The following is a 113589-nucleotide window of genomic DNA, read 5'->3' on the forward strand; positions in this document are numbered from 1 at the left end:
CTGTGCCTGATTGTCGTCGGCATACTGGGGCTGAAATTCAGCAGCCATTGAGAGAAGGAAAAGGCGGCCAACGGAAGTGGCCGCCAGAAGAGGTTTACAAGGTCACTACGCCGATCACGGTCACTACGCTGAGGATGGCAGCCAAACCGTAGAAGACCCATTTGCCGGCCGGCACATGGATTTTCAAATCGTGCATCGCATGGTGGATACGGTGCAGACCGCACCACAGCGGCAGGATAATCATCAGCAGCAGGAACAGGCGGCCAATCAGGCTCTGGCAGAAGGCCAGTACGCGGTCATAGCCCAGTGCATCACCTGGGAATAACCCCAGCGGCAGCAGAATACCGACCAACAGCACTATGGCGGGGGCAATGATGGCTCCCCACATGCCACCGGCGCCGAATAATCCCCAGAAAACCGGTTCGTCTGAGCGTTTAGGTGCAAGATTCATCATGTTTCCTCCGGATTACATCAAGGCCACGGCCAGAATGACCACGCTGGCAACTACGGTCACTGCCCACAGCGTTTTCACTATTGGGCCCGGGCCCATTTTCTCACTGTTGACCACAATGTTGGCGGCTTTCGGCGCCAAATCGAACCAGGTCTTGGTATGCAGCAGCGCGGCCAGCAGAGCGACGACGTTAATCAGCAGTACCAGTGGGTTTTGCAGAAAACCGACGAAACCTGCCCAGCTATCTACCCCGCCTTTTAGCGCAAAGACACCGTAGATCAGCAGGATACTGAACCATACTGCTGGCACCGAGGTGCTTTCGCGCAGCATATAGAAACGGTAGAAGCCGAGCTTTTGCCACCAGGTCGGCGTCATGGTGCGCACATAGGGCTTACGTTGTGTTGTCATTGCTGTTTATCTCCCTTATTGCGGCTTCAGCATGGCGATCATGAAGTCTTTGGCACTTTCCACTTTGCCCTGCTGGATGGCAGCGGCCGGGTCGACGTGTTTCGGACAAACTTCAGAGCAGTAGCCGACAAAGGTACAGCTCCAGACGCCGTTTTCACCGTTGAGCTGCGCCATACGCTGTTTCTGGCCGTGATCGCGGTTATCCAGGTTATAGCGGTGTGCCAGAGTGATCGCCGCCGGGCCGATAAACTCTGGGTTCAGGCCGAACTGGGGACAAGCGGCATAACACAGGCCGCAGTTGATGCAGCCCGAGAACTGGTGATACTTGGCCATCTGCGCTGGAGTCTGCACGTTAGGGCCATCTTCCGGTTTGCGGTTATTGCCGATGATGTAAGGCTTAATCGCCTCCAGACTTTCGATAAAGTGGGTCATATCGACCACCAGATCGCGCTCAATCGGGAAATTGCCCAGCGCTTCTACCTTCATACCGCCGGTGTACTCGCGCAGGAAAGTTTTACAGGCCAGCTTTGGCACCCGGTTGACCATCATGCCGCACGAGCCGCAGATCGCCATACGGCATGACCAGCGGTAGGAAAGGTCGGGTGCCAGGTTATCCTTGATGTAGCCCAGGGCGTCGAGCAACGAGGTTTGCTCATCATAAGGCACCGCGAAGGTCTCGAAATGCGGCTCAGAGTCGCGTTCCGGGTTATAGCGCATGACCTCGATTTTCAGGGTGTTCATCTCAGCCATTTGCCTGCTCCTTATCCTTTTTATCCTGCGCTTCGGCTTCAGCACCGTACACACGTTTGGCCGGTGGCAGTTTGGTGATCTTCACGTCGCTGTATTCCAGGCGTGGTGCGCCGTTCGGGTTATGGAACGCCAGGGTATGCTTGAGGAAATTCACGTCGTCACGTTCGGTACAGCCTTCGTCCAGACGCTGGTGGGCACCGCGGGATTCTTTACGGTTGAGAGCGGAATGCGCCATGCATTCGGCCACGTCCAGCCCGTACCCCAGCTCGATGGTGTACAGCAGATCGGTATTGAATACGCTGGAGCTGTCGGTAATTTTGACGCGCTTGAAGCGTTCTTTCAGCTCGGCCAGTTTATCGACGGTTTTCTGCATCAATTCAGGGGTACGGTAGATACCGCAGCCTTCTTCCATCGACATGCCCATCTCGTCGCGGATTTTGGCCCAGTTCTCGTTGCCTTCCTGCTTCATCAGGTTGCTCAAGCGGGTTTCGACGTCGCGCCCTTGTGCATCCAGGGCGCTGCCGTTAGCCGGGTTGCTTTCCAGCGCGCGGCGAGCGGCTTGCTCACCGGCCACCCGGCCGAAGACCACCAGTTCCGCCAGCGAATTGGAACCCAGGCGGTTAGCCCCGTGCAGGCCAACGGAGGAACATTCACCGACGGCAAACAGCCCTTTAATACGGGTTTCACAGTTTTGATCGGTTTCAATGCCGCCCATGGTGTAGTGCGCAGTCGGACGCACCGGGATCGGCTCTTTCACCGGATCGACGCCGACATAGGCCTTGGCCAGTTCGCAGATGAACGGCAGACGTTCCAGCAGTTTCTTTTCACCCAGGTGGCGCAGATCGAGATAAACCACGTCACCGCGTGGGGTAGGAACGGTGCGGCCGGCACGCCATTCATGCCAGAAAGCCTGCGAAACCTTGTCACGCGGGCCCAGTTCCATGTATTTGTTCTTCGGCTCGCCCAGCGGGGTTTCCGGCCCCATGCCGTAGTCCTGCAGGTAGCGGTAGCCGTCTTTGTTGACCAGAATACCGCCTTCGCCACGGCAGCCTTCGGTCATCAGGATACCGGAGCCCGGCAGGCCGGTAGGGTGATATTGGACGAACTCCATATCACGCAGTGGTACGCCATGGTGGAATGCCATGCCCATGCCATCACCGGTGACGATACCGCCGTTGGTGTTGTAGCGGTACACGCGCCCGGCACCGCCGGTAGCCATGACCACCGCATTGGCGCGGATCTGCACGCGGGTGCCTTCCATCATGTTCATCGCCACCAGGCCGCGGGCCTGGCCGTCATCCACCAGAATATCCAGCACAAAGTGCTCGTCGAAGCGCTGGATTTGCGGGTATTTGAGCGAGGTCTGGAACAGGGTGTGCAGCATGTGGAAGCCGGTCTTGTCGGCGGCGAACCAGGTGCGTTCAATCTTCATGCCGCCGAAGCGACGTACGTTGACTGAACCGTCCTCTTTACGGCTCCATGGGCAACCCCACTGTTCAAGCTGGGTCATTTCGCGTGGACAGTTGTGGACGAAATGGTCGACCACGTCCTGTTCACACAGCCAATCGCCACCGGCAACGGTGTCGTTGAAGTGGTAGTCGAAGCTATCGTGATCCTGAGTGACGGCGGCGGAGCCTCCTTCAGCGGCTACCGTATGGCTGCGCATCGGGTAAACTTTTGAGATTAGCGCGATTTTCAGTTGGGGGTTGGCTTCCGCTGCGGCTATTGCTGCACGTAAACCAGCACCCCCGGCCCCAATAATGGCAAGATCGGCGTTAAAGGTTTGCACTGCATTCCTCCAATATTCTTGTTAAGAACGGCAAATTAAATATCTATGCTTAATATTTATAAAAAAACTTCGGGTGCTAACTAACTGAGTTTATTGTCGTTGCATTAATACTAAGGATAGATATCTCCCACCAATAATGTGGAATTAACTATACCTAAAGTTAAGTAGAAGAAATTTGATGTGATCGATTGTTTTGCCTTTTAAGCGCTGGCCGGGAGGATAATTTACCGCAGGCAGGATTTAACGTTTATTCACCTTTTATTAACCTTATGACTAACTATTTATCAGGTAATGTCGCGGTTAAAAGTCCTGGGCCTGTTAAGAATTTGTTTGCATGCCGGGATACGAGTAGACTGCATCCCCTGTTTGATTTCGGAGTAATTACCATGAGCGAAACGGCAAGCTGGCAGCCAAGTGCACCCATCGCCAATTTGTTGAAGCGCGCAGCGATCCTGACTGAGATCCGGCGTTTCTTCGCCGATCGTGGCGTATTGGAAGTTGAGACGCCAACCATGAGCCAGGCGACGGTCACCGATATCCACCTGTTCCCGTTCCAGACGCGTTTCGTCGGGCCCGGCGCAGCGGATGGCCTGACGCTGTACATGATGACCAGCCCGGAATACCACATGAAGCGGTTGCTGGCGGCGGGTAGTGGCCCGATCTATCAAATGGGGCGCAGCTTCCGTAATGAAGAAGCCGGCCGTCACCACAACCCGGAATTCACCATGCTGGAGTGGTACCGCCCGCACTACGACATGTACCGGCTGATGAATGAGGTGGACGATCTGCTGCAGCAGGTGCTGGATTGCGACAGCGCGGAAACCCTGTCCTATCAGCAGGCTTTCCTGCGCCATCTGGATATCGATCCACTTTCAGCAGAGAAAGCACAACTGCGTGAAGCGGCGGCCAAGCTGGATCTGAGCAACATTGCCGATACGGAAGAAGATCGCGATACGCTGTTGCAGTTGCTGTTCACCGTCGGCGTGGAGCCGCACATTGGCCGTGACAAACCGGCGTTCGTTTATCACTTCCCGGCCAGCCAGGCATCGTTGGCGGAGATCAGTACCGAGGATCACCGGGTGGCGGAGCGTTTCGAGGTCTACTTCAAAGGCATTGAGCTGGCGAATGGCTTCCGTGAACTGACTGACAGTCGCGAACAAGGGCAGCGTTTTGCTCAGGACAACCGCAAGCGCGCGGAACGTGGTTTGCCACAGCATCCGATTGATAACAACCTGCTGGATGCTTTGCAGCACGGTATGCCTGAATGCTCTGGCGTGGCGTTAGGGGTTGACCGCTTGGTGATGCTGGCGCTGGGTGCCGAGAGCCTGAGTGAAGTGCTGGCCTTCCCGGTAGACCGCGCATAACTATTGACGCGGCACTATCACCATAAGAAAAGGGTTCGGCCATGGCCGAACCCTTTTTGCATTCTGCGCTTACAGTCCGCCCGAGTCGCGTTTGGTGTTCGGTGCCGGTGTGGACGGCGGAGTACGGCCGTTGCTGGTCAGGCGCGATAATGTCTCACTACGCACCTGGAACGGTGGGTATGGCAGTGTAATACCGTGCTCGCGGTACCCGGCCAGAATCAACTGATGGATTTCATGACGCAGCGGCATACGGTGGCCCATTTCGGCGGCATAGATACGCATCTCAAAGATTTGGATACCTTGCTGCAGATCGACCAAATACACTTCTGGCACCGGGTTATCCAGCACCAGTGAACAGCGCTCGGCAGCGTTGGTCAGGATCTTGGTCACTTCTTCACTGTTGGCATCCGCCGGTGCAGGTACGGTCAGCACCACACGGGTCACGTTGTCGGACAGTGACCAGTTAATGAATTGCTCGGTGATGAACGCCTTGTTAGGCACAATGATCTCTTTGCGGTCCCAGTCCGAAATGGTGGTGGCGCGGGTGTTGATCTTGGTGACGCTGCCGGTCAGATTGCGGATGGTCACGGTATCGCCGATGCGGATCGGTTTTTCGAACAAAATGATCAGGCCGGAGATAAAGTTGGAAAAGATCTCCTGCATACCGAAGCCCAACCCCACGCTGAGTGCGGTCACGACCCACTGCAGTTTCGACCATTCAATGCCAATCCACGAGAAGCTGAGCAGCGCACCGAACAGCAACAGCAGATATTTGGTGATGGTGGTGATGGCATAGCCGGTACCCGGCGTCAGATCCAGGTGTTGCAACACCGCCAGTTCCAGCAGCGCCGGTAAGTTCCGTACCAACTGCATGGTGACGATCAACACCAGAATGGCGATCAATACCGCGCCCAGAGTGATCGGATGCGCGGTATCGACCCCGTTGACCGTCGAGCTGACATTCCACAGGGTAATGTTTTCCAGGAAGCTAAAGGCGGAATGGATCTCTGACCACAGCACGATCACCGAGACCAGGGCGATCATGGTCAGGATCGAACGCACCAACCGTAACGACTGGGCGCTGATGGTATCAAGATCGATCTCGGAATCATCGAGATCCGTCGAGCCTTCGGTACTGTTGGGGGCATGTGAGCTTTCTTCTTCACCGCGTGCACGCTGGGCCAGGATATCGGCGCGGCGCTGCTTGGCACGGTCAAAGGCGATACGACGGCGCTGGATCAGCATCCAGCGACGGATAATATGGTAAATCACCAGCAGGAAGAACCAGATGGCGACCGAGGTTTCCAGGCGTGCCAGCAGCGCCTGCGAAGTGGTCAGGTAGCCAACGGCCGAGGCCAGTGCCGCCAACACCGGAGCCGACAGCAGCAGCCCCCACAGCGCGGTGTTGACCATGTTATCGCCGGAACCTTTCTTATCCAGATACAGCGGGATGCCGGCGCGTTTCAGACTGTTGGTCACCAGGGCCAATGCCAGACACAGCAAGATAAAGCACAGCCGGCCGAGGGTGTTGGCAAATTCGCGCTCTTTCAGGCTGTCGAAGGTAATCAGCGCCATGATCAGCGGCACGATCAGCCAGATCGACATTTTGTAGTAACGCATGGCGCGTGAAACCTGCTTCGCCGGCCAGCGGAAATGCACGATAAACAGCCCCTGTGGATGGGCAAAGGCGGCGCAGATCATACAAACCCACAAGATCGGCAACGTGGCGGTGACGCCCTTGCCGATGGCTTCGGCTACCGGATAGTTCCAGGCACTCTGCAGGCCAAAACCGAGTGCCGCCCACAGCACCGGCAGCGGCAGCGCCACCAGAATCGACCAGAACACAGTGCGTACCGTCAGAAAGAACTCGTCCTGAGTGACTTTGCCGACCCGGCTGCTGGCCCGTGTCAGGAAGGCGTGGTAATGCTTGCGGGAGCTGATGCTGAAAATCACCAGCAGCAGGGCACCGAAAATCGGGATCAGCGTTTCCTTGCTGGTCACCATCATCATAAAGGCGCCGCCGAGTTGTGACAGCGTATCGAGTGACAGCAACAGAGTGAGATCGTGCGCCACGTTAATCGGGTAGGACAGGTTGATCGGATTAATGTCCGGCACCCAGAACAGATAACGGTGGGTGGCGTCCCGAATTTCGTTCAGGGCCTCAATCAGCTGGGTGTTGGCCACTTTCAGCTTGGTCAGCTCAAGGATTTGGGTATCGCAGCCGGAAAGCAGTGAGTTGAGCAGTTCGCGCTGGGTACGCAACTGGGCGTCGACGATACGCCGTTCCGCGCTGGTCAGTTCACTACCATCATCGCGTTTAAACTCCCGCTGTGGCAGCTTCTCCAGTTGGCTTTCAAACTGCAACCGCTGTACGCGCAGCTGGGCCATATCGCCGTCCAACTGCTGCGGCTTGGGCATTTCCGGCAGTGTCGCCACCTGGGCACGCAGGGTTTCTCCCAGTGCCGACGAGGAACCGAGCCACTGGGCCTGTTCGATGATGGTGCTCAGTGCCTGGCGCACCTGCAGCGTTTGCGCGGCGGCCTGACGTTGTTGGGATGAAATCAGATCCATGCGCTGGGCCTGATTGTTCAATGCGGCGGAAAGCTCACGGTTGATCTGTAGCTGCTGGCTGATGCTTTTTGGCAGGTCGCCGTTCTGTTCGGCCAACTGCTCGGTTTTTTCCAGTGCCAGTTCGGCTTCACGTTGCCGCTGGGCATTGAGGTTATTGCGCAGCGCCTGCAGCTGGATGTCGACTTTCTCGTGGCGCTTTTTGTAGACCTCAGCGCGCATCCGCGCCAGTTCCTGGCGATTGTTGGCCGACAGCTGCGCCAGCTCGAGTTCATCGACTTTAGCTTTGCGTGCAGCGGCTTCAGTTTGTAATAACGCCAGCGCGGCCTGAGCATGTGGTGTGGTCGGGTTGGCCGGCTGTGCCTGCAGGCGGCGCTGTACTTCGGTCAGCGCTCGACGGGCATCGGTCTGCTGCTGTGGCAATTGGCCGAGGGAGTCGCTGATTTCTCGCGTACGTTCTTGTTCCTGTTGCAGCAGGCGAGCCTGTTCCAGTAGCAGGCTGCTGGCCTGCAGGATCTGCTGCTCCAGATCGCTGGCCGGCAGGTTATCGCCATTCGGCAGGATCTTACTGTCTTCAATCACCAGTTGACGGCGCAGTTCCTGCGTCATCTTTGGGAAATCGTCGATCACACGTTGATATTGTTCAACGCGCGTCAGCGATTCTTTGCGCTCCGATAACCAGTTGAGAGCGCTTTGCAGCGCCTCAGTGGTTTCCGCCTGATTAGGCGCGTTCTTGTTGCCTTCCGCCTGCTTCAACTCTTGTTTGAGCTGTGTTTCGGTAGGCACCGTGGCGGCCAGCACCGGTTGAGACAGTAAACAACCGAGCAATAGCGTGATAATCAGGCGCACAGTATCAATTCCCTTAGATCTGCGTTGTTTCAGCGGCGGCAGATGCAGCCGGGATTTCTGCGAAGGCTTCGCCCATACGGGTCACGGTGCCGTTGTTCAACTGCGGGGCAAACTGCACGCTGCCTGGGGTAAACAGGTTGATGACCGTCGAACCGAGCTTGAAGCGGCCCATTTCTGCCCCTTTCTCCAGTGCGATAGCGCCTTCAGTGCCTTCTGCCGGATAGGTCCAGCGTTTGATGACGCCTTCGCGCGGTGGCGTAACGGTGCCGGCCCAGACGGTTTCGATGCTGCCGACGATGGTGGCGCCCACCAGGATCTGCACCATAGGTCCAACGGCGGTATCGAATACACAAATCACGCGTTCATTACGTGCAAACAGGTTAGGCACGTTGGCTGCGGTCAGCGGGTTGACGGAGAACAGGTCGCCCGGAACATAAATCATTTCGCGCAGTACGCCGGCACAAGGCATATGCACGCGGTGATAATCACGCGGTGCCAGGTAAGTGGTGGCGAACAGGCCGTTGCGGAACGGCTCGGCCAGTATGTAGTTGCCGGCCAACAGCGCTTCCAGGCTGTAGTAATGGCCTTTAGCCTGGAAAATCTGGTCGTCGTTGATCGGGCCGAGTTGGCTTATTGCGCCATCGGCGGGCAGTGCCAGCCAGTTGGTACCCTCGACGATCGGACGTGCGCCGTCACGCAGGGGACGTACAAAGAAATCGTTGAAGGTCGCATAAGAGGTCAGGTCAGGATTTTTTGCTTCCTGCATATCCACGCGGTAATAGCGGGCGAAGGCCTTCACCACCAACTGGGTCAGCCAGCCGGCTTGTTTATCTGCGCCCCAGCCGGCCAGGCGCGTCAGCGCCAGCTTGGGTAACCAATACTGCAATTTAATTTTGATGCTATCCAGCACATTAACCTCGTGAATCGGGGTAAAGGGCGCGCATTGTAACCGTGGCTCCGCCACAGTCAATGCCACCCGGTATTATCAGCCTGCGGCGTCGGTGAAGTTCTTGCGAACCTTCACTGAGGCCATGCTTTCCAGAATGCGATGGTAGTTTTCAAAACGCTCTTTGGCGATATCGCCTTTCTCCATCGCCCCGCGGATGGCGCAGCCTGGGTCGGTGTCGTGACGGCAGTCGCGGAATTTGCAACCGCCCAAATAGTCACGGAATTCGACATAGGCTTGAGTCACTTGTTCCGGCTCCAGATGCCACAGACCAAACTCACGCACACCCGGTGAATCGATCACATCGCCGCCGTGTTGGAAATGGTACAGCCGTGCAGCGGTGGTGGTATGTTGCCCGAGGCCCGAGACATCGGAAACCTGATTTACCAGAATTTGCTTATCGCTTGGTGGCAGCAGGGCGTTCAGCAGGCTGGATTTACCCACCCCGGACTGCCCGGCAAAGATACTGATACGATCGGCCAGCGCTTGTTCAAACGCCTCCATGCCTTCACGCGTCTGGCTGGAGACTTCCAGCACCCGGTAACCGATATGGCGGTAGATATCCATCATCCCGTCGACGGTCTTGCGTGCTTCGGCATCCAGCAGATCGATTTTGTTCAGTACGATCAGCGGTTCGACTTCCAGCGTTTCACAGGCCACCAGGTAGCGGTCGATCATATTCAGCGACAGCTCTGGCAGGATCGCGGAAACGATGACGATCTGATCGATATTGGCGGCGATGGGCTTCACGCCGTCGTAAATGTCGGGGCGGTTCAGTACGGAAGTACGCTCATGCACGGCCTCTACGATACCTTTCACCCCGGCATGGGTGCCGACGCCAGGGCGCCATACCACGCGATCGCCAGTCACCAGCGAACGTAAGGTACGGCGGATATTACAGCGGTGCTGAGTGCCATCCGCTGCTTCTACGTCGGCGTGCATGCCGAAACGGCTGATGACGATGCCGTCCTGCGGCTCACCCAGTTGGGAATCATCCAGTTCCGGTTTGTTGTCAGTGCGCTTCAGGCGACGTTGATGGTTCGCCTGCACGCGGCGTTCTTGACCTTTGGACAGTTTGTTCTTGCTCACTGCGCCTCACTTGAATCCGCTTTATCGCTCATGGCGACCAAAAAGACTATGATACACGCTATTTTATATTAAATAACCGTTGTTAGCCGCCACGTGCAGCCTGCTTCCGTCGGCAAACAGCCAGCGTCGCTCGCCGCCTTGCCTATAGTTTGTTTATCTTTTGGCTTTTACGCAGGAAATATCATGACAGGAAACGAAAATAACCTGATTTGGATCGATCTGGAGATGACCGGGTTGGATCCAGAACGCGATCGCATTATCGAGATCGCTACCCTGGTCACCGACGCCAATCTGAATATCCTCGCGGAAGGGCCGGTGATCGCCGTGCATCAATCCGATGAACAGCTTGGTCTGATGGATGACTGGAACGTGCGCACTCATACCGGCAGCGGGCTGGTGGAAAGGGTTAAGGCCAGTCAGTTCGACGACCATGCCGCCGAGTTGGCCACTATCGCCTTCCTGCAACAGTGGGTACCGGCGGGCAAATCACCGATCTGCGGCAACAGTGTGGGCCAGGACCGCCGCTTCCTGTTCCGTTATATGCCGGAACTGGAAGCCTACTTCCATTACCGCTATCTGGATGTCAGCACTTTGAAAGAGTTGGCGCGCCGTTGGAAACCGCAAATCCTCAGTGGTTTCAAAAAGCAGGGCACCCACCAGGCGATGGACGATATCCGCGAGTCGGTGGGCGAACTGGCCTATTACCGTGAACATTTCATCCAGTTATAACGGTTGCACGGCCCCTGAACAGGGGCCTGATTAGTACAAGTGGCCAATTCCGCCGCTTAATTAACCAGTTTGGCGCTTTAATCGGCAAACAAACAAAAAACGCGTTTTTTTGCTTTCAGGGGCTTGCGGCAGAAAGGATTTCTCGTATAATGCGCACCCCGTACCGATGAAGAATTTCGTTTAGTTCCGACATCGTTACGCCGGGCGGGAATAGCTCAGTTGGTAGAGCACGACCTTGCCAAGGTCGGGGTCGCGAGTTCGAGTCTCGTTTCCCGCTCCAAATTCAACAATGCTGCTTAGGTGGCGTGATGAATAAAAAAAGTATCAGGTAGTACCCATGCGACGCGGGAATAGCTCAGTTGGTAGAGCACGACCTTGCCAAGGTCGGGGTCGCGAGTTCGAGTCTCGTTTCCCGCTCCAAAAAATTCAAAGGCCATGTAGTTGTTTGATGGCCGGATGCCCAAAGCATCTCAATGCGGGAATAGCTCAGTTGGTAGAGCACGACCTTGCCAAGGTCGGGGTCGCGAGTTCGAGTCTCGTTTCCCGCTCCAATTTTATCTTCGGTTTAACTTAGTCCAACGCCTTTACCGGCGCGGCTTCTTGTCTCGTTGTACATACCCTGTCGAAATGTTGTGAACAGACTTATCCACAGGCAGCGTACATAATACCCTCAGCTCAAAAAATCAACGCCACACAAATGAAATATTTATCCATTTGATTTATAAAGATATTTATTTATCGGAAAACGTTATGCCGATCACTTGCTCTTTTTGTTGCAGTTGAAAGACAAAGCATTTTTATTTTTATGCACAAATCCACAGAGTGACTATTGGACCTGAACGAAAGGTTTTAGGCATCCCTCGGTAATCCTTTTTCCACAGCCCGTATCAATCGTTTTTTCTGCATTGTCTGCACTTCTATGCCCTGTGCCTCACGCCGCGCCAATTGCTGCTTCAGTGCCCAGTGGATATGTTCATCCAGCATAGCGTCCTGTTCCAGCCGGGAGCGCAACGCCATCACTATCGCATCCTGATAGGGGGCATTACCCAGCGCCACGGCAATATTACGCAACCAACGCAAATGGCCGATGCGCCGGATGGCAGAACCTTCGGTGATGCGCAGAAATTTCTCTTCCGTCCAATCGAACAGTTCAATCAGTTGCGGCGCATGCAGTGCGGCACGCGGGCTGAAATCATCTTCGTCAGTGAGCTGTGAGAAGCGGTTCCATGGGCAAATAAGCTGGCAATCATCACAGCCGTAGATACGGTTGCCCAACAATGGCCGAAACTCTTCAGGAATGGCACCTTCCAGCTCGATGGTGAGATAGGAAATGCAGCGCCTGGCGTCCACGGTATAGGGTGCGACGATGGCTCCGGTCGGGCAAGTGGTGATACAGGCGACGCAGCGGCCGCATTGTTCCTGCTGCGGTTCATCTACCGGTAAGGGCAGATCGATCAGCAGTTCGCCAAGAAAGAACCAGGAACCGGCTTCGCGATTGAGAATGAGTGAGTGTTTACCAACCCAGCCAATCCCGGCCTTGGAGGCCAATGCGCGTTCCATCACCGGCGCAGAGTCGACAAAAGGGCGGAAATTCAGTTCGCCGCAGTAGGCCTGGATTTGGTCGCCGAGCTTTTTCAGCCGTTGGCGCAGCAGTTTGTGATAATCACGCCCCAACGCATAGCGGCTGACATAGCCCAATTCGGGGTTCTGCAGCGTACTGGCAAAGGCCGCTTTGGCCGGCAGGTAGTTCATGCGCACGCTGATCACCCGCAGCGTGCCGGGCAGTAGCTCATGAGGCCGGGCGCGCAGCATACCGTGGCGTGCCATCCACTCCATTTCGCCGTGGTATTGTTTGTCCAGCCAGGCCTGCAGTTTAGGCTCTTCCGCGCTGAGATCGGTGTCGCAGATGCCTACCTGCTGGAATCCTAGCGATTGGCCCCATTGCTTGATATGTTGGGCGAGTTGATTGAGATCGAGGGGGTGAGTCATGACGGGCCACAGTGAAAAACAATACTCCGACAGTTTATCACACTCTGTCTGGTCTGCAGACTGGATCCGGCGGGCTGAAGCCAGCGCCGCTGCCTCGCAAGGCATTTCACTCTACCAACTGATGCAACGTGCCGGTGAGGCAGCTTACACCCTGACATGCGACCAATACCCGGCGGCTCACCACTGGCTGGTGCTGTGCGGCCATGGCAACAATGGCGGCGACGGTTATGTGGTCGCCCGGCTGGCAGCGGCGGCCGGTGTTAAGGTCAGTCTGATCGCCTGCGAAGGCACACGCCCACTGCCGCCAGAGGCAGCAGAAGCGCGACAGGCCTGGTTGGCCGCCGGGGGTGAAATTCATCCGGCTGACAGTGGTTGGCCGGAAGATATTGATTTGATTATTGACGGCCTGCTCGGGACTGGACTGAGCAGCGCACCACGGGCACCCTACAATGCGCTGATTGAAGCGGCTAATCGCCATTCGGCGCCGGTTATCGCACTCGATATCCCCTCAGGCTTGCTGGCTGAAAGCGGTGCTGTGCCTGGCGTGGTTGTCCGCGCTACGCACACCATGACGTTTATTGCCCTCAAACCGGGCTTGTTGACCGGTCAGGCCCGTGATTGGGTCGGGCAGCTTCACCAGAGTACGCTAGGATTATCGGGGTGGCTGGCGAAGCAACCGACACAGATTCAGCGGCTTACTGCCGAGTCCCTGCCTCTGTGGCTGAAACCGCGTCGTCCCTGCTCGCATAAAGGTGAACAAGGGCGCTTGTTGGTGGTTGGCGGCGATCATGGTTTTGGCGGGGCGATACGCATGGCGGCAGAGGCGGCACTACGCAGCGGTGCGGGATTGGTGCGAGTGCTTACTCACATTGAGCATGTGGGGCCGTTATTGACCGCCAGACCCGAACTGATGGTACAGCCTTTGAGTGACGAGGCATTGCAGCAGGCGCTCGACTGGGCAGATGTCCTGCTGGTGGGGCCGGGACTGGGCCAGGGCGAATGGGGTAGGAATGCGCTGAAAGTATTGCAAGCCAGTGATAAACCGGCGTTATGGGACGCGGATGCGTTGAACTTGCTGGCATTAAATCCCGAGAAGCGTCAGAATCGTGTGATTACCCCGCATCCTGGGGAGGCTGCACGCCTGCTGGGGTGCCGTACCGCCGAGATTGAGAGTGATCGCTTACTTGCAGCGCGTAATCTGGTGGCGCAATACGGTGGCGTAGCCGTGCTGAAAGGTGCAGGTACGCTGATCGCCGATCAGTACGGCCAGATGGCGATCGCCGACGTCGGCAATGCCGGCATGGCCTCCGGCGGAATGGGCGATGTTCTGTCGGGTATCATCGGCGGTTTGCTGGGGCAAAAGCTCTCACTGTATGATGCAGCCAGTGCCGGATGTGTGGCGCATGGCGCAGCCGCCGATCGCGTGGCGGCAAGACAAGGAATCAGGGGGATGCTGGCAAGCGACTTACTGCCGGAAATTCCTTATTACGTTAATCCTGAGTTGGCATAAATAGAAACTATCGAATGAAAGAACTCGTTTTACCTCTGCCGGATGAGGCAGCAACTGTCGCACTGGGTGCCGTCTTGGCTAAGGCGTGCGATCGTGCCAGCGTAATTTACCTTTACGGTGACCTGGGCGCCGGTAAAACCACCTTCAGCCGTGGTTTCCTGCAGGCATTGGGTCATCAGGGCAACGTTAAAAGCCCCACTTACACGCTGGTTGAGCCTTATGCGCTGCAGCCGCTGGCGGTATACCATTTTGATCTGTACCGCCTGGCCGATCCGGAAGAACTCGAATTTATGGGCATTCGCGATTATTTTGCGCAGGATGCTATTTGCCTGGTGGAATGGCCACAGCAGGGTACGGGCGTATTGCCGGAGCCGGATCTGGAGCTGCATCTCAGCTATCAGGATCAGGGGCGAGAAGCAAAAATTCAGGCGGTTTCCGCCTACGGCAGCCAGCTTTTAGACCGTATTCACGGGCCACAGGAATGACGCCGCAATGACGTATGCGTTGAGAAAACTATTCATAATCGCCTTGATCGCCGTATTGGGGCCTTTGGGTGCGGCCAGTGCGCTGGCCGCATCGTCGCTGTCTGATATTAAAGTCACTAACGCCCAACGCGAAGCCACCGTCTCGGTGAGTTTCAATGGGCCGCCGGATTATGCCTTTTTCCCACTGCACGGCCCGGACCGCGTGGTCCTGGATGTTAACCAGAAAGGTAAGGTCGGCGGTCTGCCGCTGAATTTTAGCGGTCAAAACCTGGTGAAAAGCATTCGCTCCAGTACGCCGAAAGATGCCCAGAGCGTGCGGCTGGTGTTTGATCTGACTCAGCGTTCGAAGACCCGGGTGGCTACACGCCAAAGCGGCAGTATCTATACCGTGGTGTTTACCATTGCCGCCGAGGGCAGCGCCAATACCAACATAGTGCGTAAAGCTCCGGTATCGGTGCCTGCGCCGGTGGCCGTGAGCCAGCCAGCGCGTAAAGCGCCGGTCGTGGTGAGTGAGCCTGATGAGCCTGCACCGGTGCGTAGAGCACCAAGCGGTTCGAATCCTTTCAGCAACAAGACAACCGTCGTTGCGGGGACCGCATCGGAAATTACGCCGCGCAGCAGCCGCGTTTCTGCTGGTTCCGGCGATCGGGTGGTGGTAGCCATTGACGCCGGTCATGGCGGACAGGATCCGGGCGCTATCGGCCCGAACGGCCTGAAAGAGAAGAATGTCACCATTGCCATTGCTCGTCGCCTGCAGGCGTTGCTGGATGCCGATCCTCAGTTCAAACCGGTTTTAACGCGTAATGGCGATTACTTCATCTCGGTGATGGGGCGTTCTGACGTGGCGCGCAAGCAGGGCGCCAACGTGCTGATCTCCATTCACGCCGATGCCGCGCCAAACCGCAGTGCCAATGGGGCCTCGGTTTGGGTTCTGTCCAACCGCCGTGCCAACAGTGAAATGGCGGGCTGGCTGGAGCAGCATGAGAAACAGTCGGAATTACTGGGTGGTGCGGGTGATTTGCTGGCCAACAGTCAGGCGGATCCTTACCTGAGCCAGGCGGTGCTGGATCTGCAGTTCGGTCACTCGCAACGTGTAGGTTACGATGTGGCGGTGAAAGTCTTGCAGCAGTTACAGAGCGTCGGTTCATTGCATAAGCGTCGTCCGGAACACGCCAGCCTTGGTGTGCTGCGTTCGCCGGATATTCCATCATTGCTGGTGGAAACAGGATTTATCAGTAATAGCACGGAGGAGCGGCTGCTCGGCAGTAGCGCGTATCAGGAAAAAATTGCCAGGGCGATCCACAACGGCCTGCGTAGTTATTTCCTGGCGCATCCGCTACAAGCCGACCCAAAGGTGGAAAACCGACCGCTGGACGTCGCAGCGGCGGTTAACTCCTCAACACCAGACGTCAGCCAGCCTGCACCGATCGTCAGTTCGGCCGGCAGCAGCCGTATTAGCGGTAAAACGCAGATTCACGTAGTGAAGCGGGCGGAAACGCTCTCCGGCATTGCCGACAGCTATGGCACGACCATGGCGGCGTTGCGTGACCTGAACAAGCTGAAGAAGGATGGCGTATGGGTCGGCCAGCGCCTCAAGGTGCCTGCGGGTAAATCCGCCGCCGCAGTCAGCACGGTCGCCAAGGCGAAACCCAGCGTGAAAAAGCCGTCGAAGCATAAAGTGGCCCGCGGTGATACTTTGACATCTATTGCTAGCCGTTATGGTGTCAGCGTCAGCGACCTGAAACGCGTGAATAAACTGAAGTCGGACGTCGCGCCGCTGGATCGGACGCTGACCATTCCGCAGGCCTAGCGCCCACATTACAGGAGTCAGCATGCCCATCCAGGTGTTACCGCCCCAGCTTGCCAACCAGATTGCCGCCGGTGAAGTGGTTGAGCGGCCCGCGTCTGTGGTCAAGGAACTGGTGGAAAACAGTCTGGATGCCGGGGCGACGCGCATTGATATTGATATCGAGCGCGGTGGCGCCAAGCTGATCCGCATCCGTGACAACGGCAGTGGTATTGGCAAGGACGACCTGGCTCTGGCGCTGGCCCGTCATGCCACCAGTAAAATCAGCACGCTCGACGACCTGGAAGCCATTGTCAGCCTCGGCTTTCGCGGCGAGGCGTTGGCCAGCATCAGCTCGGTTTCTCGCTTAACCCTCACCTCACGCACCGCAGAACAAAACGAAGCCTGGCAGGCTTATGCCGAAGGCCGCGAGCAGGCGGTGACGGTCAAGCCGGCGGCACATCCGATAGGCAGTACGCTGGAAGTGCTGGATCTGTTCTACAACACCCCGGCGCGGCGCAAATTTATGCGCACCGAGAAAACCGAATTCGGCCATATCGATGAAGTGGTGCGACGCATTGCACTGGCGCGTTTCGATGTGGCAATCAACCTTAGTCACAATGGCAAGCTGATGCGCCAATATCGCGCAGCGAAGGACGAGAGCCAGTATGAGCGCCGCTTGGGCAGTATTTGCGGCCCGGCTTTTTTACAGCATGCGCTGAACATCTCCTGGCAGCACGGTGACCTGACCATTCGCGGTTGGGTGGCCGATCCTGCCGGTGCCCGGCAACTGGGCGAAATGCAGTATTGCTACGTCAACAGCCGCATGATGCGCGATCGTTTGATCAATCACGCTATCCGCCAGGCCTATCAGGATCAACTGAAAGACGACCAGCAACCTGCCTATGTGCTGTATCTCGAGGTCGACCCGCATCAGGTGGATGTGAATGTTCACCCGGCCAAGCACGAGGTGCGTTTCCATCAGGCTCGGCTGGTGCACGACTTTATCTATCAGGCGGTCACCACCGTGTTGCAGCAGGTCGGCAATGCGCCGCTATCGTTGACCGATGAAACCGAGCAGCAACCGGCGCCGGTCTGGCAGCCGGAAAACCGCGTCGCCGCTGGCGGCAATCATTTTTCTCAGCCTGCACCGCGTCGGGAAACACCATCAACCGAGCATGCCGTCGCGCGTGAGCGTGCACCGCAACCGGCCTATCATTCGGGCAGTGGTTATCAGAAGCGAGAAGGCGAACTGTACGGCAAGCTGTTACAGGCCACGCCAGTGGCTGAGCCACGGCAAGAAGCGCCGAAGCAACCGCTGTTTCCGCCGGTAAAAACCGAGCAGGAAACGCCATTGGCCGGCAGTCAGCACAGTTTTGGCCGTGTGCTGATGATCCACCCGCCATGTTACGCACTGATTGAAAACCGGCAGCAGTTGATGTTGCTTAACCTGCCGGTGGCCGAACGCTGGTTACGCCAGGCGCAGCTTATTCCTTCGCAAGAAGGCCTGCGGCCACAGCCGCTGCTGATCCCTATCAAGCTGACGTTGAACAAACAAGAGGCGGCTGCCTGCGTACATCATCAGTCGCTATTGGTAACCATGGGGCTGGATCTGCAAGTAGATCACGGGCGTGTGACGCTGCGCGCAGTACCTTTACCATTACGCCAACAAAATTTACAAAAACTGATACCCGAGCTGTTAGGCTACTTGGCCGAGCATCAGGAGATGTCGCCCGCGGTATTGGCCACCTGGTTTGCCCGCCATTTAGGCAGCGAGCACGAACAGTGGAACACCTCGCAAGCGATACAATTGCTGACCGACGTTGAACGACTTTGCCCGCAGCTGGTCAAATCACCACCTAGCGGACTTTTACAACCTGTTGATTTACAGGCTGCACTGACAGCACTTAGGCATGATTGAAACTGAAATGACACCACGTCCCCCGGCTATTTTTATCATGGGGCCGACCGCCTCGGGCAAAACCGCATTGGCGATCGCGCTGCGTGAACGCCTGCCTGTGGAATTGATCAGCGTGGATTCCGCGCTGATTTATCGCGACATGGATATCGGCACGGCCAAACCGAGCGCTGAAGAACTGGCGCAGGCACCGCATCGGCTGATTGATATTCGCGATCCTGCCGAAGCGTACTCCGCAGCGGACTTTCGCGCTGACGCACTGAAAGAGATGGCCGCCATTACCGCCGCCGGGCGTATCCCGCTGCTGGTGGGGGGCACCATGCTTTATTTTAAGGCGTTGCTGGAAGGGTTATCGCCGTTGCCACCTGCCGATCCGGCGGTGCGCGCACGCATCGAACAGCAGGCGGCGGAGCAGGGTTGGGACGTTCTACACCGTCAGTTGCAAGAGATTGACCCGGTTGCGGCATTGAGAATTCATCCGAATGATCCGCAGAGACTGTCCAGAGCACTGGAAGTTTTTTTTATTTCGGGTAAAACTTTAACGGAACTGACTAAAATTTCGGGTGAATCGTTGCCGTATCATGTGCACCAGTTTGCGATAGCGCCGACCAGCCGTGAGTTGATCCATCAACGCATCGAGCTGCGGTACCATCAAATGTTGGCGGCAGGTTTTGAGACGGAAGCGCGTGCACTTTTTGCACGGGGTGATTTGCATACGGATTTGCCTTCCATTCGCTGTGTCGGTTATCGCCAGATGTGGTCATATTTATCTGGCGAGATTAGTTACGATGAGATGGTTTATCGTGGTATTTGCGCAACGCGTCAATTGGCCAAGCGCCAAATGACCTGGTTACGAGGCTGGGACTCGGTACATTGGCTGGACAGCGAGAAGCCGGGAGAGGCTTTGGACTCGGTAATACAGGTTGTTAGTGCATAGGTTGAGTGATTGTGTACAATTGATGAGTATTCAGCGCGCAAATTTTTTAGGTCGTTTATTTTAGAGCCGACAGGTTCTTAGTTAAAAACAACAAGCAAATAAGGAAAAGATAGAATGGCTAAGGGGCAATCTTTGCAAGATCCGTTCCTGAACGCATTGCGTCGTGAACGTGTTCCGGTTTCTATTTATTTGGTGAATGGTATTAAGCTGCAAGGCCAGATTGAGTCTTTTGACCAGTTTGTCATCCTGTTGAAAAACACGGTGAGCCAGATGGTTTATAAGCACGCTATCTCTACCGTTGTCCCGTCACGCCCGGTATCGCACCATAGCAATACTCCGAGCGGCGGCACCAGTAACTATCACCATGGTAACAACCCGTCTGCGCCGCAACAGCCGCAGCAGGAAAGCGATGACGCTGAATAAAGCGCGTTGCGAGTCAACCATGACGGGGAGCATAAGCAGCCGTGGGCTGTTTATGTCCCCCAAACTCACGGGTTCCCGTTTGAGAGGTTGCACGCTTGTTTGACCGTTATGAAGCCGGTGAGCAGGCCGTCCTGGTTCATATCTATTTCTCGCAAGACAAAGATACAGAAGATCTCAGTGAGTTCGAATCCCTGGTGTCCTCTGCGGGTGTCGAAGCTTTGCAAGTGGTGACTGGTAGCCGCAAAGCCCCACATCCCAAGTACTTTGTCGGTGAAGGAAAGGCCGAAGAAATTGCAGATGCGGTAAAAGCCAGTGGCGCATCTGTTGTCCTGTTTGATCACTCCCTTTCTGCGGCGCAAGAGAGAAACCTTGAACGCCTGTGCGAATGCCGGGTGATCGATCGCACCGGGTTGATTCTAGACATCTTTGCCCAGCGTGCCCGTACCCATGAAGGTAAGCTGCAGGTAGAGCTGGCGCAGTTGCGTCATATCGCCACGCGTTTAGTTCGTGGCTGGACGCACCTTGAGCGCCAAAAAGGGGGGATTGGCCTGCGCGGGCCAGGGGAAACCCAGTTAGAGACCGACCGTCGTCTGTTACGCGATCGCATTAGTTTGATTCTACGCCGCCTGGAGCGGGTAGCTAAGCAGCGTGAACAGGGCCGACGTGCGCGTACCCGTGCTGAAGTGCCAACCGTATCGCTGGTGGGATACACCAACGCCGGTAAATCTACCCTGTTTAATCGAATAACGTCTGCCGATGTGTACGCGGCCGACCAGCTATTTGCCACCCTGGATCCTACCCTGCGGCGTATCGACGTGGCCGATGTGGGCGATACCGTGTTGGCGGATACCGTAGGCTTTATCCGGCACCTGCCGCACGATCTGGTGGCCGCCTTCAAGGCGACGCTGCAAGAAACGCGTCAGGCATCTTTGCTGTTACATGTAATCGACGCCGCGGATACCCGTGTCGATGAGAACATTGAAGCGGTAAATACCGTGCTGGCAGAGATTGAATCGGATGAGATCCCTACACTGTTAGTGATGAACAAAATAGATATGCTGGATGATTTTGTTCCGCGTATCGACCGCAACGATGAAAACTTACCGATCCGGGTGTGGCTGTCCGCCGCCAGCGGTGAAGGTATCCCGTTGCTGTATCAGGCGTTGACGGAGCGCTTATCGGGGGAAATCGCGCATTATGAGCTGCGCTTACCGCCAGAGGCAGGCCGTCTTCGTAGCCGTTTTTACCAACTTCAGGCAATTGAGAAAGAGTGGAACGAAGAAGACGGCAGCATTGGCGTGGTGGTTCGTATGCCCATCGTCGAATGGCGTCGCCTCTGCAAACAGGAACTGGATCTGATTAACTTTATAGTATGATCATATCCTGTTACATTTGAGCTTCGCGTAAGCCTGAAGTACCCAATCACAGAATATGGAGCTAAAACATGGCGTGGAATCAGCCCGGTAATAACGGACAGGACCGCGACCCGTGGGGGAGCAGCAATAACAATGGCGGCAACTCTGGCGGTAATAACAAAGGCGGTCGCGATCAAGGGCCACCTGATTTGGACGATATCTTCCGCAAGCTGAGCAAGAAACTGAGCGGCTTGGGTGGGGGCAAAGGCTCCAACAACAATAACGACGGCGGTACTGGCTCTTCGGGACCGGGTCTTAGCGGTCGTATTATCGGTATCGCTGCGGTTGCAGTGGTGGTGATTTGGGCCGCCAGCGGTTTCTACACCATCAAAGAAGCCGAGCGCGGTGTCGTGACTCGTTTCGGCAAGTTCAGCCACCTGGTGCAACCGGGTCTGAACTGGAAGCCGACCTTCATCGATGAAGTGCGTCCGGTCAACGTGGAGTCGGTGCGTGAACTGGCCGCTTCTGGCGTGATGCTGACCTCCGATGAGAACGTGGTGCGCGTAGAAATGAACGTGCAGTACCGCGTGACCAACCCGGAAGCCTATCTGTTCAGCGTGACCAACGCCGACGACAGCCTGAGCCAGGCTACTGACAGCGCCCTGCGTGGCGTTATCGGCAAGTACACCATGGACAAGATCCTGACCGAAGGCCGTACTATCGTGCGTAGCGATACCCAACGCGTACTGGAAGAGACTATTCGTCCGTACCACATGGGCATCACGCTGCTGGACGTCAACTTCCAGGCTGCTCGTCCGCCGGAAGAGGTGAAAGCCGCATTTGATGATGCGATTGCCGCACGTGAGAACGAGCAGCAGTACATCCGTGAGGCAGAAGCTTACGCCAACGAAGTGCAGCCACGTGCTAATGGCCAGGCACAGCGTCTGTTGGAAGATGCCAAAGCCTATAAAGACCGTACCGTCCTGGAAGCACAGGGTGAGGTTGCGGGCTTTGCCAAGCTGTTGCCGGAATACAAGTCTGCACCGCAAATCACCCGCGAGCGTCTGTATATCGAAACCATGGAAAAAGTCCTGAGCCACACTCGTAAGGTGTTGGTGAATGACAAAGGCAACAATCTTATGGTGTTACCGCTGGATCAAATGCTGCGTGGCCAAACCGGCGCGGCGGCTGAAGGCAATAAAGACACCAGCCTGATTCGTCTCAACCCCGCTCCGTCTGCCAACAGCGGCGCCAGCTCCAGCAGCCAGCGCACCAGCAACGGCTCGGTCATGGACCAGCGCCGGGCGAATGCGCAGCGTGACGACACCACTCGCGTAGGGAGAGAATAATCAATGCGTAAGTCTTTTATAGTAATTATCCTCGCGGTGCTGGTGGCTTTGTATGCCTCTTTGTTCGTGGTTCAGGAAGGTCAGCGCGGCATCGTGCTGCGTTTCGGCAAGGTACTGCGTGACAGCGACAACAAGCCGCTGGTTTATGCGCCGGGCCTGCACTTCAAGATCCCGTTCATTGAATCAGTGAAAACGCTGGATGCGCGTATCCAGACCATGGACAACCAGGCTGACCGCTTTGTTACCAGCGAGAAGAAAGACCTGATCGTCGATTCATACCTGAAATGGCGTATCAGCGATTTCAGCCGTTACTACCTGGCAACCGGCGGCGGTGATGTTTCACAGGCCGAAGTGTTGCTGAAACGTAAGTTCAGTGACCGTCTGCGTTCCGAAATTGGTCGTCTGGATGTTAAAGACATCGTGACCGACTCGCGCGGTAAACTGATGTCCGACGTGCGTGACGCGCTGAACACCGGTACTGTGGGTGATGACCAGGAAGTGGCGACCACCGAAGCCGATGACGCTATTGCTTCTGCAGCGGCGCGTGTTGAAAAGGAAACCACCGGCAAATTGCCGAAGGTTAACCCGAACAGCATGGCAGCGCTGGGTATCGAAGTGATCGACGTGCGTATCAAGCAGATCAACCTGCCGGCAGAAGTGTCTGATGCAATCTACCAGCGTATGCGCGCCGAGCGTGAAGCAGTGGCCCGTCGTCACCGTTCACAGGGTCAGGAAGAGGCTGAGAAGCTGCGCGCTACCGCAGACTACGAAGTGACTCGTACCCTGGCGGAAGCCGAACGTACAGCGCGTATCACTCGTGGTGAAGGTAATGCCGAAGCGGCCAAACTGTTTGCTAACGCATTCAGCCAGGATCCGGACTTCTACGCCTTTATCCGTAGCCTGCGTGCTTATGAAACCAGCTTCAGCAGCAATAACCAGGACGTGATGGTACTGAGCCCGGACAGCGATTTCTTCCGCTACATGAAGTCGCCTGATTCCGTACGCAAGTAACCACGATCGGTTAATGATAGAGGGCCCGTTTAAACGCGGGCCCTTTCTTTTTGGGAGTCACTGATGAATTCAACGATCTGGCTGGCGCTTGGGCTGGTTTTGGTGCTGGAAGGGTTGGGACCGATGCTGTTCCCGCAGGCCTGGCGCAAAATGATACTGGCGATGACCCAGTTTCCTGACGCGACACTGCGTCGATTTGGCGGTGGAGTAGTGGTTGCAGGCTGTGTGATCTACTACATGTTGCGTACGCACGCAGGGGTTTAAAGTTTAGCCTAAAAAATATGCAACCCTATGCTAAAAGTGCTGAAACTCACGAATTACGGTGGTAGAATCCATTTTTAAGCAACCGGTGATTTTTAAAATGGGTAAGAACGTCGTCGTACTGGGCACTCAATGGGGTGACGAAGGTAAGGGCAAGGTCGTAGACCTGCTGACCGAACGGGCTCAATATGTAGTGCGCTACCAAGGGGGCCATAACGCTGGCCACACTCTGGTTATTAACGGTGAAAAAACCGTCCTTCATTTGATTCCTTCAGGCATTCTGCGTGCAAACGTGACCAGCATCATCGGCAACGGTGTGGTTCTGGCTCCAGACGCATTGATGAAAGAAATGGGTGAACTCGAAGCGCGCGGCATCCCGGTACGCGAACGTCTGTTACTGTCCGAAGCCTGTCCGCTGATCCTGCCTTATCACGTTGCGCTGGATAACGCGCGCGAGAAAGCACGCGGCGCGAAAGCTATCGGTACTACCGGTCGCGGTATCGGCCCGGCTTACGAAGATAAAGTGGCTCGTCGCGGTCTGCGCGTTAGCGACTTGTTCAACAAAGAAACCTTCGCCGTTAAGCTGAAGGAAATCGTTGATTATCATAACTTCCAGTTGGTCAACTACTACAAAGTTGAAGCCGTTGATTACCAGGCAACTCTGGATTATGTGCTGTCTATCGCCGACATCCTGACTGCCATGGTTGTTGATGTGTCCGAACTGCTGGACGGCGCGCGCAAGCGTGGCGACCTGATCATGTTCGAAGGTGCACAGGGCACCCTGCTGGATATCGACCACGGTACCTATCCGTACGTGACCTCTTCAAATACCACTGCTGGCGGCGTTGCTACCGGTTCAGGTATTGGTCCGCGTTACGTGGATTACGTACTGGGCATCGTTAAAGCCTACTCTACCCGTGTGGGTGCAGGTCCGTTCCCAACTGAACTGTTCGACGAAACCGGTGAATTCCTGTGCAAGCAGGGTAACGAGTTCGGCGCCACTACCGGCCGTCGTCGTCGTACCGGCTGGCTGGACGCGGTAGCCGTTCGCCGTTCTGTACAGATCAACTCCCTGTCTGGCTTCTGCCTGACCAAGCTGGACGTGTTGGACGGCTTGAAAGAAGTGAAGATCTGCGTGGGTTACCGCATGCCTGACGGCCGCGAAATGACCACCACTCCGCTGGCGGCTGAAGGTTGGGAAGGTATCGAACCGATCTACGAAACCATGCCGGGCTGGAGCGACACCACTTTCGGCGTGAAAGAGCACAGCAAACTGCCACAGGCGGCGCTGAACTACATCAAGCGTATCGAAGAGCTGACTGGCGTGCCGGTAGATATTATCTCTACAGGTCCAGACCGTAGCGAAACCATGATCCTGCGCGACCCGTTCGACGCATAATCTGGCCTTGCTGCAATAGAACAAACCGGGCATTGTCCCGGTTTGTTTTTATCATTATTCTCCCCGGTTGCGGTTTCACTTCAAAAAATCCTTTCTTTAACCTGTCCAGAGTCCGAGATGCGCTAAATAATTAGCGGCGAACTCTCTGGCTGGTTTATTATCCAATAAGTAATCTTTTGAATAATGCCGAAAATCGGCGTATCAGACGGGTAAAATGATACCCAGAGGTAGATGTGCAGTTAACAAGTTTTACTGATTACGGCCTGCGGGCGTTGATCTACATGGCCTCGCTGCCACCGGACAAAATGACCAGTATCTCGGAAGTTACCGAGGTCTACGGCGTGTCCAGAAACCATATGGTAAAGATCATCAATCAGTTAAGCCGGGTTGGGTTTGTGACCGCCGTGCGCGGCAAGAACGGCGGCATCCGTTTAGGCAAACCGGCCGAAACCATTCGCCTCGGCGATGTAGTCAGGGCGCTAGAGCCGCTTTCACTGGTTAACTGCAACAGTAATTTCTGCCACATAACCCCTGCATGTCGCCTGAAACAGGTGCTCCAGCAGGGCGTACAGAATTTCCTTGAAGAGCTGGACAGCCACACCTTGGCCGATATGGTCGAAGACAATCCATCGCTCTACAAGCTATTGCTTGTCGAATAAAGCGTCGCTGAGAAGACAAGGCTCAGCGGCACCCTGCTGATGACAACGGAGGAACCGCAATGTCACAAGATCCATTCCTGGAACGAGAAGCAGAAAAATATGAATCCCCAATCCCGAGCCGTGAATTCATTCTGGCCCATCTGGCGAAAAGAGAAACGCCGGCCAGCCGCGAAGAGCTGGCCAAAGAGCTGAATTTAACCGGTGAAGAGCCGTTAGAAGCGTTGCGCCGCCGTCTGCGTGCGATGGAACGCGACGGGCAGTTAATATTTACCCGCCGCCAGTGCTATGCGCTGCCGGAACGTCTTGATCTGCTGCGCGGTACCGTTATCGGCCACCGTGATGGCTTTGGTTTCCTGCGTATTGAAGGCAGTAAAGACGACCTGTATCTGTCAGCCGAGCAGATGAAAATGGCAATCCACGGTGATGTGGTGCTGGCACAGGCAATGGCTGCAGACCGCAAGGGACGTCGTGAAGCGCGTATCGTCCGTGTGCTGGTACCGAAAACCAGCCAAATCGTCGGTCGCTTCTTTATGGATGCCGGTACCGGCTTTGTGGTGCCGGATGACAGCCGTCTTAGCTTCGATATCCTGATCCCGGCCGAAGCCGCCAGCGGCGCGCGCATGGGCTTTATGGTGGTGGTTGAGCTGACCCAGCGTCCGACCCGCCGTACCAAGGCGGTGGGCAAGATCGTTGAGATCCTCGGCGATAAAATGGGAACCAGCATGGCGGTGGATATCGCTCTGCGCACCCATGAGATCCCGCATGTCTGGCCACCACAGGTGGAAAAACAGGTTGCCGATCTCAGCGAACAGGTACCGGAAGCCGCCAAGAAAGGCCGTGTCGATCTGCGCCAGTTACCTTTGGTGACCATTGACGGCGAAGACGCACGCGATTTCGATGACGCGGTTTACTGTGAGAAAAAACGCGGCGGCGGTTGGCGCCTGTGGGTGGCCATTGCCGACGTCAGCTACTACGTGCGTCCGCGTACTGCGCTGGATGACGAAGCGCGCAACCGTGCTACCTCGGTGTACTTCCCTTCGGAGGTTATCCCGATGCTGCCGGAAGTGCTGTCCAACGGCCTGTGTTCGCTTAACCCGCAGGTCGACCGCCTGTGTATGGTGTGTGAGATGACCATCTCCGCCCAGGGGCGCCTGTCGACGGCCAAATTCTATGAAGCGGTAATGAGCTCTCACGCCCGCTTAACCTACAACAAAGTCTGGCACATCTTGCAGGGCGATCAGGAGCTGCGTGAGCATTATCACCCGCTGGTCAAGCACCTGGAAGAGCTGCACACCATGTACAAGGTGTTGGATCAGGCGCGCGCCGAACGTGGCGGTATTGCTTTCGAAACCGAAGAAGCCAAGTTTATCTTCAACGCCGAACGCCGTATTGAACGTGTTGAGCCAACGGTGCGTAACGACGCCCACAAACTGATCGAAGAGTGCATGATCATGGCGAACGTCGCCGCAGCACGCTTCGTTGAGAAGAATAACGAACCGGCGCTGTTCCGTGTGCATGACCGTCCAAGTGACGATCACATTACTGCCTTGCGCAGCGTGTTGAGCGAGCTGGGTCTGACGCTGGGCGGCGGTAACAAGCCGCAGCCGAAGGACTACGCCACCTTGATGGATGAAGTGTCCGAACGTCCTGACCATGAAATGCTGCAAACCATGCTGCTGCGTTCCATGAAGCAGGCGGTCTACGATCCGGAAAACCGGGGCCACTTTGGTCTGGCGCTGGCTTCTTATGGCCACTTCACCTCACCGATCCGTCGTTATCCGGATCTGGCGATGCACCGCGCGATCAAATATCAGTTGGCTAAAGAGCATGGCGAGCCGAAAGAGCGCTGGACGCCGACCGGTGGCTGGCACAGTGAGTTCGAAGAAATGCTGCAGCTGGGCGAGCACTGTTCGATGGCCGAACGCCGTGCTGATGAAGCGACGCGTAACGTTGCCGACTGGTTGAAATGCGACTTTATGCAGGATCACGTCGGGGAAGTATTCAGCGGTATTATTGCCAGCGTGACCGGCTTTGGTTTCTTCGTCCGCCTGAACGATCTGTTTATCGACGGCCTGGTGCACGTATCATCGCTGGATAATGACTATTATCGCTACGATAATATCGGCCAGCGTCTGATTGGCGAATCTTCCGGCGTGGTTTATCGCCTGGGCGATACGGTGGAAATTCGCGTTGAAGCGGTGCATATGGACGAGCGTAAAATTGACTTCGCTCTGGTTTCCAGCACTCGCAAGCCGCGTGGTGAAGGCAAAACTGAACGCGATCGCGCCAAGAATGGTGGCCAACGCACCCTGCGTGGTGGGGCTGGCGCAGGCCGCACTTCTGCGCCACGTAAACGTCGTGGTGGCAAAGCGCCCGCCAATTTTGAGCCTGACAGCGCCTTCCGTAAAGACGAAGCCAAACCCGCTGACAAGGTGAAGAAAGACAAAAAGGCGAAAGCCAAGAAAGTGTCCGACAAAACCCGGAAAATAGCGTCGGCGACCAAGGCCAAACGCGCCGGCAAGAAGAAAGGTGCTGAGCAGGCTTAAGCTGCCACACGTCATTATCACCGGCTGGCATATGCCAGCCGCACAGTTAAAAGAGCATCATGAGCGAAATTATTTACGGTATCCATGCCGTCAAGGCCCTGTTAGATAACGATCCGCAACGCTTCCTGGAAGTGTTTATCCTCAAAGGGCGTGACGATCGCCGCTTGCAGCCGCTGATCGCGGAGCTGGAAGCGACCGGGATTGTTATCCAGGTGGCTAACCGCCAGTGGCTGGATGAGAAAGTCGAGGGCGCGGTGCATCAGGGCATTATCGCCCGGGTGCGCGAAGGGCGTCAGTATCAGGAAAATGACTTGCCGAAGTTGCTGGAAAGCGTGGATACGCCGTTCCTGCTGGTATTGGATGGCGTGACCGACCCGCACAACCTCGGCGCTTGCCTTCGCAGTGCCGATGCGGCCGGTGTACACGCGGTGATCGTCCCGCGCGATCGCTCTGCCCAGTTGAATGCGACTGCCAAGAAAGTGGCCTGCGGCGCGGCGGAAAACGTTCCGTTGATTCGCGTCACCAACCTGGCGCGGACCCTGCGTTTGCTGCAGGAAATGAACGTCTGGGTCGTCGGCACGGCCGGTGAAGCCGATCACACTTTGTTCCAGAGCAAAATGACTGGCCCAATGGCGCTGGTGATGGGCGCAGAAGGCGAAGGTATGCGTCGTCTGACTCGTGAGCACTGTGATGAGCTGATCAGCATCCCAATGGCCGGGACGGTGTCTTCACTGAACGTTTCAGTCGCCACCGGCATTTGCCTGTTTGAAGCAGTACGTCAGCGCAGTTGATTTACCAACAAGGGCGCAGAATTTTGCGCTCTTGTTACTTTCTCAATTCCCACCCTGTGATCTCACCAGCGGCAGAAATCCCCCTGACGACCATACTTACTCCTGACGCTTTTATCAGGGAGCAAGCCGATGGTCTGGAATACACACACCGTTTTTAATCAGCCGAAGCCACTGGGGAACAGTAATTTGTTCCTGTCAGATACGCCGTTGCATGAGGCGATACAGCGCGAACAAGCCGGTTGGGATGTGGAAGTGCTGGCCTCGCTGGGCCAACAGTTGGGCACTCAGGAATCGCTGGAGCTGGGGCGATTGGCCAATGCCAACCCGCCGGAGCTGCTGCGTTATGATGCCACCGGCCAGCGGCTGGACGACGTCCGTTTCCATCCCGCCTGGCATATTTTAATGCAAGGCTTGATCGCCAACCGTGTGCATAACCTGCCGTGGCAGGAGGATGCCCGTATTGGTTCGTTCGTGGCGCGCGCCGCGCGTTTTGTACTGCATGCTCAGGTCGAAGCCGGCACCTTGTGCCCGGTGACCATGACCTTTGGCGCTATCCCACTGCTGCAACGTTCTCTGCCGGCAGAATTCCAATCCTGGTTAACGCCGCTGCTATCCGATCGTTACGATGCGCATGTGCTGCCTGGCGGACAAAAACGCGGCTTGCTGATTGGCATGGGCATGACCGAAAAGCAGGGTGGTTCCGACGTGTTGAGTAATACCACCACGGCAACCCCGCTGGCTGCCCGTGGCCCGGGGGAGGCATACCGACTGGTGGGGCATAAATGGTTCTTCTCGGTGCCGCAAAGCGATGCGCACCTGGTATTGGCACAGGCCGAAGGGGGGCTGTCGTGCTTTTTCCTGCCGCGCATTTTGCCGGATGGCACCCGTAATGCCATACGACTGGAGCGGCTGAAGGATAAGCTGGGCAATCGTTCCAACGCCAGCGGTGAGGTGGAGTTTCAGGACGCCAGCGCCTGGCTGGTGGGTGAGGAAGGGGATGGTGTGCGGCATATCCTGAAAATGGGCGGCCTGACGCGCTTTGACTGTGCGTTGGGCAGCCACGGATTGATGCGGCGTGGGCTATCGGTGGCGTTGTATCACGCTCTGCAACGGCAGGCATTCGGCAAATCCTTGATCGAACAACCTATGATGCGTCAGGTACTGGCGCGCATGGCGCTGCGGCTGGAGGGGCAGACTGCTGCCTTGATGCGCCTGGCACGTGCCTATGACAGCACGGGGACCGGGGCACCACTGGAGCAGGCGCTGTGTCGGGTAATCACTCCGGCGGCCAAGTTTGAAGTCTGCCGACAGGGCATTCCTTTTGTCGGCGAAGCGATGGAGGCGCTGGGCGGCATCGGCTACTGTGAAGAGAGTGAACTGCCGCGGCTGTACCGTGAAATGCCGGTGAACAGCATTTGGGAAGGTTCCGGCAATATCATGTGTCTGGACGTGATGCGGGCCTGGGGAAAGCTGCCGGTGGTACAGGAGGCCCTGGAGCTTGAATTTGGTGAGGTCAGGGGACAGAACCGTCACTTTGATCGCCAGTGGCGGCAGTTGCTCCAGTTGATGCGTAAACCCCAGGAGGAGCAGGGACGGGCAGTCACCGGTGCGTTATTCAATCTGTTCGCCGCGGCGCAGCTTCTGCGCTACAGTTCACCGCCGTTAGCGGAAGCCTGGTGCCAAATGATGCTCGATACCCGTGGTGAGCGAACATTACCAGACCGTCTGTGCGAGACGTTGTTTGCCCGAGCGATGGGAGGCTAGGGAAAACAGTGGCGCTACAGCGGGAAAAGCTTTTTAATTCAGCACTTGGCCCGTAAGGGATACTGACCTCTGACCAGGAAACATGACATGGATATTCTCAGCGCGTTGGCGGCATTCGCCTCTTATTTCTTCAGTGGCTTTGCCATGGTTCTGGTGTTCTTGTTTGTCTATACCCGCATTACGCCACATGACGAATGGGCGTTGATCAAGGCCGACAATCAGTCAGCCGCTTTTGGATTCGTCGGTGCCTGTCTGGGTTATGTGATCCCACTGGCCAGCGCAGCGATCAACTCGGTCAGCCTGCTGGACTACCTGCTATGGGGCGTGGTGGCGCTGGTGGTACAACTGTTGCTGTTTACGGCGGTGAAAATCTATATGCCGCGCATCAGCGACAAGATTGAGTCCAATCACGTCGCCGCCGGGATTTTCCTGGGGGGCGTGTCAATCAGCGGCGGCGTACTGAATGCGGCCTGCATGACCTACTAAAGATAGAGTATTGCAAAGGCGCGCCAGCCTGGCTGATGCGCCTGTTCTTCCATCCGCAGGATCCGGTAATAGCTCGCTCCATGCTCATCTGCCTTGCGGGCAATCAATTGTTCCACGTCTTGAGGTGAGCCGGGCAGGTTATTCAGGGTGATTTGTGCAATTTCGCTGAGGGGCGTAACGCGGTCTGCGGGGGCCAATTCAGCGGACTGGGCGCTGGTGCTGAGTAACCCCATCGAAAGCAGGAGGGCGGTGAGTGCGGCGGAGCGTTTCATGGCCTTCCCCTTGGTTGGATCCTGGACTCACGCCCGCAGGCTGCGGCGCGCTGACCGCCAGTGTGCAACAGCCAACTTCAGTCTGTGCAAAGCCAATGTAAATCTTATTAAAACTCCAGAGTTTACCGGTACAGGATCGCCTGCGAATACCACTGGCCGGGAACCACGGTTTCACTGTTCATCATGATCATGTAATAGCGTGCGCCGCTGGCGTTGGCTTTCTTCTGAATTTCCGCTTCCACATCCATCGGACTGCCGCGGACCAGGGCGCTGGTGGTGCCCATTTTCACCAGACTGCCGGTTTGCGCCCGGGTTACCTCTTGCGCCTGGCCAGTGGGTGCCGGCGGGGCTTTCGGCGTGGTAGTCATCATGCCACAGGCACTCAGTAGCGTGACCAGCGTCAGGGGCAGCAGCAGGTGGGAAAGTTTCATAGGGACCTCGACAGAGCGGATGGCATGATTTGAGTGTAACCCATTATAAATTGGAACAGATTGGACTAATGCTATTAAGCTCAAGTTTGCCATTATGTAAGGCAAACAGCGACGCGGAGAAAAACGGATGATTGAAATCTATGACGAGCGGGTAGGAGATACAGCGGTGATCCACGCGGTGCCTGCGGGGCAATATCACCAACCATTGCCGACGGTATTTTTCTACCATGGCTATACCTCGTCGAAAGAAGTGTACGCGTACTTTGCCTACGCATTAGCCCGGGCAGGGTTTCGTGTGGTACTCCCGGATGCCGATCTGCACGGCGAACGTTTTGATGGCAATGAAGCAAAACGGTTGGCCAGTTTTTGGGAGATCCTTCGAGGCAATATTGACGAGTTACCGGCGCTGAAGGCGCACTTTGAACAGCTCGGTCTGATTGCCGAGGGGCGCATTGGCGTGGGGGGGGCGTCAATGGGCGGCATGACGACGCTGGGTAGCTTTGCCCGTTATCCGTGGGTGAAAGCGGCGGCCAGCCTGATGGGGGCCGGTTATTACACCTCGCTGGCACAAACGCTGTTCCCGCCGCTGGATGAACAGGGAAATCCTTTGTCGAGCGAGGATTTTGATGCGCGCATTGCCATGCTGGCGGATTACGGCCTGGAGCAGCAGTTGGAGAAAATTGCCGATCGCCCGTTGCTGCTTTGGCACGGTGAGGCGGATGACCTGGTGCCGGCGGCGGAAAGTCTGCGGCTGGCGACCGAACTGCGCCAGAGTGGCTGGGACCGACAATTGACGTTGCTCACTGAGCCGGGAGTCAAGCACCGTATTACGCCGCAGGCGCTCAGTGCCACCGCTGATTTCTTCGCGAGAACGCTGTAAAAAAAGCCCCCTGCAGGCAGGGGGCTGATAGTGACTTTCGCAGTTTGATTTACTGTTTTAGGCGCGAGTTGCTTCCCTGGTACTGCATTTTCACTTAGCGATACAGTTCGGCGCTGACGTGGATGGTGCTGTTGTTCTCAGGCTCATGCAGGGCAATGATCCGATAGGCGGTGGCGCCGTGCTGATCGGCTATTTTGCTCACCTGGCTGGTGGCGTCATCCGGGGAGACCACATTCTGGTTCAGCGTGACGAAGCCAACGCTCTGACGTTGATCTGCCTGGTGTGAGGTGATTTCTGTCGCGGCCATGACGTTGGCAGAAAACAGTAATGCAATGGCGGTAGCGATGGTGATGTGTTTCATAAGTGCCTCTCTTAACTGTTTGCTTCAACGGCCTGACAGCGTGTGCCAGTGCAGCAAAAAGTTATTTATATGTATTGAATAACCTCAAATCTTTTTCGTCGCGCTGTCTGCGGCGGATAACTACAATTTTAGACCTTCCGGCAGGATTAAAAAGGCCGCCATTTTGATGGCCTCTTTCAAAAAAAATGAATGAAATTCATGCGGCAGTGATGATTTTATTGAGAGATTTTTTCAACTGATGGATTTGTGTACATAGGTTTTACTGACAGCAAATCGTGCTATTTACGCATCCGCTTCGCATTACCAATAATAAGCCCCCTTCGACCCTTGAGTTTTTCAGCCTGCGCAAGTATGATTACGCGTCATTTTTTCAGCCGCACACACATACACGTTCCTTGCTTCCATGGGCCGCGGTTGACCCTGACAGGAGGCTGAATAATCCGTAAGGAGCAATTCGATGCGTCATTACGAAATCGTTTTTATGGTCCACCCTGACCAAAGCGAACAGGTTCCGGGCATGATCGAGCGTTACAGTGCTACCATCACTAACGCTGCTGGTCAGATTCACCGTCTGGAAGACTGGGGCCGCCGTCAACTGGCTTACCCGATCAACAAACTGCACAAAGCCCACTACGTTCTGCTGAACGTTGAAGCTCCGCAGGAAGCGATCGATGAGCTGGAAACAAACTTCCGCTTCAACGACGCCGTTATCCGTAGCATGGTTATGCGCGTTAAGCACGCGGTAACTGAAGCATCTCCGATGGTTAAAGCGAAAGACGAACGTCGTGGCGATCGCCGCGAAGACTTCGCTAACGAAACCGCAGATGATGCTGATGCTGGGGATTCTGAAGAGTAATTTACCGTGACGGCTAATCGGCTGACGTTGTCTGGCACTGTGTGCAAGACGCCGACGCGTAAAGTGAGCCCGTCAGGTATTCCACATTGCCAGTTCGTGCTTGAGCACCGTTCAGTGCAAGTGGAAGCCGGTTTTACCCGGCAAGCCTGGTGTCGTATGCCGGTGATTATCAGCGGCAAGGCCCATCAGGCCATTACTCAAAGTATAACGGTCGGCACGCCTCTCACCGTTTCCGGTTTCATTAGCAGCCATCAAGGGCGCAATGGACTGAACAAAATGGTGTTGCATGCCGAGCAGATTGAATTGATAGATTCTGGAGACTAGCCTAATGGCACGTTATTTCCGTCGTCGCAAGTTCTGCCGTTTCACAGCGGAAGGCGTTGTTGAGATCGATTACAAAGATATCGCAACGTTGAAAAACTACATTACCGAAAGCGGTAAAATTGTCCCGAGCCGTATTACCGGTACTCGTGCAAAATACCAGCGTCAGCTGGCTCGCTGCATCAAGCGCGCTCGCTACCTGTCCCTGCTGCCATACACTGATCGTCATCAGTAATCGGCCGCCGTCTATTAACGACTTTAAGAGGATAAGGTAATGCAAGTTATTCTGCTTGATAAAGTAGCAAACCTGGGCAGCCTGGGTGATCAAGTTAACGTTAAAGCGGGCTACGCCCGTAACTTCCTGGTACCACAGGGCAAAGCTGTTCCTGCTACCAAGAAAAACGTAGAGTTCTTCGAAGTTCGCCGTGCAGAACTGGAAGCCAAACTGGCTGAAATTCTGACTGCTGCTGAAGCTCGCGCAACCAAGATCAACGAACTGGGTTCAGTCACCATCGCGTCTAAATCAGGCGACGAAGGTAAACTGTTCGGCTCTATCGGCACCCGCGACATCGCTGACGCAGTTACTGCGGCAGGCGTTGAAGTTGCCAAGAGCGAAGTTCGTCTGCCGAATGGCGTTCTGCGTACCACTGGTGAACACGAAGTTCAGTTCCAGGTACACAGCGACGTATTCGCACAGCTGAATGTAGTTGTGGTAGCAGAAGCTTAATCGCTACTGCTCGCCAAGTTAAAACGCCAGCCTCGTGCTGGCGTTTTGCTTTTCTGCGTCCGGTAAATCGCGTTACCCTGTTATCACCTTGAGTGAGGAGCAGCGGCAAATGGCAGAGATTAACTTACAGCGTGTGTATGACTTTACTGGCCCGGCGCCGGTGAACTGCTATCTGATTGATCGACTGTGGCCGCGAGGCGTCAGCAAGGAACGGCTGCAGGGCGTGCAGTGGCTAAAGCAGGTGGCGCCGGATAACGCACTGCGACAGTGGTTTCATCAGCACCTTGAGCAGTGGGAAGAGTTTGAAAGCCGCTATCGATGGCAACTGGCGGAAAATGATGCCTGGCAGCCGTTGGTGGCATTATTACGGCAAGGTCAGCCCCTGACCCTGCTTTATGGCAGTAAAGACACACAGCACAACCAGGGCGTCGTGCTGCGCGACTTTCTGTTGGCGCAGTTAGCGGATTAACGCTCGCGGCGATAGCTGCCGTCGGCCTGGCGGCGGAACAACACCTGCGTGTTATCAGCGGCGGTGACCGAGAGCGCGGTGATCACACCGTTAGTATCCCGTTCAATCCGCACTTCCTGGCCGGCTTTCATATTACTGAGCGGCTTGTCATTACCTTCCACCTGCGCCATGGCGAAGACTTCGTTCACCGGCAGGCTGTTGTCGCGAAACAGTTGCGCCAGCGTCTGGCCCGGCTGGATCTGAAAACGTTGCCAGTTGCCCGCCGGTTCAGCTTCGGCAGCGTGCTGTTGCTGGGAATCATTTTGCAGATCGGCCCGCAATGGCACGCTGTTATCCTGCTGGGTAACCGGGAACGGCTGCCCACTGTTCTGTGAAGAATAAGGCCATAGCAACGCCAGCAGCAGGATGATGCCGAAAATCAGGGTCCAGCGGCGGTGAAAATAGGGTAATGGCTCCATCCAATTGAAACCGTCCGGCAGGTGCCAGATCTTCAGCAGCAATGCTTTGATACTTTGCCCCTTAGCGTTTCCCGGTGGTTGTTCTGAATCCGGATCTTCTACCGCCTCTGGCGCGGAGCCTGGTTTCAGGCGCTGGCTGAAGTTCAGCCAGGTGCGCAGCAATGGCTGGTAGACACGGGTGGTTTTCCTTCTCCTGGGCGAGATTCTGCCCATGGTGACCTCTCTTCAACGGCGTAAAATATCAGGGTACAAAAGTCTGTACCGACGTCCCGATGCTCTTGTTTCAGTATAGTCCGCTAACTGATTGAAGTGAAAGGCAGCAGCAAACCCATGCCTGTTGCGGCAGGCAATTCGCCTGGGGCGCGGGAGCGGGCGTTAACAGGAGGTTATTGTTTCTTTTTCTACGACAAAAGTCATCATTCTCCACACAAGATTTTACCCGGCTTTACGGCACTGTTATGCTGCGCTTTCGACTTTTTACAGACTAAAGGAAAACCCCATGACAACCCCTTCTTTTGACAGCGTTGAAGCTCAAGCGAGTTACGGGATTGGTTTACAGGTCGGCCAGCAGTTGCAAGAGTCCGGTCTGGAAGGTTTACAACCGGAAGCTTTGCTGGCAGGTTTGCGTGACGCGCTGGAAGGGAATGCCCCGGCGGTTCCGGTAGACGTGGTACACCGTGCGCTGCGTGAAATTCACGAACGTGCTGATGCTGTGCGTCGCGATCGTCAGCAGGCGATGGCCGTTGAAGGTCAGAAATTCCTGGAAGACAACGCCAAGCGTGACGAAGTGACGCTGACCGAATCCGGTCTGCAGTTCTCCGTGCTGGAGCAGGGCGATGGCCCAATCCCGTCCCGTCAGGATCGCGTGCGTGTGCATTACACCGGTCGTCTGATTAACGGCGACGTGTTTGACAGCTCCGTAGAGCGCGGCCAGCCGGCAGAATTCCCGGTCAGCGGCGTGATCCCAGGCTGGATCGAAGCGCTGACTCTGATGCCGGTCGGCTCCAAATGGCAGCTGTACATCCCACACGACCTGGCCTACGGCGAGCGTGGTGCAGGCGCATCCATCCCGCCATTCAGTGCGCTGGTGTTTGACGTAGAACTGCTGGAAATTCTGTAAGTCACCGCAGAGTTTTTCAAGGGCGCCTTAATGGCGCCCTTATTGTTTATTTCTTCTGCAAATCAATCTGATAAACCGCAAAGCCGATGCTGTCTGTCCCTTCAGCTTTCATCGGGTACTGGGCGTGCGCTTTGATAAACGCAGTGGCTTTGTCGCTCGGTGAGGTTTCGAAGCGGATATCCAACGGCTGTGGGCTGCTGAATGTGGCCAGGCGCCAGTTATTATCCACCTGTGGCTTCACCGCGCCGTGTTGTTTGGTTTCAGCGCTGATATAAGCCGCCAGTACCGAACGGTTCTCATCCGGTGAGGCGAAGGCAATGTGTTGATCGCCGGTACCGGCAAACTTGCCGCCGTAGGCGCGGTAGTTATTGGTGGCAACCAGGAAGGTGGCTTTTGGATCGATTGGTTTGCCTTTGAACGTCAGCTCCTTGATGCGCTCCGCCTTGTCGTTAATTAACTGGCATTCGCCGTCGTAACGCGCCGGTTGGCTGACGTCGACCTGATAATTAACCCCGTCAATCACATCAAAGTTATAAGTGCGGAAACCGTCCCAGTTGATCAGGCCCTGTGGTTTGCTGCTGTTGACGTCTATCTGGTTGAACTGCCCGGCGGAACATTCCAGCCATTCCTTCACTTCTTTGCCGCTGGCTTTCACCACCACCAGCGTGTTGGGATAAAGGTAGAGGTCTGAAGCGTTCCGGAAGGTGAGTTGGCCTTTTTCCACTTCAACGAAGCTGGCCGGATCGTTTTTGCGTCCGCCCACCTTGAACGGCGCCGCAGCTGACAACACCGGCAGGTCAGCCAAATCCGGATCGCCCTGAATATAGTGCTCGACGTAGGCCTTTTGCGCGTTATTCACGATCTGCACCGTCGGATCATCCTGAACCAGCGCCAGATAGCTGTACATGTTGTCGTCGGCCTTGCCGACAGGCTTGCTGACAAAGTCTCGCGTGCCTTTGTGATCTTCAGCCAGCACCTTCAGCAGGTTGGTATCTTCCGCCGCCAGCGACTTTTTGTTCTCTTTGTCGTAAATCGGCCGAGCTTGTGCCTTGGCTGCCGTGACTTTCCAGCTGCCACTGTCGTTATTGAGTTGCAGATCGACCACGCCGAGATGATCGCCCCACTGGCCCGGCATCACTGCCGGGATGCCATTTAGAGTCCCCTGTGCGATGTCAGCCCCTTTGATATTGGCGAAGTCCTTGCTGGGGAACACGGCGTGAGCATGGCCGAACATGATGGCGTCGATGCCCGGTACCTGGCTGAGGTAGTACACCGAGTTTTCCGCCATGGCCTTGTACGGCTCGCTGGACAGGCCGGAGTGCGGGATAGCCACAACCAGATCGGCGCCCTGTTTGCGCATTTCCGGCACGTAGCGTTTAGCCGTTTCGGTGATGTCGTTGACGGTGACCTTGCCCTGCAGATTGGCTTTGTCCCACACCAGGATTTGCGGCGGCACAAAGCCGATATAACCGATGCGCAAACTATGTTCTTTGCCATCACGGTCTTTTACCGGCGTATCAACGATAATGTAAGGAGTGAACAGGGGTTTTTGTGTTTTAGCGTCGATCACGTTGGCATTGATATACGGGAATTTGGCACCGGCAATGGCATTCTTCAGATAGTCGAGCCCGTAGTTGAACTCATGGTTGCCGATATTGCCGACCACATAATTCAGGGTATTCATTGCCTTATACACCGGGTGCACATCACCGGGTTTCAGGCCTTTGGCCGCCATATAATCGCCGAGCGGGCTGCCCTGAATAATGTCGCCGTTGTCCACCAGCACCGTATTGGCTGCCTGCTGGCGGGCTTGTTCAATCAGGCTGGCGGTACGTACCAGACCGAATTTATCGGTTGGTTTATCCTTGTAGTAATCGAAGTCCATCATGTTGCTGTGCAGGTCGGTCGTTTCCAGCACGCGCAGATCGACCGTTGCCGCCTGCGCCGAAGCGCAGACCAGCACAGCGAGGGCAGACAACGTCAGCGGACGCTTCATCATTTTTCGTTTTCTCCATTCCATTTTTCGAGTTTTATCGCAGAGGAACATGTAATTAACATTGGTTGTCTCACCAAACTGTGAAGTGTGGCAGAAAATAAGCCAGGGCAGAGCAGTAAATGTCACAGTTGTGACGGCAAAGACTCGAGCAATTACCGCGGGTTAAATCGTTGTGATGGATATTCGATGCAAAAAAAACTAGGCTGCTAGCAATGAGAAAGGGGAAATGACCCACGGAACTGTATATCTGAGGTGAATGATGTTAGAGCAAATTTGCCAACTGTCCCGCGAGGCGGGCGCAGCAATCATGGCGGTATATGACGGTAAACAACCGCTTGATGTCGCACAGAAAAAAGATGATTCCCCGGTGACGGCGGCCGATCTGGCGGCGCACCATATTATCCAACGCGGTCTGGCGTCGTTAACGCCGGAAATACCTTTACTGTCAGAGGAAGATCCACCGAGCTGGGAAGTGCGACAGAACTGGACGCGTTACTGGCTGGTCGATCCGCTGGATGGCACCAAGGAGTTCCTCAATCGTAACGGCGAATTCACGGTAAATATCGCGTTGATCGAAGATGGGCAGGCGGTAATGGGCGTGGTTTACGCCCCGGCGATCGACGTGTTGTACCTGGCCGAACGCGGCAAAGCCTGGAAAGAAGAAAAGGGCCAACGCCAGACGATTGGCGTCAGTAATGCCAATCCGCCGTTGGTGGTGGTTAGTCGCTCGCACAGTGACGAAGAGCTGAAGGATTACTTGAAGCAGTTAGGCGAGCATCAGACCGTATCTGTCGGTTCTTCGCTGAAGTTCTGCCTGGTGGCGGAAGGTAAAGCGCAGCTTTACCCACGTTTTGGGCCGACCAATATCTGGGATACCGCCGCCGGACACGCGGTCGCGGTGGCGGCCGGAGCGCAGATCCACGACTGGCAGGGCAGGCCGCTGCTCTATACGCCGCGTGAGTCTTTCCTCAATCCAGGCTTCCGGGTTTCGCTGTTCTAAATCAGTTTGCCAGGAGTTGGTGCAGTTGGGTCATGACCTGCTGCACCTCTTCCGGCGTCAGTGCGCCGTCTTTGGCAAACTGGATCCTGCCTTGCTTATCCAGCACCACAATGGCTGATCCCTTCGGCTGCAAATCCCAGGCCTTGCGCACGTTGCCGTTGCTGTCGACCACAAACTGCGACCAGGGGAACTCTTTTTTGCTGTCTTCAATGCTGCTGCGGACAAACATCGCCGTGCCGAGCAGAGCATCATCGGTATTCACTATTGTCGTCGTTTGGTAACGATCGTGCGGTAGCTTGGCTTTCTTAATCGCTTCAATCAGTGGATCGTTCATGTCTTTGGCAGAGCTGCGGCCGGCAATATGCTGGATGACTCGCACTTTTCCACTGAGCTGCGCGCTATTCCAGTTTTGATAGCTAAACTTATCATTAGCGTAGTTCAACTCACCCTTGTCGCTGATGCCAATCGGCGCTACGCGTTGCTGGAGCTGGAAGTTATGCGCAGAGGCAAAAAGGGGTGCAAACAGCAGGGATGCAATGAGCATGTGACTTTTTTTCATGCCTTCTCCTTGAAGGGGGAATGGTGCCGACAGCACCCGAAGCCTAAAGCATAGGTGGTGATCGGAGGTCTGTCCTGTTAGCCGGATCTCAGTTCTTCCTTCTGGCCGCTAATACCCGGTTTTTGAAGGGATATACTGAAAAAGTTATATATAATCATATACAATTCTGTCAAAAAGTGTAAATCCAGTGAAGATCTCCGGGCGGAAATGAACGTTATGGTCTTTACTAGGTCTACTACATGGCAATCAAGTTGCGTTCTTACTTTAGAGGCTGCCACCTTGGCGGCTCGCTGAGCGCATGGACCAAACGGAGGAAAGTAATAGAATGAGAATCTTCCAGCGTTATAATCCGTTGAAAGTGGCGAAGTACGTTAAGACCCTGTTTCGTGGCCGGCTGTATATCAAAGATGTGGGCGCGTTCGAATTCGATGAAGGGAAAATTCTGCTGCCGAAAATTCGCGACCGGCGTCACTTCAGCGTGATGTCAGAGGTTAACCGTCAGGTGTTGTTACTGCAGACCGAGATGGGTTGATAGATTACCCGTCGCCTTTCAAGCCGCAGCGTTGTTACCTGCACTTACCCACCCCAGTTACTTAACTTTAGTAAGCGCCTGGGGATGAGTGAGCTGGCCGCCTAGCTGCAACTCGAAATTCATAGGGTAATAGTTAGAGCACCTGCAAAAGCTAAAATAATTGCGGCCCCGTTTGGGGCCGCTGACGTATTTATCGATTGAGATCAGGCTGCGGGGTTTTCTTCCGGTGCCTTCGGCAGTACCGATGCCGGTTTGTCGCTCAACCGGGTCACCAACAGCTGGTCAATCTTGTAGCTGTCGATATCCACCACTTCAAATTTGTAGCCGGCGTATTTGACGAAGTCGGTTCGTTTCGGGATCTTGCGCAGCATATACATCATAAAGCCGCCGATGGTTTCGTAGTTGCCCGCCTGCGGGAACTCATCAATGTGCAGCACGCGCATGACATCATCGATCGGCGTACCGCCCTCAATCAGCCACGAGCTTTCATCACGCGCCACGATCTGCTCTTCCTGGCCCTGGCCTACCAGATCGCCCATCAGCGTGGTCATCACGTCATTGAGTGTGATGATACCCACGACCAACGCATATTCATTGAGAATAACTGCAAAGTCTTCACCGGCGGTTTTAAAGCTTTCCAGCGCTTCGGACAGCGTCAGGGTATCCGGCACGATCAGCGCCGAGCGGATCTGCACGCCGCTGCTCAGCACCAGGCTCTGATTACCCAGCACGCGGTTCAACAGGTCTTTGGAGTCCACGTAGCCGACAACTTGATCGATATTGCCATCACAGACCAGGAACTTGGAGTGCGGATGGGTCGAGACTTTCTCGATAATGCTTTCTTCGCTCTCGCGCAGGTCGAAGTAAACCACGCTTTCACGCGAGGTCATCGACGAAGGTACGGTGCGAGACTCCAGTTCGAATACGTTTTCGATCAGCTCATGTTCCTGTTTGCGCAGCACGCCTGCCAGAGCACCGGCTTCTACCACCGCATAGATATCGTCGGAAGTGATGTCGTCTTTGCGCACCATCGGCAGTTTGAACAGGCGGAAGATCAGGTTTGCCATGCCGTTGAAGAACCACACCAGCGGCCGGAAAATCATGATCGAGAAACGCATCGGGTTGATGATCCGGACGGCAAACGTCTCTGGTGCAATCATACCGATGCGCTTCGGGGTCAAATCTGCAAACAGGATAAACAGGCTGGTGACCAGCACGAACGAACAGACGAAGCTGGCCTGCTCTGCCAGTTCAGGTGACAAAAAGCGAGCGAACAGCGGTTGGAAAGTAGGAGAAAAGGCTGCATCGCCAACGATACCACCGAGAATGGCCACGGCGTTCAGGCCAATCTGCACCACGGTAAAATACAGCCCCGGGGTTTCCTGCAGTTTGAGGACTTTGGCGGCATTGACGTTACCTTCGTCAGCCATCATTTTCAGTTTAATCTTGCGTGACGCGGCCAGAGATATTTCCGACAGTGAGAAGAACGCACTCACTGCGATCAGAAAAAGAATCAGTAAAATACTGTTTAACATAATCTATCCATACGTGCCGACGGGATGACGGCGCTCTTGAGGAAGGGTAGTACATTGTAAAAAAAGTAGCGATAACAACCAGAAAGGAGGCTATCAGGCCGCATCTGCGGCCCGCACAGTATAGCAGCAGCCCTACCGGGGCCGCCAGTGGTTAAAAAATTACCTCTGGCCAGTGGCTTAACCCTGAGGGGGTAAACACACACCTATGCCACCCAGGCCACAGTATCCTTCGGGGTTCTTGTACAGATACTGCTGATGGTCGTCCTCGGCATAGTAAAACGGCAGTGCCGGTGTGACTTCGGTGGTGATGGTGCGTTTATCGCCGGCCTGCTCCATCGCCTGTTGGAAACGCTGCAGGCTGCTTGTCGCTTCGGTCTGCTGCTCTGGCGTCAGCGTATAAATCGCCGAGCGGTACTGGGTACCGACGTCTCCGCCCTGACGCATGCCCTGAGCCGGGTCGTGGTTCTCCCAAAATACCTGCAGCAACTGCTTATAGCTGATGATTTTCGGATCGAATACCACTCGCACCACTTCCGTGTGGCCCGTTTGGCCGCTGCACACTTCGCGATAAGTCGGGTTTGGCGTATAACCACCGCTGTAGCCTGCGGCGGTGCTGTAAACCCCTTGCTGCTGCCAGAACAGGCGTTCTACGCCCCAGAAACACCCCATGGCGAAGATCGCTACTTCCATGCCGTCCGGCACCTGGGTCATTGAGTGATCGGTGACCACGTTAAGCGTGGCAACCGGCATGGGAGTGGTGCGACCAGGCAATGCGTTTGCCTGGTCGACGGTTTGGGTTTTATCAAAAAATGGCACCACGGTTGACTCCTGTTGTCACAGTAAGAATTGGCCCAAGAGGCGGCAGTTAAGTTGTATCTAACCGCAACTTTGCCCACAATAAGCTACATATTGAGATTATGTATCAGATTAACGCAGTATTTAGAGCGCCAAAAGATAAGAATGCGCCAGTTCACTGCGGCAGTAAAACCGTAACATGCAGCGTCTGGAAAAATGCTGAAAAGGGTCGCCGTCCTGATAGCGCGGAGTAGGCCCTGGCCCCAGAGCGAGTGTTATTACAGGAAAGTAAAATAAATTAAGGAGAACACGTGCCACGATACCGTGCCCTGTGCTTTTTGTGCGCGCTGCTCGCCACGCCTGCCGCCTATTCGGCGAATGTGCGGCTGCAGGTTGAAGGACTTAGTGGGGAACTGGAAAAGAACGTCCGGGTGCGTTTGTCGTCCATCACGCCGGAAGAGGTCAGTACGGATGGCCGTTTTCGCGCACGTGTAGATGAAGCGGTCCGCCAGGGGCTGCGAGCACTCGGCTATTATCAGCCGACCATCGACTTTACGCTAGATGACAGGCCAGGGCTGGCTCGCCCGGTGTTGCATGCCAAGGTTAACCCCGGCGAACCGGTACGAATTGCCGGTGCCAATATCCTGCTGGAAGGCGGTGCGAAAACCGATGAGGACTATCTGTCGTTAGTCAAAAAAGGCAAGCCGACGATAGGCGAGATCCTCAATCACGGTAAATACGACAGTTTTAAAGGTTCGCTGACCGGCCTGGCGCTGCGTAAAGGCTATTTCGATGCCGATATGACCAAAAGCCAGCTCGGCGTGGCCGAAGATCTGCATAAGGCCTATTGGGATATCGATTTCAACAGTGGGCAGCGTTACCGCTTCGGCCAGGTGAAATTCACCGGCTCGCAAATTCGTGAAGACTATCTGCAAAATCTGGTGCCCTTTCATCAGGGGGATTATTACAGTTCGGAAGACCTGGCCGAGCTGAACCGCCGTTTGTCCGCCACTAACTGGTTTAACTCGGTGGTGGTATCCCCTGATTTCCAAGATGCCAAAGAGAACAAGATTTTGCCGTTAGATGCGTTGGTCTCGCCGCGCACGCGTAACACCATCGAAACCGGGGTCGGTTATTCCACCGACGTCGGTCCCAGAATCAAAGGCACCTGGAAAAAGCCCTGGCTTAACGACCGAGGTCACAGCCTGGAAACCAGCGCCAGCGTTTCGGCCCCGGAACAGCAGCTCGATTTGACCTATAAAATCCCGTTATTGAAGAATCCACTGGAGCAGTACTACCTGCTGCAGGGCGGTTTCAAGAACGTCGATCTCAACGACACCAAGTCTGTTACCTCAAAAGCCGTGGTTTCCCGCAACTGGGATCTCTCCAGCGGCTGGCAGCGGGCACTCAACCTGACCTGGCGTCTTGACCACTTTACTCAGGGTAACGTCACCAACACCACCATGCTGTTGTATCCCGGCGTTAGCGTTAACCGCACCCGTTCACGCGGTGGCCTGATGCCCACCTGGGGTGACAGCCAACGCTATTCTATTGATGTGTCTGACAGCACCTGGGGATCTGACGTGGACTTTGCGCTGATGCAGGCGCAGAACGTTTGGATCCGCACCCTGGCCGACAAGCACCGTTTTGTCGCGCGTGGGCAGGTGGGCTGGATTGAAACCAACGACTTTGAAAGAGTGCCGCCAGACCTGCGATTCTTCGCCGGTGGCGATCGCAGTATCCGTGGCTACAAGTACAAGGGCATTTCACCCCGCGACGACGACGGTAAGCTGACCGGTGCTTCCAAAATGCTGACCGGCTCGCTGGAGTATCAATACAACGTGACCGGTAAATGGTGGGGCGCGGTGTTTGTCGATTCAGGCGAAGCGGTGAACGATATCAAGCAGAGCGACTTTAAGACCGGCGCCGGCTTCGGCGTGCGCTGGCAGTCACCGGTTGGCCCGGTGAAGCTCGATATCGCCGCCCCGGTTGGGGATAAAGACACCCACGGGGTGCAGTTCTATATTGGCTTGGGGCCTGAACTATGAGCCTGATAAAAAAGATTTGCCTGGGTTTCCTGATTGTCCTGCTGTTGCTGATTGGCGGCGTGGCATACCTGCTCGGGACCACCAGTGGTCTGCATTTGGTTATCAACAGTGCGGCACGCTGGGTGCCGGGGCTGGATATTGCCAGCGTCACTGGCGGCTGGCGTGACCTGACGCTGAAAGGCGTGAAATACCAGATGCCGGGCGTGACGGTAAATGCCGGACAGTTCCATCTGTCGCTCGATCTGGCCTGTTTTAAAAACAGCTCGCTGTGCGTTAACGCCCTGACTGCGCAGGACGTGGATGTAGTGGTGAAAACCAAAGAAATGGCGCCATCCGCGCCGGTGGCAGAAACCAGCGAGCCCACTACCAACCTGAGCACGCCGTACCCCATCACTTTGCGCATGCTGGCGCTGAACAACGTTAAGGTCAGCGTCGACGATACGGCCATTTCTCTTGGCGAGTTCCGGACTGGCGCACAGTGGCAGGAACGTGCTCTGACCCTGCTGCCAACCAAAATCAGTGGCTTGTTGATTGCCCTGCCTAAAACGCCGCAGAACCCATTGCCGGAGGCGGTGCAACCGGTGGTTGAGGTGGCGAAAAAGGTCGAGGAAAAAGCCAATCAGACCGCGAAGCCAGCTCCTCAGCCGGAAGAGAAGCCGCTGGGAGAAACCCTGAAAGAACTGTTTGCCAAGCCGTTGCTGCCGGATCTGCCGGACATTAGCCTGCCGCTGGATATCACCGTCAAGGAGATCAGCGGTGAACAGCTGCGGTTGACCGGCGACACCGACGTGCTGATCACCAGCCTGCTGTTGCAGGCCAGCACTCTGGATCAGCATATCCAGTTGGACAATTTCGATGTGAAATCTCCGCAGGGTACGCTGTCGGCTCAGGGGCAAGCTACGCTGACCGGCAATTGGCCGGTGGAAATGGTGGCCAACAGCACGTTGAACATCGATCCATTGAAAGGCGAAAAGGTTAAGCTGAACATTGGTGGCGGCCTGCGTGAAGAACTCAAGGTAGCGCTCAACCTGTCCGGTCCGGTCGGCGCGCAGCTTGACCTGCAAACCCAACTGGCCGAAGTCGGTTTACCGCTGGCGTTGACGCTACAAAGCAAACAGCTGAAATGGCCGCTAAGTGGTGAATCGCAGTACCAGATCAACGATTTCCGCCTGCGCTTCAATGGCAAGGCAACCGACTATGCGTTGTCGACCCGCGCCAATATCAAAGGCAAGGACTTGCCACCGGCGGTGCTGACGCTGGACGGCAAAGGCAATGTTGAACAGTTCAAACTGGATCGCCTGCGTTTGGCGGCCTTGCAGGGTAATACCGACCTGACTGCGCTGGTGGACTGGAGCAAGGCCATCAGCTGGAATTCACAGTTGACGCTGAGCGGGATCAATACCGCCAAACAGTGGCCGGAATGGCCGGCGAAGCTGGACGGCAAGATCACCACTCGCGGCAGTTTGCACGGTGGCAGTTGGCAATTACAGGTGCCGGTGCTGCAGCTTGACGGCAACGTGAAGCAAAACAAGGTCACCGCGCGCGGTACGCTCAGCGGCAACGCGGCCGGGCAGTGGAAAATTCCGGGTATCGATCTGACTCTGGGACGCAACCAGCTGAACGTCAAAGGCCAACTGGACGAGAAGAGTTGGAATCTGGATGCAAATATCGACGCACCGCGCCTCGACGGTGCTTTGCCTGGACTGGGCGGTACGGCGAAAGGCCTGCTTAAACTACGCGGCAACCTGCAGGCGCCTCAGTTACTGGCAGACCTGACGGCATCTGGCCTGCAGTGGCAGGCGCTGCATATCAACCGGGTGAAAATTGACGGCGACGTGCGTTCCAGCGACCAGATCCAGGGGCAGTTAGCGGTACGCGTCGAACAGCTGAAGCAAGATGCATTGGACATCAACCTGCTGACACTGGATGCCAAAGGCAGTGAGAAACAGCATCAGCTGCAACTGAAAATTGACGGCAAACCGGTTTCCGGTCAGTTGGCGCTACAGGGCAGTTTTGATCGTCAACAGCAACGCTGGCGCGGCAACCTGAACAATACTCGCTTTGATACGCCGGTGGGGGAATGGCGGTTAAGTCGTGCCATCGCGCTCGATTATCTGAATACCGCACAGAAAATCAGTATCGGGCCGCACTGTTGGCAGAACCCGAATGCCGAACTCTGCGTGCCGAAAACCATCGAAGCCGGGCAGAGCGGCCAGGCCAGCGTGGTGCTGAACCGCTTTGATCTGGCGATGATCAAGCCTTTCCTCGGCCCGGAGACGGCGCTGAGCGGCGTGTTCACCGGGCGGGCGGACGTCAGTTGGAAACCGGGCGGTGCGCTGCCGGAGGCGAAAGTCTCGCTGGTGGGCAACGGGGTGAAGGTGGTGCAGCAGGTGCAGGGGAATGCGCTGCCGATCGCCTTTGACAAGCTGAATTTCAACGCCGGGCTGACCCATGGCCGTGCGCAGGCCGACTGGTTGATCAAGCTGACCAATAATGGTCAGTTTGACGGTAACGTACAGGTTGCCGATCCGCAGGTACGCCGTAATATCAGCGGTAACGTCAACATCACCAATATTTCACTGGCGATGATTAACCCGGCGCTGATGCAGGGGGAAAAAGCGGCGGGTATGCTGAACGCCAACCTGCGTCTGGGCGGTAGCGCGCAGAAACCTTTGGTGTATGGCCGCATGGCGTTGGACAAGGTCGATATTGACGGGCACTGGATGCCGTTCGACATGACCGAAGGTCGGCTGGCGATGAACTTCGACGGCATGACCTCAACGCTGGAAGGACTTGTCAGCACCACTCATGGTCAGCTTAATCTGTCCGGTGATGCGGATTGGCGTGATATCAACGCCTGGCGCGCACGCATTGCCGCCAAGGGCGATAAATTGCGGGTGACGGTGCCGCCGATGATCCGCATCGATGTTTCACCGGATCTGGTATTTGAAGCCACACCGCAGTTGTTCTCACTCAATGGTTCGGTAGACATTCCGTGGGCACGTATTACGGTACAAGAGCTGCCGGAAAGCGCGGTTGGCGTCTCTTCCGACGAGGTAATGCTGGATGATCAACTTAAACCGATAAAGCCGAAAACTGCAGGGATCCCGATCAACAGCAACCTGATGATCCACGTGGGCAACGATGTACGGCTGGATGCCTTTGGCCTGAAAGCGCGGTTGAAGGGCGATCTGAAAGTGGTGCAGGATAAGAATGGCCTGGGGCTGAACGGTCAGATTGACATCCCTTCCGGCCGCTTCCATGCTTATGGTCAGGATTTGATTGTCCGCAAGGGCCAGTTGATGTTCTCGGGGCCGCCGGACCAACCGTTGCTGAATCTTGAGGCGATCCGTAATCCGGACTCGACCGAAGATGACGTTACCGCTGGGGTTCGTGTCACCGGGTTGGCGGATGCACCGAAGCTGGAAGTGTTCTCGGATCCGGCCAAATCTCAGCAGGAAGCGCTGTCTTATCTGCTGCGCGGCCAGGGATTGGGCAGTTCCGGTGCTGATGGCAACGCAATGACCTCAATGTTAATTGGGATGGGGGTTGCACAAAGTGGTCAACTTGTGGGTAAAATCGGCGAGGCATTTGGCGTAAGCAATTTGGCCCTGGATACTCAGGGGGTTGGCGACAGTTCCCAGGTTGTCGTTAGCGGTTATGTTCTCCCAGGCTTACAAGTAAAATATGGGGTGGGCATTTTCGACTCATTGGCCACACTGACGTTGCGTTACCGCCTGATGCCTAAATTGTATCTTGAAGCGGTGTCTGGTCTCGACCAGGCATTAGATTTGCTCTATCAGTTTGAGTTTTAGCGATGCGAATAATTGTCTACGGCAGTTTACGACGCAAACAGGGAAACAGCCATTGGATGACTAACGCCCAATGGTTAGGCGAGCATGAGCTCGAAGGCTATCAGATTTATAATCTGGGCCATTACCCGGCGGCGATCCCTGGAGAGGGCACGGTACATTGTGAGGTGTACCGCATCAACTCATCGATTTTGGCTGAGCTGGACGAACTGAAAAGCAACACCAAGGACTATAAGCGCGAGCTGATTCAGACGCCTTATGGAAGTGCGTGGATCTACCTGTATAAACACAGCGTGGACGGTTTCCCGCGGATTAACAGCGGTGACTGGCTGAGGCGTCTCGACGAAAAGTAAAAAAAAACACCGCTCACTGAGCGGTGTTTTTTTTCGCACGGCGGCTAAGAATTACTTCTTGGCAGCACGTTCGAAAGAGGCAATGATTTCAGCTTTGGCAGCAGCAGCGTCTGCCCAGCCTTCCACTTTCACCCATTTGCCTTTCTCCAGATCTTTGTAGTGCTCGAAGAAATGAGAGATCTGTGCTTTCAGCAGTTCTGGCAGGTCGTTCACATCTTTGATGTGATCGTACTCTTTGCTCAGTTTGCTGTGCGGAACGGCAACCAGTTTCGCATCTTCACCGGCTTCGTCGGTCATCTTCAGGACGCCTACCGGACGGCAGCGGATCACTGAGCCAGGCTGCAGCGGGTATGGCGTTGGGACCAGCACGTCAACCGGATCACCGTCCAGAGACAGGGTGTGGTTGATGTAACCGTAGTTGCATGGGTAGAACATCGCGGTGGACATGAAACGGTCAACAAACAGCGCGCCGGTGTCCTTGTCGATTTCATATTTGATCGGATCGGCATTGGCCGGGATTTCGATAACTACGTAGATATCTTCTGGCAGGTCTTTGCCAGCTGGGACGTTAATCAAGCTCATGTCGGTTTCCTTTAATCAAACCAGAAATGGAGTGGCGGCTATTATAGCGGACTCTTTTGCGATTTCCTGCCCTTTTCATCACCCAGGCCCCGGCAGACCGTCATCCACTGAATTTCCAGATTAATCCTCCAGCGACGTTAAGTTTTCCTCACGGTTGCCGATAACTTCATCAAATAATAATGAGTCGGCGAAGTCTGGCTCTGCGTTTTACCTCCTCTACGTTAGAACTCACTATTTCTGAAGCCGGGAAGAACTCATGTTAAAAAAGATTACGGTCAAGGCCGGGCTGATTGCCCTGCTGAGCCTGATGACGCTGTTGTTGATTATGGTCAGTACGATCGGCATCAACGCGATTAATGAAGGATCGCGCTCGTTGCACACTCTGAACCAGATCCTGGGGGAAGAACTGGGCTCCCTGGCCAGCAGTTCCAACCTGACACTACGCGCCAGAACCGCCGCCTCCTTGGCGGTGCGCCAGCGTGAAATCGGCCAGATTGAGGTGTCGGACGCCACCGTAGGCCGAATTTATGACTATCTTGCACAGTCCAAACAGGAAATGGCGCGCTTTGTCAGCGTCGGCACCGTGACCGAACGTGGGCGCGAACTGTCCACTCGCCTGCAAAACAGTTACCGCGCCTATCTGGAACAAGGCGTCAGACCGATGGCCGACGCCATCAAGGCCGGCAAAGTTGATGACTATTACGACATCCAGGAAACCAAAATTTCTGCCCTGAGCATCGCTTTCGAAAAAGACCTCAGCGACTTCCGCAGCTTTGCCATGAAGATTGGTCAGCAGCGGGTGCATGAAGCGGAAAGCAATGCCAGCACCAAGATTACCCTGATCCTGATCGCCGGATTGCTCAGCGTGTTGCTGGCGGTATTGGCCTGGTTCGCGCTGCGGATCATTATTCTGCGTCCGCTCGATGAGTCCATCGCCCAGTTGGAACATATTGCCAGTGGTGACCTGACGCATGACATTACCGGTGAAGGGGAAACCGAAATGGGTCGTCTGATCCGTGCGATGCAGCGGATGCAGCAGGCGCTGGTCAGTTCGGTCAGCAAGGTGCGTGATGCCAGCAGCCAGATTGACACCGGTTCACGCGAGTTGGCTGCCGGCAACCTGCATCTGGCGCAGCGCACCGAAGAGTCGGCCGCCTCGCTGGAAGAAACCGCTGCCAGCATGGAGCAACTGACCTCGACGGTGAAAATGAACGCCGAGAATTGCGAGCAGGCCAATCAGCTGGCGCTTAGCGTCTCTGATATTGCCAATCAGGGCAGTGAGGTGGTTAGCCAGGTGATGGACAAGATGCAGGCCATTACCGATAGCTCGCGGCGTATCGCCGATATTATCAGCGTGATGGACGGTATTTCCTTCCAGACCAATATCCTGGCGCTGAATGCGGCGGTAGAGGCGGCACGCGCGGGTGAACAAGGGCGTGGTTTTGCCGTGGTGGCGGGTGAGGTACGCAGCCTGGCTCAGCGTAGCGCTCAGTCGGCCAAGGAGATCAAAGGGTTGATCGAAGCGTCGCAGAACCGGGTGCAGGAAGGCGAGCAGATGGCAGAATCTGCGGCGAAAACCATGAATGGCATTACCGGTGAGGTAGGGCGTGTGACGGCGTTGATGCGGGAAATTTCTGCGGCTACGCGTGAGCAAAGCAGCGGTATTGAACAGGTTAATCTGGCGGTGGCGCAGATGGATCAGGTGGCACAGCAAAATGCGGCCCTGGTCGAAGAGTCGGCGGCGGCAACGCGCTCGCTGGAGGATCAGGCCCAGTTGCTGGCCCAGAGTATGGCGGCGTTCAAACTATAATGCAGGGGGCGACAGGCGCCCCCCACATAGAACCTGTTATTCGTCCGGGTTCTCGGCGATAAAGCGCTCGGCGTCTTCCACCATGGATTTGGTGCCGACGAAGAACGGTGCACGCTGGTGCAGTTTCACCGGGGTAATGTCCAGAATACGGTTTTTACCGTCGCTGGCTTTACCGCCGGCCTGTTCCGCCAGGAACGCCATCGGGTTGCATTCATACAGCAGGCGCAGCTTGCCTTGCGGGTGGCTGGCGGTGCTTGGGTAAATATAGATGCCACCTTTGAGCAGGTTACGGTGGAAGTCGGCAACCAGCGAACCGATGTAGCGTGAGGTATAAGGGCGTTGAGTGGCTTCGTCCTGTTCCTGACAATATTTGATGTATTTCTTCACACCGCGCGGGAACTTGATGTAGTTACCTTCGTTGATGGAATACATATTGCCGGTAGCCGGGAAGCGGACCTTCTCGTGGGAAAGGCAGAACACGCCCAGAGAAGGATCGTAGGTAAAGGCATGCACGCCATAACCGGTGGTGTACACCAGCATGGTGGATGAACCATAAACTACGTAGCCGGCGGCGACCTGAGCGCTGCCTGGTTGCAGGAAGTCTTCTTCGGTCACAGGAATGCCGACCGGGGTAATGCGACGATAGATAGAGAAAATCGTACCGACCGAGACGTTGACATCGATATTGGACGAACCGTCCAACGGATCCATCAGCACCACATACTTGGCATTTTCAGCCCGCTCGCCGTCGAATATCACGATTTCATCTTCTTCTTCAGAAGCGATACCCGCAACTTCACCGCGTGCTTTCAATGCCGCTTTCAGCTTTTCATTGGCATACAGGTCCAGTTTCATCTGAACTTCGCCCTGTACATTGGAAACGCCACTGGTGCCGAGAATATCAACCAGGCCCGCTTTGTTGATATCGCGGTGGATGATTTTGGCGCCCAGTTTAATTGCAGAAAGTAACGCGGTCAGTTCGCCGGTGGCGTGAGAGAAGTCGTGTTGTTTCTCGACGATAAATTCGCCTAACGTTTTCATGACACAATCCCTGAATCTACGGATGGGTAGCGGTTTGTTAACAAACCGCCAACGTATTCGCGAGCAGTGTAGCCCAAAGATGAACGCTATTCATAGGCAAATCCATTTCTTCTGGACGATTCTGAGCGTTAGAATGTGCCAACATTCGACGTACTCTATGAGAAAACTATGCGCATTCACATTCTTGGGATCTGTGGCACCTTTATGGGCGGGCTGGCGGTGCTGGCACGTTCGCTAGGGCATGAGGTGACCGGCTCTGACGCTAATGTCTATCCGCCGATGAGCACGCTGTTGGAGAAGGAAGGGATCGAACTGATCCAGGGTTACGATCCGGCTCAGTTGGATCCTGCTCCGGATCTGGTGATCATCGGTAACGCCATGACGCGCGGTAATCCATGCGTTGAAGCGGTACTGGAACTGGGTATCCCTTACGTTTCCGGCCCACAGTGGCTGCATGATTATGTGCTGCGCGATCGCTGGGTACTGGCCGTTGCCGGGACCCACGGCAAGACCACCACCGCCGGCATGGCAACCTGGATCCTGGAAGCCTGCGGCTACCAGCCGGGCTTTGTTATCGGTGGCGTGCCGGGCAACTTTGACGTTTCTGCCCGCCTGGGTGGCAGCCCGTTCTTTGTCATCGAAGCCGACGAATATGACTGCGCGTTCTTCGACAAGCGTTCCAAGTTTGTGCATTACAGCCCGCGTACGCTGATCCTGAACAATCTGGAGTTTGATCACGCCGACATCTTCGACGATCTGAAAGCGATCCAGAAACAGTTCCACCATCTGGTACGTTTGGTACCCGGCAAGGGCAAAATTATTTTGCCGGATAACGACAGCCACCTGAAACAGGTGATGGCGATGGGCTGCTGGAGTGAGCAGGAGCTGGTTGGGGAAGAAGGCGCATGGCGTGCACAGAAGCTGACGCCGGACGCCAGCCATTATGCGGTATTCCTTAATGGTGAGCAGGTGGGCGAAGTTAAGTGGTCGCTGGTTGGTGAACACAATATGCATAACGGTTTGATGGCCATTGCCGCCACGCGTCATGTTGGAGTGTTGCCTGAGGATGCCTGTCGCGCGCTCGGTGACTTTATCAATGCCCGCCGTCGTCTGGAACTGCGTGGTGAAGCCAATGGCGTCACGGTATATGACGACTTTGCCCATCATCCAACGGCAATTCTGGCGACCCTGGCCGCGTTGCGTAGCAAGGTGGGCGGCACGGCCCGCATTCTGGCGGTGCTTGAACCGCGCTCCAACACCATGAAAATGGGCATCAGCAAGAACGATCTGGCTCCGTCGCTGGGTCGTGCCGATGAAGTCTTCCTGTTCCAGCCGCACCATATCCCCTGGCAGGTGGCGGAAGTGGCGGAGGCCTGCGTACAGCCGGCTCACTGGAGCGCCGATCTGGACACGCTGGTGGACATGATTGTGAAAACGGCCCAGCCGGGCGACCATATTCTGGTGATGAGTAACGGCGGCTTTGGGGGGATTCACGATCGGCTGCTGGAGGCTTTGGCCAATAAGCCGGAGCCAAAAGCCACCTATTGATTTTCTGCTTTGTCAGCAATCCAAGGGCCGATAGCGGCCCTTTTTTACGCCCAGAAAAAAGCCCTCGCGAGCGAGGGCAACGGGGTCCGTCGGATAGGACGACGAATTTCTTCAGAGAATCAATGCTTACGACAGAACTCGGCAGTGGCAGTGACGAGGGTAATCAGTTCGGTAAGCACGCTCTCTGAATTGTTATTTGTAGATTTCGGCAGTCGCGTGCCAGTTGCCATTTTCGTAGGCTTCGATCACGCGGTAGGCTTTAGCACCTTGTTTATCGGCCTTGTCAGACAGGGCCTGACGAATATCGGAAGGTGCGCCGGTAATGCCGCTGGCGGTAATGGTACCGACAGACTGAAGATTGGTCGCCTGGTCATTAGTGATTAACGCAGCGGCAGAAGCACCGAAGGAAACGACTGACAGCAGGCCAAGTGCGGCGAGGGTAGTTTTCATGCTCATGATATTAAGTCCTGTTGTGATAACCGCCTGGAAGGGCTTTTTCAGCGTTTTTATACTTGAAGGCTGTTATCGGGGTACTGGGTTCCAGAGTTCTATTGCCCGTTGCCGGGTAACACCTTGTACTTATTTGTAAATTTCTGCGGTAGCGTGGAAGTTGCCTTCGTTACGCGCTTCAATCACACGGTAAGCGGTTGCCCCTTTGGCATCGGCTTTTTCAGACAGTGCCTGACGGATGTCTGAAGGTGCACCGGCAACACCGCTGACGGTGATAGTGCCTGCAGACTGCATATTTGCAGCCTGATTTGCATCAACAGATTGTGCTGCAAATGCGCCGAAAGAAAGCATGGATAGAACGCTCATGGTTGCGATGGTAGCTTTAATTTTCATGTTCTCACCTTTTCGTATTCTTTTATCAGTTCCAATGAACTGTGATTTACGTCACGGAAATGAGTATACATCTAGTAACGCTAAAAATTAATAGTTAGCTAACAGTTCCTTGTGAAACTTTATTATGGCGTTCCTTACTTTTAATAACCAGATGGAATAAAAACCGCTTATAAAACGATCTTTCAATGTTAAATTTATGTAATTTCAATAAGGTAAGTGCTTTTGACCAAAAGTGCGGAAGATCACAGTGGTTATCACTGGTTACGTAGCAATGTCATTGAAATGTGCTGTAGCGCGGCGGGATTCTGGTTTTAAACGTGGCAATCAATGAGGGAAAGGTAAGGATAGGGTTAAAGACGCGCTAACAAAACGCGACTGTTAGCCGCATTTTGTTAGCGCACTACATCATAACTCTTGTTCGAACAGCGACAGAATGGCTTCGTATAACTGACGAGCGGTAAAGCTGCTGGCCGGGGTAACGAAAATAGTGTCGTCACCGGCGATGGTGCCGAGAATGCCTTCTGATTTACCCAGCGAGTCCAGCAGGCGGGCAATTAACTGCGCGGCGCCAGGGCTGGTGTGGATCACCACTACGGCATCGTTATGATCGACGTCCAGCACCAGGTTCTTCAGCGGGCTGGTCGTGGTTGGCACGCCGAGTTCGGCTGGAAGGCAATACACCATTTCCATTTTGGCATTACGCGTCCGCACCGCGCCGAACTTGGTCAGCATGCGCGATACTTTGGATTGGTTGATGTTTTCGAAGCCTTCTTCTTGCAGCGCCAAAACGATCTCGCCCTGAGAACTGAATTTTTCTTCTTTCAATAACGCTTTAAACGCTTTGATCAGATCTTCCTGCTTTGCGGGATTACGCATTTTGCACCGTGGAATGTTGACAATAGAAGTGATTATTATGCATATAAATGAATTTTTATGCAATAAAAGGGCGTCCGAAAAAAATAATAATGGCCGGACAATGGGGAAAGGGCGGCATTTTAACAAAATCTCTATCCCATGAATATGCCCTTTCCGTGACCGAAGGATCCGTCCGTGGTGGTAAAGAAAATGTTATTAAAATGATGTTGTTCTGATGTTATGTAAGGGTGTAATGTAACCGCCGGTTAACTTGCTCGTGAATAACCTCGCAGTATTTTTGATTAGTGTGCGCTATGCCCTTCATGAGTAAGCGATTTAATCTAAGATATGCGCTCGATATCGGCCGCTTTATTGCACCAGCTCTCAAACGGACTGTTAAGAGATTGTTTTTAAAGGTGTAATAATTTAAGGTCCGTACCCAACATATTCACGGCGCTTTATATATTAAAGATAATAAAGGAGTATAGGATGAAAGTTGCAGTTCTCGGTGCTGCTGGCGGTATCGGCCAGGCCCTCGCCCTTCTACTCAAAACCCAGCTTCCTTCAGGTTCTGAACTCTCTCTCTACGACATTGCCCCGGTTACCCCAGGCGTTGCCGTCGACTTAAGCCACATCCCAACCGCAGTTAAAATCAAAGGCTTCAGTGGCGAAGACGCTACTCCAGCTCTGCACGGTGCAGACGTGGTACTAATCTCTGCCGGTGTTGCGCGTAAACCAGGCATGGATCGTTCAGACCTGTTCAACGTGAACGCGGGCATTGTGCGTAATCTGATCCAGCAAGTGGCAACAACCTGCCCGAAAGCCTGTATCGGTATTATTACCAACCCGGTTAACACCACCGTGGCTATCGCAGCAGAAGTGCTGAAGAAAGCCGGTGTGTATGACAAAAACAAACTGTTTGGCGTGACCTCGCTGGATATCATCCGTTCCAACACCTTCGTGGCCGAGCTAAAAGGCAAACAGCCGGAAGAGTTGAACGTACCGGTTATCGGCGGGCACTCTGGCGTGACTATCTTGCCGCTGTTGTCACAGATCCCTGGCGTCAGCTTTACTGAGCAGGAAGTCGCTGATCTGACCAAGCGTATTCAGAATGCGGGTACCGAAGTGGTAGAAGCCAAAGCCGGCGGCGGGTCTGCAACGCTGTCAATGGGTCAGGCGGCGGCGCGTTTCGGCTTGTCTCTGGTTCGTGCGCTGCAAGGCGAGAAAGGCGTGGTGGAGTGTGCATACGTGGAAGGCGATGGCAAATATGCCCGCTTCTTCGCACAGCCTCTGGTGCTGGGTAAGAACGGCGTTGAAGAGCGCAAAGACATCGGTACTCTGAGCGCATTCGAGCAGAAAGCGCTGGAAGATATGCTGGATGTTCTGCACAAAGATATCGAACTGGGCGAAAAGTTTATCAATAACTGATCATTCAGTGGTGCATGAGTATGCATAGGCCGCCGGACAGCGTACCGGCGGTTTTTTTATGCCCGTAGCTAAGTGCGGATGCGGGCTTTTCGATCCAGCAGGTTATGGGTATGTGGGTCGAAATAACGGCTTGGCCAGATCTCCGCAGGATGGATATTAAGTGCCTCGGCAATTAACCATTCCCCTTTTGGCCAAGGGCGCGACAGCGCGTTCGCCAGCGTTGACGAGCTAAGCCCCGCTTTGCGCGAAACCGCCGCCAGTGTGGTTCCCTTCTTACGTAGTGCCGCAATGATATCCGCCGGATGCCAGTCCTTGTTCCTTGAGTTCATGTTTGCATTCCTTTTTTGATTAGCGAAAGTTCTGTTAGTGGTATAACTAACAGGTCAAGATTAATCGTTTGAACAACATGAAGCGCTTATACGGAAACTAGGATACCACTAAATTTCTTAAAAAATATCCCATAAATTTCCCAAAAAAAGATATTTGCCGACTTTGCCCAGAGAACATGGCTATGAAAAAAGAGTGGTTTGCCGCCAAGGAATTGACAGGCGTGGCAGGATTACCCTCCTCACCACAGGGAATAAATTTGATGGCACGTCGCGAAGGCTGGATCAGCCGTCGGCGTAAAGGTGTGCAGGGGAAAGCGCTGGAATACCATATTGGCAGCTTGCCTGCGGGGACGCGTAATTTATTGGCATTAAAAGAAGAACCTGCGAGCTATCAGGTAGAACGCAAGGATCCGCTGGCCGTGTGGATTGAGTACTACTACCACCTGACAGAGACTGAACGTGAGAAGGTATTGGCGTTCCTGGTGCGAGAAGGGATCGGTAGTTTGCTGGCGCGTATTTCAGCAGAGAAATGATCAGACCCGCAGTGCGGGTCTGTGGAAACAATAATATGCTTATAGTTTCTTAAAAATCGCGTTGGACCGCCAGGTGCGCTAATCCTTCCAGTGCGGAGCGATGTGGCGATTCCGGCAAAACCTGCAACGAGGCAATGGCCTTGTCAGCCTCTTCCTCAGCCCGTTGACGGGTATATTCCAGCGAGCCGCATTGCTGCATGGCTTGCAACACCGGTTCCAGCAGATGGCGGCCGTTACCCTGTTCAATCGCCCCACGGATCATGGCTTTCTGCTCGCCTTCGCTGTTATGCATGGCGTGCAGTAATGGCAATGTCGGCTTCCCTTCATTGAGATCGTCACCGGTATTTTTACCTAGTGTACTGCCGTCGGCGCTGTAATCGAGCAGATCGTCGATCAACTGGAAAGCGGTGCCGAGGTAGCGACCGTAATCCTGCAGTGCTTTTTCTTCTGCAACGCTTGCGTCTGACAGGATCGCCGAAGATTGCGCCGCCGCTTCAAACAGACGTGCGGTTTTGCTGTAGATCACCCGCATGTAGCTTTCTTCGGTAATGTCCGGATCGTTGACGTTCATTAACTGTAGAACTTCACCTTCGGCAATCACGTTGACCGCCTCAGACATCAGTGCCAGCACGCGCAGCGATTCCAGACTGGTCATCATCTGGAAAGCACGCGTATAGATGAAGTCGCCGACCAGGACGCTGGCGGCATTGCCGAAGGCGGCATTGGCGGTGGCCTTGCCGCGGCGCATATCTGATTCATCCACCACGTCATCATGCAGTAGGGTAGCGGTGTGAATGAATTCGATCAGCGCGGCAACGGTAATGTGTTTATCACCCTGATAATGCAGCGCCCGTGCCGCCAGAACGGCGATCATCGGGCGGATGCGTTTACCGCCACCACTGATAATGTAATAGCCAAGCTGATTGATGAGCGTGACATCGGAATTCAGCTGTTCGAGAATTGTTGCGTTCACGGCCGCCATATCTTGCGCGGTTAACTCGGTAATTTGCTCTAGGTTCATTGTATTTTTTTCAGCTGTGTTTCTCTTCACCGCGTTGAGATCGCTGCTCACATCGGTACATGGCGGTAACTGTCCCCCTGATTGTACTTGAAAAACGGCTCAGATAAACGCCATGAAAGAAACTGTGCTTTTTTTCTTCTTTTTTCTGCTTCTGGTCTTATTCTGCTCTTGTCATACGCTGGATTATTGCGTAGAATTCGCGCCCTATTGTGAATATTTATAGCGCGCTCTGTACTAAACAGTTGGGCACGCGGAAAGCGGAGTTTTATATGTACGCGGTTTTCCAAAGTGGTGGTAAACAACACCGAGTAAGCGAAGGTCAAACCATTCGCTTGGAAAAGCTGGACATCGCAACTGGTGAAGCAGTTGAGTTTGACCAGATTCTGATGATCGCTAATGGCGAAGATATCAAAATCGGCGTTCCTTACGTCGATGGCGGTAAGATCAAAGCTGAAGTCGTTGCTCACGGTCGTGGCGAGAAAATTAAGATCGTTAAGTTTCGTCGTCGTAAGCACCATCGTAAGCAGCAGGGCCACCGTCAGTGGTTCACTGACGTTAAAATCACCGGCATCAGCGCTTAAGTTAGGGGAGCAGATTAATGGCACACAAAAAGGCTGGCGGCTCGACTCGTAACGGTCGCGATTCAGAAGCTAAACGTCTGGGCGTAAAACGCTTTGGCGGCGAAGCAGTACTGGCAGGCAGCATCATCGTTCGTCAGCGCGGCACTAAATTCCACGCTGGTACCAACGTGGGTTGCGGCAAAGACCACACTCTGTTTGCTTTGAAAGACGGTAAAGTCAAATTCGAAGTTAAAGGCCCGAGCAATCGTAAATTTATCAGCATCGAAGCTGAATAATTTTTCGAGCCTTACTAAATAGATGTAAGCCCCGCAATTCGTTGCGGGGCTTTTTACATTTATGGGCTGCTTATGCATCGGCCCGTCAGCGCTGGCGAAGGTAAGATGGAAACGAAACAGCAGGTCGGAATTGGCATTTCTCTGGCGGTGACTACGGCAGTTTGCTGGGGCGCATTGCCGATTGCGATGAAAGAAGTGCTGGTAGTGATGGATCCGTTTACCATCGTTTGGTATCGATTTACCATGGCTGCACTTGGGTTAGGGCTTATTTTGGCCGTGCGCGGCAAGTTGCCGCCGGTAACTCTGTTCCGTCAACCGCGCTGGTTGTTGATTCTGGCCATCGCCACCGCAGGCCTGCTGGGGAATTTTATTTTCTTCAGCTCTTCGCTGCAGTATCTCAGCCCGACAGCATCGCAGGTGATCGGCCAGTTATCCCCGGTCGGCATGATGTTTGCCAGCGTGCTGATTTTAAAAGAGCGGATGCGCATCACTCAGGTGATTGGCGCGCTGATGCTGATCTGCGGGTTGCTGTTGTTCTTCAACGTCAGCCTGATTGAGATCTTCACCCGCCTGACAGATTACACCCTTGGGGTGTTGCTGGGTGTGTGTGCGGCAATGGTCTGGGTCACTTATGGCGTTGCGCAGAAAGTGTTGCTGCGTCGATTGGCCTCGCCGCAAATTCTGGTAATGTTGTACACTTTATGTGCAGTGGCGTTATTTCCTCTGGCCAGGCCGGAAGGGATTTTCCAGCTCAGCGGCTGGCAATTGGCCTGTCTGCTGTTCTGTGGTGCCAACACGCTGATTGGTTATGGTGCGCTGGCTGAAGCAATGGCGCGCTGGCAGGCGGCACAGGTGAGTGCGTTAGTGACGCTGACACCGCTGTTTACCCTGCTTTTTTCAGATTTATTGGCGCTGGCCTGGCCACACGTATTCGCCGCCCCGACCTTAAATGTCGTCGGCTATGTCGGTGCTTTCGTGGTGGTAGCGGGCGCCATGTTTTCCGCAATTGGTCACCGTTGGTGGCCGCGACGGGCAGAACCCCGCCTGGTTGCTCCTTTGAAGCAGCCCGGTGAATGATTTACGGAGACGGTAAATGAAGTTTGTAGATGAAGCAGCGATCTTGGTCGTTGCAGGTGACGGTGGTAATGGTTGCGTCAGCTTCCGTCGCGAAAAATATATCCCGAACGGCGGGCCTGATGGTGGTGACGGCGGCGATGGCGGCGACGTCTATCTGTTGGCGGACGAAAACCTCAACACGCTGATCGACTACCGCTTTGAGAAATCTTTCCGCGCCGAACGTGGCCAGAATGGTCAGAGCCGTGACTGTACCGGTAAGCGTGGCAAAGATATTACCATCAAGGTTCCGGTCGGTACTCGCGTGCAGGATCAGGGCACCGGCGAAATCCTCGGCGACATGACCCGTCACGAGCAGCGTCTGATGGTGGCGAAGGGCGGTTGGCACGGTTTGGGCAACACCCGTTTTAAATCATCCGTTAACCGTGCTCCGCGCCAGAAAACTCTGGGTACCGCCGGTGAGGCTCGTGACCTCCTGCTGGAGCTGTTGCTGCTGGCGGATGTGGGTATGCTGGGTCTGCCGAACGCTGGCAAGTCGACCTTTATCCGCGCAGTGTCTGCTGCCAAGCCGAAAGTTGCCGACTATCCGTTTACCACTCTGGTGCCAAGCCTGGGTGTGGTACGTATGGATCACGAGCAAAGCTTCGTGGTTGCCGATATCCCGGGACTGATCGAAGGTGCCTCCGACGGCGCAGGCCTGGGTATTCGCTTCCTGAAGCATCTGGAGCGTTGCCGCGTGCTGTTGCACCTGGTGGATATCGCCCCGATCGATGAATCTGATCCGGTAGAAAATGCCAAAGTCATCATCAACGAGTTGAATCAGTACAGCGAAAATCTGTCGCAGAAGCCGCGCTGGCTGGTTTTCAACAAGATTGATGTGATTGGTGAAGAAGAAGCTGCCGAACGTGCCAAGGCGATTGCAGAGGGCATGGGCTGGGAAGGCAAGTACTACATGATCTCCGCCGTGAATCGTGAAGGCGTCAACGCGCTGTGTTGGGATGTGATGAAGTTTATCAATACCCAACCGAAAGCCATGGCCATTGAAGAAAGCGCGCCGGAGAAAGTCGAGTTCATGTGGGATGATTACCACCGTGAACAGATCGCTGAAGTGGAAGCTGAAGCGGATGACGACTGGGATGACGACTGGGATGAAGAGGACGACGAAGGCGTCGAAATCATTTACCAGAAGTAATCTTGTGAACAGAGGGGCTCAGTTAACACTGGGCCCTTTTTTTATTTCAGGACGTTTTCCGGTAGCCAGCATTGTGCCTTGAGTCCACTGGTATCCTGGCGGTTTTCCAGTGTTAAACGCCCCTGATGCAACTGCACAATGCGAGTTACGATATTCAATCCCAACCCACTGCCGCCATAGCGTTGATCCATACGGCGGAAGGCCTGAGTGAGTTCACCCGCGATTTTCTCTTTGACGCCCGGACCTTCATCGATCACCTGTAGTCGGTAACCACGTTCCTGCGCAGAAAGTTCTACCTGGATCCTGCTGCCCTCAGGACTATACCGATGGGCATTCTCCACCAGGTTACGCAGCAGCAGACGTAACAGTACCGGGTCACCATGCACCGGGGCTGTGGCCGGAAGCAGCCATTGCAAATTTTGCCTGCGTTGTGCGGCCAACTCCTCGAGTTCTTCCCGCAGCGGTTGGATCACGTCGCTCACCCAATCGAAGCGTTGATAATGGCCACTGGCAAAATCTTGCCCGGCGCGTGCAAGCATCAGCAATTGTTCGACGGTGTGCATCAGTTGATCAATGCGCTTAATCAGTGGCCCACTTTGCGGAACCCCCTGTTTTTCCATTAATTCCAGATGCAGGCGGATCCCTGCCAGAGGCGTGCGTAGCTCATGGGCGGCGTCGGCAGTAAACAGCCGTTCCTGCTGGATGGTGTTATCCAACCGTGAGAACAATTGGTTGAGCGTAGTGGTGACCGCCATTATTTCCAGGCTGTCACTGTTGAGCGGCAGCGGCGTCAGGTTATCGGCAGAACGCTTTTCCAGCCGTTGTTGCAACTGATTGAGGGGGCGGATAATCCAACTGATGGCCCAAAATGAGGCGAGCAGCGTCACGATCATCATGATCAGTGAAGGGGCGAGCAGTGAGGCTATCGCTTCGGCGATTTCCGTATCGACACGCTCGGTGCGGACCTTGGCCGACAGGGTTTCGTCCACCAGGAAGCTGATTTGTTCCTGGCTTTCATGCCATAACCAAAAGGCACTGATAAGCTGGGTGACCAAAAGGATCAGCGCCAGCATCAACAACAGACGACGGCGCATGCTGATCATGATGAGGACTCCAGGCGATAGCCGATACCACGAACGGTACGGATGCGATCTTTACCCAATTTTCGGCGCAGGTTATGGATATGCACTTCCAGCGTGTTGGAGCCCAAATCGTCTTGCCAGGTATAGAGATCCTGTTGCAGCAGTTCACGATTGACCGTTTGTCCGGCACGCATCATCAGACGCGACAGGATGGCAAACTCTTTGGGGGTGACTTCCACCGGTTGTTGTTGAACATAAACCTGCTGGCTGGAGAGGTTGAGTTGGAGATCATCCAACTGCATGAGATTGTCACTGTGACCCTGATAGCGACGGATCAGCGCGCGTACGCGCGCCTGCAGTTCAACCAACGCGAAGGGTTTCACCAGGTAATCGTCGGCGCCGGCATCAAGCCCATCAACACGGTCTTCAAGCGCATCGCGAGCGGTCAGGATCAGCACCGGCAGCTCGACTTGCTGACGGCGCCACTGCCGAAGCAGGCTGGCGCCGTCCATGTCAGGCAGGCCCAGATCGAGGATAATCATGCTGTACTGACTGGTGAGGAGCAGAGCATTGGCCTCCGCCGCCGTAGCAGCGCAGTCGCAGGCATAGCCCTCCCCAGCTAATGCCAGGGCCAGGCCTTGTTGCAGGAGCTCATCGTCTTCAACAATCAGCAGTTTCATCGTAACCCTCAGTTATTCTGATAAATATCCCGGTACAGACGGCTTTCGAAACGCACCAGTGGAGCGCGGCGCTGTTTCTGATCTTCCGGTGGTACGGCATAACCTGACAGATATTGTACGAATGCAAAACGCTGACCGCTGGCGGTAGTGATAAACCCGGCCAGGTTGTACACGCCTTGCAGCGCCCCGGTTTTAGCGGAAACCTTCCCGTCGACACCGGCTTCATGCAGGCCACCACGATAACGTAAGGTACCGTCATAGCCAGACAGTGGCAGCATTGAAATAAAGTTCAGCTCACTGTCATGCTGCGCGATGTACTGTAACGCCTGCATCATGGTTGCCGGGGCCAGCAGGTTATGGCGTGACAGGCCTGAGCCATCCACCACGATGCTGTTGCCCAAATCGACACCGGCTTTCTGACGAAGTACCTGACGCACGGCATCGGCACCGGCACGCCAGGTGCCCGGTACGCCAAAACGTTCATGGCCGATAGTGCGGAAGACGGTATCGGCGATCATGTTGTCCGATTTCTTCAGCATGATCTTCAGCAACTCGTGCAGCGGCGCTGATTGAGCCTGTGCGATCACCGTTCCCTTCAGGCCAGGTTGGGTCTGACGCTTCAGGTGGCCGTCGATCTGAATGCCGGCCTGCGTCAGCTCATCTTTCAAAATCGCCCCGGCATAGCTGGCTCCATCCTGAATGGCGAAGGCCAGCGGCAGCGGATCGCTGCGTTGGGTCAGACAGCCGGTCAGGGTAAAGCGATTCAACTCGCCCGGTACCACATCCAGCTCGCAATATTGGGCGTCTGCGGAGCCTTTGGCCAGTGTGCGCACCTGGCTGAACATATTGACAGGGTAGTACGAGGCCACGCGAATAAAGGCCATATCACCCGGTTTCGGTGCACTGTACAGCGAAACCGAGAAGCAGTTGCGATCGACTATCGCTGCCGCCGGTGGTGCGCTGAAGCATTGGGTCAGGTCGTTCCACGGCCAGCCTGGGGCTTTGTCATGGCTGGCGAATACCGAAGTATCGACCAGCACATCGCCGGTGATCTGGCGTACACCCTGCTTTTTCAGGATCGCCACCATGTTGCGCAGGCTCTGGCGCTTAAAGGTCGGATCGCCGCTGAAGCGGGCAATCAGGTTGCCACGTAGCACACCGTCACTGATATCACCCTGGCTTTCCAGCGTGGTGGTGAAGCGATAGTCGGGGCCGAGCTGCAATAATGCAGCCAGCGCGGTCAGCACTTTCTGGGTACTGGCCGGCAACGCCATTTGCTGAGAGTGATAATCGATGGTCGGTGCGTCTGCGCCGATCTTCTGAACTACCAGGGCAAGGTTGGCCCCATCAGGCAAATATTGTGTGTAATCTTCAACCGGGGCCGCATTCGCATTTAGAACAAATGCGCAAGCCAATGCACTGACAATTCGTGAAAAACGCATAATCTCGGGATAACAGCTGGATAACGTGCCGTCATACTACGGTGCATTCAGGGAAAAAGTAAACGATGACCCTCAAGGAACTCTAGGCTAAAATGCGTATCAAAATGCAAAATCGATCCTGACTTGGGCAACTGTTCCGAGTCAGGCTTCTTTTGTTTGTCGCCTGGAGGCGGGGGGCATATAGCCACCGTTTTTTCATTCGAACACGTCAGGATGACGGTTATTTGAACAGGAAAGATTTAGAGGTATTTAGATTATGAAACAGATTCCGATGACCTTGTTTGGCGCTGAAAAACTGCGCGAAGAACTCGAATATTTGAAAGGCGTGCGCCGTCCGAAAATCATTGCGGATATCGCTGACGCCCGTGAACACGGCGATTTGAAAGAAAACGCAGAGTACCACGCCGCTCGCGAGCAGCAGGGTTTCTGCGAAGGGCGTATCCAGGAAATTGAAGCCAAGTTGTCCAACGCGCAGGTGATCGATATCACCAAGATGCCTAACAATGGCCGCGTGATTTTTGGCTCCACCGTATCGGTGATGAACCTGGATAGCGAAGAAGAAGTGACCTACCGCATCGTTGGCGACGACGAAGCCGATTTCAAGAAAAATCTGATTTCGGTGAATTCGCCTATGGCGCGCGGTTTGATCGGTAAAGAAGTGGATGACGTGGTAGTGATAAAAACCCCGGGTGGCGATGTTGATTATGAGATCTTGAAGGTTGATTATCTCTGATCGCTCTGCATTCGTTCAGAAAATCGCCAGGGTTTTGTAAAGAAAGGAAAAAGGCCGCACGCGGCCTTTTATCTGAATCAGGTGCATGGCACCTTTTCGTTAACCCAATGCTTATTAACGCGGTAGACTGATCTTGCGCTCTTTAGAAGGGCGGTAAAGAATAAGCGTACTGCCGATGACTTGCACGTTGCAGGCACCCGTTTCACGCACGATAGCGTCGGCGATCAGGGTTTTGGTTTCGCGATCTTCAGCAGCGATTTTTACCTTGATCAGCTCATGATGCTCCAGAGCCTGTTCAATTTCAGCCAGCACCCCTTCGGTGAGACCGTTATTACCCAGCATGACAACCGGTTTTAACGGATGCGCCAGGCCTTTCAGGTGCTGTTTTTGTTTATTATTCAGATTCATTGTCTTTTTTGCTTAAGTTGGGATTGAAAACGGTACATTCTACCGCCATCTCATGTATATCACCAAATCGGTCTTCACCGGTGTGAGTCTACGTGAGCTGCGAACCTGACATTAAGACTCTTTTTATGATAGTTGGAAAACGAGATGGCTAATAAAAAGCGTTCTGCTAGCTCCAGTCGCTGGTTACAAGAACACTTTAGCGATAAATATGTTCAACAGGCGCAGAAAAAAGGGCTGCGTTCGCGCGCCTGGTTTAAACTTGATGAAATACAGCAGAGTGACAAACTGTTTAAACCCGGCATGACCGTAGTGGACTTAGGTGCGGCACCGGGGGGTTGGTCGCAATATGTCGTGACCCAGATCGGCGGTTCCGGCCGCATCATCGCCTGTGATATTTTGCCAATGGATCCTATCGTTGGCGTCGATTTCCTTCAGGGCGATTTTCGTGATGAACTGGTGCTCAAGGCTCTGTTGGAACGTGTAGGTGAAAGCAAGGTTCAGGTGGTTATGTCTGACATGGCCCCGAATATGAGTGGCACTCCGGCCGTCGATATTCCAAGATCGATGTACCTGGTGGAATTAGCACTGGGAATGTGTCGTGATGTCCTCGCACCAGGCGGAAGTTTCCTGGTGAAGGTGTTCCAGGGAGATGGTTTTGACGAGTACCTACGGGAAATTCGCTCCCTGTTTACGAAGGTTAAGATTCGTAAGCCAGACGCTTCTCGCGCACGTTCGCGCGAAGTGTACATTGTAGCGACAGGGCGCAAGCTGTAGTACCCTAACGCTGTTTGTTAACACAGTTGTAATATGAGGTTAATCCCTTGAGTGACATGGCGAAAAACCTAATTCTCTGGTTAGTCATCGCGGTAGTGTTGATGTCTGTATTCCAGAGCTTTGGGCCCAGCGAGTCGAATGGCCGTAGGGTGGATTACTCTACCTTCATGTCCGAGCTGACCCAGGACCAGGTTCGCGAAGCGCGAATCAACGGACGTGAAATTAACGTTACCAAGAAAGACAGTAACAAATACACGACCTACATCCCTGTCAACGATCCGAAATTGCTGGATACGTTGTTAACCAAGAATGTGAAAGTTGTTGGTGAACCGCCTGAAGAGCCGAGCTTGCTGGCTTCTATCTTTATTTCGTGGTTCCCAATGCTGTTGCTGATCGGGGTTTGGATCTTCTTTATGCGGCAAATGCAGGGCGGCGGCGGCAAGGGCGCGATGTCCTTCGGCAAGAGCAAGGCCCGCATGTTGACGGAAGACCAGATCAAAACCACTTTTGCCGACGTTGCTGGTTGTGACGAAGCAAAAGACGAAGTGAGCGAACTGGTGGAATACCTGCGTGAGCCGAGCCGTTTCCAGAAGTTGGGCGGCAAGATCCCTAAAGGCGTGCTGATGGTTGGCCCTCCAGGGACCGGTAAAACGCTGTTGGCGAAAGCTATCGCCGGCGAGGCAAAAGTGCCGTTCTTCACCATTTCCGGTTCCGACTTCGTGGAAATGTTCGTGGGTGTTGGTGCTTCTCGTGTGCGTGACATGTTTGAACAGGCCAAGAAAGCGGCACCGTGCATCATCTTTATCGATGAAATCGACGCCGTCGGTCGCCAGCGTGGCGCCGGTCTGGGTGGCGGTCACGATGAACGTGAGCAAACGCTGAACCAGATGCTGGTTGAGATGGACGGTTTTGAAGGCAACGAAGGCATTATCGTCATCGCTGCGACCAACCGTCCGGACGTGCTTGACCCGGCATTGCTGCGTCCAGGCCGTTTCGACCGTCAGGTTGTTGTTGGTCTGCCAGACGTACGTGGTCGTGAGCAGATCCTGAAAGTGCATTCCCGTCGCGTGCCTTTGGCGCCGGATGTTGATGCTTCAGTACTGGCTCGTGGTACCCCGGGCTTCTCCGGTGCTGACCTGGCTAACCTGGTCAACGAAGCGGCGCTGTTTGCCGCCCGTGGCAACAAACGCGTTGTGTCTATGGTTGAGTTCGAAAAAGCCAAAGACAAGATCATGATGGGTGCGGAACGTCGCTCCATGGTGATGACCGAAGCGCAGAAAGAGTCGACCGCATATCACGAAGCAGGCCACGCCATTATCGGCCGTCTGGTTCCTGAGCACGATCCGGTACACAAGGTAACCATTATTCCTCGTGGCCGCGCGTTGGGTGTCACCTTCTTCCTGCCGGAAGGCGATGCAATCAGCGCCAGCCGTCAGAAGCTGGAGAGCCAAATCTCTACTCTGTACGGTGGTCGTCTGGCTGAAGAGATCATCTACGGGCCAGAGAAAGTCTCTACCGGTGCGTCGAACGACATTAAAGTGGCGACCTCGATTGCCCGCAACATGGTGACCCAATGGGGCTTCTCCGAGAAGCTGGGGCCATTGCTGTATGCGGAAGAAGAGGGCGAAGTGTTCCTGGGCCGTTCTGTGGCCAAGGCGAAACACATGTCGGACGAAACCGCGCGCATCATCGACCAGGAAGTTAAATCCCTGATCGAGCGCAACTACATCCGTGCGCGTGCGTTGCTGATGGAAAACATGGACATCCTGCATTCAATGAAAGATGCCCTGATGAAGTATGAAACCATCGATGCGCCTCAGATCGACGATCTGATGAACCGCAAAGACGTGCGTCCGCCAGCGGGTTGGGACGATGCGAGCAAAGGCAGCAACTCCGACAATGGTGGCTCACCGAAAGCCCCTACGCCGGTAGATGAGCCGCGCACGCCAAACCCAGGCAATACCATGTCTGAACAGCTAGACAAGTAACTTTAGCTGTGTAATAACATCGAACCCCGGCATGCCGGGGTTTTTTATTGTCCGGCGGGCAGTGAACCAGGCAACAGTAAGGTGGATTAGTAATGCAGTTAACCGTGCGAGACTCGACTTTCGATCTTTCCCATCCGCGGGTGATGGGGATCCTCAACGTAACCCCGGATTCTTTTTCTGACGGCGGCCAACACAACACTCTAAATCAGGCGTTATTGCATGCCCATGCGCTGATTTCGGCCGGTGCGACCATGATTGATGTGGGTGGCGAGTCGACCAGACCGGGAGCGGCAGAGGTTAGTGAAGACGAAGAGATCGCACGCGTAGTGCCGGTGGTGGAAGCCATTGCCCGACGTTTTGAAGTTTTTATCTCGGTGGATACCTCGAAAGCCGGTGTGATCCGCGAGTCGGCTCAGGCCGGGGCGCATTTGATCAATGACGTTCGCTCGCTGCAGGAGCCGGGCGCGCTGGCTGCCGCCGCGGAAAGCGGACTACCGGTGTGTCTGATGCACATGCAGGGCGAACCGCGCACCATGCAGCAGGCGCCGCACTATGATGACCTTATTGGTGACGTTAACGCCTTTTTCCAGCGGCATATTGAACGCTGTAATGCCGCCGGGATTACAAATCAGAAATTGCTGCTCGACCCAGGATTCGGTTTCGGTAAGAATTTAGCGCACAATTATCAGCTTCTGGCCAGATTGTCAGAGTTTCATCACTTCGGCCTGCCGTTGTTGGTGGGAATGTCGCGTAAGTCGATGATTGGACAACTGCTGAACGTGCCCCCTGATCAGCGGGTCATCGGCAGCGTAGCCTGTGCGGTGATCGCCGCCATGCAGGGCGCACAGATTGTCAGAGTGCATGACGTTAAAGAAACCGTCGAGGCGATGCGTGTCGTCGAGGCAACACTTTCAGCTAAGGGATGATAGAGACATGAGCGAACGCAAATATTTTGGTACCGACGGCATTCGTGGCAAGGTCGGTGATAGTCCTATTACCCCTGAGTTCGTTCTGAAACTGGGCTGGGCGGCGGGTAAGGTACTGGCACGTCACGGCTCTCGTAAAATCATTATCGGTAAAGATACCCGTATCTCCGGCTACATGCTGGAGTCGGCGTTGGAAGCCGGGCTTGCCGCGGCGGGGTTGTCAGCCTCGTTCACCGGCCCCATGCCGACGCCGGCAGTTGCCTACCTGACACGTACCTTCCGCGCGGAAGCCGGTATTGTGATTTCTGCATCGCATAACCCGTTTTACGATAACGGCATTAAATTCTTTTCCATCGACGGGGCAAAATTGCCGGATCATGTCGAAGAAGCCATTGAAGCTGAAATGGAAAAGCCACTGACCTGTGTGGAATCGTCAGAACTGGGCAAGGCCAGCCGGATCATCGATGCTGCCGGCCGCTATATTGAATTTTGTAAAGGTACCTTCCCCAGCGAACTGAGCCTGAAGGGCCTGAAAATCGTGGTGGACTGCGCCAACGGTGCGACCTATCACATTGCGCCAAGCGTGCTGCGTGAGCTGGGCGCCACGGTAATTGCCACCGGCGTTGAGCCGGACGGCATGAATATCAATGAAAAGTGTGGCGCGACTGACGTTCGTCAACTTCAGGAACGTGTACTGAAGGAAAAAGCCCATGTCGGCCTGGCATTTGACGGTGATGGCGACCGCGTGATGATGGTTGATCACCTTGGCAACAAGGTCGATGGCGACCAAATCCTGTATATCATCGCTCGTGAAGGGCTGCGTCAGGGCCAGTTGCGCGGTGGTGCGGTTGGCACGCTGATGAGCAACATGGGTCTGGAACTGGCGCTCAAGCAGTTGGGTATCCCATTTGCACGTGCGAAAGTCGGCGACCGCTACGTACTAGAGAAGCTGCAGGAGCTGGGGTGGCGTATCGGGGCGGAAAACTCCGGCCACGTGATCCTGCTGGACAAAACCACCACGGGTGACGGTATCGTTGCCGGCCTGCAGGTGCTGACTGCGATTGTTCGTAACAGTATGAGCCTGCACGACCTGTGCAGCGGCATGAGGTTGTTGCCGCAAATTTTGGTTAACGTGCGCTTTGTCGGCGAGCATAACCCGCTGGAATCCGAAGAAGTACGCAAAGTCACCGAGCAGGTTGAGGTGGAATTGGCCGGTCGCGGCCGTGTTCTGCTGCGCAAATCCGGTACCGAACCGCTGATCCGCGTGATGGTGGAAGGTGAGGATGAGCAGCAGGTGACTGCGCTGGCACATCGCATCGCCGATGCGGTGAAATCCGCTGGTTAATTGGTCGTTGATGCGTTCGGGGGCGGTAGTTGCCCCCTAAAATCACAGCCTGCGAATTTTATTGGTGTTTTTTTCCGCAAACGCGCCGGTGGCTGCAAATTGCCCTTGCGTGGTTTGGCACCTTTGGTTAGTATTCACACCCGCTTCAGTGGGCAGTTTGATATAACGCCTGCGACTTCTTGTTAGAAAAGAAGCCTATGGGGTGTGAAGCATTTGGCACGCGGTGAAGCCGCAAGGATACGGGTACAACTATGTACGAAGCTCTTCTGGTAATTTTCCTGCTGATCTCAATCGGGCTGGTAGCTCTGATTATGCTGCAGCAAGGTAAAGGCGCTGATATGGGAGCCTCATTCGGAGCAGGTGCATCTGGCACATTGTTCGGTTCGAGTGGTTCCGGCAACTTCATGACCCGCATGACGGCTGTGCTGGCGACGTTGTTCTTCGTCATCAGTCTGATCCTGGGCAATCTGAGCACCAACCAGACCAAGAAAGGCAGCGAGTGGGAAAACCTGGGTCAGCCAGTGAAATCTGAGCAGACTACCGCGCCGGCAGCACCAACCAAGCCGAGCAGCGATATCCCGCAGTAAGCGCAAGCAGTAACAGAGTTTGAAAACGGTTGTTGTTACCTCGATATAAATAACAGCCGTTAGCAGTAAGAATCAGTACCGAGGTGGTGGAATTGGTAGACACGCTACCTTGAGGTGGTAGTGCCCTAACGGGCTTGTGGGTTCGAGTCCCATCCTCGGTACCAAATCCCAGAGATAACTTGCTATTTTGCGATTATCGGCGTAATATTTGCCACGTTTTCGGACGCGGGGTGGAGCAGCCTGGTAGCTCGTCGGGCTCATAACCCGAAGGTCGTCGGTTCAAATCCGGCCCCCGCAACCACTTTCCTTTAAGTGTTTATTTTCAAATACACTTTTCGATTGAATTCCGCTTTTCTCGATCAACATTTGAAAATGACACTTGTTAGAAAGTTGCACCGAAGCCGCTTAGCGGCAAACAGGGTCCAGTTGCATAAAGCCCCGAATTTTCGGGGTTTTTTGTTATTTGGCAACAGAATCACTGGGCTATTAGGCCCTTTTTTTATGTCTTGGGGGTGGGCTTGTCCACATTAGAGCAAAAATTAACAGAGATGCTTTCGGCACCGGTAGAAGCGTTGGGCTTTGAACTTGTAGGCATCGAATTTATTCGTGCGCGCCAATCGACGCTCCGTATCTATATTGATAGTGAAAACGGCATCAATGTTGACGATTGTGCTGATGTCAGCCACCAGGTCAGCGCTGTATTGGACGTTGAAGAGCCAATCACAGTCGCTTACAACTTGGAAGTCTCCTCTCCTGGCCTTGATCGCCCGATGTTCACCGCCGAGCACTATACTCGTTTCCTCGGTGACGAAGTCAGCCTGGTCTTGCGCATGGCCGTACAGAACCGTCGCAAATGGCAGGGCATTATCAAGTCTGTCGATGGCGAGATGATCACGGTTGCTGTGGAAGGGAAAGATGAAGTGTTCGCGCTGAGCAATATCCAGAAAGCGAACCTGGTACCCCACTTTTAAAGTTTGGATGAGGCAACTAGGATGAATAAAGAGATTCTGGCTGTTGTTGAAGCTGTTTCCAATGAAAAATCCCTTCCGCGTGAGAAGATTTTCGAAGCGCTGGAAACCGCATTAGCCACCGCCACCAAGAAAAAATACGAGCAGGAAATCGAAGTTCGCGTCAGCATTGACCGCAAAACTGGCGATTTCGACACCTTCCGCCGTTGGGTCGCTGTAGATGAAGTGACTCAGCCAACGCGTGAAATCACGCTGGAAGCTGCACAGTATGAAGAGCCAGGTATTGAGCTGGGCGGTTACATCGAAGATCAGATTGAATCTGTGACCTTCGACCGCATCACCACTCAAACCGCGAAACAGGTTATCGTACAGAAAGTACGTGAAGCCGAGCGCGCGATGGTGGTTGATGCCTTCCGCCAGCACGAAGGTGAAATCGTCACCGGCGTGGTGAAAAAAGTTAACCGTGACAGCATTGCGCTGGACCTGGGTAGCAACGCTGAAGCGGTCATTGGCCGTGAAGACATGCTGCCACGCGAGAACTTCCGTCCGGGCGACCGTATCCGCGGTATCCTGTACGCCGTTCGTCCAGAAGCCCGTGGCGCGCAGCTGTTCGTCAGCCGCTCCAGCGCTGAGATGCTGAAAGAACTGTTCCGCATCGAAGTTCCGGAAATCGGCGAAGAAGTGATTGAAATTAAAGCGGCAGCCCGCGATCCTGGCTCCCGTGCAAAAATTGCAGTGAAAACCAACGACAAACGTATCGACCCGGTCGGCGCTTGCGTAGGTATGCGCGGTGCGCGCGTTCAGGCCGTTTCGAGCGAGCTCGGCGGTGAACGTATCGACATCATCCTGTGGGATGATAACCCTGCGCAGTTCGTCATCAACGCCATGGCGCCGGCAGACGTTGCCTCAATCGTGGTTGATGAAGATAATTGCACTATGGATATCGCCGTTGAAGCCAGTAATCTGGCACAGGCGATCGGCCGTAATGGCCAAAACGTGCGTTTGGCATCCCAGTTGTTAAAACAGCATCGTGACGATGACCGTTGGGAACTGAACGTGATGACGGCGGACGATCTGCAGGCCAAGCACCAGGCCGAAGCTCATGCCGCCATTGATACCTTCACCAAACATCTTGATATTGACGAAGATTTCGCCACCGTACTGGTTGAAGAAGGCTTCTCTACTCTGGAAGAGTTGGCTTACGTGCCAATCAAAGAGCTGCTGGAAATCGACGGTCTGGATGAAGATATGGTTGAAGCGTTGCGCGATCGCGCCAAAGCTGCATTGACCACGCTGGCCCTGGCACAAGAAGAAAGCCTGGGCGACCAAAAACCTGCTGACGATTTGCTCAACCTGCCGGGTCTTGAGCGCAGCATGGCCTTTAAACTGGCCGCGCGTGGGGTTTGTACGCTGGAAGATCTTGCCGAGCAGGGTGTTGACGATCTGGCTGATATTGAAGGGCTTAGCGATGAGCAAGCCGGCGAGCTGATTATGGCCGCACGTAATATCTGTTGGTTTGGCGACAACGCGTAATAAACTGTAGCAGGAAGGAACAGCATGACGACAGATGTAACCGTAAAATCGCTGGCAGCAGAGATTCAGACTCCAGTTGATCGCCTGGTACAGCAGTTTGCTGATGCAGGGATTAACAAGTCTGAGACAGACTCTGTAACCCAACATGAGAAAGAAGCCTTACTGGCGCACCTGAACCGTGAACACGGTAGCGCGCCGGGTAAGCTCACGTTGCAGCGCAAAACGCGCAGCACCTTGAATATTCCGAGCACCGGCGGTAAAAGTAAATCGGTGCAAATCGAGGTCCGCAAGAAACGCACTTATGTAAATCGCGATACGCCAGAAGCCCAACAGGCTGAAGCGGCAGAGCAGGCACAGCGTGAAGCGGAAGAGCAGGCACAGCGCGCAGCAGAAGAGCTGGCGAAACGCGAAGCAGAAGCAAAGCGCGCAGCCGAAGAGCAAGCCAAACGTGAGGCCGCGGAGATTGCTAAGCGTAATTCAGCGGAAAAAGAAAAAGTGACGAATCAACATACCGACGAAATGACCAAGCCAGCTCAGGCAGAAAAAGCACGCCGTGAAGCCGAAGCCGCTGAACTGAAACGTAAAGCGGAAGAGGAAGTACGACGCAAGGTTGAAGAAGACGCCAAACGCGTAGCGGAAGAAGCGCGCCGCATGGCCGAAGAGAAAGGCGAAGAATGGGCTGCTGCTGAGAAAGCCAGCGCAGCGGTTGAAACTGCCGATTATCACGTAACCACTTCCCAGCACGCCCGTGCTGCCGAAGACGAAAACGACGCTAAAGTTGAAGGCGAACGCCGCACCCGCACTCGTGGCGGCAAAGCGACCAAGCAGAAGAAAGGCAACAAACTTTCCGAGTCTAAAGCAGACCGTGAAGAAGCGCGCGCCGTGACCCGTGGTGGTAAAGGCAAGCGTAAGCCAAGTACTCTGCAGCAGGGCTTCAACAAGCCGGCTCAGGTGGTTAACCGTGACGTTGTGATCGGCGAAACCATCACCGTAGCCGAACTGGCTAACAAGATGGCGGTTAAAGGCTCTCAGGTCATCAAAGCGATGATGAAACTGGGCGCAATGGCCACCATCAACCAGGTCATCGACCAGGAAACCGCACAGCTGGTTGCCGAAGAGATGGGCCACAAAGTTATCCTGCGTCGTGAGAACGAGCTGGAAGAAGCGCTGATGAGCGACCGTGATACCGGTGCTGCGGCTGAGCCACGTGCGCCAGTTGTGACCATAATGGGCCACGTTGACCACGGTAAAACTTCTCTGCTGGACTACATCCGCTCCACCAAGGTGGCAGCAGGCGAGGCCGGCGGTATTACCCAGCATATCGGTGCTTACCACGTAGAAACCGACAACGGCATGATCACCTTCCTGGATACCCCAGGCCACGCAGCCTTTACTTCAATGCGTGCTCGTGGTGCTCAGGCGACAGACATCGTTGTTCTGGTAGTTGCTGCCGACGACGGCGTGATGCCGCAAACCATCGAAGCTATCCAGCATGCGAAAGCAGCGCAGGTGCCTTTGGTGGTTGCAGTGAACAAAATTGACAAGCCGGAAGCCGATCCGGACCGCGTTAAGCAGGAACTGTCCCAGTACGGCGTTATGCCGGAAGAGTGGGGCGGCGAAGCACAGTTCGTTCACGTATCTGCGAAAGCCGGTACCGGTATCGACGAACTGCTGAACGCCATCCTGTTGCAGTCTGAAGTTCTCGAACTGAAAGCGGTACGCAGTGGCATGGCCAGCGGCGTAGTTATCGAATCCTTCCTGGATAAAGGTCGTGGTCCGGTTGCTACCGTGTTGGTACAGGAAGGTACGCTGAACAAGGGCGATATCGTTCTGTGTGGCTTTGAGTACGGCCGTGTGCGTGCGATGCGTGACGAACTGGGTCGCGAAGTGACCTCTGCTGGTCCTTCTATTCCGGTTGAGATCCTGGGCCTGTCCAGCGTTCCTGCCGCCGGTGATGAAGCGACTGTGGTGCGTGACGAGAAGAAAGCGCGTGAAGTTGCGCTGTACCGTCAAGGCAAGTTCCGCGAAGTTAAACTGGCGCGTCAGCAGAAATCCAAACTGGAAAACATGTTTGCGAACATGACCGACGGTGAGGTTTCTGAACTGAACATCGTACTGAAATCCGACGTACAGGGTTCTTGTGAAGCCATTATGGATTCACTGCTGAAACTCTCTACTGACGAAGTCAAAGTGAAGATTGTTGGCTCTGGCGTAGGTGGTATCACCGAAACCGACGCAACGCTGGCAGCGGCTTCCAACGCCATCATTCTGGGCTTCAACGTCCGTGCCGACGCTTCTGCGCGCCGCGTGATTGAAGCAGAAAGCCTGGATCTGCGTTACTACTCCGTGATCTATAACCTGATCGACGAAGTGAAGCAGGCGATGAGCGGTATGTTGGCGCCTGAGTACAAGCAGCAAATTATCGGTCTGGCCGCCGTGCGTGACGTGTTCAAATCGCCTAAATTCGGCGCCATTGCAGGTTGTATGGTTACCGAAGGTAATATCAAACGTCACAACCCAATCCGCGTTCTGCGCGACAACGTGGTTATCTATGAAGGCGAGCTGGAATCCCTGCGCCGCTTCAAAGATGACGTTAACGAAGTCCGTAACGGCATGGAATGTGGTATCGGCGTTAAGAACTACAACGACGTGCGCGTCGGCGACATGATCGAAGTATTCGAAATCATCGAGATCCAACGCACCATCGCTTAACGCTAGCACATCTGCTTAAGTCTGTTCTGGGGGGCCTTGTGCCCCCCGATTTGTCTGGAGAATCCACAAAATGGCAAAAGAATTCAGCCGCGGTCAGCGCGTGGCACAAGAGATGCAAAAAGAGATTGCTATCATTTTGCAGCGTGAAGTCAAAGATCCGCGTGTCGGTATGGCTACCGTTTCTGGTGTAGAAGTTTCTCGTGATTTGGCTTACGCCAAAGTTTACGTCACCTTCCTGAACGTATTGACCGAAAATGCGGATCCGGATCTGGTGCCTAAAGGCATTAAAGCTCTGGAAGACGCTTCCGGTTACATCCGTACGCTGCTGGGTAAAGCCATGCGCCTGCGCGTAGTGCCTGAGCTGACCTTCGCTTACGACAACTCTCTGGTTGAAGGCATGCGCATGTCCAACCTGGTGACCAACGTAGTGAAGAATGACGCCGAACGCCGTACCGCATCAGGCGATGACGAGGAGGCTTAATGAGTCGCCCTCGTCGCCGCGGCCGTGATATCCACGGTGTCCTGTTGCTGGACAAACCGCAGGGCCTGTCATCCAACGACGCCCTGCAAAAAGTAAAGCGCCTCTATAACGCCAATCGCGCGGGTCACACCGGCGCGCTCGACCCGCTGGCGACCGGCATGCTGCCGATTTGCCTCGGTGAGGCGACCAAGTTTTCACAGTTCCTGCTCGACTCCGACAAACGCTATCGCGTGATTGCCCGACTGGGTCAACGTACCGATACCTCGGATGCCGATGGCCAGATTGTGCAGGAGCGGCCGGTGAATTTCACCCAGGTGCAGCTCGATGTGGCGCTGGACAGCTTCCGTGGCGATATCAAGCAGGTGCCTTCGATGTACTCGGCGCTGAAATACCAGGGCAAGAAACTCTATGAGTATGCTCGCCAGGGTATCGAAGTGCCGCGTGAAGCGCGCAGCATTATCGTTTACGAACTGCAGTTCATTCGCTGGGAAGGGGATGAGCTGGAGCTGGAGATTCACTGCTCAAAAGGCACTTACATCCGCACCATCACCGATGACCTCGGCGAGCTGCTGGGATGTGGCGCGCACGTGATTTACCTGCGTCGTTTGCAGGTGGCGACCTACCCGACCGAGCGCATGGTCACGCTGGAGCAGTTGAACGAATTGCTGGAGCAGGCCCATCGGCAGGAAATTGCCCCGGCAGAGTTGCTCGATCCGCTGCTGATGCCGATGGACAGCCCGGTGGAGAACTACCCGGAAGTGAATCTGCTGCCGGTCGTCGCCGGTTACGTTAAGCAGGGGCAGCCAGTGCAGGTTGCCGGCGCACCGGCCTCGGGCATGGTGCGTATCACCGAAGGTGAAGAGCGTAAATTTATCGGCGTGGGTGATATTGCCGATGACGGTCGCGTGGCACCGCGTCGCCTGGTCGTCGAATATTTCGACTAAGGGCAGAAAACGCACTGCCTTGCGATCGCACTGCGCTAAGAGTAGAATGGCGCAGCTTATGCATTGGGTTGCTGAATTAGAGATCGGCGCCTGTATTTATTATCTATAATCTGGAGTATGACAATGTCTCTAAGTGTTGAAGCTAAAGCTAAAATCGTAGCTGATTTCGGTCGTGGTACTAACGACAGCGGTTCTTCCGAAGTTCAGGTTGCCCTGTTGACTGCGCAGATCAACCATCTGCAAGGCCACTTCTCAGAGCACAAAAAAGATCACCACAGCCGTCGTGGTCTGCTGCGTATGGTTTCTCAGCGTCGTAAGCTGCTGGACTACCTGAAGCGTAAAGATGTAGCGCGTTACACCAGCCTGATCGAGCGTCTGGGTCTGCGTCGCTAATCAAGCGAGTTTCAGTGGAAAGGGGCCTATTTTGGCCCCTTTCTTCTAGGAAGCATAAGCAAATCAGGTTAATGTATTACTGATGTTTCCAAACAGGATCTTCCGTTACAGAGGTTCGCGCGGCTAATGAGAGGCTTTGTCTCAGGCTTGAGATAAGGATTGTCATTAGTCGCGAGGATGTAGTGAGAAGGCAAACCGAGTCACTGGCGTGTCGAGTCGTCAATACGATTGCGCGCCTAATCTAAGGATATAATTTTGCTGACACCGATCATTCGCAAATTCCAGTATGGCCAGCATACCCTCACTATTGAGACCGGTATGATGGCTCGTCAGGCCACTGCCGCCGTTATGGTAAGCATGGATGACACCGCAGTATTCGTTACCGTAGTTGGCCAGAAAAAAGCCAAACCAGGCCAGAGCTTCTTCCCACTGACGGTTAACTATCAGGAGCGTACCTACGCTGCTGGTCGTATCCCGGGTAGCTTCTTCCGTCGTGAAGGCCGTCCGAGCGAAGGTGAAACCCTGACCTCCCGTCTGATTGACCGTCCGATCCGTCCCCTGTTCCCGGACAGCTTCCTGAACGAAGTTCAGGTGATCGCGACCGTTGTTTCCCTTAACCCGCAGGTTAATCCGGACATCGTTGCGATGATCGGTGCCTCTGCTGCCCTGAGCCTGTCCGGTATTCCGTTCAATGGCCCAATCGGTTCTGCGCGCGTGGGTTACATCAACAATCAATACGTGCTGAACCCAACCAGCGACGAGCTGAAAGAAAGCAGCCTGGATCTGGTGGTTGCCGGTACCGCTGGCGCAGTACTGATGGTTGAATCCGAAGCTGACGTTCTGAGCGAAGATCAGATGCTGGGCGCGGTGGTCTTTGGCCACGAGCAACAGCAGATCGTTATCGAAAACATTAATTCCCTGGTTGCCGAAGCCGGCAAAGCCAAGTGGGACTGGCAGGCGCCTGCAGTCAACGAAGCGCTGCACGCGCGCGTTGCAGAACTGGCAGAAGGCCGCCTGGGCGACGCTTATCACATCATCGAAAAACAAGAGCGTTACGCTCAGGTAGATGCGATCAAGAGCAGCGTTGTTGAAACCCTGCTGGCGCAGGACGAAACCCTGGACGTGTCTGAAATTCAGGACATCCTGGGCAGCGTTGAGAAAAACGTCGTTCGTAGCCGCGTGCTGCGTGGCGAGCCGCGTATCGACGGCCGTGAAAAAGACATGATCCGTGGTCTGGACGTGCGCACCGGCGTACTGCCGCGTACCCACGGTTCCGCACTGTTCACCCGTGGTGAGACTCAGGCACTGGTTACCGCAACGCTGGGTACTGCCCGTGACGCGCAGAACCTGGATGAGCTGATGGGCGAGAAGACCGACAGCTTCCTGTTCCACTATAACTTCCCTCCGTACTCCGTTGGTGAGACCGGGATGGTAGGTTCGCCAAAACGTCGTGAAATTGGTCACGGTCGCCTGGCGAAACGTGGTGTATTGGCTATGATGCCTAAACCAGAAGATTTCCCGTACACGGTACGTGTGGTTTCTGAAATCACCGAATCCAACGGTTCTTCTTCCATGGCTTCCGTCTGTGGTGCTTCTCTGGCACTGATGGATGCAGGTGTGCCGATCAAGGCAGCCGTTGCCGGTATCGCAATGGGCCTGGTGAAAGAGCAAGATAACTTTGTTGTTCTGTCCGACATTCTGGGTGACGAAGACCACCTGGGCGACATGGACTTCAAAGTAGCCGGTAGCCGTGACGGTATTACCGCGCTGCAGATGGACATTAAAATTGAAGGCATCACCCGCGAAATCATGCAGGTTGCTCTGAACCAGGCCAAGGGCGCGCGTCTGCACATCCTGGGCGTGATGGAACAGGCTATCAGCACCCCGCGTGGCGATATCTCTCAGTTTGCACCACGTATCCACACTATCCGCATCAACCCGGACAAGATCAAGGACGTGATTGGTAAAGGCGGTTCTGTCATCCGTGCGCTGACTGAAGAGACCGGCACTACCATCGAAATCGAAGATGATGGTACAGTTAAAATCGCTGCTACCGACGGTGATAAAGCGAAATTCGCTATCCGCCGCATCGAAGAGATCACAGCCGAGATCGAAGTGGGCCGTATTTACCAGGGTAAAGTTACCCGTATCGTTGATTTCGGCGCATTCGTGGCGATCGGCGGCGGTAAAGAAGGTCTGGTGCACATCTCTCAAATCGCTGACAAGCGCGTTGAGAAAGTGACCGACTATCTGCAGATGGGTCAGGAAGTACCGGTTAAGGTACTGGAAGTTGACCGTCAGGGCCGTGTGCGTCTGAGCATCAAAGAAGCGACCGCACCAGAAGCAGGTTCACCTGCGCCTGAAGCAGAATAACTGTATAGATAGATTTACAGCTCCCGACCATGGGGTTGGGAGCTGTTCATATAGCGCGGGCAGGATGCCTGCGTATTAGCAAACGGATGAAAGGATGTTCATCCAATGTTTGTCTTCGGGAGTGGGAAATGAAGCCTTTCTTGCGCTGGTGTTACGTTGCGACAGCACTCATGCTGGCAGGATGCAGCAACCATGATTGGCGTAAAGACGAAGTTTTGGCGATCCCGTTGCAGCCAACTCTGCAGCAGGAAGTGATCCTGGCGCGCATGGAACAAATACTTGCCAGCCGGGCACTGACGGACGATGAGCGTGCGCAGCTTTTATATGAGCGCGGTGTACTGTATGATAGCCTCGGGCTACGTGCACTGGCGCGCAATGATTTCTCGCAAGCGCTGGCGATACGTCCTGATATGCCAGAAGTTTTCAACTACCTGGGCATTTACTTAACGCAGGCAGGCAATTTTGATGCTGCCTATGAAGCGTTTGATTCTGTACTAGAGCTTGATCCAACTTACAATTACGCGCGTTTAAACCGGGGCATCGCTCTTTATTATGGCGGCCGCTTTCCGTTGGCGCAGGATGATCTGCAGGCGTTTTATCAAGACGACCCAAACGATCCCTTCCGTTCGTTGTGGCTGTATCTTGTGGAAAGAGAAATCGATCCCAAGAAGGCTGACGTAGCGCTCCAGCAGCGTTATGACAAAGCGAACCGAGGGCAATGGGGATGGAATATTGTCGAATTCTACCTGGGCAACATCAGTGAAAAAACGCTGATGGAAAGGCTCAAGGCAGATGCAACGGATAACACTTCGCTCGCTGAGCATCTCAGTGAAACTGACTTCTATTTGGGTAAACACTACCTGAGTCTGGGGGACAAGGACACCGCTTCGGCGCTGTTCAAACTGACGGTTGCTAACAACGTTCATAACTTCGTTGAGCACCGCTATGCATTGTTGGAATTGGCGCTGTTGGGCCAAGAACAAGACGACCTATCGGAATCGGACCAGCAATAGCTGACGAACAACTATCAGCCTGATATACATTGGTTTTTTGCCAAAGTTATCGTCTTTACGGGCGAGGGCTTTTCTGTTCGTTTTATAATCTAATTTGAGCCGGTTCACACTTTTCAATGAAAATGACTGAAAATTTTCTCGACGAGTTATGTAGACTGGCTGCCATTATTAATGAGGCACGTGTACATGACTACTGAGCTTGAAACCTCCTTTGTTGACCTGGGGCTGTCTGCTCCGATCATTTCTGCCCTGACCGATCTGGGCTACGAAAAACCGTCACCGATCCAGGCTGAGTGTATTCCTCACCTGTTGAACGGCCGCGATGTGCTGGGCATGGCACAAACCGGTAGCGGTAAAACTGCAGCATTCTCGCTGCCACTGTTGCACAACCTGAAAGCCGATCTGAAAGCACCACAGATCCTGGTATTGGCACCGACCCGCGAACTGGCGGTTCAGGTTGCTGAAGCAATGACTGATTTCTCCAAACACATGCATGGCGTTAACGTTGTGGCCCTGTACGGCGGCCAACGTTATGACGTGCAGCTGCGTGCTCTGCGTCAGGGCCCGCAAATCGTAGTAGGGACTCCAGGCCGTCTGCTGGACCACCTGAAGCGTGGCACCCTGAACCTCTCCAGCCTGAGTGGCCTGGTGCTGGATGAAGCCGACGAAATGCTGCGCATGGGCTTTATCGAAGACGTAGAAACCATCATGGCGGAGATCCCGGCTGAACATCAGACCGCGCTGTTCTCTGCAACCATGCCGGAAGCTATCCGTCGCATTACCCGTCGCTTTATGAAAGATCCGCAGGAAGTGCGCATTCAATCCAGCGTCACTACCCGTCCGGACATCAGCCAGAGCTACTGGACTGCACAGGGCATGCGTAAAAACGAAGCGCTGGTGCGTTTCCTGGAAGCTGAAGACTTTGATGCGGCGATCATCTTCGTTCGTACCAAAAACGCGACTCTGGAAGTGGCTGAAGCGCTGGAGCGCAGCGGTTACAGCAGCGCCGCACTGAACGGTGACATGAACCAGGCCCTGCGTGAGCAGACTCTGGAGCGTCTGAAAGATGGTCGTCTGGACATCCTGATTGCGACCGACGTTGCTGCCCGTGGCCTGGACGTTGAACGTATCAGCCTGGTTGTAAACTACGATATCCCTATGGATTCCGAGTCTTACGTTCACCGTATCGGCCGTACCGGCCGTGCTGGTCGTGCCGGCCGTGCGTTGTTGTTCGTAGAAAACCGCGAACGCCGCCTGCTGCGCAATATCGAACGCACCATGAAGCTGACCATTCCAGAAGTTGAACTGCCAAATGCAGAACTGCTGGGTGAGCGTCGTCTGGCCAAGTTCGCCGCTAAAGTACAGCAACAGCTGGAAAGCAGCGATCTGGACATGTACCGTGGCCTATTGGCTAAACTGCAGCCAGGCGAAGAAGAGCTGGAAATGGAAACGCTGGCCGCAGCACTGCTGAAAATGGCACAGGGCGAACGCCCTCTGATCCTGCCACCGGATCCTGTGTTCAAACCACGTCAGCGTCGTGAGTTCAACGACCGTGACGATCGCGGTAACGACCGTCGTCGTGACGCACGTCCAGACAGCCGTGACGGTGGCGCTGAGCGTCCACGTCGTGAACGTCGTGACGTTGGCGAAATGCAGCTGTACCGCATTGAAGTGGGCCGTGATGATGGCGTTGAAGTTCGTCATATCGTTGGCGCGATCGCTAATGAAGGCGACATCAGCAGCCGTTACATTGGTAACATCAAGCTGTTTGCCGGTCACTCTACTATCGAGCTGCCAAAAGGTATGCCGGGCGAGATCCTGTCTCACTTCACCCGTACCCGCATCCTGAACAAGCCGATGAACATGCAACTGCTGGGCGATGCACAGCCGCATGAACGTCGTGAGCGTCCTGCACCTGCCGGTAATGGTGAGCGTCGTGGCGGTGGTCGTCCATTCAACGGCGAACGTCGTGAAGGGGCAAACCCAGGTCGTCGTTCTTTCGGTGATCGTCGTGAAGGCGGTGCTGCTGCACCTGCCGGCAACGGTGGCGAGCGTCGTGGCGGTAACTTCAACCGTGACGGCCAACGCGCACCACGTCGTGATGACGCCGCTCCGGCTGCACCACGTCGTCGCTTCGGTGATGCATAACGCCTGATTTAACCGTTCGCGGTTAATCGGACTAAAGACCAGCCTTCGGGCTGGTTTTTTTATGCCTGAAATTCACCGATAAGCAGGAGAAAATGGCGTATCATTTATAAGGTTTTTTCTTATGGATATTACGCACGGGAGATGCCATGAGTTGGCAGCAGTTCAAGTCTCAATACCTGGTGCGCTTTTGGGCACCTTTACCTGCGGTGATTGCCGCCGGGATCCTCTCTACCTACTACTTCGGTTTGACCGGGGCCTTCTGGGCGGTGACCGGCGAATTTACCCGCTGGGGCGGTCACGTCTTGCAGCTATTTGGCGCACATCCTGAGCAATGGGGTTACTTCAAGGTTATCGGCCTTGAGGGGACGCCGCTGCAGCGCATCGATGGCAGGATGATCATCGGCATGTTCGCCGGCTGCATCGCCGCCGCGCTGTGGGCTAACAACATCAAGCTGCGCCAGCCGCAGAACCGTATCCGCATTGTGCAGGCGCTACTGGGCGGTATCATTGCCGGTTTCGGTGCGCGTCTGGCAATGGGCTGCAATCTGGCGGCCTTCTTTACCGGCATTCCGCAGTTCTCGTTGCACGCCTGGTTCTTTGCGCTGGCGACCGCCGCGGGCTCTTATTTTGGTGCCAAATTTACCCTGTTGCCGATGTTCCGTATTCCAATCAAATTACAGAAGGTGAAGGCGGCCGCGCCGTTGACCCAAAAGCCTGAACAGGCGCGCCGTCGCTTCCGTTTGGGTATGGTGGTTTTCTGTCTGGCGATCGCCTGGTCTTTATGGACGCTGTTTGACGCACCGAAGCTGGGTATCGCCATGTTGTTTGGCATCGGTTTTGGCCTGCTGATTGAACGGGCGCAAATTTGTTTCACTTCAGCGTTCCGCGATCTGTGGATCAGCGGGCGTACCCATATGGCAAAGGCCATTATTCTCGGTATGGCCGCCAGCGCCATCGGCATTTTCAGTTACGCACAACTGGGCGTAGCACCCAAAATCATGTGGGCCGGCCCTAATGCGGTGCTTGGCGGGCTGCTGTTTGGTTTCGGCATAGTGTTGGCCGGCGGTTGCGAAACCGGCTGGATGTACCGTGCGGTCGAAGGGCAGGTGCATTACTGGTGGGTTGGTCTGGGCAATATCATTGGTGCCACGCTGCTGGCCTATTACTGGGACGATTTGGCCCCGACGCTGGTGACTGACTACGACAAGGTTAACCTGCTGGAGACCTTCGGCCCGATCGGCGGTCTGCTGGTGACCTACCTGCTGCTGGCAGTGGCGTTTGGCGCCATGCTGTGGTGGGAGAAACGCTTTTTCCGCGCCAAGCCCGACGCGCAGGTGGTTAATTTAAGGAGTGTCTCATGAAGCAGATAGCGATAGTGCCGGATTACCGGTTGGATATGCTGGGTGAGCCTTGCCCTTACCCGGCGGTGGCGACGCTGGAGGCCATGCCGCAGTTGAAGCCGGGGGAAATTCTCGAGGTGATCAGTGATTGCCCGCAGTCGATCAACAACATCCCGCTTGATGCGCGCAACCACGGCTACAAGGTACTGGATATCCAGCAGGATGGCCCCACTATCCGCTATCTGATCCAGCGCTAGCCAGGGGCGACTTAGGTCGCCCCATTTTATTGGGTTGCCCCCTCCAACAACCAAGACCGGTAGCCTGTATACCAGGATAAGCAAACACTGGTTCCCATTGAAATTGAGGCGGATACTGGGCACTCGATGGAACTGACTCAATGGATGAGAAAAATGAAAACACCACCACCGACTATCCGGCTGGGCCGCGCGGGATTGATTATCTTATTGGCTGGCCAATTGTTGCCGACGATCGATTTTTCTATCGTTAACGTCGGGCTGGATTCGATAGCACAATCGTTGGGCGCTACCCCAACACAGTTGGAACTGGTCGTTGCGGTATATGGCGTGGCGTTCGCTGTCTGTTTGGCGATGGGCGGGCGGCTGGGCGATAACCTGGGGCGGCGTACCATTTTCCTGTGGGGGGTACAAATCTTTGGCATAGCCTCGCTGATGTGCGGGCTAGCCAACTCGGTCTGGCTGTTGTTGGTTGCCAGGGTGCTGCAAGGTGTCGGTGCGGCTTTAATCGTGCCGCAAATTCTGGCCACCATCCACGTCGGCTTGCAGGGGCGCGATCACACCCGGGCACTGGGGTTATACGGAGCCATCGGCGGACTGGCATTTATCGTGGGTCAGGTGCTGGGCGGGTTGTTGATTACCTTTAACATTGGCGGCTATGGCTGGCGCAGCGTTTTTCTGATTAATATCCCGGTCTGCTTGCTGGTACTGGCCTGCACCTATCGTTGGGTACCCAATACCCGCGGTGAGAATAGAGTGAGCCTCGATCTGCCCGGTACGCTGCTGCTGGGGTTAACTATCGCCTGTCTGTTATTCCCGCTGGCGTTGGGGCCGGTGTTGCACTGGCCGTGGCAGTGCCTGTTGTTGCTGGCGGCCAGCATCCCCTTACTCTGGTTACTGTGGCGCGTCGAGCAGCGGCAGGAGCAACGGCATCAATCCCCGCTATTGCCGCCGGCGTTGCTACGTTTGCCGAGCGTGCGCTTCGGGCTGGTGCTCGCCATCCTGTTTTTCTCCTGCTGGAGCGGTTTTATGTTCGTGATGGCGCTGACATTGCAATCCGGCGCCGGGCTGAGTTCGTTCCAGTCAGGTAATGCCTTTATCGCGCTGGGCGCGGCCTTTTTTATTTCATCGTTGCTGAGCAGCAAGCTAGTGGAGCACTTCGGTGAGGTGCGCACGCTGGTGTTCGGTTGTTTGATGCAGATGCTGGGTTTATTGGCGCTAATGCTGACATTGAAACTGGTTTGGCCGCACCCGGGGGTATGGAACCTGATCCCGGCGACGGTGTTGGTCGGTTTCGGCCAGGCCTTTATCGTCAGCAGCTTTTTCCGTATTGGCCTGTCTGATGTCCCGACAGAGCATGCCGGTTCCGGTAGCGCGATGTTAACCACGGTACAACAGACCGCATTGGGGCTGGGGCCAATCCTGCTGGGGACGCTGTTGGTGCAAATGCTGCATCTGGTTCCGGGGGATTATCTGCACGCGGTGCTGGTTGCTATGGCGGCGGAGTTTTGCCTGATGCTGGTGCTGTTGGGCCGGACGCTGATATATCAACGGGCCGAACGTCAGCAGGGGCGGAAAGCGCTAAAACAGGTCTGATGGTGGTAGTCAAAGTGGGGGAAGGGGTTCCCCCACAGGCTCAATTACCCCTTCACCAAATCGCCTTTCACCCCGGCGACAATTTCAAACGAATGTAATCGCGCCTGATGGTCAAAGATCTGGCCGTTAACCATGATTTCATCCGCACCGGTTTCGTTCAGCAGCGTCTGCAACCCATGACGTACGGTGGTTTCATTGCCAATGACCGACATGCGCAGCGCCTGATCAACCCCGTATTGTTCTCCGGCGGTCCACAGTGCGTGGATATTGTCCACCGGTGCCGGAAGCGGGCCGGGCGAGCCGCGACGCAGATTGATAAACTGCTGCTGCATCGAGGTAAACAGGAAGCGTGCATCGGCATCACTGTCGGCGGCCACCACGTTGACGCATACCATGGCATGCGGCCGTTGGCATTGTTCGGAAGGTTTGAAGTTGTCGCGGTACAGGTTAAATGCCTGGAACAGCATCTCAGGGGCAAAGTGAGAGGCGAAGGCAAACGGCAGGCCAAGCTGGGCCGCCAATTGTGCGCTGTACAGGCTGGAGCCCAGCAGCCAGATCGGCACATGTAACCCCTGGCCGGGTACCGCCTGCACCGGCTGGCCCGGTTGTACTTCACCAAAGTAATGTTGCAGTTCCTGCACGTCGCGCGGGAAGTTATCCACTTCACCGGACAGATGACGACGCAATGCCATCATGGTGCGTTGGTCAGTGCCGGGGGCACGGCCCAGACCCAGATCGATACGCCCAGGGTACAGCGACTCCAGCGTACCGAACTGCTCGGCAATCACCAACGGCGCATGGTTGGGCAGCATCACACCACCGGAGCCAAGGCGGATACTCTGGGTACCGGCGGCCAGATAGCCCAGCAGCACCGAGGTTGCCGCGCTGCCAATACCGGTCATATTGTGATGTTCTGCCAACCAATAGCGTTGATAGCCCCATTTTTCGGCATGTTGTGCTAAATCTAAAGAAGCGTGAAAAGCGTCGCGTGGTTTGGCCCCTTGCGGAATGGGGGATAAATCCAGTACCGAAACCGGCACCGTAGTTTTTTCAGTCATGATATCGTCCATCAAAGAGTTGATCGCTTAAAGGGCGATTGCAGGGTTCTGCAAACTACAAAGCAAAATGTGCTTTTAGTGTTAAAAGCATAATCCAATTTATGGTTATAAAAGAGGATATATGTGCTTGCTATATCCTTATGAGTAAAATGGTTTTTTTTGGGAGCCGATTGAAATATGGACGTGATGATTCCACCTGCCGCTTATCGCTCAGGGAGCTGAGAGAATGAAGAAAAAGACGTTGTTTACCTTATTGTTGATGGTGGTGGCGATCGCCATGGCGATCTTGTTCCGGGCGCATAATCAGGATTTGTTATTGCAGGGGGAAGTGGACGCGCCGGAGGTGATCGTGGCCTCCAAGGCCAAGGGCCGGGTGGTTGAACGCCTGGTTGAGCGTGGTGACGACGTGAAAGCCGAACAGGTGATGATCCAGCTCGATAGCCCGGAACTGATGGCCCAGCTACGTTCCGCCCAGGCGTCGCGCGATGAAGCCAAAGCGCAGCTCGACCAATCGCTGCACGGCACGCGTGAAGAAAGCATCCGTAATCTGCGTGCCAATCTGGCGCAGGCCGAGGCGCAATACCGCAACGCGCAGAACGACTACAACCGTAACCTGAGCGTTTCCGGCAAAGGGTATATTTCGAAGTCCGAGTTGGACAGCTCGCGCCGTGCGCGCGACACCGCATTCCAACAGGTGCAGGCGGCCAAGGCCAACCTGGACGAAGGCACGAATGGCGACCGTATCGAACTGCGGCAACAGTACGCCGCAGCGCTGCGGGCGGCGGAAGAAAACCTGCTGCAAGTGAAGGCTCAGACTGACGACCTGCGGGTTTTAGCCCCGGTGGCCGGTGAGGTTGGGCCGATCCCGGCGGAGGTCGGGGAATTGTTGAACGCCGGCAGCCCGTTGCTGACGCTGATCCGCGTTCCGGATGCCTACTTCGTCTTTAACCTGCGTGAAGACATCCTGGCTCATGTACGCAAGGGCGATAAGGTGCAGATGCGGGTACCGGCGCTGAAGGACAAAATGATCGAAGCGGAAGTGCGCTATATTGCGCCGCTGGGCGATTACGCCACCAAACGCGCCACTCGTGCTACCGGTGACTTCGACCTGAAAACCTTTGAAGTGCGTCTGTATCCGTCACAGCCGGTGGAAGGCCTGCGTCCAGGGATGAGCAGCTTATGGCTATGGAAAGAGTAAGGGCCGGTTGGCGCTGCTTCAGTCACGCGTTTGACAACGAGTGCCGCGTCGCCTTCCGCAGCCCGGTAATACACTGGCTGAGCTGGATTTTCCCGCTGATGCTGTTTGGCCTGGTCAGCAGCAATTTTTCGGAAGGGACCTTGCTGGATCTGCCGGTGTCGGTGGTGGATAACGATCACAGCTCGTTGTCCAAATCGCTGACGCGCCGACTGGATGCCGGTTCTCATGCTCACGTCGAGCTGTATGACGGCGGGCTGAATGAATCGCTGTATCGTCTGCGTAGTGCGCAGGATTACGCGCTGTTGTACGTACCGCCGGACTTTGAAGCCAATGCATTGGCGGGCAAACAGCCGAGCGTGGTGATGTATTACAACGCGTTGTTCTATGGTGCCGGGCTGTATTCCACGCAGGATTTCAGCGGGCTGATGACAGAAATCAACGCTGGCTACCGCAGCATTATCGCCGCCGAGATGGGCAAGACGCTGCCGCCGTTGGCGGACGTGACGCTGTCGTACGGCAGTTTATTCAATGCCAGCGGCAGTTATATTTATTACCAGCAGTTTGCCGCGACTATCCATTTGCTGCAGCTGTTTGTGGTGACCTGCATGATCTACGTGTTGGCACGCAGCAAATCGCTGTTGAAGGCCCGGCCATTCAGCCTGGCACTGCTGGGAAAACTGGCCCCTTATACCCTGTGTTTCACCAGCCTGCTGATGGTTGAAATTGCCGCGCTGGTGGGGATTTTTGACGCCCGCGTCAGCGGCAATCCGCTGTTTATGCTGATGATAGCTTTCTTTTACGTGATGGCGGCGCAGAGCATCGGCTTGCTGCTGTTTACCTTTACCAGCAGTATTATCACCGCCTACAGCCTGATCGCCATTCTGGTCAGTATTGCACTGACATTCTCGGGGATGGCGGTACCGGAACTGTCGATGCCGTTGCCGGCACGAATCATCTCCAATATTGAGCCGTTAACCCACGCGCTGTACGCGATGTTTGACGTGTTCCTGCGGCAGGTTCCGGCCAGCGCCATCTTCAGCGTTTGTGCGTTACTGTCCGTTTACCCGTTGGTGACGGCATTCCTGGTGCGTAACCGGCTGTTGCCGCGGCTGCTGAAGGAAGGGGGCGCAGGATGAAAATCTACTGGCAAACCTTCGTCCGGGTGCTGCTTGGCATGCTGGAGAGACCGATGTGGCTGATGCTGATCCTGTCTCTGTGCGTCATGAGCATGGTCTATGCCAACAGGACGGTGTGGGATCTGCCGGTCGGCGTGATTGATCAGGACCATAGCACCGCCAGCCGCCAATTGATCCGCCAACTGGACGCTACTTCTAAAATCTCCATAGTGACCTACGACAGTCTTGAGCAGGCAAAACTTGATCTCGGTTGGCGCAAGTTGTTTGCGGTGATCATCATGCCGGTGGATCTGGAGAAGAAGATCCTGAGCGGCCGAAATATCGTGGTGCCGGTCTATGGTGACGCCACCAACCGACTGGCCAACGGCCAGATCCAGCAGGACGTGGTCGCGGCCTATCAGCAGCTGCTGAACCAGTACAACAACGGCTTGCTGCTGCGCAGCGGTTTCAGCGAACGTCAGGCGCAGGTGATCCTGACGCCAATACAAGGGCAAACGCTGGACGTGTTCAACCCGGGCATCAGCTTTGCGGCGATCATCTTCCCCGGCTTGCTGGTGATGCTGTTGCAGCACTCGTTATTGATTGCCTGTGTCCGCGTCAGCATTGCCATGAAGAGCATCCCCGGCGGCAAGCCACCGTTGGCGGCCCACTTGGGCGGGCTGACGGCGCTGCTACCGATCTGGCTATTCCTGTCTATCGTGCTGTTTGTCCTGTGGCCGTGGGTGTTGGGCTATCGTCAGACGGCGGGCATTGCAGAAATTTTGCTGCTGACCTTCCCGTTCCTGTTGGCGGTACTGGGGCTGGGCAAATTGGTCACCGAATGCCTGCGCAGCGTAGAGATGATCTACCTGACGCTGGCGTTTATCACCACGCCGATATTCTACCTCTCCGGTACCATCTGGCCGCTGCAGGCGATGCCGGCCTGGGTGCGGGCGATTTCCTACTGTATTCCCTCCACCTGGGCCACCAAGGCCATTGCCGGGGTTAACCAAATGGGCTTGTCGCTCAATGAAGTCTGGGGCGACGTGGCGATGTTGCTGGTGTTGGGGATTATTTACACCCTGCTGGGCGTCGGGGTGGGTTTTGTGCGCAACAGCGTGGCGCTGCGCAGCCTGCTCCGCAAACGGACAAGTTAATTCAGAGGGCCTGAAGCCATGTTTCCTTGACCCTTAACAAGGTGTGCAGGCCCGCGCTCTCGCATAATCACGCCCGTGGATCCTCTTACTGGTGTGATGATATGGCTTACCAACTGAACCTGAACTGGCCCGAGTTTTTAGAGAAATACTGGCAGAAAAAACCTGTGGTTTTGAAAAATGCCTTCCCGAACTTTGTTGACCCTATCACGCCAGACGAACTGGCGGGGCTGGCGATGGAGCCGGAAGTTGACAGCCGTCTGGTCAGCCAGACAAAAGGTCAATGGCAGGCCAGCCACGGTCCGTTTGAACATTTCGATGACCTCGGCGAAACCGGCTGGTCCTTGCTGGCGCAGGCGGTTAACCATTGGCATGCGCCCTCAGCCGAGCTGGTGCGCCCGTTTCGCGTCTTGCCGGACTGGCGTCTGGATGACCTGATGATCTCCTTCTCGGTGCCGGGCGGCGGTGTGGGGCCACACATCGACAACTATGATGTGTTTATCATTCAGGGGATGGGCAGCCGTCGCTGGCGCGTGGGTGATGCCTTGCCGATGCGCCAGTTCTGCCCGCATCCGGCGCTGCTGCACGTTGATCCGTTCGAGCCGATCATTGATGAAGATCTGGAGCCGGGCGACATCCTGTACATCCCGCCGGGCTTCCCGCATGACGGCTTCACCCATGAAACTGCGCTCAACTATTCCGTGGGTTTCCGTGGGCCAAATGACCGCGACCTGATCAGCAGTTTTGCCGACTACGCACTGGAAAACGATCTGGGTGGCACGCACTACAGCGATCCTGATTTAACCCTGCGTGAACATCCGGGACGGGTAGAGGAATATGAGCTTGAGCGCCTGCGCACAATGATGGTCGAAATGATCAGCAAGCCGGAAGACTTTAAGCAGTGGTTTGGCCGCTTTGCCACCACGCCACGTCATGAGCTGGATATTGCGATGGCGGAGCCGCCTTATGAAGCGCAAGAGGTGCTGAGTGCGCTGATGGAAGGTGAAACCCTGACTCGTTTGAGCGGCTTGCGTGTGCTGCACATCGGCGACAGCTTCTTTATCAACAGCGAGCGTCTGGACACCGTGGACGCTCGCGCGGCCGATGCACTGTGTCGTTATACCGAACTGGGCCGGCAGGAACTGGGCGATGCGTTGCAAAACCCGGCGTTTGTGGCTGAGCTGACGGAGCTGATGAATCAGGGTTACTGGTTCTTTAAAGAGTAGTTGCCGCTGCCTGCTTAGTTGCCGGGTGGCGTTATGCTTACCCGGCCTGCAAAAAAATTCCGTTGCCTGCCGGTGGCAGGCTGTTTGATTACGACACCAGTTCCAGCCCGGCAACTCGCCGCCAGTAACCGTTGCAGTCGACCTGATCGGTGAGCGTTAATGGTTGAGTACCTTGCTCATTGGTGCGGAAGCGCTCGACCAGCGCCAGCGTCTCGGTGCCCTGTGGCGAAAGACGCACAATGTCCACCAACCCCTGCATGCTGGTCAACTCGTTGCCCAGGTTGTAGCAGTAGCCGCTCATGGTCTGAATGCCGTTAAGCACAAATACCTGCTGCTGTTCTTGCGAACGCATCAATCGCCCCTGCGGGTATTTGATGCAGCAGGTTTCGCATTCGTCCTTGGCGCGGTCTTCCGAACGTGCGGTGAAGCAGCGCGCCGAATAGGCCAGCGGCAGGTGACCGTAGCTCAACACTTCCACCTCAAACTGCTGGCGGAAACCCAGCTCGTCACACTGTTCCAGCAGTTTGGCCAGCCAGTCGCGGGACAGCTCGACCGGCATGCACCAGCGCGTCATGCCCTGGCGGTGCAGCAGGCGCAGGGTGTAGGCGTTGTAGCAGTTCAGCGCATGACCGGCAACAAACGGCAGGCGGCGCTCGGCCGCCATGTTCACGGTACCCAGATCGTTGGCCTCAATCAGGAATTCCCCGTTTTCCACATAGCGCTTCAGTTCGTTCAGTTCGGACGGTGCCTGCAGCAGTGCCAGGGTGGAGAGCACCACCTGTTTACCGCTGCGGGCAATCTCTTGCGCCAGTGCCAGCCAGTCGCCGACCTTCATTTCGCGCCGCTTGGTGCAGACGCTTTCACCGAGGTAAATAATCTCCGCGCTGCTGCTTACCGCCTGCCGGTAGAACTCTTCGACCTCGGTTTTCGGCCAATAATACTGCACCGGGCCTAATGCGTATTTCATGTTTCCTCCTACTGCCATTTACGGTGATAAGCACCGAGCGTGGTTTGGGTGCCTTCGGACACCGCACCCAGGGCTTCCATCCAGCTGGCGTCGGCCTGATAGGCGGCCGGGTCGGCCTGGCAGCGGTCGATGGCCTGCCGCCAGACACGGGCCACCTGACTCACATAGGCCGGGCTGCGTTGGCGGCCTTCAATCTTCACCGAAGCAATATTGGCAGCCAGCAGTTCCGGCAGCAGTTCCAGCGTATTGAGGCTGGTGGGTTCTTCCAGCGCGTGATAGCGCACGCCATCGACCAGATAGCGACCCTTGCACAGCGTGGGGTAGCCGGCATTCTCATCGTCGCGATAACGGTCGATCAGCACGCCATTCAGGCGTGACTCCATGCCCTGCGCCGTTTGCTGCCAGCGCACGTAGCGTGCCGGTGAACAGGCCCCGACGGTGTTGGGGGACTCGCCGGTCAGATAAGAGGAGAGGTAGCAGCGTCCCTCGGCCATGATGCACAGGCTGCCGAAGGCGAAGACTTCCAGCGGCACCGGGCTGGTACGAGCCAGCTGCTTGACCTGGTGCATCGACAGCACGCGCGGCAGCACTACCCGGCTGACATCGAAATGGCGCTGGTAGAAGCGGATCGCTTCTTCGTTGGTGGCGGATGCCTGCACCGAGACGTGGCGCTCCAACTGCGGGTAACGTTCGGCGGCGTATTCCAGCATCGCCAAATCAGCCAGGATCAGCACGTCAGCCCCCAGTTGTGCCGCCATATCCACCGCACGCTGCCAGCGGACATAGCCGTCCGGGTGGGCGAAGGTATTGATGGCGATATGCAGTTTGCGGTTATGGCGATGCACATACTCGACCGCTTCCTGCAGCTTTTTCTCGGTAAAGTTGAGACCGGCAAAGTGGCGGGCGTTGGTATCATCTTTCAGGCCGATATACACGGCGTCGGCACCGTTATCCACCGCAGCCTTCAGGGCCGGCAGATTACCGGCGGGACAAAGCAGCTCCATAGATTTATCCTGACTCCAAGGGTTGCCGGTGACCCTTTCAACCGGCAAACGCTAATCGGGAGGCAATTTTAGTGAAAGCCTGCTTAACAGGTTTTGATTTGAGGCAGCTTCTGGCGTATTGATAAAGCTGGCGCTGAAATACACTATTTGTTGATATAGAGCGCTGCAGCCACGTATCACTGTGGCAAAATAGCGCATCTGTGTTGAAAGGAGTGAACGACAGTGTTGGAACAATTAAGAGCGCGCATTGTGCGCCAGGGGCCGTCGTTGCTGCGTGTACCGCTAAAATTCACGCCGTTTGCCTTGCAGCGCCAGCTTCTGGAACAGGTACTGGGCTGGCAATTTCGTCAGGCGCTGGCAGATGGCGATCTGGAATTTCTTGAATCGCGCTGGTTGAAGATCGAAGTTCGCGATCTGGCGCTACACTGGTTTATGACGGTAGAAAACGACAAACTGGTTGTCAGCCAACACGCCGAAGCTGATGTCAGCTTCAGCGGCGACGCCAACGATCTGATACTGATCGCCGCGCGTAAGCAAGATCCCGATACGCTGTTCTTTCAGCGTCGGCTGCAGATTGAAGGGGACACCGAATTGGGCCTGTATGTAAAAAATCTGATGGATGCCATCGAGCTGGAAGCCATGCCTGCACCATTGCGCATTGGCCTGCTGCAACTGGCCGAATTTGTGGAAGCAGGGCTGCAGGAGGGCACGGTGCAAACTTCCCGTGTGCCGGCAACATGTTAATCCGCGTAGAAATTCCGGTAGATGCGGCGGGTATTGATGCCCTGCTGCGTCGCGCCTTTGGGCGAGATGATGAAGCCGATCTGGTGCAACAACTGCGCGAAGACGGCTTGCTGACGTTGGGCATTGTCGCCACCGACGACGAAGGCGGCGTGGTAGGTTATGCCGCGTTCAGCCCGGTGGATGTCGCCGGTGAGGATCGCCAATGGGTCGGTCTGGCACCACTGGCGGTGGACGAAAGTCTGCGTCGCCAGGGGCTGGGTGAAAAACTGATTTATGAAGGCCTGGATGCACTGAATGAGTTCAGCTATGCCGCAGTGGTGGTGTTGGGCGACCCGGCTTACTACGGCCGCTTTGGCTTTAAACCGGCCGCAGCCTATGGTCTGCAGTGCCGCTGGCCAGATACCGAGGCCGCGTTCCAGGTTTACCCACTGGCGGAAGATGCATTGGTCGACGTTAGCGGGGCGGTGGAATACTCCGAGCCGTTTAACCGGCTTTAACCTCAACCTCCGGCAGTAAATAATCCAACGAAAGAGGCGGGTGACTCACCAGCCTCTCTTTTTGCGTTTTGCTCAGTTGCTTGACTCGATATTCCAGCCTCAGCGCTTTTGAGCGATCCCCCACCTGACACTGAAACGCCAGCACCAATTCTCCTTTACCCCGTAGCGCCTTGGCCCCTTTGCCCGCCTGATGTTGCGCCAGCCGCCGCGCCACGTCGGTAGTAATACCGGTATACAGCATGCCGCTGGGCATGCGGAGCATGTAGAGATGCCAGACACTGGTGTTGGTCATATAAGTTCCTGCAAAGAATTGAGTGTTACTATAGGCAACCCGGCCCCATCGCTGAACCCTTTTTTTCTGACTTAATTTAATTTATTGATTTTTAATGTCTTTAATCTGAAGGCGAAAAAAGCCTTTTTGACCAAATAGCGATGTTACTCTTCAACAATCAGCCAATTAGCGCTAATCTTCAACGGTTCACTGCCGTGCAGGCAGCTTAGAAAGCAAACGCATCTCCATCCCGGAAGAATTGGATGTTCACTGCCGTACAGGCAGCTTAGAAATGCTGCAAGCGTCTGCCTTGGCCGTTGGCTTGGTTCACTGCCGCACAGGCAGCACAAGAAAGCCGTTCTGGATAATGATATGCAGCAACTTTGGTGGCCAGGGACAGAATATGATGGCATGTTCTCCAGCGTATTCCCATCCCCGGCCGCTTGTGCGTTACTGCTGTGAGCCTTTTTTCCCCACCATTTCGAAACGGGGTGAAACCATACCGTACAGCGTCCAACCGAGGAAGGTGGCGATAGCGCCCCACATCATCGCTTCTTCACCGGAACTGTAGAGAGCATAGAAGCTGTACAGTGCGCCAATGCCGGCAATGATGTTGGCAATTCGCGCTTTTTTCTCCGGCACTTTCGCCACTTTCTGAATAATGATCAGCGCCGCCATCGACAAGATATAAGGGATGATATTGGTCACCACCGCCAGATTCACCAGCACGTTGAACTGTTTATTTAGCGACGGGCTGATGGTCATCAGCGACAGCACGCTCTGGATCACCACGATGGTCAGCATACCTTTGACCGGTGCGTCGGCCTTGCTGAGTTTGGAGAAAATTTTCGGGAAGAAGCCGCTGTCGGCAGAGGATTTGAACACCTGAGCGATGGTGAACTGCCAGCCCAGCAGTGAGCCGACGCAGGACATGATCATCAGAGCCATGATGATCTTGCCGACCGTTGGGTTAAACATGTGGGAAAACGCCAGCCCAAATGGCGCGGTTGAGTTGGCCAGGTCCATATTCGGCACGATACCGGCGATCACGTTGGTTGAAACGATATAGATGACTGCCGCGCTGAGGGTACCGCCCAATACGGCGATCGGCACGTTCCGTTCCGGATTCTCCACCACGTCGGTGTTGGCGCAGGCGGACTCCAGGCCCAGGAATGCCCACAGCGTCATGGAGATAGAGGCGCCAACGGCTTCAAATGTCGGCACCGAGTGCGGGTTCCAGGCGGCGATATAGGCGCTGCCGCTGAACCAGTGCCAGCCGATGATTGAGATCCCCACCACCGGGATAATCACGCCCCAGACGGTGATGCCGCTGATTTTCCCGGTCAGGCGTGCCCCGCCGAAGTTGGCGACGGTAGCCAGCCATAACACGCCGATGGTGGCGATACAGATCCCCAGCGGCGACAGGTTGGCACCAAACAGCTCGGTGCCATAACCGACGGCGGAAATGGCGATGGCGATGTTGGCAATCAGCAACGACACCCCGTAGGTGTAGTTCGCCATGAAATTGCCCGATTTACCGAAAGCGTATTCGGCATATCCGCCCATACCGCCGGATTTGCGGCTGAACATGCCGCATTTGGCGAAGGCATAGGCCAGCGCCATTGAGCCCACGGCGGTCACCAGCCAGGAAACGATAGAAATAGTACCCACTTCGGCCAGCTTGGTGGGCAGCATAATTATGCCGGAACCCATCATGTTGACCGCCGTCAGGATCGTTAACTGCACGACCCCCATTTTATTATTGGACTTACTCATGATCATTTTCTCTTTTATAATGCGATCCGGGCGGTGAATAAAATTCACCGCCTTGTAAGGTGATTAATTTTTCATGACATAACCGTAAGCACGGTTCCAGCCATCTTCATCCTGTTGGATATACACACCCTGTAATTCCGGCGCGAAGCCGGGCAATAAATTGATGCCTTCTTCCAATGCCAGGAAATAACGTTGCGCAGCACCGCCCCAAACTTCCCCAGGGACAACGCACAATACGCCTGGGGGATAAGGCAACGCGCCTTCGGCGGCAATTCTGCCTTCGGCTTTCGCCAATGAGACCAATTCCACATTACCACGCACAAATTCGGTGTTGGCGTCTTGTGGATTCATTGCCACACGAGGGAAATAACTCTTCCTGAACATTTCTTTCTGCAGTTCTTTAACGTCGTAGCTGACATAAAGGTCGTGCATTTCCTGGCAGAGTTGGCGCAGGGTATAATTTTCATAGCGTTGCTGATTGTTTTTATAAACCGCAGGCAAGACTTCACTAATTAAAGAATCTTGCTCAATATGTTTTTCAAAGCGGGCAATCAGCGCCACCAAATGCTGCATTTTGGCGATGTCTTCGGCCGGCGTCAGCAGGAACAGGATCGAATTGAGGTCGCATTTCTCCGGTACGATGCCGTTTTCGCGCAGATAGTTGGCCAGAATGGTCGCCGGAATACCGAAGTCGCTGTAGTTACCGCTTGCCGTATCAATGCCCGGCGTGGTGAGCAACAGTTTGCAAGGGTCGACAAAATACTGAGATTGGGCATAGCCTTCAAAGGCATGCCATTTCTCACCGGGAATGAAGTTGAAGAAGCGTAAATCGTTGGCCATGGTTTCGGTGTCAAAGGACTGCCAGGCTTTGCCCTCGATTTGGTCCGGCACAAAAGGTTTGATTAAGCTGCAAGTCTCCAGCAGCATCTTGCGCGCTTCAATGCCCACGCGAACGCATTCTTTCCACAGGCGTCGGCCGCTTTTGCCCTCATGCATTTTGGCGTTAACGTCCAGTGCGGCAAACAGCGGGTAAAACGGGCTGGTGGAAGCGTGCAACATAAAGGCATTGTTAAAGCGTTTGTGGTTGCAATAGCGAGCCTGACCCTTGATATGTTTGTCTTTTTTGTGGATTTGCGAGGTCTGCGAGAAGCCGGCCTGTTGCTTGTGTACGGACTGGGTCACAATGATCCCAGGGTCGTTTTCATTGAGCTCAAGCAGTAACGGCGAACAGTCTTTCATCATTGGGATGAATTGCTCATAGCCGACCCAGGCCGAGTCGAACAGGATGTAATCGCACAGATGACCAATTTTATCGACTACCTGACGGGCGTTATAAATAGTGCCGTCATAGGTGCCCAACTGAATGATCGCCAGGCGGAAAGGTCTGGCTTCATTGGCGCGGTCCGGCGCGACTTCGCGGATCTGCTGGCGTAAGTAGCGTTCTTCAAAGCAGTGCGCGTCAATGCCGCCGATAAAGCCAAACGGGTTGCGGGCGGTTTCCAGATACACCGGTGTCGCCCCCGCCTGGATCAGCGCGCCATGGTGATTGGATTTATGGTTATTGCGGTCGAACAGCACCAGGTCACCGCGCGTCAGCAGGGCATTGGTTGCTACCTTGTTCGATGCGGAGGTGCCGTTGAGCACAAAGTAGGTTTTATCGGCGTTAAACACTTTGGCCGCATGCTGCTGCGCCGCGCAGGGTGCGCCTTCATGGATCAATAAATCACCCAGTTTGACGTCCGCGTTGCACATATCGGAACGGAACAGGGTCTCGCCAAAGAAGTCAAAGAACTGACGCCCGGCCGGATGCTTACGGAAAAATTCGCCCCCCTGATGCCCTGGGCAAGCAAAGGTGGCGTTACCCATTTCGACATACTGGGTCAGCGTATTAAAGAAAGGTGGCAGCAGTTCGCTTTCATATTTTACTGCCGCCGCTTCCAGCTGCTTGCCATAGAACTGGGTGTTCTTGCCACAGAGTTCAAATACGCCATGCAGGGCAGGCAGTATGGCGTTATCCAGCTCTTCTTCGCAGCAAACTGCGACGAACAACGGGATATTCAGGCCGATCTCTTCGAGGTGAGCCACCATGCCTTGCGTGACATCCTCCACCGACAATACGATGGCGGCAATATCATTAAAATCGCTCTGATGTACATCGACAACTTCGCGAGCGGTTTCAAAACAGCTTAATGTTTTGCTATTAGCGGCAATTTTTAATTTATTCATTTTAATCATTCTTCAGGCAAAGGCATCCCACCGGCAGGTTAAACACCCTGTCGTTAATGCCCTCACTAAAATAAAGGCGTGAGCAGAACGCAGCCATACTTAATAGCAGGCCTGAGTTCATTCGGATTTTTGTTTTATGTCGTGTGTACTATAAACAGTAATTTACTTCTGCTATTTCACGGAATAATAAAATAGGAATCCGTCCTGATATATCAGGGAAATAGATCAGACGTAATAGTGACAGGCTGTTTTGAGTAACAACGAGAGAGGTGAGGGTTATCTGCAGTTAAAGAAGGCAAAGCTAAAGCAGCTACGATGAGACATCATCATAATATGGGTTGTGCGTCTTATATGCGCCATTTTTCGATTGTTGTTTTCCATTTCTAATCCACCTTATGGAGTGAAAAGATGGCGTTATTTTAACGTGCTTCAACGTTAAATATGTGATGTCAGTCACGTAATATGGGTTATTGATAAATAATTATTCACTTGTTATGCAGCGGTGTGCATAAAAATGAATAATGGTGCTTTTTCGATATGTAAATGCTTTGATAAAAAAACCTCGAATTTAACGCTGAATTTTTTCTGTGTTGGGATGACAACAAAAAAAGCACTTAAACTGTCCGTATAATGCCCAGATAAAGATTATTTGTTTTTTATATGTTATAAGATCATTTATTCATTGGTTGAATATAAATTCAATCTATTTGATTTATTAATCATATTGCTGAGGTGATGGAATTATCGTTATTTGTGACCGCCTTCAACAACGCAGGTAAGATGACGCGAGCAAAGGGAAGGAGAATCGACGTTGAACACGACTGAACAGCAGCAACAAATCGCGCATTTCCTCAGCAAACAACATGTGCTGACACTGTGCGCCGGCAACGGCATGGACATATGGTGCGCCAACTGTTTTTACGTCTTTGATGCCGGGCAGATGGCGCTGTGGCTAATGACCGAAACCCATACTCGCCACGGCGAGTTGATGCTGCAAAATAGCCGTGTGGTCGGCACCATAGCGCCAAAGCCGAAGACCATCGCGTTGATCCGCGGCGTGCAGTATCGCGCCGAAGCGGTGATGCTAAGCGGCGATGAAGAGCGGCTGGCGCGGGCGCGTTACTGCAAGCGTTTCCCGATTGCCAAAATGATGAAGGCCCCGGTTTGGCAACTGAGTTTGCAGGAAGTGAAGATGACCGACAACACCCTCGGTTTCGGCAAGAAACTGCATTGGACGCGGACCTGACGCAATAAACTATACTTTTCAGAGAGATCAATCGGCGGGAGGGTATATGGCACGGGTATTCATTGTAGGGGCTACCGGGTTGGTGGGGCGCGAGCTGTTGCGCCTGTTGCAAGCCGATCCGCAGGTCACGGCGATCGTAGCGCCAACGCGTAAGCCGCTGCCGGCGCATGAAAAACTGGATAACCCGGTGGGTGATGACCTGTTCGCACTGCTGACAAAGCAGGAGCAGCCGGTCGATATCCTGTTCTGTTGTCTGGGGACCACGCGACGTGAGGCGGGCAGCGACGCCAATTTTCACTACGTCGATTACACCCTGGTAGTGGAAAGTGCGTTGACCGGTCGGCGCCTGGGGGCGCAGCACTGTCTGGTGGTCAGTGCGCTGGGGGCCAGCACGCGCTCGACCTTCCTTTACAACCGGACCAAGGGTGAAATGGAACAGGCGCTGCGTGAGCAGAACTGGCCGCGCCTGACGCTGGTACGGCCATCGATGCTGCTGGGCGAACGCGCTTCACCACGTTTGCTGGAGCGCCTGAGCGCCCCCTTGTTCAAGATGCTGCCCGGAAAATGGCGGGGTGTCGCCGCCAAAGATGTGGCGCAGACCCTGCTGGAGCAGGCGTTCAGTCCCGGAAACGGCGTTAAGGTGCTGGAATCTGATCGGCTGCATTGTTTCCACAGTGCACACTGAGATTATCGAACGCCAGCTCCAGACCCGCTGGCAGTTCGTTGTCCATCAGCCACAGATCGAGATGATGGCTGATGTGCGTCAGCAAGGTGCGGCCGGGTTGCAAGCGTTGTTGGGTTTCCTGTGCGCGGGTCAGATCGTTGTGATTACGCGGTGCCTGCGGCTGGGGCGGCAGGCTGCAGTCAAGCACCATTAAATCCAATGTTACTGCACGCAGAAAAGCCTCTGTTTCCGCTGGTAAACCGACGGTATCGGTCAGATAGGCCAGCGATTTGCCTGCGGCCTGGATCAGGTAACCCAGAGTGAGTTTCGAATGTTGCAGCGGCAACGGGGTGATGTGCAGCCCGCCCAGTTCAACCGTTTCGAAGGGTTTGAACGGCGGCTGAAACGCCAGAATACCCGGGTGTTTGAACAAGTCGTCGCAGCCCTGTTCATCGGCCGGACCATACACCGGAATAAAATTTCCGCAGCCCCAGCGCAAAGGAAATAACCCCTGGACGTGATCCATGTGGTAATGTGTCAGTAAAAAACGTTGAATTTCCCCCGCCGAAAAGCGCCGTTCCAACGACGGTAATCCCGCATCCAGCAAGGTCGTTTCCCCCTGATATTTAAGCATTGCGCTGCAAGCTCTGCGCCGAAATGCCGGCTCGCGCCGCGCCCGCTGACAGACCAGACAATCACAGCCGAACACCGGAGTCTGCTGGGCACCGCCGGTACCGAGAAACGTCAGTTGCATCTGGTCACTCCCGATTATAAATACTTCTCCGCAAAGGCATGGATATCACGGAAATCCGCCAGCCGTTGTTGCAACGTCTGATGATCCCAGTGCCACCACTGGCTGCGTTCAATACGTTCTATCAGTGCGTCGTCAAAACGCATGCCGATCTTTTTGGCCGCCACGCCGGCGACAATCTCATAAGGGGCTACATCTTTGGTGACCACTGCCGCGCTGCCGATCACCGCGCCGTTGCCGATGCTGACGCCGGGCATCACGATGGCGTTATGGCCGATCCACACGTCGTGGCCGATGGTCACGTGGTGTTCGCGCCGCCAGTCGAAGAAGGCCTCATCATCTTCCCCCAGGTCGTACTCTGAAGCGCGATAGGTGAAATGGTGCTGGGCGATGCGTTGGTAGGTGGGGTGGTTGCCGGGATTGATGCGTGCGTAAGAGGCGATAGACACGAATTTGCCGATGGTGGCGTAAAAAATCTGGTTATGTCCGGCGGTGTAGGAATAGTCGCCCATTTCGACTTCTTCGAGGATGGCATCGTCGGCCAGATGGACATACTGGCCAAGGCGGCTGCGGTTAAGGGTCACGTTGTCGCCGATTTTCGGCTGTGCAGAGTCGCTCATGGCATAACATCCTGGGGAAATTGAGTGGAAGTGGGCAGCAGCGCCAGCAGCGCCGCCAAAGTGTCATCAAGGTTGCCGTCGTTATCCAACCGGCGACAACCGGTGGGCAGCTTTTGCTGATATTCAGCCGCGCGCGCCAGCCGTTGTTCTATCTGATCGGCGTTCTCACGCCCGCGACTTTGCAAACGCTGGCGCAGAATATCGTTGCTGACCTGCAGGCACACCGGCAGCAGTTGCGCGCCGTAGCGTTGTTGTGCCTGTGCCAGATGGGCACGCGATCCGTTGACCACGACATCGATCCCCTGCAGCAGCCAAAGATCGACCTCGATGCCAAAGGCGTAATGGTGCTGATGCGCCTGCCAATCGAGGGCAAATAACCCTTTGGCGCGGCGGCGCAGGAACTCCGATTCGCTGAGCGCAATATGGTTTTCGCAGCCGGCGTCCGCCGGCCGGGTGATATAGCGGTGCGCCACCAGCGGGGCGCTGTCGACGTCGGCGCGCAGTGCGGCCAACAGACTGTCTTTGCCTGAGCCGGATGGCCCCATCAGATAGATAAGCTGTGCCATCAGAACACCTGCTTACCCTGACGCCACACGTTCTGCACGTAGATGTGTTCGCCGTGCGGCCGAGCCAGCACCAGATCTGCGCGCAAGCCTTCGGCGATGGTACCGCGATCCTGCAAATTCAGCGCCCTGGCCGGGTTGCGGGTGATCATCTGCACTGCCTGCGGCAAGTTGTAATCGTTGCGTTCATCGGCAGCGATACGAAACGCCGCATCCAACAGGCTGGCCGGGTAATAGTCGGAGGACAGGATATCCAGCACGCCCAGTGCTGCCAGGTGGTGTGCTGCCACGTTGCCGGAATGCGAGCCGCCACGCACGATGTTCGGCGCGCCCATCAGCACCTGCAATCCTTGTTGGTGCGAAGCCAGGGCGGCATCTTCGGTGGTAGGGAACTCGGCAATCACGCTGCCCAGCGCGCAGGACTCGCTGACATGGGCGGCGGTGGCATCGTCGTGGCTGGCGAGCGAAATGTTACGCGCCCGGCAATGGGCAGCGATAGCTTCGCGGTTCGGCGTGGCCCAGCGGGCAGAAAGCTCGACCTGATGCTCTTCATACTCGCTCATCTGCTGATCATTGAGGTGATATTTGCCCTGATAATACTCGCGGTATTTCTCGCGCGAGGCGAACTGGCGCTGGCCCGGCGAATGGTCCATCAGCGACACCAAAGACACCCCTGGCTTGTCCATCAACTGTTCGAACAGCGACAGGGTGCTCTCGTTGGGCAGCTCGCAGCGCAGGTGCAGTCGGTGTTCGGCGCGGTTGACCCCGGCGCGCTGGCTGTGGATCACCGCGTCGATCATTTTTTGCAGGTTTTCCAGCCGATGGCCGCCGTCGCGAACGTCACCAATCGCCACCGCGTCCAGCACGGTGGTGATGCCGTTGGCCACCATCAGCGCATCATGGCTGCTCATGGCCGAATGCGCCGGCCAGTCGACGTTCGGGCGCGGGGTGAAAAACTTGTCCAGATTGTCGGTATGCAGTTCAATCAAGCCCGGCAGCAGCCAGCCGCCTTCACCGTTCACTGCCTGCGGCAACTGGCTGGGCGTATCGGCAAAGCTGCGGATCATACCGTCGCTGACCTCCAGCGATCCTTCGACCGTTTGATCTTCCAGCACCAATTTCACGTTGTTGATGATCATCAGAGGATCTCCAGCGCCTGTGGCGCCTGCATGTCATATAACCGGTCGGCGACCTGCTGACGGACGCCTTCATCATGGAAAATGCCGACGATCGCCGCGCCACGTTGTTTGGCCTGTTCGATCAGCGCGACCACGGCCGCACTGTTACGGCTGTCGAGGGAGGCGGTGGGTTCGTCCAGCAACAGGATCGGGTAATCGACGATAAAGCCGCGCGCGATGTTCACCCGCTGTTGTTCACCACCGGAGAAGGTGGAAGGGGCCAGTTGCCACAGGCGTTGCGGTACGTTGAGCTGGTTGAGCAGCGTCTCGGCACGTTCGCGGCATTCGGCGCGGTTGACGCCCTGTTCCAGCAGCGGCTGCATCACTACGTCCAGCGCGCTGATACGCGGGATCACCCGCAGAAACTGGCTGACCCAGCCGAGGGTATGGCGGCGCACCGCCAGGATCTGACGCGCTTCGGCCTGCACCATATCCAGCCATTCACCCTGATGATTGACCCAGATATGGCCGCTGTCAGGCAAATAGTTGGCGTACAGTGAGCGTAGCAGTGTGGATTTACCGCTGCCGGAATGGCCATGCAACACCACACATTCGCCGCTACTGACCGTCATATTGGCATCGTGCAGTACCGGCAGTTGCGTGCCGTGTTGCTGGTGGAGCACAAAGGTTTTGCTGAGGTGTTCAACCCGGATTTGAATAGTCATTTATCATTACCTTGCGTTACGACAGCACCGAAGAAACCAGCAGTTGGGTATAAGGATGGTGCGGATCGTCCAGCACCCGGTCGGTCAGGCCACTTTCCACCACCTCGCCCTGTTTCATCACCAGCAGCCGATGCGCCAGCAAACGCGCCACACCCAGGTCGTGGGTGACGATCACCGCCGCCAACTGCATTTCCACCACCAGGGTGCGTAGCAGATCGAGCAACCGCGCCTGTACCGAAACGTCCAGCCCGCCGGTGGGCTCGTCCATAAACACCAGCTTCGGGTGGGTGACCAGATTGCGGGCGATCTGCAACCGCTGCTGCATGCCACCGGAGAAGGTGGTCGGCAGGTCGTCCAGGCGGGATACCGGGATTTCGACGTCTTCCAGCCACTGGCTGGCCTGACGGCGGATGTCGCCATAATGGCGCTGGCCGATAGCCATCAGACGCTCGCCGATGTTGCCGCCGGCGGAAACATTGGGCCGTAACCCATCGAGCGGATGCTGATGCACCACACCCCAGTCGGTACGCAGCAAGCGACGGCGATCGCTTTCCGCCATCGCGTACAGGTCATGCTGTTGCCCGGCCTGTGGACGATAAAGGATCTGCCCTTGTTGCGGCGCCAGCCGTGCCGAGATGGATTTTAGCAGGGTGGTTTTGCCGGAGCCGGACTCGCCGACGATACCCAATACTTCGCCGGGGTAGATATCGAAAGACACGTCGTTAAAGCCTTTGCCCGGCGCATACAGATGGGTGAGGTTAGTCACCGACAGCAATGGCGTGGTGCTCAGAGGGGTGGAAGTCATCAGTGCTGCGCCTCTTGCGAAGGTTGCGCCAGTTGCTGCTGGCAGTAATCGGTGTCGGAACAAACGAACATGCGGTTGCCCTGATCGTCGAGCACCACTTCATCGAGATAGCTGTGGCGTGAGCCACACAGGGCGCAGGGCTCGTCCCACTGCTGTACGCTGAACGGGTGATCGTCAAAGTCCAGGCTCTCCACCTTGGTGAACGGCGGCAGGGCGTAAATACGCTTCTCGCGCCCGGCACCAAACAGCTGCAGCGCCGGCATCATGTGCATTTTCGGGTTATCGAATTTCGGGATTGGTGACGGATCCATCACGTAGCGGTCGTTAACCTTCACCGGGTAGGCGTAGGTAGTGGCGATATGGCCGTAGCGTGCGATGTCCTCATACAGTTTCACCTGCATTACGCCGTACTCTTCCAGCGCGTGCATTTTGCGGGTCTCGGTTTCGCGCGGTTCGATAAAGCGCAGCGGCTCCGGGATCGGCACCTGATAAATCAGGATTTGGTCTTCGCGCAGCGCAGTTTCCGGGATGCGGTGCCGGGTCTGGATCAGCGTGGCTTCCGGGGTGCGCTCGGTGGTGGCGACGCCGGCAACGCGCTGGAAGAAGCGGCGGATGGAAACCGCATTGGTGGTGTCGTCGGCACCCTGGTCGATCACCTTCAGCACGTCGGCACGGCCAATCACGCTGGCGGTCAACTGAATACCGCCGGTGCCCCAACCATAAGGCATTGGCATCTCGCGGCCGCCGAACGGCACCTGATAACCGGGGATCGCTACCGCTTTCAAAATGGCCCGGCGGATCATGCGTTTGGTCTGTTCGTCCAGATAACCCAGGTTATAACCGGTTAATACTTCACTCATCGCGGGCCTCCTGACGCTCGCTGAACTCCTGCCGCAGGCGCTTGAGCAATTCCAGCTCGGCCTGGAAATCGACGTAGTGTGGCAATTTGAGGTGGGAAACAAAGCCGGCGGCTTCGACGTTATCGGCATGGGCCAGCACGAATTCTTCGTCCTGTGCCGGGCTGGCGATGCCTTCGTCGTACTCTGGGCTTTGCAGGGCGCGGTCCACCAGCGCCATGGACATCGCTTTGCGTTCGGCACGGCCAAACACCAGGCCATAGCCGCGGGTGAAATGCGGCGGTTGGTCGGTCGGGTCGACAAAGCCGTTAACCATTTCACACTCGGTTAGCAGGATCTCGCCGATATCTATCGCGAAACCCAGCTCTTCAGGCACTATCTGTGCCGAAACATAACCGGTACGGATCTCCCCGGCGAACGGATGGTTGCGGCCATAACCGCGTTGGGTGGAATAGCTCAACGCCAGCAGGAAACCTTCGTCACCGCGTACCAGCTGTTGCAGGCGCGCCGAACGTGAACAAGGATAAACCGGTGGATTGCGGGTGATATCATCCGGCACTGTGCCGTCATCCTGCTCCGCCAGCGCCAGTTGCTGCTGACTGAGCAAGTCGAACACATGGGCGCAGTTTTCCGGTAGCGGTTCGTCGGCCTGTGGCGCGCGTGGCGCTTCGCCTTCCGCCAACAGGGCAAAATCCAGCAGCCGGTGGGTGTAATCGTAGGTTGGCCCCAGCACCTGCCCACCGGGCAAGTCCTTGTAAATCGCGGAGATACGGCGCTCAAGCCGCATGTTTTCGGTCGCCAATGGCTCGCTGACTGCCAGCCTTGGCAGCGTGGTGCGGTAGGCGCGCAGCAGGAAAATGGCTTCAACCAGATCGCCGCTTGCCTGTTTGATGGCCAGCGCCGCCAACTGAGGATCGTAGATACCGCCTTCGGTCATCACCCGATCTACCGCCAACCCCAATTGTTGTTCAATCTGCTGGGGGGCGAGCGCCGGCACGCTTTCGTCGCCGCGCCGCAGTTGTTCCTGTAACTGATGGGCGGCCTCAATGGCTTTTTCGCCCCCTTTAACGGCAACGTACATCAGCACACCTCCACATGGGTGGTCCGTGGCAGCGCCAGCAGGCGCTCACCACAGGTCAGCAGGAAATCCAGCCCCAGCGGGAAACACTGCGGGCGGCTAATCAGGTAATCGAGCACGGCCTGCGGCAACGACGGTGAGATAACCCGTTGATGTTCAATGCCGGGGCCGGTCAGGCGCAGCGGGGTACCCAGTTCCAGACTGTCGAGCTGTACCACTACCGTGGCGCTGAACTCGGGGGAAATCTCGCTGCCGTGCGGCAATGCCTGCAAATCAGCGGCCTGCAGTTGTGCGTCGAACAGGGCAAAGCACACTTCTTCGCTGCTATTGGCCCGTGGCGCACCGCTGTGGAAGCGAATGTTTGTTAGCACTTGCTCACTTTCTAACGCCAGAGACAGTTGGATCGGCGTTTCCTGGTCTGCCAGGGTCAACAGTGCGGCGGTGCTGGCGGCGTTCAGTGCCCCCCAGGCCGCGCTTGCCGGCAGCGTGACGACATAGCCTGGTTCACTTAATGCCTTAAGGATCAGGCGGAAAGCCTGTTGCGATTGTTCGATCGGTTGTGCAAAACCTGTCAGTAGGCTCATTGGTTAATCCCCCCGCACCAGCGTAAAGAAGTCCACTCGGCTGGAAGCCACCGCCCGGGCGCGCAGCTGGCGTTGCTCATGCTGCAAGGCGGCCAGAGGCTCAATCAGCTGCTGTTGCAGCAATTCGGCCTGCTCCGGCAGTTGCAGCAGGGCATCCGCCAGCGCGCAGAGTTCGGCATGTGCCTTGTCACGTCCGGCGATATAGCTGTAGCCGTAACCGCCGTTTTCCAGTTGTACTACCGCACGGGTGACGGTCATGTCACCCATCACAAAGCGGCGACCGGTGGCCCCCATGCGGCCCTGTAACTGCGCCAGGCCAATCTCCGGCGCGCGAATGGTTTGGTAGCGCGGGCTGAGGTTCAGCGCCTGCCAGTGGCTGCGCAACTGGTCCGGCTGGCTGTGCGCCAGTACCGACATCCAGCGTTGTCTCGGCTGTAAGGCTTGCATTCAGTGCTCCATGGTCAGTTCAATCATGTCGGCGCGCGCCAGGCTGACGGAGTATTCCGCCACGCTGTCACTGCCGCTGCAGACGTTGAGGGTGCGCACGCACAGCAGCGGTGCGTGGGTGGCTATTTCCAGCAACTGGCTCTCTTTGGCCTGCGCGCGGCGTGCGCTGATGCGCGTCTGCTTGCGGGTCAGCGGCTGGTGGATATTGAGTTCGATAAATTCATGCAATGAGCCACTGTGGAACTGCTGCAGCGCCGGCCACCAGTCCAGATCGGGCAGATAATGGTCGATCAGGCTCATCGGCACGCCGTTGACCCGGCGCAGGGTACGCAGGTGGATCACCGTTTCGCCTTCTTCACGCGACAATGCGCTGGCTACATGCCCATTACACGGGCGTAATACTGCGAGTAAGCGCTCACTGGTGGGGTGACTTCCCTGCTCGAACAGGTTCTGGCTAAAGCGGGTATTGGCATGCAGCGGATAGTCATAGGGGCGCATCAGCACCAGAATGCCGATGCCGTGTCGACGTTGCAGCCAGCCGCGATCCACCAATTGGTCGACCGCGCGGCGCAGGGTATGGCGATTAACCTGATAACGCTCTGCCAGCTGTTGTTCGGAAGGCAGATAGTCACCGCAGCGGTATTGGGTACGCAGCTCTTGCTCAAGCTGCGCGGCGATTTGTTGGTAGCGTGTGGGGTAACTGGTCGGATGTCTAGATAAGTCCATCATAATAAAAACCTCGGCGTGCCGAATACCCATTTGCAGGATGCTGATGGTTGGCGTTGCATGATGTGTACCCTTTGGTGAAGTTGGCGTTATTCTGCCGGGGTTAAATGACAATCTGGTTACGCGTCAGTGGCGAACAGATGAACTATTTGGGACAGGCTGATGATGCACTCGGGGCTGCGGCGCGCTAAGCTGACGTCATTGTTCACCGAACCGAACCGAGCCAACCCCATGCCACAGCCCCTGACTGCAACCGAACACCACAGCCGCCCCTGGCCACTGTGGAAACCGATCCTGTTTCTGCTGGTGGTGGCCGTCGGCCTCTACTACGTCAAATGGCAACCCTATTACGGCAAGGCTTTTCTGGCGGCGGATACCCACTCGATCGGCAAATCGATACTGGCTAATGGCGATAGCAGCCCGTGGCTGGCGGCCTGGCACTATGCGCTGGTTTATTTCACCGCGGTGTGGAAGGCGGCGGTGCTCGGTGTGGTGTTGGGCTCGCTGGTGCAGGTGTTAATCCCGCGAGATTGGTTGATGCGTACCTTGGGTCATCCGCGCTTTTCCGGCACCTTGCTCGGCGCAGCGATCGCACTGCCGGGCATGATGTGTACCTGCTGTGCGGCACCGGTCGCCGCCGGGCTGCGCCGTCAGTCGGTGTCCAGCGGCGCGGCGATGGCGTTCTGGTTGAGTAACCCGGTGCTGAATCCGGCGACGCTGATTTTTATGGGCTTCGTGCTTGGCTGGCAGTTTGCCGCTATTCGGCTGGTGGCCGGGGTGATTATGGTGTTGGGCATTGCCTGGTTGGTGCAGCGCGCGACTGCCAACGACCCGCAACCCGCCGCACTGCAAATGCCGGTGATACCGCTGGAGAAAACCGAGGCGCAGCCCTTCTTTGGCCGCTGGCTAAAGGCGCTGTGGTCGCTGTTTTGGTCGACCATTCCGATCTATATTCTGGCGGTACTGGCACTGGGGGCGGCGCGGGTCTGGCTGTTCCCGCATGCTGACGGCGCGATAGACAACAGCCTGCTGTGGATTATTGGACTGGCGATCGCCGGTTGCCTGTTCGTTATCCCCACGGCAGCGGAAATCCCGATTGTGCAGACCATGATGCTGGCAGGGATGGGCACCGGCCCGGCATTGGCGTTGTTGATGACCCTGCCTGCGGTCAGCCTGCCTTCACTGCTGATGCTGAACAAA

The 113589-nt window shown here is 55.4% G+C and carries 112 protein-coding genes and 5 tRNA genes (2 of these 117 running past the window's edge); 72 read left to right on the forward strand and 45 right to left on the reverse strand.

Annotated features, from left to right (window positions below):
* Positions 1–51, forward strand: partial view of a quaternary ammonium compound efflux SMR transporter SugE gene (gene sugE / locus E5C26_RS01790; protein WP_017891350.1) — the 3' portion only. Its footprint begins 267 nt before the window's first position; 51 of the gene's 318 nt are visible here — the last part of the coding sequence; the start codon falls outside the window, past its left edge; its stop codon occupies positions 49–51.
* Positions 52–94: 43 nt separating this feature from the next.
* Here the strand turns inward: sugE and frdD are convergent, their stop codons facing one another.
* Genes frdD through frdA form a run of 4 tightly spaced genes read right to left on the reverse strand, consistent with a single transcriptional unit; the run spans position 95 to position 3398 of the window.
* Positions 95–454 (reverse strand): fumarate reductase subunit FrdD, encoded by a 360-nt coding sequence (gene frdD, locus E5C26_RS01795; RefSeq protein WP_135314815.1) that lies wholly within the window; start codon positions 452–454, stop codon positions 95–97.
* Positions 455–466: 12 nt separating this feature from the next.
* Positions 467–859: a fumarate reductase subunit FrdC gene (gene frdC / locus E5C26_RS01800; protein WP_135314816.1), complete on the reverse strand. Its 393-nt coding sequence runs from the start codon at positions 857–859 to the stop codon at positions 467–469.
* Between the two features lie 15 nt (positions 860–874).
* Positions 875–1609 (reverse strand): succinate dehydrogenase/fumarate reductase iron-sulfur subunit, encoded by a 735-nt coding sequence (locus E5C26_RS01805; protein ID WP_085119384.1) that lies wholly within the window; start codon positions 1607–1609, stop codon positions 875–877.
* On the reverse strand, positions 1602–3398 hold the full coding sequence (frdA, locus tag E5C26_RS01810; protein ID WP_135314817.1) for a fumarate reductase (quinol) flavoprotein subunit: 1797 nt from the start codon (positions 3396–3398) through the stop codon (positions 1602–1604). The genes E5C26_RS01805 and frdA overlap by 8 nt, the downstream gene beginning before the upstream one ends.
* Positions 3399–3784: 386 nt before the next feature.
* On the opposite strand from frdA, the gene epmA reads away from it, so the two are divergent.
* Positions 3785–4762, forward strand: a complete 978-nt coding sequence (epmA, locus tag E5C26_RS01815; RefSeq protein ID WP_012004883.1) for an elongation factor P--(R)-beta-lysine ligase — start codon at positions 3785–3787, stop codon at positions 4760–4762.
* A gap of 69 nt (positions 4763–4831) precedes the next feature.
* Here epmA and mscM read toward each other — a convergent pair whose 3' ends face one another.
* The 3 genes from mscM to rsgA all read right to left on the reverse strand — a co-directional run bounded on the left by mscM (position 4832) and on the right by rsgA (position 10214).
* Positions 4832–8179 carry a miniconductance mechanosensitive channel MscM gene (gene mscM / locus E5C26_RS01820; RefSeq protein WP_135314818.1) on the reverse strand — a complete coding sequence of 1116 codons (3348 nt, stop codon included), beginning with the start codon at positions 8177–8179 and terminating at the stop codon, positions 4832–4834.
* A 13-nt stretch (positions 8180–8192) separates the two neighbouring features.
* Positions 8193–9089, reverse strand: a complete 897-nt coding sequence (asd, locus tag E5C26_RS01825; RefSeq protein ID WP_135314819.1) for an archaetidylserine decarboxylase — start codon at positions 9087–9089, stop codon at positions 8193–8195.
* A 75-nt stretch (positions 9090–9164) separates the two neighbouring features.
* Complete coding sequence (gene rsgA, locus E5C26_RS01830; RefSeq protein WP_012004886.1) at positions 9165–10214, reverse strand: small ribosomal subunit biogenesis GTPase RsgA; 1050 nt, start codon at positions 10212–10214, stop codon at positions 9165–9167.
* 183 nt (positions 10215–10397) lie between these two features.
* Between rsgA and orn the strand changes: the two genes are divergently transcribed.
* The 4 genes from orn to E5C26_RS01850 all read left to right on the forward strand — a co-directional run bounded on the left by orn (position 10398) and on the right by E5C26_RS01850 (position 11494).
* Complete coding sequence (orn, locus tag E5C26_RS01835) at positions 10398–10943, forward strand: oligoribonuclease (RefSeq protein ID WP_135314820.1); 546 nt, start codon at positions 10398–10400, stop codon at positions 10941–10943.
* 204 nt (positions 10944–11147) lie between these two features.
* Positions 11148–11223, forward strand: a tRNA-Gly gene (locus tag E5C26_RS01840).
* A 64-nt stretch (positions 11224–11287) separates the two neighbouring features.
* A tRNA-Gly gene (locus E5C26_RS01845) sits at positions 11288–11363 on the forward strand.
* Between the two features lie 55 nt (positions 11364–11418).
* Positions 11419–11494, forward strand: a tRNA-Gly gene (locus tag E5C26_RS01850).
* 298 nt (positions 11495–11792) lie between these two features.
* On the opposite strand, the gene queG is transcribed toward E5C26_RS01850, so the two are convergent.
* Positions 11793–12932, reverse strand: coding sequence for a tRNA epoxyqueuosine(34) reductase QueG (gene queG, locus E5C26_RS01855; protein ID WP_135314821.1), 1140 nt, complete (start codon positions 12930–12932; stop codon positions 11793–11795).
* On the opposite strand from queG, the gene nnr reads away from it, so the two are divergent.
* The 16 genes from nnr to E5C26_RS01935 all read left to right on the forward strand — a co-directional run bounded on the left by nnr (position 12931) and on the right by E5C26_RS01935 (position 31612).
* Positions 12931–14442: a bifunctional ADP-dependent NAD(P)H-hydrate dehydratase/NAD(P)H-hydrate epimerase gene (nnr, locus tag E5C26_RS01860; RefSeq protein ID WP_135314822.1), complete on the forward strand. Its 1512-nt coding sequence runs from the start codon at positions 12931–12933 to the stop codon at positions 14440–14442. The genes queG and nnr overlap by 2 nt on opposite strands.
* A gap of 14 nt (positions 14443–14456) precedes the next feature.
* Positions 14457–14927, forward strand: a complete 471-nt coding sequence (tsaE, locus tag E5C26_RS01865) for a tRNA (adenosine(37)-N6)-threonylcarbamoyltransferase complex ATPase subunit type 1 TsaE (RefSeq protein WP_012004890.1) — start codon at positions 14457–14459, stop codon at positions 14925–14927.
* Positions 14928–14934: 7 nt separating this feature from the next.
* The gene (amiB, locus tag E5C26_RS01870) at positions 14935–16737 is read left to right on the forward strand and encodes an N-acetylmuramoyl-L-alanine amidase AmiB (RefSeq protein ID WP_135314823.1); all 1803 of its coding nucleotides are present in this window, start codon (positions 14935–14937) and stop codon (positions 16735–16737) included.
* A gap of 22 nt (positions 16738–16759) precedes the next feature.
* A complete protein-coding gene (mutL, locus tag E5C26_RS01875; RefSeq protein ID WP_135314824.1) occupies positions 16760–18634 on the forward strand; it encodes a DNA mismatch repair endonuclease MutL in 1875 nt (624 codons plus the stop codon).
* The gene (miaA, locus tag E5C26_RS01880) at positions 18627–19568 is read left to right on the forward strand and encodes a tRNA (adenosine(37)-N6)-dimethylallyltransferase MiaA (RefSeq protein WP_135314825.1); all 942 of its coding nucleotides are present in this window, start codon (positions 18627–18629) and stop codon (positions 19566–19568) included. Before mutL ends, miaA begins: the two co-directional genes overlap by 8 nt.
* A 114-nt stretch (positions 19569–19682) precedes the next feature.
* Complete coding sequence (hfq, locus tag E5C26_RS01885) at positions 19683–19991, forward strand: RNA chaperone Hfq (RefSeq protein ID WP_012004894.1); 309 nt, start codon at positions 19683–19685, stop codon at positions 19989–19991.
* A 95-nt stretch (positions 19992–20086) separates the two neighbouring features.
* A complete protein-coding gene (gene hflX, locus E5C26_RS01890; protein ID WP_012004895.1) occupies positions 20087–21367 on the forward strand; it encodes a ribosome rescue GTPase HflX in 1281 nt (426 codons plus the stop codon).
* A 68-nt stretch (positions 21368–21435) separates the two neighbouring features.
* Complete coding sequence (gene hflK, locus E5C26_RS01895) at positions 21436–22695, forward strand: FtsH protease activity modulator HflK (protein ID WP_135314826.1); 1260 nt, start codon at positions 21436–21438, stop codon at positions 22693–22695.
* A 3-nt stretch (positions 22696–22698) separates the two neighbouring features.
* Positions 22699–23706: a protease modulator HflC gene (gene hflC, locus E5C26_RS01900; RefSeq protein ID WP_135314827.1), complete on the forward strand. Its 1008-nt coding sequence runs from the start codon at positions 22699–22701 to the stop codon at positions 23704–23706.
* A 63-nt stretch (positions 23707–23769) separates the two neighbouring features.
* The gene (locus E5C26_RS01905; RefSeq protein ID WP_135314828.1) at positions 23770–23970 is read left to right on the forward strand and encodes a DUF2065 family protein; all 201 of its coding nucleotides are present in this window, start codon (positions 23770–23772) and stop codon (positions 23968–23970) included.
* Between the two features lie 97 nt (positions 23971–24067).
* Positions 24068–25366 carry an adenylosuccinate synthase gene (locus E5C26_RS01910; protein ID WP_135314829.1) on the forward strand — a complete coding sequence of 433 codons (1299 nt, stop codon included), beginning with the start codon at positions 24068–24070 and terminating at the stop codon, positions 25364–25366.
* Positions 25367–25599: 233 nt separating this feature from the next.
* Positions 25600–26025, forward strand: a complete 426-nt coding sequence (gene nsrR, locus E5C26_RS01915; RefSeq protein ID WP_135314830.1) for a nitric oxide-sensing transcriptional repressor NsrR — start codon at positions 25600–25602, stop codon at positions 26023–26025.
* Between the two features lie 59 nt (positions 26026–26084).
* A complete protein-coding gene (rnr, locus tag E5C26_RS01920) occupies positions 26085–28571 on the forward strand; it encodes a ribonuclease R (protein ID WP_135314831.1) in 2487 nt (828 codons plus the stop codon).
* Between the two features lie 59 nt (positions 28572–28630).
* Positions 28631–29362: a 23S rRNA (guanosine(2251)-2'-O)-methyltransferase RlmB gene (gene rlmB, locus E5C26_RS01925; RefSeq protein ID WP_085119414.1), complete on the forward strand. Its 732-nt coding sequence runs from the start codon at positions 28631–28633 to the stop codon at positions 29360–29362.
* A gap of 129 nt (positions 29363–29491) precedes the next feature.
* Positions 29492–31126, forward strand: coding sequence for an isovaleryl-CoA dehydrogenase (locus tag E5C26_RS01930; protein WP_135314832.1), 1635 nt, complete (start codon positions 29492–29494; stop codon positions 31124–31126).
* An 87-nt stretch (positions 31127–31213) separates the two neighbouring features.
* Entirely contained in the window at positions 31214–31612 is a 399-nt protein-coding gene (locus E5C26_RS01935) for a DUF350 domain-containing protein (RefSeq protein ID WP_135314833.1), read from the forward strand.
* On the opposite strand, the gene E5C26_RS01940 is transcribed toward E5C26_RS01935, so the two are convergent.
* Together E5C26_RS01940 and bsmA are read right to left on the reverse strand one after the other, a co-directional pair.
* Positions 31609–31884: a DUF1471 domain-containing protein gene (locus tag E5C26_RS01940; RefSeq protein ID WP_135314834.1), complete on the reverse strand. Its 276-nt coding sequence runs from the start codon at positions 31882–31884 to the stop codon at positions 31609–31611. The genes E5C26_RS01935 and E5C26_RS01940 overlap by 4 nt on opposite strands.
* Positions 31885–32006: 122 nt before the next feature.
* Positions 32007–32315 (reverse strand): biofilm peroxide resistance protein BsmA, encoded by a 309-nt coding sequence (bsmA, locus tag E5C26_RS01945; protein WP_135314835.1) that lies wholly within the window; start codon positions 32313–32315, stop codon positions 32007–32009.
* 127 nt (positions 32316–32442) lie between these two features.
* Here bsmA and yjfP point away from each other — a divergent pair, with 127 nt between their 5' ends.
* Positions 32443–33195 (forward strand): esterase, encoded by a 753-nt coding sequence (gene yjfP / locus E5C26_RS01950; RefSeq protein WP_135314836.1) that lies wholly within the window; start codon positions 32443–32445, stop codon positions 33193–33195.
* A gap of 94 nt (positions 33196–33289) precedes the next feature.
* On the opposite strand, the gene E5C26_RS01955 is transcribed toward yjfP, so the two are convergent.
* The gene (locus tag E5C26_RS01955; RefSeq protein WP_135314837.1) at positions 33290–33556 is read right to left on the reverse strand and encodes a DUF1471 domain-containing protein; all 267 of its coding nucleotides are present in this window, start codon (positions 33554–33556) and stop codon (positions 33290–33292) included.
* A gap of 457 nt (positions 33557–34013) precedes the next feature.
* Here E5C26_RS01955 and rpsF point away from each other — a divergent pair, with 457 nt between their 5' ends.
* The 5 genes from rpsF to E5C26_RS01980 all read left to right on the forward strand — a co-directional run bounded on the left by rpsF (position 34014) and on the right by E5C26_RS01980 (position 35929).
* The gene (gene rpsF, locus E5C26_RS01960; protein ID WP_006317459.1) at positions 34014–34412 is read left to right on the forward strand and encodes a 30S ribosomal protein S6; all 399 of its coding nucleotides are present in this window, start codon (positions 34014–34016) and stop codon (positions 34410–34412) included.
* A 6-nt stretch (positions 34413–34418) separates the two neighbouring features.
* Positions 34419–34736 (forward strand): primosomal replication protein N, encoded by a 318-nt coding sequence (gene priB, locus E5C26_RS01965; protein ID WP_012004909.1) that lies wholly within the window; start codon positions 34419–34421, stop codon positions 34734–34736.
* Positions 34737–34740: 4 nt separating this feature from the next.
* Entirely contained in the window at positions 34741–34968 is a 228-nt protein-coding gene (rpsR, locus tag E5C26_RS01970) for a 30S ribosomal protein S18 (protein ID WP_002210155.1), read from the forward strand.
* Positions 34969–35007: 39 nt separating this feature from the next.
* Positions 35008–35460: a 50S ribosomal protein L9 gene (rplI, locus tag E5C26_RS01975; protein ID WP_012004910.1), complete on the forward strand. Its 453-nt coding sequence runs from the start codon at positions 35008–35010 to the stop codon at positions 35458–35460.
* Between the two features lie 109 nt (positions 35461–35569).
* On the forward strand, positions 35570–35929 hold the full coding sequence (locus E5C26_RS01980) for a DUF488 domain-containing protein (protein WP_135314838.1): 360 nt from the start codon (positions 35570–35572) through the stop codon (positions 35927–35929).
* Here E5C26_RS01980 and E5C26_RS01985 read toward each other — a convergent pair.
* On the reverse strand, positions 35926–36600 hold the full coding sequence (locus E5C26_RS01985) for an OapA family protein (RefSeq protein ID WP_135314839.1): 675 nt from the start codon (positions 36598–36600) through the stop codon (positions 35926–35928). The genes E5C26_RS01980 and E5C26_RS01985 overlap by 4 nt on opposite strands.
* A 286-nt stretch (positions 36601–36886) precedes the next feature.
* On the opposite strand from E5C26_RS01985, the gene fklB reads away from it, so the two are divergent.
* Positions 36887–37507: an FKBP-type peptidyl-prolyl cis-trans isomerase gene (gene fklB / locus E5C26_RS01990; RefSeq protein WP_012004913.1), complete on the forward strand. Its 621-nt coding sequence runs from the start codon at positions 36887–36889 to the stop codon at positions 37505–37507.
* Between the two features lie 46 nt (positions 37508–37553).
* Here fklB and E5C26_RS01995 read toward each other — a convergent pair whose 3' ends face one another.
* A complete protein-coding gene (locus E5C26_RS01995; RefSeq protein WP_135314840.1) occupies positions 37554–39506 on the reverse strand; it encodes a bifunctional 2',3'-cyclic-nucleotide 2'-phosphodiesterase/3'-nucleotidase in 1953 nt (650 codons plus the stop codon).
* A 256-nt stretch (positions 39507–39762) separates the two neighbouring features.
* On the opposite strand from E5C26_RS01995, the gene cysQ reads away from it, so the two are divergent.
* Positions 39763–40503 carry a 3'(2'),5'-bisphosphate nucleotidase CysQ gene (gene cysQ, locus E5C26_RS02000; RefSeq protein ID WP_167796595.1) on the forward strand — a complete coding sequence of 247 codons (741 nt, stop codon included), beginning with the start codon at positions 39763–39765 and terminating at the stop codon, positions 40501–40503.
* A 1-nt stretch (position 40504) separates the two neighbouring features.
* On the opposite strand, the gene E5C26_RS02005 is transcribed toward cysQ, so the two are convergent.
* Positions 40505–41062, reverse strand: a complete 558-nt coding sequence (locus tag E5C26_RS02005) for a YtfJ family protein (RefSeq protein WP_135314842.1) — start codon at positions 41060–41062, stop codon at positions 40505–40507.
* 325 nt (positions 41063–41387) lie between these two features.
* On the opposite strand from E5C26_RS02005, the gene E5C26_RS02010 reads away from it, so the two are divergent.
* Positions 41388–41594 carry a DUF1107 domain-containing protein gene (locus tag E5C26_RS02010; RefSeq protein ID WP_012004917.1) on the forward strand — a complete coding sequence of 69 codons (207 nt, stop codon included), beginning with the start codon at positions 41388–41390 and terminating at the stop codon, positions 41592–41594.
* A gap of 203 nt (positions 41595–41797) precedes the next feature.
* Here the strand turns inward: E5C26_RS02010 and E5C26_RS02015 are convergent, their stop codons facing one another.
* The gene (locus E5C26_RS02015; RefSeq protein ID WP_135314843.1) at positions 41798–43129 is read right to left on the reverse strand and encodes a hemolysin family protein; all 1332 of its coding nucleotides are present in this window, start codon (positions 43127–43129) and stop codon (positions 41798–41800) included.
* A 177-nt stretch (positions 43130–43306) separates the two neighbouring features.
* Positions 43307–43948 (reverse strand): peptide-methionine (S)-S-oxide reductase MsrA, encoded by a 642-nt coding sequence (gene msrA / locus E5C26_RS02020; protein ID WP_167796596.1) that lies wholly within the window; start codon positions 43946–43948, stop codon positions 43307–43309.
* Positions 43949–44235: 287 nt separating this feature from the next.
* Between msrA and tamA the strand changes: the two genes are divergently transcribed.
* Genes tamA through E5C26_RS02035 form a run of 3 tightly spaced genes read left to right on the forward strand, consistent with a single transcriptional unit; the run spans position 44236 to position 50137 of the window.
* Positions 44236–45972 carry an autotransporter assembly complex protein TamA gene (gene tamA, locus E5C26_RS02025; RefSeq protein ID WP_135314844.1) on the forward strand — a complete coding sequence of 579 codons (1737 nt, stop codon included), beginning with the start codon at positions 44236–44238 and terminating at the stop codon, positions 45970–45972.
* Positions 45969–49787: an autotransporter assembly complex protein TamB gene (gene tamB, locus E5C26_RS02030; RefSeq protein ID WP_135314845.1), complete on the forward strand. Its 3819-nt coding sequence runs from the start codon at positions 45969–45971 to the stop codon at positions 49785–49787. Before tamA ends, tamB begins: the two co-directional genes overlap by 4 nt.
* Before the next feature lie 2 nt (positions 49788–49789).
* Positions 49790–50137 carry a gamma-glutamylcyclotransferase family protein gene (locus E5C26_RS02035; protein WP_135314846.1) on the forward strand — a complete coding sequence of 116 codons (348 nt, stop codon included), beginning with the start codon at positions 49790–49792 and terminating at the stop codon, positions 50135–50137.
* Positions 50138–50188: 51 nt separating this feature from the next.
* Here the strand turns inward: E5C26_RS02035 and ppa are convergent, their stop codons facing one another.
* Positions 50189–50719: an inorganic diphosphatase gene (gene ppa, locus E5C26_RS02040; protein ID WP_135314847.1), complete on the reverse strand. Its 531-nt coding sequence runs from the start codon at positions 50717–50719 to the stop codon at positions 50189–50191.
* A 256-nt stretch (positions 50720–50975) separates the two neighbouring features.
* Here ppa and E5C26_RS02045 point away from each other — a divergent pair, with 256 nt between their 5' ends.
* Complete coding sequence (locus E5C26_RS02045; protein ID WP_135314848.1) at positions 50976–52529, forward strand: methyl-accepting chemotaxis protein; 1554 nt, start codon at positions 50976–50978, stop codon at positions 52527–52529.
* Positions 52530–52565: 36 nt separating this feature from the next.
* Here E5C26_RS02045 and fbp read toward each other — a convergent pair whose 3' ends face one another.
* Positions 52566–53570, reverse strand: coding sequence for a class 1 fructose-bisphosphatase (gene fbp, locus E5C26_RS02050; RefSeq protein ID WP_012004925.1), 1005 nt, complete (start codon positions 53568–53570; stop codon positions 52566–52568).
* A gap of 168 nt (positions 53571–53738) precedes the next feature.
* Between fbp and mpl the strand changes: the two genes are divergently transcribed.
* Positions 53739–55118 (forward strand): UDP-N-acetylmuramate:L-alanyl-gamma-D-glutamyl-meso-diaminopimelate ligase, encoded by a 1380-nt coding sequence (mpl, locus tag E5C26_RS02055; protein WP_135314849.1) that lies wholly within the window; start codon positions 53739–53741, stop codon positions 55116–55118.
* A 192-nt stretch (positions 55119–55310) separates the two neighbouring features.
* Here the strand turns inward: mpl and yhcN (E5C26_RS02060) are convergent, their stop codons facing one another.
* The 3 genes from yhcN (E5C26_RS02060) to argR form a co-directional block, all read right to left on the reverse strand.
* A complete protein-coding gene (yhcN, locus tag E5C26_RS02060) occupies positions 55311–55574 on the reverse strand; it encodes a peroxide/acid stress response protein YhcN (RefSeq protein ID WP_135314850.1) in 264 nt (87 codons plus the stop codon).
* 123 nt (positions 55575–55697) lie between these two features.
* A complete protein-coding gene (gene yhcN, locus E5C26_RS02065) occupies positions 55698–55961 on the reverse strand; it encodes a peroxide/acid stress response protein YhcN (protein WP_012004928.1) in 264 nt (87 codons plus the stop codon).
* A 405-nt stretch (positions 55962–56366) separates the two neighbouring features.
* Positions 56367–56837, reverse strand: a complete 471-nt coding sequence (argR, locus tag E5C26_RS02070) for a transcriptional regulator ArgR (RefSeq protein WP_004952803.1) — start codon at positions 56835–56837, stop codon at positions 56367–56369.
* 468 nt (positions 56838–57305) lie between these two features.
* On the opposite strand from argR, the gene mdh reads away from it, so the two are divergent.
* Positions 57306–58244 (forward strand): malate dehydrogenase, encoded by a 939-nt coding sequence (gene mdh, locus E5C26_RS02075; protein WP_099064489.1) that lies wholly within the window; start codon positions 57306–57308, stop codon positions 58242–58244.
* A 68-nt stretch (positions 58245–58312) separates the two neighbouring features.
* Here mdh and E5C26_RS02080 read toward each other — a convergent pair whose 3' ends face one another.
* Positions 58313–58573, reverse strand: a complete 261-nt coding sequence (locus E5C26_RS02080) for a helix-turn-helix domain-containing protein (RefSeq protein ID WP_135314851.1) — start codon at positions 58571–58573, stop codon at positions 58313–58315.
* Between the two features lie 182 nt (positions 58574–58755).
* On the opposite strand from E5C26_RS02080, the gene E5C26_RS02085 reads away from it, so the two are divergent.
* Positions 58756–59106 carry a DNA-binding protein gene (locus E5C26_RS02085; protein ID WP_135314852.1) on the forward strand — a complete coding sequence of 117 codons (351 nt, stop codon included), beginning with the start codon at positions 58756–58758 and terminating at the stop codon, positions 59104–59106.
* Between the two features lie 49 nt (positions 59107–59155).
* Here E5C26_RS02085 and ispB read toward each other — a convergent pair whose 3' ends face one another.
* Positions 59156–60127, reverse strand: coding sequence for an octaprenyl diphosphate synthase (gene ispB / locus E5C26_RS02090; RefSeq protein WP_135314853.1), 972 nt, complete (start codon positions 60125–60127; stop codon positions 59156–59158).
* Positions 60128–60396: 269 nt separating this feature from the next.
* Between ispB and rplU the strand changes: the two genes are divergently transcribed.
* The 4 genes from rplU to cgtA all read left to right on the forward strand — a co-directional run bounded on the left by rplU (position 60397) and on the right by cgtA (position 63249).
* Positions 60397–60708: a 50S ribosomal protein L21 gene (rplU, locus tag E5C26_RS02095; RefSeq protein ID WP_012004933.1), complete on the forward strand. Its 312-nt coding sequence runs from the start codon at positions 60397–60399 to the stop codon at positions 60706–60708.
* A gap of 17 nt (positions 60709–60725) precedes the next feature.
* Entirely contained in the window at positions 60726–60983 is a 258-nt protein-coding gene (gene rpmA / locus E5C26_RS02100; RefSeq protein WP_004933559.1) for a 50S ribosomal protein L27, read from the forward strand.
* 105 nt (positions 60984–61088) lie between these two features.
* The gene (locus tag E5C26_RS02105; RefSeq protein ID WP_017891378.1) at positions 61089–62060 is read left to right on the forward strand and encodes a DMT family transporter; all 972 of its coding nucleotides are present in this window, start codon (positions 61089–61091) and stop codon (positions 62058–62060) included.
* Between the two features lie 16 nt (positions 62061–62076).
* Positions 62077–63249 carry an Obg family GTPase CgtA gene (cgtA, locus tag E5C26_RS02110; RefSeq protein ID WP_135314854.1) on the forward strand — a complete coding sequence of 391 codons (1173 nt, stop codon included), beginning with the start codon at positions 62077–62079 and terminating at the stop codon, positions 63247–63249.
* Positions 63250–63290: 41 nt separating this feature from the next.
* On the opposite strand, the gene pmrB is transcribed toward cgtA, so the two are convergent.
* From pmrB to dacB, 3 genes are read right to left on the reverse strand one after another with little or no spacing between them, the layout of a single operon-like run.
* Positions 63291–64352, reverse strand: a complete 1062-nt coding sequence (pmrB, locus tag E5C26_RS02115; RefSeq protein ID WP_135314855.1) for a two-component system sensor histidine kinase PmrB — start codon at positions 64350–64352, stop codon at positions 63291–63293.
* Entirely contained in the window at positions 64349–65011 is a 663-nt protein-coding gene (pmrA, locus tag E5C26_RS02120; protein WP_012004937.1) for a two-component system response regulator PmrA, read from the reverse strand. The genes pmrB and pmrA overlap by 4 nt, the downstream gene beginning before the upstream one ends.
* Positions 65012–65019: 8 nt before the next feature.
* Positions 65020–66453, reverse strand: a complete 1434-nt coding sequence (gene dacB / locus E5C26_RS02125) for a serine-type D-Ala-D-Ala carboxypeptidase (RefSeq protein WP_135314856.1) — start codon at positions 66451–66453, stop codon at positions 65020–65022.
* A gap of 256 nt (positions 66454–66709) precedes the next feature.
* Between dacB and greA the strand changes: the two genes are divergently transcribed.
* Positions 66710–67186: a transcription elongation factor GreA gene (gene greA, locus E5C26_RS02130; RefSeq protein WP_012004939.1), complete on the forward strand. Its 477-nt coding sequence runs from the start codon at positions 66710–66712 to the stop codon at positions 67184–67186.
* A 114-nt stretch (positions 67187–67300) separates the two neighbouring features.
* On the opposite strand, the gene yhbY is transcribed toward greA, so the two are convergent.
* Positions 67301–67594, reverse strand: a complete 294-nt coding sequence (yhbY, locus tag E5C26_RS02135) for a ribosome assembly RNA-binding protein YhbY (protein ID WP_004933536.1) — start codon at positions 67592–67594, stop codon at positions 67301–67303.
* A 144-nt stretch (positions 67595–67738) separates the two neighbouring features.
* Here yhbY and rlmE point away from each other — a divergent pair, with 144 nt between their 5' ends.
* The 20 genes from rlmE (at position 67739) to E5C26_RS02240 (ending at position 88969) form a co-directional block, all read left to right on the forward strand.
* Positions 67739–68368, forward strand: a complete 630-nt coding sequence (gene rlmE / locus E5C26_RS02140) for a 23S rRNA (uridine(2552)-2'-O)-methyltransferase RlmE (protein WP_012004940.1) — start codon at positions 67739–67741, stop codon at positions 68366–68368.
* 56 nt (positions 68369–68424) lie between these two features.
* Entirely contained in the window at positions 68425–70356 is a 1932-nt protein-coding gene (ftsH, locus tag E5C26_RS02145) for an ATP-dependent zinc metalloprotease FtsH (protein WP_135314857.1), read from the forward strand.
* Positions 70357–70448: 92 nt separating this feature from the next.
* Positions 70449–71282, forward strand: a complete 834-nt coding sequence (folP, locus tag E5C26_RS02150) for a dihydropteroate synthase (RefSeq protein ID WP_135314858.1) — start codon at positions 70449–70451, stop codon at positions 71280–71282.
* A 7-nt stretch (positions 71283–71289) separates the two neighbouring features.
* Positions 71290–72627, forward strand: a complete 1338-nt coding sequence (gene glmM / locus E5C26_RS02155) for a phosphoglucosamine mutase (protein ID WP_135314859.1) — start codon at positions 71290–71292, stop codon at positions 72625–72627.
* A 251-nt stretch (positions 72628–72878) separates the two neighbouring features.
* Positions 72879–73214 (forward strand): preprotein translocase subunit SecG, encoded by a 336-nt coding sequence (secG, locus tag E5C26_RS02160; protein ID WP_012004944.1) that lies wholly within the window; start codon positions 72879–72881, stop codon positions 73212–73214.
* 77 nt (positions 73215–73291) lie between these two features.
* A tRNA-Leu gene (locus E5C26_RS02165) sits at positions 73292–73378 on the forward strand.
* Between the two features lie 60 nt (positions 73379–73438).
* Positions 73439–73515: transfer RNA gene (locus E5C26_RS02170), tRNA-Met, on the forward strand.
* 217 nt (positions 73516–73732) lie between these two features.
* Complete coding sequence (gene rimP / locus E5C26_RS02175; protein WP_012004945.1) at positions 73733–74185, forward strand: ribosome maturation factor RimP; 453 nt, start codon at positions 73733–73735, stop codon at positions 74183–74185.
* Positions 74186–74206: 21 nt separating this feature from the next.
* A complete protein-coding gene (nusA, locus tag E5C26_RS02180; RefSeq protein ID WP_012004946.1) occupies positions 74207–75715 on the forward strand; it encodes a transcription termination factor NusA in 1509 nt (502 codons plus the stop codon).
* A gap of 24 nt (positions 75716–75739) precedes the next feature.
* Positions 75740–78427, forward strand: coding sequence for a translation initiation factor IF-2 (gene infB, locus E5C26_RS02185; RefSeq protein WP_135314860.1), 2688 nt, complete (start codon positions 75740–75742; stop codon positions 78425–78427).
* A gap of 70 nt (positions 78428–78497) precedes the next feature.
* Positions 78498–78908 carry a 30S ribosome-binding factor RbfA gene (gene rbfA, locus E5C26_RS02190; RefSeq protein ID WP_135314861.1) on the forward strand — a complete coding sequence of 137 codons (411 nt, stop codon included), beginning with the start codon at positions 78498–78500 and terminating at the stop codon, positions 78906–78908.
* Positions 78908–79852, forward strand: a complete 945-nt coding sequence (truB, locus tag E5C26_RS02195; RefSeq protein WP_135314862.1) for a tRNA pseudouridine(55) synthase TruB — start codon at positions 78908–78910, stop codon at positions 79850–79852. Before rbfA ends, truB begins: the two co-directional genes overlap by 1 nt.
* A 123-nt stretch (positions 79853–79975) precedes the next feature.
* On the forward strand, positions 79976–80245 hold the full coding sequence (rpsO, locus tag E5C26_RS02200; RefSeq protein WP_012004950.1) for a 30S ribosomal protein S15: 270 nt from the start codon (positions 79976–79978) through the stop codon (positions 80243–80245).
* Positions 80246–80500: 255 nt separating this feature from the next.
* Positions 80501–82618 carry a polyribonucleotide nucleotidyltransferase gene (pnp, locus tag E5C26_RS02210; protein WP_135314863.1) on the forward strand — a complete coding sequence of 706 codons (2118 nt, stop codon included), beginning with the start codon at positions 80501–80503 and terminating at the stop codon, positions 82616–82618.
* A 128-nt stretch (positions 82619–82746) separates the two neighbouring features.
* Entirely contained in the window at positions 82747–83631 is an 885-nt protein-coding gene (nlpI, locus tag E5C26_RS02215) for a lipoprotein NlpI (RefSeq protein WP_012004952.1), read from the forward strand.
* Positions 83632–83753: 122 nt separating this feature from the next.
* The gene (gene yrbN / locus E5C26_RS24970; protein ID WP_223499600.1) at positions 83754–83828 is read left to right on the forward strand and encodes a protein YrbN; all 75 of its coding nucleotides are present in this window, start codon (positions 83754–83756) and stop codon (positions 83826–83828) included.
* Positions 83818–85779: a DEAD/DEAH family ATP-dependent RNA helicase gene (locus E5C26_RS02225; RefSeq protein ID WP_135314864.1), complete on the forward strand. Its 1962-nt coding sequence runs from the start codon at positions 83818–83820 to the stop codon at positions 85777–85779. The genes yrbN and E5C26_RS02225 overlap by 11 nt, the downstream gene beginning before the upstream one ends.
* Positions 85780–85925: 146 nt before the next feature.
* On the forward strand, positions 85926–87140 hold the full coding sequence (yedE, locus tag E5C26_RS02230) for a selenium metabolism membrane protein YedE/FdhT (protein ID WP_135314865.1): 1215 nt from the start codon (positions 85926–85928) through the stop codon (positions 87138–87140).
* Entirely contained in the window at positions 87137–87376 is a 240-nt protein-coding gene (yedF, locus tag E5C26_RS02235; protein ID WP_135314866.1) for a sulfurtransferase-like selenium metabolism protein YedF, read from the forward strand. Before yedE ends, yedF begins: the two co-directional genes overlap by 4 nt.
* Positions 87377–87529: 153 nt before the next feature.
* Positions 87530–88969 carry an MFS transporter gene (locus E5C26_RS02240; RefSeq protein WP_135314867.1) on the forward strand — a complete coding sequence of 480 codons (1440 nt, stop codon included), beginning with the start codon at positions 87530–87532 and terminating at the stop codon, positions 88967–88969.
* Between the two features lie 44 nt (positions 88970–89013).
* Here E5C26_RS02240 and E5C26_RS02245 read toward each other — a convergent pair whose 3' ends face one another.
* A complete protein-coding gene (locus E5C26_RS02245; protein ID WP_206194224.1) occupies positions 89014–90027 on the reverse strand; it encodes a luciferase-like monooxygenase in 1014 nt (337 codons plus the stop codon).
* Between the two features lie 226 nt (positions 90028–90253).
* Here E5C26_RS02245 and E5C26_RS02250 point away from each other — a divergent pair, with 226 nt between their 5' ends.
* From E5C26_RS02250 to E5C26_RS02265, 4 genes are all read left to right on the forward strand, one after another.
* Positions 90254–91225 (forward strand): HlyD family secretion protein, encoded by a 972-nt coding sequence (locus tag E5C26_RS02250; protein WP_135314869.1) that lies wholly within the window; start codon positions 90254–90256, stop codon positions 91223–91225.
* Positions 91207–92361 carry an ABC transporter permease gene (locus E5C26_RS02255; RefSeq protein ID WP_135314870.1) on the forward strand — a complete coding sequence of 385 codons (1155 nt, stop codon included), beginning with the start codon at positions 91207–91209 and terminating at the stop codon, positions 92359–92361. Before E5C26_RS02250 ends, E5C26_RS02255 begins: the two co-directional genes overlap by 19 nt.
* On the forward strand, positions 92358–93497 hold the full coding sequence (locus tag E5C26_RS02260; protein WP_135314871.1) for an ABC transporter permease: 1140 nt from the start codon (positions 92358–92360) through the stop codon (positions 93495–93497). Before E5C26_RS02255 ends, E5C26_RS02260 begins: the two co-directional genes overlap by 4 nt.
* A gap of 101 nt (positions 93498–93598) precedes the next feature.
* Positions 93599–94720, forward strand: a complete 1122-nt coding sequence (locus tag E5C26_RS02265) for a ribosomal protein uL16 3-hydroxylase (RefSeq protein ID WP_135314872.1) — start codon at positions 93599–93601, stop codon at positions 94718–94720.
* A gap of 88 nt (positions 94721–94808) precedes the next feature.
* On the opposite strand, the gene E5C26_RS02270 is transcribed toward E5C26_RS02265, so the two are convergent.
* Together E5C26_RS02270 and ubiU are read right to left on the reverse strand one after the other, a co-directional pair.
* A complete protein-coding gene (locus tag E5C26_RS02270) occupies positions 94809–95687 on the reverse strand; it encodes a U32 family peptidase (RefSeq protein WP_135314873.1) in 879 nt (292 codons plus the stop codon).
* An 8-nt stretch (positions 95688–95695) separates the two neighbouring features.
* On the reverse strand, positions 95696–96691 hold the full coding sequence (gene ubiU / locus E5C26_RS02275; protein WP_135314874.1) for a ubiquinone anaerobic biosynthesis protein UbiU: 996 nt from the start codon (positions 96689–96691) through the stop codon (positions 95696–95698).
* Between the two features lie 222 nt (positions 96692–96913).
* On the opposite strand from ubiU, the gene ubiT reads away from it, so the two are divergent.
* Complete coding sequence (gene ubiT / locus E5C26_RS02280) at positions 96914–97435, forward strand: ubiquinone anaerobic biosynthesis accessory factor UbiT (protein WP_135314875.1); 522 nt, start codon at positions 96914–96916, stop codon at positions 97433–97435.
* Positions 97429–97932, forward strand: coding sequence for a GNAT family N-acetyltransferase (locus E5C26_RS02285; RefSeq protein WP_135314876.1), 504 nt, complete (start codon positions 97429–97431; stop codon positions 97930–97932). The genes ubiT and E5C26_RS02285 overlap by 7 nt, the downstream gene beginning before the upstream one ends.
* Here the strand turns inward: E5C26_RS02285 and E5C26_RS02290 are convergent.
* The 4 genes from E5C26_RS02290 to speFL form a co-directional block, all read right to left on the reverse strand.
* A complete protein-coding gene (locus E5C26_RS02290; RefSeq protein ID WP_167796597.1) occupies positions 97919–98224 on the reverse strand; it encodes a GIY-YIG nuclease family protein in 306 nt (101 codons plus the stop codon). The two genes, E5C26_RS02285 and E5C26_RS02290, sit on opposite strands and share 14 nt — an antisense overlap.
* 429 nt (positions 98225–98653) lie before the next feature.
* On the reverse strand, positions 98654–99979 hold the full coding sequence (potE, locus tag E5C26_RS02295; RefSeq protein ID WP_135314877.1) for a putrescine-ornithine antiporter: 1326 nt from the start codon (positions 99977–99979) through the stop codon (positions 98654–98656).
* A gap of 63 nt (positions 99980–100042) precedes the next feature.
* Positions 100043–102205 carry an ornithine decarboxylase SpeF gene (speF, locus tag E5C26_RS02300; RefSeq protein WP_135314878.1) on the reverse strand — a complete coding sequence of 721 codons (2163 nt, stop codon included), beginning with the start codon at positions 102203–102205 and terminating at the stop codon, positions 100043–100045.
* 276 nt (positions 102206–102481) lie between these two features.
* Positions 102482–102586: a leader peptide SpeFL gene (gene speFL / locus E5C26_RS02305; RefSeq protein WP_135314879.1), complete on the reverse strand. Its 105-nt coding sequence runs from the start codon at positions 102584–102586 to the stop codon at positions 102482–102484.
* Positions 102587–103016: 430 nt separating this feature from the next.
* Between speFL and E5C26_RS02310 the strand changes: the two genes are divergently transcribed.
* Both E5C26_RS02310 and E5C26_RS02315 read left to right on the forward strand, forming a co-directional pair.
* Positions 103017–103451, forward strand: coding sequence for a YhbP family protein (locus tag E5C26_RS02310; protein WP_135314880.1), 435 nt, complete (start codon positions 103017–103019; stop codon positions 103449–103451).
* A 46-nt stretch (positions 103452–103497) separates the two neighbouring features.
* Entirely contained in the window at positions 103498–104136 is a 639-nt protein-coding gene (locus E5C26_RS02315) for an NAD(P)H-binding protein (protein ID WP_135314881.1), read from the forward strand.
* On the opposite strand, the gene phnP is transcribed toward E5C26_RS02315, so the two are convergent.
* The 11 genes from phnP to phnF are packed head-to-tail and all read right to left on the reverse strand — an operon-like array spanning position 104087 to position 112389.
* Complete coding sequence (gene phnP / locus E5C26_RS02320; RefSeq protein ID WP_135314882.1) at positions 104087–104869, reverse strand: phosphonate metabolism protein PhnP; 783 nt, start codon at positions 104867–104869, stop codon at positions 104087–104089. The genes E5C26_RS02315 and phnP overlap by 50 nt on opposite strands.
* A 14-nt stretch (positions 104870–104883) precedes the next feature.
* On the reverse strand, positions 104884–105486 hold the full coding sequence (locus tag E5C26_RS02325; RefSeq protein ID WP_135314883.1) for a DapH/DapD/GlmU-related protein: 603 nt from the start codon (positions 105484–105486) through the stop codon (positions 104884–104886).
* Positions 105483–106052: a ribose 1,5-bisphosphokinase gene (phnN, locus tag E5C26_RS02330; protein ID WP_135314884.1), complete on the reverse strand. Its 570-nt coding sequence runs from the start codon at positions 106050–106052 to the stop codon at positions 105483–105485. Before phnN ends, E5C26_RS02325 begins: the two co-directional genes overlap by 4 nt.
* Positions 106052–107188, reverse strand: a complete 1137-nt coding sequence (gene phnM / locus E5C26_RS02335) for an alpha-D-ribose 1-methylphosphonate 5-triphosphate diphosphatase (RefSeq protein WP_135314885.1) — start codon at positions 107186–107188, stop codon at positions 106052–106054. Before phnM ends, phnN begins: the two co-directional genes overlap by 1 nt.
* The gene (gene phnL / locus E5C26_RS02340) at positions 107188–107892 is read right to left on the reverse strand and encodes a phosphonate C-P lyase system protein PhnL (protein ID WP_012004974.1); all 705 of its coding nucleotides are present in this window, start codon (positions 107890–107892) and stop codon (positions 107188–107190) included. The genes phnM and phnL overlap by 1 nt, the downstream gene beginning before the upstream one ends.
* Positions 107893–107908: 16 nt before the next feature.
* Positions 107909–108697 (reverse strand): phosphonate C-P lyase system protein PhnK, encoded by a 789-nt coding sequence (phnK, locus tag E5C26_RS02345; protein ID WP_135314886.1) that lies wholly within the window; start codon positions 108695–108697, stop codon positions 107909–107911.
* Entirely contained in the window at positions 108697–109557 is an 861-nt protein-coding gene (locus tag E5C26_RS02350; RefSeq protein ID WP_135314887.1) for an alpha-D-ribose 1-methylphosphonate 5-phosphate C-P-lyase PhnJ, read from the reverse strand. The genes phnK and E5C26_RS02350 overlap by 1 nt, the downstream gene beginning before the upstream one ends.
* Positions 109550–110635: a carbon-phosphorus lyase complex subunit PhnI gene (locus E5C26_RS02355; protein WP_135314888.1), complete on the reverse strand. Its 1086-nt coding sequence runs from the start codon at positions 110633–110635 to the stop codon at positions 109550–109552. Before E5C26_RS02355 ends, E5C26_RS02350 begins: the two co-directional genes overlap by 8 nt.
* Positions 110635–111216: a phosphonate C-P lyase system protein PhnH gene (gene phnH / locus E5C26_RS02360; protein WP_135314889.1), complete on the reverse strand. Its 582-nt coding sequence runs from the start codon at positions 111214–111216 to the stop codon at positions 110635–110637. The genes E5C26_RS02355 and phnH overlap by 1 nt, the downstream gene beginning before the upstream one ends.
* A gap of 3 nt (positions 111217–111219) precedes the next feature.
* Positions 111220–111663 carry a phosphonate C-P lyase system protein PhnG gene (phnG, locus tag E5C26_RS02365; protein ID WP_135314890.1) on the reverse strand — a complete coding sequence of 148 codons (444 nt, stop codon included), beginning with the start codon at positions 111661–111663 and terminating at the stop codon, positions 111220–111222.
* A complete protein-coding gene (phnF, locus tag E5C26_RS02370; protein WP_206194233.1) occupies positions 111664–112389 on the reverse strand; it encodes a phosphonate metabolism transcriptional regulator PhnF in 726 nt (241 codons plus the stop codon). It abuts the gene before it with no gap.
* 231 nt (positions 112390–112620) lie between these two features.
* Between phnF and E5C26_RS02375 the strand changes: the two genes are divergently transcribed.
* Positions 112621–113589, forward strand: partial view of a permease gene (locus E5C26_RS02375; RefSeq protein ID WP_135315133.1) — the 5' portion only. Its footprint extends 90 nt past the window's final position; only the first 969 of its 1059 coding nucleotides appear in the window; the start codon lies at positions 112621–112623; its stop codon lies beyond the right edge, outside the window.

It is taken from the genome of Serratia proteamaculans (assembly GCF_004684015.1).
Taxonomy (GTDB): domain Bacteria; phylum Pseudomonadota; class Gammaproteobacteria; order Enterobacterales; family Enterobacteriaceae; genus Serratia; species Serratia proteamaculans_F.

Coding starts and splice junctions, on each gene's coding strand:
- hflK (WP_135314826.1), top strand. CDS start 21,436: ATGGCGTGGAATCAGCCCGGTAATAACGGACAGGACCGCGACCCGTGG.
- E5C26_RS02260 (WP_135314871.1), top strand. CDS start 92,358: ATGAAAATCTACTGGCAAACCTTCGTCCGGGTGCTGCTTGGCATGCTG.
- ftsH (WP_135314857.1), top strand. CDS start 68,425: ATGGCGAAAAACCTAATTCTCTGGTTAGTCATCGCGGTAGTGTTGATG.
- E5C26_RS01805 (WP_085119384.1), bottom strand. CDS start 1,609: ATGGCTGAGATGAACACCCTGAAAATCGAGGTCATGCGCTATAACCCG.
- phnH (WP_135314889.1), bottom strand. CDS start 111,216: ATGAGCCTACTGACAGGTTTTGCACAACCGATCGAACAATCGCAACAG.
- orn (WP_135314820.1), top strand. CDS start 10,398: ATGACAGGAAACGAAAATAACCTGATTTGGATCGATCTGGAGATGACC.
- E5C26_RS01980 (WP_135314838.1), top strand. CDS start 35,570: ATGGCAGAGATTAACTTACAGCGTGTGTATGACTTTACTGGCCCGGCG.
- yedF (WP_135314866.1), top strand. CDS start 87,137: ATGAAGCAGATAGCGATAGTGCCGGATTACCGGTTGGATATGCTGGGT.
- phnL (WP_012004974.1), bottom strand. CDS start 107,892: ATGACTATTCAAATCCGGGTTGAACACCTCAGCAAAACCTTTGTGCTC.
- tsaE (WP_012004890.1), top strand. CDS start 14,457: ATGAAAGAACTCGTTTTACCTCTGCCGGATGAGGCAGCAACTGTCGCA.
- yhcN (WP_012004928.1), bottom strand. CDS start 55,961: ATGAAAATTAAAGCTACCATCGCAACCATGAGCGTTCTATCCATGCTT.
- rpsF (WP_006317459.1), top strand. CDS start 34,014: ATGCGTCATTACGAAATCGTTTTTATGGTCCACCCTGACCAAAGCGAA.
- amiB (WP_135314823.1), top strand. CDS start 14,935: ATGACGTATGCGTTGAGAAAACTATTCATAATCGCCTTGATCGCCGTA.
- E5C26_RS02350 (WP_135314887.1), bottom strand. CDS start 109,557: ATGAGTGAAGTATTAACCGGTTATAACCTGGGTTATCTGGACGAACAG.
- phnN (WP_135314884.1), bottom strand. CDS start 106,052: ATGGCACAGCTTATCTATCTGATGGGGCCATCCGGCTCAGGCAAAGAC.
- ispB (WP_135314853.1), bottom strand. CDS start 60,127: ATGAACCTAGAGCAAATTACCGAGTTAACCGCGCAAGATATGGCGGCC.
- potE (WP_135314877.1), bottom strand. CDS start 99,979: ATGAGTAAGTCCAATAATAAAATGGGGGTCGTGCAGTTAACGATCCTG.
- queG (WP_135314821.1), bottom strand. CDS start 12,932: ATGACTCACCCCCTCGATCTCAATCAACTCGCCCAACATATCAAGCAA.
- phnG (WP_135314890.1), bottom strand. CDS start 111,663: ATGCAAGCCTTACAGCCGAGACAACGCTGGATGTCGGTACTGGCGCAC.
- E5C26_RS02085 (WP_135314852.1), top strand. CDS start 58,756: ATGAAAAAAGAGTGGTTTGCCGCCAAGGAATTGACAGGCGTGGCAGGA.
- E5C26_RS02265 (WP_135314872.1), top strand. CDS start 93,599: ATGGCTTACCAACTGAACCTGAACTGGCCCGAGTTTTTAGAGAAATAC.
- E5C26_RS02290 (WP_167796597.1), bottom strand. CDS start 98,224: ATGACCAACACCAGTGTCTGGCATCTCTACATGCTCCGCATGCCCAGC.
- miaA (WP_135314825.1), top strand. CDS start 18,627: ATGATTGAAACTGAAATGACACCACGTCCCCCGGCTATTTTTATCATG.
- rnr (WP_135314831.1), top strand. CDS start 26,085: ATGTCACAAGATCCATTCCTGGAACGAGAAGCAGAAAAATATGAATCC.
- truB (WP_135314862.1), top strand. CDS start 78,908: ATGAGTCGCCCTCGTCGCCGCGGCCGTGATATCCACGGTGTCCTGTTG.
- E5C26_RS02240 (WP_135314867.1), top strand. CDS start 87,530: ATGAAAACACCACCACCGACTATCCGGCTGGGCCGCGCGGGATTGATT.
- E5C26_RS02245 (WP_206194224.1), bottom strand. CDS start 90,027: ATGACTGAAAAAACTACGGTGCCGGTTTCGGTACTGGATTTATCCCCC.
- tamB (WP_135314845.1), top strand. CDS start 45,969: ATGAGCCTGATAAAAAAGATTTGCCTGGGTTTCCTGATTGTCCTGCTG.
- rplI (WP_012004910.1), top strand. CDS start 35,008: ATGCAAGTTATTCTGCTTGATAAAGTAGCAAACCTGGGCAGCCTGGGT.
- E5C26_RS02010 (WP_012004917.1), top strand. CDS start 41,388: ATGAGAATCTTCCAGCGTTATAATCCGTTGAAAGTGGCGAAGTACGTT.
- E5C26_RS02225 (WP_135314864.1), top strand. CDS start 83,818: ATGACTACTGAGCTTGAAACCTCCTTTGTTGACCTGGGGCTGTCTGCT.
- mpl (WP_135314849.1), top strand. CDS start 53,739: ATGCGCATTCACATTCTTGGGATCTGTGGCACCTTTATGGGCGGGCTG.
- E5C26_RS02250 (WP_135314869.1), top strand. CDS start 90,254: ATGAAGAAAAAGACGTTGTTTACCTTATTGTTGATGGTGGTGGCGATC.
- glmM (WP_135314859.1), top strand. CDS start 71,290: ATGAGCGAACGCAAATATTTTGGTACCGACGGCATTCGTGGCAAGGTC.
- E5C26_RS01935 (WP_135314833.1), top strand. CDS start 31,214: ATGGATATTCTCAGCGCGTTGGCGGCATTCGCCTCTTATTTCTTCAGT.
- dacB (WP_135314856.1), bottom strand. CDS start 66,453: ATGCGTTTTTCACGAATTGTCAGTGCATTGGCTTGCGCATTTGTTCTA.
- E5C26_RS02080 (WP_135314851.1), bottom strand. CDS start 58,573: ATGAACTCAAGGAACAAGGACTGGCATCCGGCGGATATCATTGCGGCA.
- cysQ (WP_167796595.1), top strand. CDS start 39,763: ATGTTAGAGCAAATTTGCCAACTGTCCCGCGAGGCGGGCGCAGCAATC.
- E5C26_RS01910 (WP_135314829.1), top strand. CDS start 24,068: ATGGGTAAGAACGTCGTCGTACTGGGCACTCAATGGGGTGACGAAGGT.
- rbfA (WP_135314861.1), top strand. CDS start 78,498: ATGGCAAAAGAATTCAGCCGCGGTCAGCGCGTGGCACAAGAGATGCAA.
- mdh (WP_099064489.1), top strand. CDS start 57,306: ATGAAAGTTGCAGTTCTCGGTGCTGCTGGCGGTATCGGCCAGGCCCTC.
- nlpI (WP_012004952.1), top strand. CDS start 82,747: ATGAAGCCTTTCTTGCGCTGGTGTTACGTTGCGACAGCACTCATGCTG.
- ppa (WP_135314847.1), bottom strand. CDS start 50,719: ATGAGCTTGATTAACGTCCCAGCTGGCAAAGACCTGCCAGAAGATATC.
- pmrB (WP_135314855.1), bottom strand. CDS start 64,352: ATGATCAGCATGCGCCGTCGTCTGTTGTTGATGCTGGCGCTGATCCTT.
- bsmA (WP_135314835.1), bottom strand. CDS start 32,315: ATGAAACTTTCCCACCTGCTGCTGCCCCTGACGCTGGTCACGCTACTG.
- phnP (WP_135314882.1), bottom strand. CDS start 104,869: ATGCAACTGACGTTTCTCGGTACCGGCGGTGCCCAGCAGACTCCGGTG.
- E5C26_RS01940 (WP_135314834.1), bottom strand. CDS start 31,884: ATGAAACGCTCCGCCGCACTCACCGCCCTCCTGCTTTCGATGGGGTTA.
- yedE (WP_135314865.1), top strand. CDS start 85,926: ATGAGTTGGCAGCAGTTCAAGTCTCAATACCTGGTGCGCTTTTGGGCA.
- speF (WP_135314878.1), bottom strand. CDS start 102,205: ATGAATAAATTAAAAATTGCCGCTAATAGCAAAACATTAAGCTGTTTT.
- E5C26_RS02325 (WP_135314883.1), bottom strand. CDS start 105,486: ATGAGCGACTCTGCACAGCCGAAAATCGGCGACAACGTGACCCTTAAC.
- yjfP (WP_135314836.1), top strand. CDS start 32,443: ATGATTGAAATCTATGACGAGCGGGTAGGAGATACAGCGGTGATCCAC.
- E5C26_RS02035 (WP_135314846.1), top strand. CDS start 49,790: ATGCGAATAATTGTCTACGGCAGTTTACGACGCAAACAGGGAAACAGC.
- frdD (WP_135314815.1), bottom strand. CDS start 454: ATGATGAATCTTGCACCTAAACGCTCAGACGAACCGGTTTTCTGGGGA.
- ubiU (WP_135314874.1), bottom strand. CDS start 96,691: ATGGAGCTGCTTTGTCCCGCCGGTAATCTGCCGGCCCTGAAGGCTGCG.
- cgtA (WP_135314854.1), top strand. CDS start 62,077: ATGAAGTTTGTAGATGAAGCAGCGATCTTGGTCGTTGCAGGTGACGGT.
- E5C26_RS02005 (WP_135314842.1), bottom strand. CDS start 41,062: ATGAAAAAAAGTCACATGCTCATTGCATCCCTGCTGTTTGCACCCCTT.
- yhbY (WP_004933536.1), bottom strand. CDS start 67,594: ATGAATCTGAATAATAAACAAAAACAGCACCTGAAAGGCCTGGCGCAT.
- E5C26_RS02315 (WP_135314881.1), top strand. CDS start 103,498: ATGGCACGGGTATTCATTGTAGGGGCTACCGGGTTGGTGGGGCGCGAG.
- frdC (WP_135314816.1), bottom strand. CDS start 859: ATGACAACACAACGTAAGCCCTATGTGCGCACCATGACGCCGACCTGG.
- folP (WP_135314858.1), top strand. CDS start 70,449: ATGCAGTTAACCGTGCGAGACTCGACTTTCGATCTTTCCCATCCGCGG.
- E5C26_RS02015 (WP_135314843.1), bottom strand. CDS start 43,129: ATGTTAAACAGTATTTTACTGATTCTTTTTCTGATCGCAGTGAGTGCG.
- secG (WP_012004944.1), top strand. CDS start 72,879: ATGTACGAAGCTCTTCTGGTAATTTTCCTGCTGATCTCAATCGGGCTG.
- E5C26_RS02355 (WP_135314888.1), bottom strand. CDS start 110,635: ATGTACGTTGCCGTTAAAGGGGGCGAAAAAGCCATTGAGGCCGCCCAT.
- E5C26_RS02045 (WP_135314848.1), top strand. CDS start 50,976: ATGTTAAAAAAGATTACGGTCAAGGCCGGGCTGATTGCCCTGCTGAGC.
- phnM (WP_135314885.1), bottom strand. CDS start 107,188: ATGATCATCAACAACGTGAAATTGGTGCTGGAAGATCAAACGGTCGAA.
- fklB (WP_012004913.1), top strand. CDS start 36,887: ATGACAACCCCTTCTTTTGACAGCGTTGAAGCTCAAGCGAGTTACGGG.
- hflC (WP_135314827.1), top strand. CDS start 22,699: ATGCGTAAGTCTTTTATAGTAATTATCCTCGCGGTGCTGGTGGCTTTG.
- argR (WP_004952803.1), bottom strand. CDS start 56,837: ATGCGTAATCCCGCAAAGCAGGAAGATCTGATCAAAGCGTTTAAAGCG.
- infB (WP_135314860.1), top strand. CDS start 75,740: ATGACGACAGATGTAACCGTAAAATCGCTGGCAGCAGAGATTCAGACT.
- rpsO (WP_012004950.1), top strand. CDS start 79,976: ATGTCTCTAAGTGTTGAAGCTAAAGCTAAAATCGTAGCTGATTTCGGT.
- E5C26_RS01985 (WP_135314839.1), bottom strand. CDS start 36,600: ATGGGCAGAATCTCGCCCAGGAGAAGGAAAACCACCCGTGTCTACCAG.
- mutL (WP_135314824.1), top strand. CDS start 16,760: ATGCCCATCCAGGTGTTACCGCCCCAGCTTGCCAACCAGATTGCCGCC.
- phnK (WP_135314886.1), bottom strand. CDS start 108,697: ATGACTTCCACCCCTCTGAGCACCACGCCATTGCTGTCGGTGACTAAC.
- E5C26_RS01995 (WP_135314840.1), bottom strand. CDS start 39,506: ATGATGAAGCGTCCGCTGACGTTGTCTGCCCTCGCTGTGCTGGTCTGC.
- hfq (WP_012004894.1), top strand. CDS start 19,683: ATGGCTAAGGGGCAATCTTTGCAAGATCCGTTCCTGAACGCATTGCGT.
- nusA (WP_012004946.1), top strand. CDS start 74,207: ATGAATAAAGAGATTCTGGCTGTTGTTGAAGCTGTTTCCAATGAAAAA.
- pmrA (WP_012004937.1), bottom strand. CDS start 65,011: ATGAAACTGCTGATTGTTGAAGACGATGAGCTCCTGCAACAAGGCCTG.
- rplU (WP_012004933.1), top strand. CDS start 60,397: ATGTACGCGGTTTTCCAAAGTGGTGGTAAACAACACCGAGTAAGCGAA.
- E5C26_RS02255 (WP_135314870.1), top strand. CDS start 91,207: ATGGCTATGGAAAGAGTAAGGGCCGGTTGGCGCTGCTTCAGTCACGCG.
- rlmB (WP_085119414.1), top strand. CDS start 28,631: ATGAGCGAAATTATTTACGGTATCCATGCCGTCAAGGCCCTGTTAGAT.
- greA (WP_012004939.1), top strand. CDS start 66,710: ATGAAACAGATTCCGATGACCTTGTTTGGCGCTGAAAAACTGCGCGAA.
- yhcN (WP_135314850.1), bottom strand. CDS start 55,574: ATGAGCATGAAAACTACCCTCGCCGCACTTGGCCTGCTGTCAGTCGTT.
- E5C26_RS01930 (WP_135314832.1), top strand. CDS start 29,492: ATGGTCTGGAATACACACACCGTTTTTAATCAGCCGAAGCCACTGGGG.
- epmA (WP_012004883.1), top strand. CDS start 3,785: ATGAGCGAAACGGCAAGCTGGCAGCCAAGTGCACCCATCGCCAATTTG.
- phnF (WP_206194233.1), bottom strand. CDS start 112,389: ATGGACTTATCTAGACATCCGACCAGTTACCCCACACGCTACCAACAA.
- speFL (WP_135314879.1), bottom strand. CDS start 102,586: ATGGAAAACAACAATCGAAAAATGGCGCATATAAGACGCACAACCCAT.
- E5C26_RS01905 (WP_135314828.1), top strand. CDS start 23,770: ATGAATTCAACGATCTGGCTGGCGCTTGGGCTGGTTTTGGTGCTGGAA.
- fbp (WP_012004925.1), bottom strand. CDS start 53,570: ATGAAAACGTTAGGCGAATTTATCGTCGAGAAACAACACGACTTCTCT.
- rpmA (WP_004933559.1), top strand. CDS start 60,726: ATGGCACACAAAAAGGCTGGCGGCTCGACTCGTAACGGTCGCGATTCA.
- rlmE (WP_012004940.1), top strand. CDS start 67,739: ATGGCTAATAAAAAGCGTTCTGCTAGCTCCAGTCGCTGGTTACAAGAA.
- E5C26_RS02285 (WP_135314876.1), top strand. CDS start 97,429: ATGTTAATCCGCGTAGAAATTCCGGTAGATGCGGCGGGTATTGATGCC.
- nnr (WP_135314822.1), top strand. CDS start 12,931: ATGACGGGCCACAGTGAAAAACAATACTCCGACAGTTTATCACACTCT.
- E5C26_RS01955 (WP_135314837.1), bottom strand. CDS start 33,556: ATGAAACACATCACCATCGCTACCGCCATTGCATTACTGTTTTCTGCC.
- E5C26_RS02270 (WP_135314873.1), bottom strand. CDS start 95,687: ATGAAATACGCATTAGGCCCGGTGCAGTATTATTGGCCGAAAACCGAG.
- E5C26_RS02105 (WP_017891378.1), top strand. CDS start 61,089: ATGGAAACGAAACAGCAGGTCGGAATTGGCATTTCTCTGGCGGTGACT.
- rpsR (WP_002210155.1), top strand. CDS start 34,741: ATGGCACGTTATTTCCGTCGTCGCAAGTTCTGCCGTTTCACAGCGGAA.